83 protein-coding genes and 20 pseudogenes (1 of these 103 running past the window's edge) are annotated in these 115,343 nt (G+C 57.8%); 67 read left to right on the top strand and 36 right to left on the bottom strand.

From position 1 onward, the window contains the following. The 5 genes from P9230_RS28210 to ectB all read right to left on the bottom strand — a co-directional run. Positions 1–117, bottom strand: the 5' portion of a protein-coding gene (locus tag P9230_RS28210) for a hypothetical protein (RefSeq protein ID WP_141245431.1). Its footprint begins 87 nt before the window's first position; 117 of the gene's 204 nt are visible here — the first part of the coding sequence; the start codon lies at positions 115–117; its stop codon lies off the left edge, out of view. Between the two features lie 488 nt (positions 118–605). After that, complete coding sequence (locus tag P9230_RS28205; protein WP_224571101.1) at positions 606–1,073, bottom strand: transporter substrate-binding domain-containing protein; 468 nt, start codon at positions 1,071–1,073, stop codon at positions 606–608. Next, positions 1,051–1,419, bottom strand: a complete 369-nt coding sequence (locus P9230_RS28200; RefSeq protein ID WP_063169352.1) for a GNAT family N-acetyltransferase — start codon at positions 1,417–1,419, stop codon at positions 1,051–1,053. The genes P9230_RS28205 and P9230_RS28200 overlap by 23 nt, the downstream gene beginning before the upstream one ends. A 328-nt stretch (positions 1,420–1,747) precedes the next feature. Next, on the bottom strand, positions 1,748–3,208 hold the full coding sequence (locus tag P9230_RS28195; protein ID WP_063169351.1) for an aldehyde dehydrogenase family protein: 1,461 nt from the start codon (positions 3,206–3,208) through the stop codon (positions 1,748–1,750). Positions 3,209–3,433: 225 nt separating this feature from the next. Further along, positions 3,434–4,750: a diaminobutyrate--2-oxoglutarate transaminase gene (gene ectB / locus P9230_RS28190; protein WP_063169350.1), complete on the bottom strand. Its 1,317-nt coding sequence runs from the start codon at positions 4,748–4,750 to the stop codon at positions 3,434–3,436. A 621-nt stretch (positions 4,751–5,371) separates the two neighbouring features. Here ectB and P9230_RS28185 point away from each other — a divergent pair. The 8 genes from P9230_RS28185 (at position 5,372) to P9230_RS28150 (ending at position 14,509) form a co-directional block, all read left to right on the top strand. Next, positions 5,372–5,836, top strand: a complete 465-nt coding sequence (locus tag P9230_RS28185) for an Lrp/AsnC family transcriptional regulator (RefSeq protein ID WP_063169349.1) — start codon at positions 5,372–5,374, stop codon at positions 5,834–5,836. Between the two features lie 475 nt (positions 5,837–6,311). Then, on the top strand, positions 6,312–7,997 hold the full coding sequence (locus P9230_RS28180) for a GMC family oxidoreductase N-terminal domain-containing protein (protein WP_063169348.1): 1,686 nt from the start codon (positions 6,312–6,314) through the stop codon (positions 7,995–7,997). A gap of 770 nt (positions 7,998–8,767) precedes the next feature. Continuing rightward, positions 8,768–9,889 (top strand): alpha/beta hydrolase, encoded by a 1,122-nt coding sequence (locus P9230_RS28175; protein WP_063169347.1) that lies wholly within the window; start codon positions 8,768–8,770, stop codon positions 9,887–9,889. Between the two features lie 224 nt (positions 9,890–10,113). Next, positions 10,114–10,986, top strand: coding sequence for an ectoine/hydroxyectoine ABC transporter substrate-binding protein EhuB (gene ehuB / locus P9230_RS28170; RefSeq protein WP_082826582.1), 873 nt, complete (start codon positions 10,114–10,116; stop codon positions 10,984–10,986). A gap of 59 nt (positions 10,987–11,045) precedes the next feature. Next, entirely contained in the window at positions 11,046–11,717 is a 672-nt protein-coding gene (gene ehuC / locus P9230_RS28165) for an ectoine/hydroxyectoine ABC transporter permease subunit EhuC (protein ID WP_063169346.1), read from the top strand. Continuing rightward, the gene (gene ehuD / locus P9230_RS28160) at positions 11,714–12,382 is read left to right on the top strand and encodes an ectoine/hydroxyectoine ABC transporter permease subunit EhuD (protein ID WP_063169345.1); all 669 of its coding nucleotides are present in this window, start codon (positions 11,714–11,716) and stop codon (positions 12,380–12,382) included. The genes ehuC and ehuD overlap by 4 nt, the downstream gene beginning before the upstream one ends. A 119-nt stretch (positions 12,383–12,501) precedes the next feature. Further along, positions 12,502–13,278, top strand: coding sequence for an ectoine/hydroxyectoine ABC transporter ATP-binding protein EhuA (ehuA, locus tag P9230_RS28155; protein ID WP_063170381.1), 777 nt, complete (start codon positions 12,502–12,504; stop codon positions 13,276–13,278). 562 nt (positions 13,279–13,840) lie between these two features. After that, the gene (locus P9230_RS28150; RefSeq protein WP_176477193.1) at positions 13,841–14,509 is read left to right on the top strand and encodes a hypothetical protein; all 669 of its coding nucleotides are present in this window, start codon (positions 13,841–13,843) and stop codon (positions 14,507–14,509) included. A 248-nt stretch (positions 14,510–14,757) separates the two neighbouring features. Here the strand turns inward: P9230_RS28150 and P9230_RS28145 are convergent. Continuing rightward, positions 14,758–15,828 (bottom strand): annotated as a pseudogene (locus tag P9230_RS28145) (IS5 family transposase). 715 nt (positions 15,829–16,543) lie between these two features. Here P9230_RS28145 and P9230_RS28140 point away from each other — a divergent pair. From P9230_RS28140 to P9230_RS28105, 8 genes and pseudogenes are all read left to right on the top strand, one after another. Next, positions 16,544–18,223, top strand: coding sequence for an ABC transporter substrate-binding protein (locus P9230_RS28140; RefSeq protein ID WP_063170379.1), 1,680 nt, complete (start codon positions 16,544–16,546; stop codon positions 18,221–18,223). Further along, positions 18,220–19,209, top strand: coding sequence for an ABC transporter permease (locus tag P9230_RS28135; RefSeq protein WP_063169344.1), 990 nt, complete (start codon positions 18,220–18,222; stop codon positions 19,207–19,209). The genes P9230_RS28140 and P9230_RS28135 overlap by 4 nt, the downstream gene beginning before the upstream one ends. Beyond that, positions 19,206–20,138 (top strand): ABC transporter permease, encoded by a 933-nt coding sequence (locus tag P9230_RS28130; protein WP_063169343.1) that lies wholly within the window; start codon positions 19,206–19,208, stop codon positions 20,136–20,138. Before P9230_RS28135 ends, P9230_RS28130 begins: the two co-directional genes overlap by 4 nt. Beyond that, the gene (locus tag P9230_RS28125; protein WP_063169342.1) at positions 20,135–21,145 is read left to right on the top strand and encodes an ABC transporter ATP-binding protein; all 1,011 of its coding nucleotides are present in this window, start codon (positions 20,135–20,137) and stop codon (positions 21,143–21,145) included. Before P9230_RS28130 ends, P9230_RS28125 begins: the two co-directional genes overlap by 4 nt. Further along, the gene (locus tag P9230_RS28120; protein WP_063169341.1) at positions 21,138–22,139 is read left to right on the top strand and encodes an ABC transporter ATP-binding protein; all 1,002 of its coding nucleotides are present in this window, start codon (positions 21,138–21,140) and stop codon (positions 22,137–22,139) included. Before P9230_RS28125 ends, P9230_RS28120 begins: the two co-directional genes overlap by 8 nt. A 134-nt stretch (positions 22,140–22,273) precedes the next feature. Continuing rightward, on the top strand, positions 22,274–24,106 hold the full coding sequence (locus tag P9230_RS28115; protein WP_082826581.1) for a CocE/NonD family hydrolase: 1,833 nt from the start codon (positions 22,274–22,276) through the stop codon (positions 24,104–24,106). Between the two features lie 399 nt (positions 24,107–24,505). Beyond that, complete coding sequence (locus P9230_RS28110) at positions 24,506–26,371, top strand: CocE/NonD family hydrolase (protein ID WP_127365890.1); 1,866 nt, start codon at positions 24,506–24,508, stop codon at positions 26,369–26,371. 88 nt (positions 26,372–26,459) lie between these two features. Then, positions 26,460–26,797, top strand: a pseudogene (locus tag P9230_RS28105) (IS110 family transposase); the annotation flags it as partial. Between the two features lie 44 nt (positions 26,798–26,841). Here P9230_RS28105 and P9230_RS28100 read toward each other — a convergent pair. From P9230_RS28100 to P9230_RS28070, 7 genes and pseudogenes are all read right to left on the bottom strand, one after another. Beyond that, positions 26,842–27,034, bottom strand: a pseudogene (locus P9230_RS28100) (transposase domain-containing protein); the annotation flags it as partial. Positions 27,035–27,062: 28 nt separating this feature from the next. Then, complete coding sequence (locus tag P9230_RS28095) at positions 27,063–29,126, bottom strand: recombinase family protein (RefSeq protein ID WP_063169338.1); 2,064 nt, start codon at positions 29,124–29,126, stop codon at positions 27,063–27,065. Then, positions 29,113–29,415 carry a hypothetical protein gene (locus P9230_RS28090; protein ID WP_063169337.1) on the bottom strand — a complete coding sequence of 101 codons (303 nt, stop codon included), beginning with the start codon at positions 29,413–29,415 and terminating at the stop codon, positions 29,113–29,115. The genes P9230_RS28095 and P9230_RS28090 overlap by 14 nt, the downstream gene beginning before the upstream one ends. A 49-nt stretch (positions 29,416–29,464) precedes the next feature. Next, positions 29,465–30,782, bottom strand: a pseudogene (locus P9230_RS28085) (IS66 family transposase); the annotation flags it as partial. 69 nt (positions 30,783–30,851) lie between these two features. Continuing rightward, a pseudogene (gene tnpB, locus P9230_RS28080) lies at positions 30,852–31,204 on the bottom strand (IS66 family insertion sequence element accessory protein TnpB). Next, positions 31,201–31,581, bottom strand: coding sequence for a transposase (locus P9230_RS28075; RefSeq protein WP_199489649.1), 381 nt, complete (start codon positions 31,579–31,581; stop codon positions 31,201–31,203). Before P9230_RS28075 ends, tnpB begins: the two are co-directional and overlap by 4 nt. A 419-nt stretch (positions 31,582–32,000) precedes the next feature. Continuing rightward, positions 32,001–33,205: pseudogene (locus P9230_RS28070) on the bottom strand (IS110 family transposase). Positions 33,206–33,414: 209 nt separating this feature from the next. Here P9230_RS28070 and P9230_RS28065 point away from each other — a divergent pair. Then, the gene (locus P9230_RS28065; protein WP_063169335.1) at positions 33,415–33,654 is read left to right on the top strand and encodes an IS110 family transposase; all 240 of its coding nucleotides are present in this window, start codon (positions 33,415–33,417) and stop codon (positions 33,652–33,654) included. A 48-nt stretch (positions 33,655–33,702) separates the two neighbouring features. On the opposite strand, the pseudogene P9230_RS28060 reads toward P9230_RS28065, so the two are convergent. The 3 genes and pseudogenes from P9230_RS28060 to P9230_RS28050 all read right to left on the bottom strand — a co-directional run. After that, positions 33,703–33,983, bottom strand: a pseudogene (locus P9230_RS28060) (integrase core domain-containing protein); the annotation flags it as partial. A gap of 188 nt (positions 33,984–34,171) precedes the next feature. Next, complete coding sequence (locus tag P9230_RS28055) at positions 34,172–35,179, bottom strand: ATP-grasp domain-containing protein (RefSeq protein ID WP_063169333.1); 1,008 nt, start codon at positions 35,177–35,179, stop codon at positions 34,172–34,174. A gap of 771 nt (positions 35,180–35,950) precedes the next feature. Continuing rightward, positions 35,951–36,280, bottom strand: a complete 330-nt coding sequence (locus P9230_RS28050) for an ATP-binding protein (RefSeq protein WP_272482847.1) — start codon at positions 36,278–36,280, stop codon at positions 35,951–35,953. Between the two features lie 2 nt (positions 36,281–36,282). On the opposite strand from P9230_RS28050, the gene P9230_RS28045 reads away from it, so the two are divergent. After that, entirely contained in the window at positions 36,283–36,588 is a 306-nt protein-coding gene (locus tag P9230_RS28045) for a hypothetical protein (protein ID WP_164548505.1), read from the top strand. A gap of 808 nt (positions 36,589–37,396) precedes the next feature. On the opposite strand, the gene P9230_RS28040 is transcribed toward P9230_RS28045, so the two are convergent. The 3 genes from P9230_RS28040 to P9230_RS28030 all read right to left on the bottom strand — a co-directional run bounded on the left by P9230_RS28040 (position 37,397) and on the right by P9230_RS28030 (position 40,974). Further along, positions 37,397–38,830 (bottom strand): amidase, encoded by a 1,434-nt coding sequence (locus tag P9230_RS28040; RefSeq protein WP_063169332.1) that lies wholly within the window; start codon positions 38,828–38,830, stop codon positions 37,397–37,399. 79 nt (positions 38,831–38,909) lie between these two features. Beyond that, on the bottom strand, positions 38,910–40,097 hold the full coding sequence (locus tag P9230_RS28035; RefSeq protein WP_063169331.1) for a M20 aminoacylase family protein: 1,188 nt from the start codon (positions 40,095–40,097) through the stop codon (positions 38,910–38,912). A 409-nt stretch (positions 40,098–40,506) separates the two neighbouring features. After that, positions 40,507–40,974: an Lrp/AsnC family transcriptional regulator gene (locus P9230_RS28030; RefSeq protein ID WP_063169330.1), complete on the bottom strand. Its 468-nt coding sequence runs from the start codon at positions 40,972–40,974 to the stop codon at positions 40,507–40,509. Positions 40,975–41,818: 844 nt separating this feature from the next. On the opposite strand from P9230_RS28030, the gene P9230_RS28025 reads away from it, so the two are divergent. The 9 genes and pseudogenes from P9230_RS28025 (at position 41,819) to P9230_RS27985 (ending at position 52,110) form a co-directional block, all read left to right on the top strand. Next, positions 41,819–42,997, top strand: coding sequence for an aminotransferase class V-fold PLP-dependent enzyme (locus P9230_RS28025; RefSeq protein WP_063169329.1), 1,179 nt, complete (start codon positions 41,819–41,821; stop codon positions 42,995–42,997). A gap of 36 nt (positions 42,998–43,033) precedes the next feature. Continuing rightward, complete coding sequence (locus P9230_RS28020; protein WP_063169328.1) at positions 43,034–44,182, top strand: M20 family metallopeptidase; 1,149 nt, start codon at positions 43,034–43,036, stop codon at positions 44,180–44,182. Positions 44,183–44,583: 401 nt separating this feature from the next. Further along, complete coding sequence (locus tag P9230_RS28015; protein WP_063169327.1) at positions 44,584–45,762, top strand: Xaa-Pro peptidase family protein; 1,179 nt, start codon at positions 44,584–44,586, stop codon at positions 45,760–45,762. Positions 45,763–46,735: 973 nt separating this feature from the next. Then, complete coding sequence (locus tag P9230_RS28010; protein WP_063169326.1) at positions 46,736–48,214, top strand: NAD-dependent succinate-semialdehyde dehydrogenase; 1,479 nt, start codon at positions 46,736–46,738, stop codon at positions 48,212–48,214. A gap of 13 nt (positions 48,215–48,227) precedes the next feature. Continuing rightward, complete coding sequence (locus tag P9230_RS28005; protein ID WP_063169325.1) at positions 48,228–49,631, top strand: aspartate aminotransferase family protein; 1,404 nt, start codon at positions 48,228–48,230, stop codon at positions 49,629–49,631. Between the two features lie 145 nt (positions 49,632–49,776). After that, on the top strand, positions 49,777–50,670 hold the full coding sequence (locus P9230_RS28000) for a polysaccharide deacetylase (RefSeq protein ID WP_224570030.1): 894 nt from the start codon (positions 49,777–49,779) through the stop codon (positions 50,668–50,670). 739 nt (positions 50,671–51,409) lie between these two features. After that, positions 51,410–51,607, top strand: a complete 198-nt coding sequence (locus tag P9230_RS27995; RefSeq protein WP_063169323.1) for an SDR family oxidoreductase — start codon at positions 51,410–51,412, stop codon at positions 51,605–51,607. A 27-nt stretch (positions 51,608–51,634) separates the two neighbouring features. Then, positions 51,635–51,916, top strand: a pseudogene (locus P9230_RS27990) (SDR family NAD(P)-dependent oxidoreductase); the annotation flags it as partial. Further along, a complete protein-coding gene (locus P9230_RS27985) occupies positions 51,904–52,110 on the top strand; it encodes an SDR family oxidoreductase (protein WP_199489648.1) in 207 nt (68 codons plus the stop codon). The pseudogene P9230_RS27990 and the gene P9230_RS27985, both read left to right, overlap by 13 nt. A 400-nt stretch (positions 52,111–52,510) precedes the next feature. Here the strand turns inward: P9230_RS27985 and P9230_RS27980 are convergent. Beyond that, positions 52,511–52,677, bottom strand: a pseudogene (locus P9230_RS27980) (IS21 family transposase); the annotation flags it as partial. A gap of 581 nt (positions 52,678–53,258) precedes the next feature. Here P9230_RS27980 and P9230_RS27975 point away from each other — a divergent pair. Together P9230_RS27975 and P9230_RS27970 are read left to right on the top strand one after the other, a co-directional pair. Continuing rightward, on the top strand, positions 53,259–54,914 hold the full coding sequence (locus P9230_RS27975; protein ID WP_063169321.1) for an MFS transporter: 1,656 nt from the start codon (positions 53,259–53,261) through the stop codon (positions 54,912–54,914). Positions 54,915–55,183: 269 nt separating this feature from the next. After that, positions 55,184–55,570: pseudogene (locus tag P9230_RS27970) on the top strand (transposase); the annotation flags it as partial. 505 nt (positions 55,571–56,075) lie between these two features. Here the strand turns inward: P9230_RS27970 and P9230_RS27965 are convergent. Together P9230_RS27965 and P9230_RS27960 are read right to left on the bottom strand one after the other, a co-directional pair. After that, complete coding sequence (locus tag P9230_RS27965; protein ID WP_063169320.1) at positions 56,076–57,293, bottom strand: serine hydrolase; 1,218 nt, start codon at positions 57,291–57,293, stop codon at positions 56,076–56,078. Positions 57,294–57,647: 354 nt separating this feature from the next. After that, positions 57,648–58,025 (bottom strand): annotated as a pseudogene (locus P9230_RS27960) (alanine dehydrogenase); the annotation flags it as partial. A 458-nt stretch (positions 58,026–58,483) separates the two neighbouring features. Here P9230_RS27960 and P9230_RS27955 point away from each other — a divergent pair. The 4 genes from P9230_RS27955 to P9230_RS27940 all read left to right on the top strand — a co-directional run bounded on the left by P9230_RS27955 (position 58,484) and on the right by P9230_RS27940 (position 63,891). Beyond that, complete coding sequence (locus P9230_RS27955; RefSeq protein ID WP_063169318.1) at positions 58,484–59,326, top strand: transporter substrate-binding domain-containing protein; 843 nt, start codon at positions 58,484–58,486, stop codon at positions 59,324–59,326. A gap of 60 nt (positions 59,327–59,386) precedes the next feature. After that, entirely contained in the window at positions 59,387–60,361 is a 975-nt protein-coding gene (locus P9230_RS27950) for an amino acid ABC transporter permease (protein ID WP_063170377.1), read from the top strand. A gap of 94 nt (positions 60,362–60,455) precedes the next feature. Then, entirely contained in the window at positions 60,456–61,199 is a 744-nt protein-coding gene (locus P9230_RS27945) for an amino acid ABC transporter ATP-binding protein (protein ID WP_135921822.1), read from the top strand. A gap of 352 nt (positions 61,200–61,551) precedes the next feature. Next, positions 61,552–63,891 (top strand): penicillin acylase family protein, encoded by a 2,340-nt coding sequence (locus P9230_RS27940; RefSeq protein ID WP_063170375.1) that lies wholly within the window; start codon positions 61,552–61,554, stop codon positions 63,889–63,891. Positions 63,892–64,721: 830 nt separating this feature from the next. On the opposite strand, the pseudogene P9230_RS27935 reads toward P9230_RS27940, so the two are convergent. Next, positions 64,722–66,178, bottom strand: a pseudogene (locus P9230_RS27935) (MFS transporter). A gap of 155 nt (positions 66,179–66,333) precedes the next feature. Then, positions 66,334–66,489, bottom strand: coding sequence for a hypothetical protein (locus P9230_RS27930; RefSeq protein WP_164548527.1), 156 nt, complete (start codon positions 66,487–66,489; stop codon positions 66,334–66,336). Positions 66,490–66,747: 258 nt separating this feature from the next. On the opposite strand from P9230_RS27930, the gene P9230_RS27925 reads away from it, so the two are divergent. Next, positions 66,748–67,923, top strand: a complete 1,176-nt coding sequence (locus P9230_RS27925; RefSeq protein ID WP_063169317.1) for a Xaa-Pro peptidase family protein — start codon at positions 66,748–66,750, stop codon at positions 67,921–67,923. 2 nt (positions 67,924–67,925) lie between these two features. Here P9230_RS27925 and P9230_RS27920 read toward each other — a convergent pair. After that, positions 67,926–68,557: pseudogene (locus P9230_RS27920) on the bottom strand (IS5 family transposase). An 85-nt stretch (positions 68,558–68,642) separates the two neighbouring features. After that, positions 68,643–68,813 carry a hypothetical protein gene (locus P9230_RS27915; protein ID WP_164548526.1) on the bottom strand — a complete coding sequence of 57 codons (171 nt, stop codon included), beginning with the start codon at positions 68,811–68,813 and terminating at the stop codon, positions 68,643–68,645. Between the two features lie 443 nt (positions 68,814–69,256). Here P9230_RS27915 and P9230_RS27910 point away from each other — a divergent pair, with 443 nt between their 5' ends. From P9230_RS27910 to P9230_RS27865, 10 genes and pseudogenes are all read left to right on the top strand, one after another. Next, on the top strand, positions 69,257–70,420 hold the full coding sequence (locus P9230_RS27910; RefSeq protein ID WP_063169316.1) for a M20 aminoacylase family protein: 1,164 nt from the start codon (positions 69,257–69,259) through the stop codon (positions 70,418–70,420). A 62-nt stretch (positions 70,421–70,482) separates the two neighbouring features. Beyond that, positions 70,483–71,589 (top strand): ABC transporter substrate-binding protein, encoded by a 1,107-nt coding sequence (locus tag P9230_RS27905; RefSeq protein WP_063169315.1) that lies wholly within the window; start codon positions 70,483–70,485, stop codon positions 71,587–71,589. A 190-nt stretch (positions 71,590–71,779) separates the two neighbouring features. Further along, on the top strand, positions 71,780–72,868 hold the full coding sequence (locus tag P9230_RS27900; protein WP_224570037.1) for an ABC transporter ATP-binding protein: 1,089 nt from the start codon (positions 71,780–71,782) through the stop codon (positions 72,866–72,868). Between the two features lie 20 nt (positions 72,869–72,888). Further along, positions 72,889–74,667 carry an ABC transporter permease subunit gene (locus P9230_RS27895; protein WP_063169314.1) on the top strand — a complete coding sequence of 593 codons (1,779 nt, stop codon included), beginning with the start codon at positions 72,889–72,891 and terminating at the stop codon, positions 74,665–74,667. A 93-nt stretch (positions 74,668–74,760) separates the two neighbouring features. Continuing rightward, a complete protein-coding gene (locus tag P9230_RS27890) occupies positions 74,761–74,934 on the top strand; it encodes a hypothetical protein (protein ID WP_164548525.1) in 174 nt (57 codons plus the stop codon). A gap of 319 nt (positions 74,935–75,253) precedes the next feature. Continuing rightward, positions 75,254–76,249 carry a succinylglutamate desuccinylase/aspartoacylase family protein gene (locus P9230_RS27885; RefSeq protein ID WP_063169313.1) on the top strand — a complete coding sequence of 332 codons (996 nt, stop codon included), beginning with the start codon at positions 75,254–75,256 and terminating at the stop codon, positions 76,247–76,249. A gap of 453 nt (positions 76,250–76,702) precedes the next feature. Then, entirely contained in the window at positions 76,703–77,956 is a 1,254-nt protein-coding gene (locus P9230_RS27880; protein ID WP_063170371.1) for a methylaspartate ammonia-lyase, read from the top strand. Between the two features lie 11 nt (positions 77,957–77,967). After that, a complete protein-coding gene (locus P9230_RS27875; protein ID WP_063169312.1) occupies positions 77,968–79,119 on the top strand; it encodes a CaiB/BaiF CoA-transferase family protein in 1,152 nt (383 codons plus the stop codon). A 133-nt stretch (positions 79,120–79,252) separates the two neighbouring features. Beyond that, a complete protein-coding gene (locus tag P9230_RS27870) occupies positions 79,253–80,155 on the top strand; it encodes a CoA ester lyase (RefSeq protein WP_210326668.1) in 903 nt (300 codons plus the stop codon). 24 nt (positions 80,156–80,179) lie between these two features. Beyond that, a pseudogene (locus P9230_RS27865) lies at positions 80,180–80,304 on the top strand (integrase core domain-containing protein); the annotation flags it as partial. 55 nt (positions 80,305–80,359) lie between these two features. Here the strand turns inward: P9230_RS27865 and P9230_RS27860 are convergent. Continuing rightward, complete coding sequence (locus P9230_RS27860) at positions 80,360–80,734, bottom strand: zinc ribbon domain-containing protein (RefSeq protein ID WP_063169311.1); 375 nt, start codon at positions 80,732–80,734, stop codon at positions 80,360–80,362. Between the two features lie 528 nt (positions 80,735–81,262). On the opposite strand from P9230_RS27860, the pseudogene P9230_RS27855 reads away from it, so the two are divergent. Next, positions 81,263–81,399, top strand: a pseudogene (locus tag P9230_RS27855) (IS3 family transposase); the annotation flags it as partial. A gap of 48 nt (positions 81,400–81,447) precedes the next feature. Here P9230_RS27855 and P9230_RS27850 read toward each other — a convergent pair. After that, positions 81,448–81,795 carry a transposase gene (locus tag P9230_RS27850; protein ID WP_063169310.1) on the bottom strand — a complete coding sequence of 116 codons (348 nt, stop codon included), beginning with the start codon at positions 81,793–81,795 and terminating at the stop codon, positions 81,448–81,450. Positions 81,796–83,280: 1,485 nt separating this feature from the next. Here P9230_RS27850 and P9230_RS27845 point away from each other — a divergent pair. The 10 genes and pseudogenes from P9230_RS27845 (at position 83,281) to P9230_RS27800 (ending at position 95,833) form a co-directional block, all read left to right on the top strand. Next, the gene (locus tag P9230_RS27845; RefSeq protein ID WP_063169309.1) at positions 83,281–83,682 is read left to right on the top strand and encodes a hypothetical protein; all 402 of its coding nucleotides are present in this window, start codon (positions 83,281–83,283) and stop codon (positions 83,680–83,682) included. 167 nt (positions 83,683–83,849) lie between these two features. Continuing rightward, positions 83,850–84,776, top strand: a complete 927-nt coding sequence (locus P9230_RS27840) for a LysR family transcriptional regulator (protein ID WP_063169308.1) — start codon at positions 83,850–83,852, stop codon at positions 84,774–84,776. A gap of 193 nt (positions 84,777–84,969) precedes the next feature. Then, a complete protein-coding gene (locus P9230_RS27835) occupies positions 84,970–86,403 on the top strand; it encodes an NAD-dependent succinate-semialdehyde dehydrogenase (RefSeq protein ID WP_063170369.1) in 1,434 nt (477 codons plus the stop codon). 27 nt (positions 86,404–86,430) lie between these two features. Further along, positions 86,431–87,954 (top strand): fumarate hydratase, encoded by a 1,524-nt coding sequence (locus tag P9230_RS27830; protein WP_063169307.1) that lies wholly within the window; start codon positions 86,431–86,433, stop codon positions 87,952–87,954. 493 nt (positions 87,955–88,447) lie between these two features. Beyond that, positions 88,448–88,945, top strand: coding sequence for an Lrp/AsnC family transcriptional regulator (locus P9230_RS27825; protein ID WP_063169306.1), 498 nt, complete (start codon positions 88,448–88,450; stop codon positions 88,943–88,945). A 1,402-nt stretch (positions 88,946–90,347) separates the two neighbouring features. Next, the gene (locus tag P9230_RS27820) at positions 90,348–91,208 is read left to right on the top strand and encodes a DUF4231 domain-containing protein (protein WP_063169305.1); all 861 of its coding nucleotides are present in this window, start codon (positions 90,348–90,350) and stop codon (positions 91,206–91,208) included. A 9-nt stretch (positions 91,209–91,217) separates the two neighbouring features. Next, entirely contained in the window at positions 91,218–91,724 is a 507-nt protein-coding gene (locus P9230_RS27815) for a TIR domain-containing protein (protein WP_063169304.1), read from the top strand. 483 nt (positions 91,725–92,207) lie between these two features. Further along, positions 92,208–92,628 (top strand): annotated as a pseudogene (locus tag P9230_RS27810) (transposase); the annotation flags it as partial. Between the two features lie 190 nt (positions 92,629–92,818). Further along, entirely contained in the window at positions 92,819–94,225 is a 1,407-nt protein-coding gene (locus P9230_RS27805; RefSeq protein WP_063169303.1) for an aminotransferase, read from the top strand. 870 nt (positions 94,226–95,095) lie between these two features. Beyond that, a complete protein-coding gene (locus tag P9230_RS27800; RefSeq protein ID WP_082826574.1) occupies positions 95,096–95,833 on the top strand; it encodes a LuxR family transcriptional regulator in 738 nt (245 codons plus the stop codon). A gap of 175 nt (positions 95,834–96,008) precedes the next feature. Here the strand turns inward: P9230_RS27800 and P9230_RS27795 are convergent, their stop codons facing one another. Both P9230_RS27795 and P9230_RS27790 read right to left on the bottom strand, forming a co-directional pair. Beyond that, on the bottom strand, positions 96,009–96,965 hold the full coding sequence (locus tag P9230_RS27795; protein ID WP_063169302.1) for an IS481 family transposase: 957 nt from the start codon (positions 96,963–96,965) through the stop codon (positions 96,009–96,011). A gap of 438 nt (positions 96,966–97,403) precedes the next feature. Then, positions 97,404–97,685, bottom strand: coding sequence for a DUF2285 domain-containing protein (locus P9230_RS27790; protein WP_063169301.1), 282 nt, complete (start codon positions 97,683–97,685; stop codon positions 97,404–97,406). A gap of 115 nt (positions 97,686–97,800) precedes the next feature. Here P9230_RS27790 and P9230_RS27785 point away from each other — a divergent pair, with 115 nt between their 5' ends. Next, positions 97,801–98,034 carry a helix-turn-helix transcriptional regulator gene (locus P9230_RS27785; RefSeq protein ID WP_082826573.1) on the top strand — a complete coding sequence of 78 codons (234 nt, stop codon included), beginning with the start codon at positions 97,801–97,803 and terminating at the stop codon, positions 98,032–98,034. A 438-nt stretch (positions 98,035–98,472) separates the two neighbouring features. Here P9230_RS27785 and P9230_RS27780 read toward each other — a convergent pair whose 3' ends face one another. Further along, positions 98,473–98,739, bottom strand: coding sequence for a DUF2285 domain-containing protein (locus P9230_RS27780; protein ID WP_063169299.1), 267 nt, complete (start codon positions 98,737–98,739; stop codon positions 98,473–98,475). 109 nt (positions 98,740–98,848) lie between these two features. Here P9230_RS27780 and P9230_RS27775 point away from each other — a divergent pair, with 109 nt between their 5' ends. The 9 genes and pseudogenes from P9230_RS27775 (at position 98,849) to P9230_RS27735 (ending at position 105,679) form a co-directional block, all read left to right on the top strand. Further along, entirely contained in the window at positions 98,849–99,067 is a 219-nt protein-coding gene (locus P9230_RS27775; RefSeq protein WP_029354714.1) for a helix-turn-helix transcriptional regulator, read from the top strand. A 657-nt stretch (positions 99,068–99,724) separates the two neighbouring features. Beyond that, positions 99,725–100,669, top strand: coding sequence for a DMT family transporter (locus tag P9230_RS27770; protein WP_082826572.1), 945 nt, complete (start codon positions 99,725–99,727; stop codon positions 100,667–100,669). Next, entirely contained in the window at positions 100,666–102,648 is a 1,983-nt protein-coding gene (locus P9230_RS27765) for an argininosuccinate synthase-related protein (protein ID WP_063169298.1), read from the top strand. Before P9230_RS27770 ends, P9230_RS27765 begins: the two co-directional genes overlap by 4 nt. A 221-nt stretch (positions 102,649–102,869) precedes the next feature. After that, a complete protein-coding gene (locus tag P9230_RS27760; protein ID WP_263485461.1) occupies positions 102,870–103,097 on the top strand; it encodes an aminotransferase class III-fold pyridoxal phosphate-dependent enzyme in 228 nt (75 codons plus the stop codon). Beyond that, complete coding sequence (locus P9230_RS27755) at positions 103,058–103,306, top strand: aminotransferase class III-fold pyridoxal phosphate-dependent enzyme (RefSeq protein WP_063169297.1); 249 nt, start codon at positions 103,058–103,060, stop codon at positions 103,304–103,306. Before P9230_RS27760 ends, P9230_RS27755 begins: the two co-directional genes overlap by 40 nt. Before the next feature lie 308 nt (positions 103,307–103,614). Next, positions 103,615–103,849 (top strand): annotated as a pseudogene (locus P9230_RS27750) (aldehyde dehydrogenase family protein); the annotation flags it as partial. A gap of 68 nt (positions 103,850–103,917) precedes the next feature. Next, positions 103,918–104,573 (top strand): annotated as a pseudogene (locus tag P9230_RS27745) (IS630 family transposase); the annotation flags it as partial. 101 nt (positions 104,574–104,674) lie between these two features. Continuing rightward, a complete protein-coding gene (locus tag P9230_RS27740; protein WP_063169296.1) occupies positions 104,675–105,334 on the top strand; it encodes a hypothetical protein in 660 nt (219 codons plus the stop codon). A gap of 144 nt (positions 105,335–105,478) precedes the next feature. Beyond that, on the top strand, positions 105,479–105,679 hold the full coding sequence (locus P9230_RS27735; RefSeq protein WP_244514237.1) for a hypothetical protein: 201 nt from the start codon (positions 105,479–105,481) through the stop codon (positions 105,677–105,679). A 307-nt stretch (positions 105,680–105,986) separates the two neighbouring features. Here P9230_RS27735 and P9230_RS27730 read toward each other — a convergent pair whose 3' ends face one another. Continuing rightward, complete coding sequence (locus P9230_RS27730; RefSeq protein ID WP_063169295.1) at positions 105,987–106,685, bottom strand: OmpW family protein; 699 nt, start codon at positions 106,683–106,685, stop codon at positions 105,987–105,989. Between the two features lie 38 nt (positions 106,686–106,723). Further along, positions 106,724–108,886 carry a prolyl oligopeptidase family serine peptidase gene (locus tag P9230_RS27725; protein WP_082826571.1) on the bottom strand — a complete coding sequence of 721 codons (2,163 nt, stop codon included), beginning with the start codon at positions 108,884–108,886 and terminating at the stop codon, positions 106,724–106,726. A gap of 217 nt (positions 108,887–109,103) precedes the next feature. On the opposite strand from P9230_RS27725, the gene P9230_RS27720 reads away from it, so the two are divergent. Both P9230_RS27720 and P9230_RS27715 read left to right on the top strand, forming a co-directional pair. After that, positions 109,104–109,364, top strand: a complete 261-nt coding sequence (locus tag P9230_RS27720; RefSeq protein WP_095769041.1) for a hypothetical protein — start codon at positions 109,104–109,106, stop codon at positions 109,362–109,364. 93 nt (positions 109,365–109,457) lie between these two features. Continuing rightward, positions 109,458–109,658: pseudogene (locus P9230_RS27715) on the top strand (SMC-Scp complex subunit ScpB); the annotation flags it as partial. A gap of 161 nt (positions 109,659–109,819) precedes the next feature. Here P9230_RS27715 and P9230_RS27710 read toward each other — a convergent pair. The 3 genes and pseudogenes from P9230_RS27710 to P9230_RS27700 form a co-directional block, all read right to left on the bottom strand. Continuing rightward, the gene (locus tag P9230_RS27710) at positions 109,820–110,056 is read right to left on the bottom strand and encodes a hypothetical protein (protein WP_063169293.1); all 237 of its coding nucleotides are present in this window, start codon (positions 110,054–110,056) and stop codon (positions 109,820–109,822) included. Positions 110,057–110,172: 116 nt separating this feature from the next. Beyond that, positions 110,173–110,856: pseudogene (locus P9230_RS27705) on the bottom strand (integrase); the annotation flags it as partial. Positions 110,857–111,099: 243 nt separating this feature from the next. Continuing rightward, positions 111,100–114,633 (bottom strand): autotransporter domain-containing protein, encoded by a 3,534-nt coding sequence (locus P9230_RS27700; RefSeq protein ID WP_082826570.1) that lies wholly within the window; start codon positions 114,631–114,633, stop codon positions 111,100–111,102. Positions 114,634–115,343 lie beyond the last annotated feature (710 nt).

Raw genomic sequence — 115,343 nt, 5'->3', positions numbered from 1 at the left:
GTTCCAATAAGGACTCAGGTCCTGGTCCGCTATTGTCACCCCTTCCAAGTCGATGTGTTCGTCACAAATCTTGCGCAATTGAGAAAGGTCGCCCGGGCGTACAACTCTGATTTCCACAGTATTCTCCTGCTTCTCGTTCCGGCACACGTCAGGGGATTTGCTTGCGCAGTTGCCTGATGTGGCAGGTGAGCCAGCCCGCATATTGGCCGTCGTATTGTGGGCCGCGACGCTCACATGTGCGCACCCGATGAAGTGTAGATGTGTTTGTTTCAGGCAATGAGGCGCGTCTTGTGAGCACCGCCACGGTGGACCTGAAATCGCCTCACAGACGCTTGCCCACTGAACACGTCCCCGCCATGACCGGGGACGTGTTAAGGCACATTGCCTTCAGCCTCTGCAGAGGTCAGCGGTCTTGCTGCCGTCCGCAGGTTGTCTTTGCCGTAGCCGTATTTGCCGAATACTGCCATCATTTCGCCAGAGCCAACATAGTCCTGCATACGGCATTGAACGCGTCGACCGCAGCCTGCTCGTTGAGCTCGAAGGCGATAGCAGGATAGTTGGCTGGCGCGATGAACGAATCGGCCAGCTCAAGGCTGTGGTCCTTCTTAACAAGTCCAGTCGCTGTAAAGTAGTCGAGGGCACCGGCGGCGGCGCGACAGCCTGTCCGCCGGCGGTCCGGCGACCTGCATGATTTTGTCGTCGGCGATGCCTGACTTTTTCGCGTCCTGGACCGCGGTGTAGCCTGTATCACTGACGAAGGTGAGTCCCTTGTCACGCACATCCTCATAAGAATGCAGCCCTTCCGGGTTGCCCTTAGGCACCAGCAGTGCGCCTCTCTCCGTAGCGATCGGTTCGCTGAACAGCACGTTGCGGCAGCGCTCCGGCTTGATCCACATGCCGGCCGTGATGAAGTCGAAGCGGCTAGCCTGCAGGCCGGGGACAAGTGAGCCCCATTCGGTTACGACCGGCTCGATTCTATTCTCGTGTTTTTGCGCGACGCACGCAAATGCCAGACAATCCGATCCCCAAATTAATTCCCAGCACCGCAGGTTATTTGGTGTCCGCTTTTTCAACGAGACGCTCCATGAGCGTGCTGTAGGCGACAAAACCGGTGTGAGACCAGAAGGTCTTGCGGCCAGGATTGGTCTCCAGCACGTCGAGGAAAATCCTTGATTTGTTGTGGAAACGAGACCGAATAAGCAGCTCAAGGGTCCTGCAGCCAATCTCCGAACGTCGGTGTTGGCAGCTGACGTAGAATTGCCTCAAAAAGACGCGTTGCCCACTCGGCTCCGCATTGTCTGGCTCCAAACGATGAGTGGCGAGGCCCACAATCTCGCCGTTCTGGCTGAAGAGGTCGACCATCCAAATTTCGCGATTCACCAACTGAATAAACCGCTCCTTGAGTTCTGAAACCGTCATCGGGGTTTCGATGCTTCTCGGCCTCGATCAACTCGCGGTTCAACATTGCCAACTTGTCGAAATCTTCGGCGGCAGCTCTGCGAATCTCAATTGTCTCTGAAGCACTGTGATCCTCTCCTGACCCATGCGACCCACGCAGCGGGCTAGGCAATGCGCTCCTACATGTCCGTGGTGGGTAAAGCCCGTCCGCAGCCAAAAATCCTATGATTAGAGTTGTTCTCGATGACCTCCGATACGGATTCTCTCGCCGGGCTTATTTCGATTTGGTCGAGGTCATTGAATCCTGCATCGCCCGACAGCCGCGCCGTCGGTAGGGATCAGCAAGCGTTCAATTTCCAGATGGTGGCTGCGAGAGGCGGATACCAACGTTTCTCGTCTGAACGTAGCCGTCCAGCGCTTCCTGACCCTTCTCCCTGCCGTAGCCGGACTGGTTTATCCCACCGAACGGTGTTTCCACCCCGCCCACATACCACCCATTCACGTACACTTGACCGGCCCAAAGGCGGTCGGCGGTCCAGAGGGCCCGGTCAATATCCCGCGTGAACACGCCCGCTGCCAGACCGTGAACGGTGTCGTTCGCGAGATTGACGGCCATTCCCGGATTATCGAACGTGGTAACGGCAAGAACAGGACCGAATACTTCTTGCTGGAAGAGATTGCTGTCTCGCGCGACATCGGCAAACACCGTGGCCGCCATAAAGTAACCGCTCCGCTCCGAAAGCGCAGTCCCGCCGGTTACGAGTCGCGCGCCCTGCGAGAGGGCCGTCTGGCAGGCCCGCTCAACTCCTTGTCGTTGGTTTCGGGAGATCAACGGGGTGATGTCGCAGTTTTCGCGTCCTGGACCGACCGACAGTCCTTCGACGCAGACCCTCACTCTTTCCACCAGTTTGTCTGCAATAGAACGTTCCACAATAAGACGTGTAAGGTTGTTGCAATTCTGGCCTGCATTCAGAAAGGTCCCGACGCGTACCGCTTCCACAACGCAGTCGAGGTCGGCATCGGAATACACAACTGCAGCCGACTTTCCGCCCAGTTCCATTATGCAGGGCACGATCCGATCCGCTGCCGTCTTGAGCACCGTCCGCCCAGTAGTAATCGAGCCCGTGAAGACGATGTGGCGAACGTCGGGATGTTCGATCAGCGCCTGGCCTGCCGTTTGGCCGTATCCAGTGAGCACGTTGACCGCTCCGGCAGGCAGCCCCGCTGTCTCACAGGCACGCGCAAGTTCAACTCCGGAAAGGGGAGCTAGTTCCGGCGACTTCACCACGACTGAGTTGCCGGTTGCGATGGCGCAGGCCAGCGAGCGGGCCGTCAGTTCAAGTGGACCATTCCACGGAACGATCTGGGCGGACACGCCGAAGGGACTTCTGACTGTGTAGTTGACCAGGTTGGCCCCGCGCGGGATCGAGCGCCCTTCAAGTTTGTCGGCCAAGCCACCATAGTATCGCAGGTATCTGATGGCGGTCTGAACCTCGCCATCGGCAAGTTCCAATGCCTTCCCCGTCTCCGCGCAGTTAATGGCTGCGATCTCGTCGAAACGCGCTTCAAGGGCGTCGGCAACGCGAAACAACATGCGACCGCGATCATACGGATGCATGTCTATCAGCACGCGGTCGCGAAAAACGCGGTGAGCAGCAGTAACGGCAAGCTCGATGTCTTGGGGTCCTGCTTCAGCTACGACAGCAATCGTTTCGGCGCTCGCCGGGTCATCGACCTCGATGCGTGTGCCGGACACAGAATCCCGCCACTCGCCATCGATATAATTTTTGACTACGTCGTTGCTGGCCATCCAGTCCTCTTTCTTATCGCTCGATTTTCTTCGAATTGGCGCAGCGACAGTGGTCGGCGCCGCAGGAAGAACGGCAACCGTGGTATCGGTCCGGCAGTGAAAGCCCTAGTCTGCCGTTCAGCCGCTCCGAGTTCGCCCACTGCCACATGCCACGGAACGGCCTTCCCGTTCCGTGACTGCGAGCGGCCCGATTTTGGACCTGCTAGTGGCCCGGTGCTTTGTCGGCTAGCGAGCCGCGCCTCCACCGTCGAGGGTAGTCGCTACTGCGCCAATGCTGTCGCGAATGATGGACAGACCACGCCGAAGGTCAGCCTCGGCGATGGTGAGGGCAGTCATGAACTTAAGCACCTCACCGTATGAGCCGGCGATCTCGATCACCAAGCCCCGACGAAAAGCCTCCTGGGAGACCAGACCTGGCAAGGAGTGGTGCTTCGGTGAAACGAGTCCGTACATCAGACCGCGGCCTCGCACGCTCAGGCCGAGGGTGGGGAATTCCTCGGTAATCGCGTTGAGTTCTTGGACCAAGATCGCAGACTTGCGAGCGATCTCATCCTCGAACTTGGAGTCGGACCAGTAAGCTTCGAGGGCCGCACGAGCAGTGACGAAAGCATAGTTGTTGCCTCTGAAGGTCCCGGTGTGTGCGCCCGGGGCCCAGACATCAAGTTCAGGCTTGATGAGAATAAGGGCCATTGGGGTTCCGATCGCCGACAAAGATTTGGACAGGGTAACGATGTCCGGCACAATTGCAGCCGCTTCGAAACTGAAGAAACTGCCCGCGCGACCGACCCCGGCCTGGATGTCATCGAGGATCATCAAGATTCCGTGCCGCGACGTTAGCTCGCGCAGCCGTTGCAGCCAAGTAACGCTCGCAGCATTGATGCCGCCTTCACCTTGGATCCCTTCCAGGATCACCGCGGCAGGTTTGTCGAGGCCACTGTTGGGGTCATTGAGAAGCTTTTCGAAGTAATCGATTGTGTCAACTGACGCCCCCAGGTAGCCTTCGTATGGCAACGATGTCACATGGGCGAGGGGAAACCCGGCAGCGGCCCGGTGCTCCTTGTTTCCCATCGCTGCCAATGCTCCAGCGCTTTCCCCATGGAACGAGTTGGTAAACGAGACGATGTTCGATCTCCCGGTCACCTGGCGAGCCAGTTTTAGACTCGCTTCGACCGCGTTCGTACCTGTGGGGCCGGGAAACTGTAATTTGTATGTCAGACCACGAGGCTTGAGAATGTATCGCTCGAAAGCTTCGATGAAGGCTTTCTTGGCCGTCGTGGCAAGGTCCAGCCCATGCACAATTCCGTCGCGCTCGATATAATCCAGCAGCGCCTTCTTGATGACGGGGTTGTTGTGCCCATAATTCAAAACGCCTGCACCGGCGAAAAAGTCGAGATATTCCCGACCGTCTGCAGCGATGAGAGTGGTCCCGACTCCGCGATCGAATAGGGCGGGGAAGGCGCGGACGTAGCTGCGCACCTCAGACTCCAGGCGATTGAAAACCGCGAGACCTGCATCCATTTCAGGTGCGAATTGCTTGCTCATAGGCGAACTCCTCAATCTGAAGCCTGCAAAGCCAGGCCTCTTCTGCTTTATGAAGTGGCGTGTAGGTGCCGTTGTGAGACAATAGCGCGCTACATTGGGCGCCTTGCGCAAATTCTGAGCGGCGGGATGCAGTAATTATGCGAAATTGCCGGCAGGTTGCATAAGGCCGGCGGTTTGTGTGGCTGCGGTGACGATTTTTCCCAACCACCTCAAGACGGCTGCATTTGATGCAGCAACCGGGGCAGGCGAACCTAGCGCTCGATTCCCTATACACAGATGAGACTCTTGGCAGCGTGAGCCAACGAATGGAAGCCGAAGCGCGGAAATAGAGGTCCCCCCTATCATCATCGTCCAGTCGGCTTAGCGTTTAAGTTCCGAGACGTTTCCTCGGCCGAACTGGGCGCAAGGCCTCGGCTTTTGACCGTCGGCTGCCATTGTCAGTTGGGCGATGGTGGACAGCACTCTTCGGCCAATGGCTATAACTGACGTCGAGGACGATAGCCGACTTTGGTCCCATGCCTGGCCTGATCGTTTGGGCTTCCGTCTGCGCGGGGTTGAGGCTACAGTCGAGTGCATATCGCAGTTTTTCTGCGCAAATTGCAGCTATTCCGGAGAATGACCATGGAATTGGATCGGATAGATCTGAAAATCTTAAGCGCTGTTCAGCGCAACAATCGCCAAACAACGGAAGAATTGGGCCAACTGGCCGGTATATCGCCCACGGCCTGTCAGCGGCGATTGAAGCAGTTGCGACAAATTGGCGTAATTGAGGCTGATGTTGCAATCGTGTCGCCTGAGGCGGTGGGCAGGTCCCTGATGATGCTGGTCTTGGTCGACATTGAGCGCTATCGTTCCGACGTCATCGATCGCTTCAAGCAGTCTCTACAGAAGGCGCCTGAAGTAATGAGCGCGTATGCGGTCACCGGTAACGCCGATTTCGTTCTCCTTCTCTCCGTGCGTGACTTGGCAGAGTACGACGCATTCTCGAGGCGTTTCTTCTTTGATAGCCCGGCTGTTAGAAATTACAGCACGATGATTGTGATGGATCGCACGAAGGTAACCTTGGCGGTGCCAATCGATGTATAGAACGCGCAATCTTACGCGCATTCAACAACTGGTTGATCCGATTCACCGATGACTGGCGCAAGGGTCAGCCGCCTTGCCCGCCGGCCATGATTGGGACGGGAGTTTTCGTACCGCTAAAGCGGCGATGGAGCGCAAGGCGAAGCATCATTCTGCTCCTTACAACGGCCTCGTCAGCGCGATGCTGCAAAAGCACTTCTGGACCTACCGGGCTGCATTCTGATGTATCTCGCGATAGGTTTGTCCCCTTCAGTCGCGATGCGCTTTGTCCACTTAAGTCACGACGCTCCGGCATCGCCTTCAGCCCTGATGGACTGCTGGCAAGGTCATGTTTAAACGTTCCGCCCCGTTGGGAGGCCGCCATAATGCGAATCTCTTAAGAATGCGCTGATTTCCTGCGTCCTGCAAGATAATTGCGCGTTTTTGCTTGCTCGCCGTCTGCTAGATTTTTGCCCGACTCAGACATTTGCGAGTTTGCGTGGTTTTCGATTATATCGTCGTGGGTGGTGGCTCCTCTGGATGCGTGATGGCGAGCAGGCTCTCCGCCTATGGCGCTCGCGTGCTGCTCATTGAAGCTGGCCCTGATACGCCGCCGAATGCCATTCCTGACGACATCCAGGATGGCGACCCAACGCGTGCTTACCTTAATCCCGGTTATCGATGGCAGTCACTCCACGCGACAACGGTGCGAGGTGGCCGCAAGCCTGTCCATTACGAACAGGCGCGCGTCATGGGTGGCGGCTCCAGCATCAATGCCCAAGTCGCCAACCGCGGCGGGCCCGGAGATTACGATGAGTGGGCCTCAAGCGGTGCAACGGGCTGGGGTTGGGAAGACGTGCTGCCCTACTTCCGTCGTCTAGAATGCGATTTGGATTTCGGCGGGGAATTTCATGGCACGAACGGCCCCTTGCCAATCAAACGTGTGCGCCAATCAGACTGGTCGGGCTTCATCCGGGCAATCTCCGATGCTTACGATGCTTTGGGGCTTCATTTCAGGCCAGACTTCAATGGTGCATTCGGTGATGGCTATTCAGTTGTCCCATTGACCAACCGCAATGGTCATCGGGTCTCCTCCGCGATGGCGTACTTACCCGAAACCGTCCGCTCTCGCCGCAATCTAACGATTTTATCCGAAACGACAGTTGCGCGGCTGACCTTTTTGGGAACAACGGTAACGGGGGTCGAGACGGAGAACAAATCGGGCGTGCAATCGTATAGCGCTTCTTGCGTTATCCTGTGCGCAGGAGCACTCCATTCACCCGCCATATTGATGCGCTCCGGGATCGGCCCCGCGAAGGAATTAGTACAATTCGGAATCCCTATCGTTGCAGATTTGAAAGGTGTGGGCCAGAATCTTCAGGAACACCCCACGATTTGCGTTTCGGCCTATTTGAAGCCGGCCGATCGCTTGTCACCCGGCGTGAGCGAATATATTCAGATGCACGCCCGCTACTCGTCGGGTTACGAAGGCTGCCCGTCGACCGATATGGCAATATCGACTGTTGCCAAATCATCCTGGCACCCGCTGGGGAGGCGCCTCGGCACTCTCGCCGTGTGGGTCAATCGCAGCTACTCGACGGGAACTGTGGCGCTCAAGGGTAGTTCGCATAAAATAGAGCCGGAGGTCGATTTCAACTGGTTGAGCGACAAGCGGGACGCCGAGCGCCTCAAGCAGGGCTTTCGCTTCATAGTCCGCCTGCTGCAGCAAGATTCGCTGTCCTCTGTGGCGCTGGACCCGTTTCCGTCAGCGTTGAATGCGCGAGCGAAGCTGGTGAGCAAGGTCACAAGCACAAACTATGCACTCACGTCATTTCTGGCGCTGCTCATGGACGCGTCGCCGCGGCTGCGCCGTGGGCTGATTAGGCGCGTCATAACGGATGGGGATAGCATTTCCGATCTCGTCAACGACGAGAAACATCTGGATCGGTATATTCGCCAGAACGTCATCCCAAGTTGGCATCCGACGTCGACCTGCAGGATGGGGGCAGCCGCGGATCCTGGCGCTGTGACCGATCCGTCGGGACGCGTTCATGGTATTTTGGGTTTGAGGATCGCCGACGCTTCCGTCATGCCATTTTGCCCTCGGGCGAACACAAACATTCCGACGATTATGGTGGCTGAGAAATTGGCCGACACAACCTTGAGAGACGGCAGACGGAGCTAGGCCAGGCGGCATGTACATTCTGCCGGAGCGCTGCCGCAATGTGGTGTTCACCGAGCCGCTTGCTAAGTTCACCGAAGCCCTGCTCATGCCGAATGGCAATCCCAAAAGACCAGCACTCCTTTGACGATATTCGTGATAAGGGCCTAACGCTGGTCACCACCGCCGGTTCCGACACGGTCACGACCGCCAAAGACGCGGGCATTCCGGAGGATCGTGTCATGCAGGTCGCCGGCCAGGCCGAATTCTTGCAGGCAGTGAAGGTCGGCCGCGCGGCGGCGGGGTCGCTAAACTACTTCACGGTAAGGAGCTCGCTGACAAGGTCGACAGCGTTGAAATGGCAGATCCGTTCACCCCGCCGGCTGGGAAGGCCGGCTACCCAAGTCTCGCCTTCCTGCCCAATCAGCAGGCGGTCGATGCCTTCAACGAGGTATTGAATACTTATATCGGCTCCGACCAAATGATGCAGTCGGTCAAAATACGGCTACACCAAAATCAATCTGCCGGACGGCACCAAGACCGGCGACCTGTGCAAGGGTTGAAATCTTGCGGGGAATGCCACCCATGCACCTAAAAGGCTCCCGGCCGCAGTGGCTGGGCGACGACAGAGCAAAGTGACAAGACGCGAGGCTCCGGGGTGCCGATTTCCGGTATTCAGACGAGATAGTTCGGCAACGTGGCATGTGAGGCTGCTACGCTCAGGAGTGAGCAATGGCAGTCCATCTCGCATGTCGCAATGCCGACCTGATGCCCCTCCTTTTGCCGAGGAACCGATGATCACCAAGCATCGCGTATCGGTTGATGGTGTCGAGACATCGTACTGCGAGAACGGAGCTGGTAGGCCGATTGTTTTCCTGCAGGGGGCGGGCTTCCGTGCAGAGGCTAAGAGTTCCTTTGTTCGGCAGCTGAACGGGCTATCCGATCAATTTACGGTAGTAGCGATTGATCAACTCCATTTTGGGGGAACGGATTATCCTGCTGACTGCAAATACATTAACCGGCTCGGTCGTGTGAATCATGTAATTAGCTTCCTCCAACAACTGGGTTTGAAGCAGATCACGCTAGTCGGCCATTCAGAAGGATCATTCGTCGACGCGCGGGTCGCGATCGTGCGTCCCGATCTTGTTTCTAAGCTTGTCCTGCTGACCGCTAACTCCGTGTCGCCGGCGTTCGGAGATGACCGTGACGAAGCTTGGCTGGAGGCCTGCCGGCAGGCTTACGGCTGTTCCGGCCCGATGCCGAGCGAAGAGGAATACATCACCGCACGGCGGAAAAGCTGCCGCGCCCACGGGCAGGATGTGGAATGCGCCGAGCGAGAAGCCTATCGGCGGGCCGCGGCTCGGGGACAATGGGAGATCTGGCAGAGATTGCCGGAAGACGAGACAAACCTGCATCGTTATCCACTGCTGCAGCAGAAGTATATCTTCCCCTACCTTGATCAGCTTCAGGCCCAGACGTTGATCATCTGGTCCAAGAACGACCCTACCGCGACGCCGGAGCAAGGGATCAACCTGGCGAAGCTGATCAGGAATTCAGATTTCCATCTGCTCAATAATGCCGGCGATTCCGTCCAGGTTGATCCGGAGCGAAGCCGTGAACAGACTCATCCGTCAATGGCACGAATGATCAACTGTGACGGGAACAATGCTCGGGCCAGCGTCTCCGAGGCGAATCTCTCAGCGGCGTGTCGCATACGACGAACTTGTGCCCTGCCATGGCAACAAGGGCATAGCCCAGGCGGTGGCGCCCATCCAACCGGGCAGGGCAGGAGTCATGCAAGACGTGGTGTGCCTCAGTTGGCCATACCACAGCTCGCGATTGTTCACTTCCAACGAACCACGGGGATGACGGAAATGTGCGTATGCACCCAAAAATCACCGAATTTCTGCGAATAACTTGCATTTCTCGCACAAAGCACCACAGCTGCGCTGCTACGCTCACGAAGCATGCACAAGTGGCGTAGCAAAGGATCGACTGGAGGAATCTATACCTAAGTGGGGACCCTGCAGCTCACACGATGATGGGAACCGCCGGACTACAAGCTCAACAAATGATGCAATGGTCTTTTCCCGAGGCATATCGGGAGACCATCGGCGATGCGAAAACGGAGGACTAACCAGTGGTCAAGTGGAAACTCGACGAATGCTTTAAGGCTGCAATCTTGAAGAGGATTGCCGCGCTCGGCCTGGCGGCGATGACAATCTCGTCCTTTGCCGGTTCGGCCTCGGCGGAGTCGCTGCTCGATAAGATTAAGAACGGAGAAACGATCCGTCTTGGCTTCACCAATGAGCCTCCCAGTGCCTATCCTGGTGCGAACAACGAGCCGCTTGGCCTGGTCAATGTGATGACACTGGACGTTCTGAGAAAGATGGGAACGACCAAAATCGAGCCGGTCGTAACCGATTGGGGTTCCCTTGTCCCGGGCCTCCAGGCTGGTCGCTTTGACATCATCACGGGCGGCATGTGGATTAAGCCGGAGCGGTGCCGCAACGTCCTGTTCAGCGAACCGATCGCATCGAGCAATGATTCGATGATCGTGCCGAAGGGCAATCCGGAAGCGCTGCATTCCCTCCATGACGCTCAGAAGAAGGGGCTTACCCTGGCCATCATGACGGGTACCACCGCAGTCGAGCAGGCGAAGAAATTAGGTTTCCCTGACGACAAGGTTATGCAGGTCGCCGGACCGCCCGAGGTCGTACAGGCTGTAAAGGCCGGCCGCGCCGCTGCCGGCTCGCTCTATAGTCTGAACGCGACGACTCTTGCCGAGCAGGATCCCAGCATTGAGGTGGCTGACCCGTATACCCCGCCGGGACCGAATGAACATCCCGCCATAGCCTTCCCGCTCAGCGAACAGGCTGCGGTAGACGCGTTCAATGCTGTGTTGAAAGACTATATTGGCTCTGACGAAATGATGGCCGCGGTCGGCAAATATGGTTACACCAAACGCGATCTCCCGGATGGCAGCAAGACCGCTGATCTTTGCAAGGGCTGAAGCTATGCGTCTGACCGCTCCCCGGCCCTTGGCCGGTAGGCGGTCAGTGGGGAGGGCATATGAGTAAGGTCGATCTCAGCTTTATCTTTGCCGTGCTCACCAAGGGCGTCATGACTACGGTCATCGTCACTCTTGGCGCCTGCGTCGTAGCGATCGTCCTTGGGCTTTTCGTGGGCCTGACCCGAGTCTCTCCCCGTCGGCAGTTGCGCTGGTTCAGTATCGCCTACATCGAATTCTTCCGCGGGACGTCCATGCTGGTTCAGCTCTACTGGTGGTTCTTTGTATTGCCGATTTTCGGTATTTTCCTGTCGCCGTGGACTGTCGGAATTTTGGGGATCGGAATGAATGCCTCTGGCTACGCAGCCGAGTATGTCCGCGCCGCCATTCAGGCCGTTGATAGGGGCCAGTATGAGGCATCTACAGCGCTCAATTTTTCGCGGCTCACCATGATGCGGCGTATTATCCTCCCACAGGCAATGCGCGCCATGCTGCCGACCTGGGGTAACATGCTCATCGATGTGCTTAAGGGTAGCTCGCTCGTCTTCTTCATCACCATTCCCGAATTTACTAGCGCCGCCAAGCAGGCGGCCGACGCAACTGGCGATTATATGCTGTTCTTTGCGGTTGCACTATTCGGTTATTACATCATCGCGCGCGCCCTCATCACTCCTTTCGTGCGCTGGCTGGAACGCCGCGTCTCGCGCGGTTTCGTTCGGGAGCAGGTGGCTTGAAGATCTGGGATTGGTCTTACGTATGGGAGGCTTTCCCATATCTCTATCAGGGAGCGATCGTCACCATTGAGGCTACGCTGCTCGGGTTTGCGATCGCGCTGATATTGGGTCTTGTCTTCGCGATGATTCGCCAGTCGCCAAACCGCTACGTCTCGACCACCATGGCGGAGATCGTGGAGTTTATCCGTTCAACGCCCTTGCTGCTGCAGTTGTTCTTTGTCTATTTCGTTGGTCCGCAGATCGGAATCTTCATTCCTGCCTGGACGGCGGGAGTTGGCGTGCTGGGGATCCACTATGCAGCCTATTGTTCCGAAGTCTTCCGCGGCGGCATCGAGAATGTGGATGGCGGCCAGTGGGAGGCCTGTACGGCACTAAACCTTTCGCGAACGCGGACCTGGCGAACAATCATTCTGCCGCAGGCGATCCCGCCCATGGTGCCAGCTCTGGGCAATTACTTCATCGGCATGTTCAAGGACACGCCGGTCCTGGCGGCAATCTCGATCTTCGAGATGCTGCAGCAGGCGAAAAATTTCGGGGGCAATAACTATCGATACATAGAAGCGATCACTATGTGCGGCTTCTTCTACTACGTGTTCAGCTTGGTTGCTTCCGCTATCGTGCAGTCGGTCCGCGTCTGGCTCAACCGCCGCTACCATCTGCAATAGGGAGGCCTTATACTATGAGCGAATTTGTGCTTCGCTTCGAGGACGATCTCACGAAGCGCCCTAGGGCATCAGCCAGGCGGGACGAGCTTGACCTCGATATCAGGCGCAGCGAAAAAGTCATGAACGAACCCATAGTTCGCTTCGAGAACGTCACAAAGCGCTACGGCGCGTTGACGGTGCTGGACGAACTCAATCTCGAGATCGCACGCAACGAGAAGGTGTCCATCATTGGTCCGTCCGGCTCGGGCAAGACCACCGTTCTGCGCATGCTGATGACGCTTGAGCACATCAACGGGGGGGTGATATGGGTCGACGGTGAACCGTTGACGCATACGCAGAAGAACGGCCAAATAGTGCCGGCGAGCGAGCGTCATCTCCGTCGCGTGCGTGCCAAGATCGGTATGGTGTTCCAGCACTTTAACCTGTTCCCGCATATGACTGCTCTGCAGAACTGCATGGAGGCGCCGATCTCCGTCCTTGGGCTCTCGAAGAAGGAGGCGGAGGCCCGAGCGGCAGAGCTGCTCGACTTGGTGGGCCTCGGCGACAAGAAGAACCATTTCCCGATCCAGCTTTCCGGGGGCCAGAAGCAACGCGTGGCGATCGCTCGGGCGTTGGCCATGCGGCCCAAGGTGATGCTGTTTGACGAGGTGACATCAGCGCTTGACCCGGAACTGGTTGGAGAGGTGCTCAACGTCATCCGCAAGCTCAGCGCCGAACATGACCTCACAATGCTGATGGTCACGCACCAGATGGGCTTTGCCAAGGAGTTCTCCGATCGCGTGTGCTTCTTTTCTGGCGGTAAGATTGTCGAGCAAGGCCCGCCCAGCCAGCTTTTAGGCAATCCGCAAAACGAGCGAACGCAGCAGTTTCTCAATGCGGTGCTGGAGACGAGGTGAGTTGCGGGTTGTGCCGCTAGTTGAGTTATCCCGTGGGTGGCTTCCGGGCAGGAACTGGTCCGTTCGGAGCAGGCTGCCCTGCGACGAACCTACGCGCGGTTTTTCAGGGCCGGGTTGATGTCGAGGTTACTGCCCCAGTTCATTCAGGACTGCATAACTAGGATCGTCCGGTCCAAGCCCCAGATTGGTCGAGTTAGGTAAATAGCGCTGCCCGTTCGGCAGTTGCGAGCTTGAAGATCTGATGTGCGTTCAATCTGCCATTCAGGGCATCTGGGCTCTGGAAAGTGCCCTAACACGATTGTCTGACGGCGGACGCAAACCCGGTATCCTACAGGCCCGGGGAGGGTCGCACAAGCGTTCTGCGGTTTCCCAGTTTTTACGGCTTTCATGCGAATGCACCAAAACAATGCCGACTTACTGCGCCTGGAAAGGCATGTTTCTCTGAAACAGCCGTTTCGACGCTGTTAAATTCGTGCATTCAGAGAGAACCTGTATCGCGCAGGTGATGGGCATTTGCTGCCGAAATCACCATCTTAGCTGCTTCCAGAAGAAGGATGCTTCCGTGACAACTCAACAAAGGGCCCTCGGAATTATTGGGCTGGAGATCGGACTTCCGCCTCGTGAATTTCCGCCACCGCAACCGGAGTCGGTCTTCAACCCGGCAACTTTCGACTTCCCAATTATAATAGAGACCGCGGCCGGGGCTTTGGAGGAGAGGGTCATTCCCGGTGATGCTTCTCTCGAGCCGGCCTACATTGCAGCTGCCAGGCGGTTGGTCGAGCGCGGAGCAGTCGCGATAACCGGGGACTGCGGGTTCAGTATCCGGTACCAGGCTGCAGTGGCCGCGTCTGTCGAAGTCCCGGTGGCCATGTCGAGCCTGCTACTGGCGCCCACGCTACTCCGGCAGCTTCCAGCTGACGCAAAGCTCGCCGTTGTGGCCGCAGACTCAAGACACTGCGGCAAAGAGCTGCTGGGCATAGATTCATCCGCAGAGGCAAGAGTAGTCATCGGCGGCATTGAAGGTGACGCGTGGCCGGCTGGTGTTGTTGAAATGGAGTCGGAGGTTGCAGCCTGTGTCGCGCGACTTGGCGCCGCACATCCGGGGATTGCCGCCCTCCTATTTGAATGTACATTGTTCCCGATGGTGACGTCAGCAATCCGTCGTAGGACAGGACTGCCCATCTATGACGCCGCGACCCTTTATCGGATGACATTCGCGTCCGTGGCTTGACCGCTTGGAGGCCACTATCCCAAAATATGAGCTCATGTCTGGTATGAGTTGCGGCTCGTTATTGTAACACACGTCCGCATCTTGTCGAATACTCTGTCGAGACTGGATCCTCGATTTCCGAGGTCAGGACGCGGTGCCTGAGATGCAGGTTGGATTTTTGGAACTCGTGCTGGTCGACCGTGATCCAGACGCTAAGCGGCGACCGACTTCGGCCGGAGTTGAAGCAGGGCGATCAAGGGCCACAAAAATCACTTCAGCCACCTGAGCAGGAGGGAGAAGTTGTATCCGGCGGCGGCCAGGACGGCGTTGAGGGCGTCGCCCTGCTGGCCGGCGAGGTAGTTGCGGCCCATGCGGTGTTCGTTCTTGATGTGGCCGATATGACGCTTGCCAGCGTGTGGCCGTCATAGGGATTGCCGGGCAGCGCTTTTGCATGCAGGGCGAACTGGCCGCCCTTGGAGCGCTTCAGCGTGGTGGCCACCGACACCTTCACACCGAACTCGTAGGGCATATGCGCCTTGCCCTTGCCAATGCATTCCACCTCGTGCGCGTGCAGGCTGTAGATCTTGCGGCCGCGCTGGCGCTGGCGTTGCTAGAGAACGGTGGCGGCCTGGTAGAACGGCCATTTGAAGAGCGCGTCCAGCCCCGCATCGCCGGCGATCTGGCGAGAAATGTCGCGAATGGTCCGGCCGAGATAGGTCTTGAGCCTGCGCAGCGCCTTGTTGGCCCGCTTGAACTGCTTGGCGTGGGCATAGCGCTGGTGGCTGATCAGCGCCAGCTGATAGCTCTGGCGCAAATGGAGCTCCTTCCCTCTTGGCCAGCCGCACCAGCCGTTCGCGCGCCCGGTTGATGAGCTTGGCGTCGGTCGGGAACATGACGTTCTTCGGCTGCACGGTTGTGTCGACGATCACCTGGCGCGTGTCGGCCGGCTTCATCGCCCCGGTCTTGACCGCAAGGCTGAGGCTCTCCTGCAACAGCGCCACGATCCGCTCCTCGCCCATGCGGCTGCGCCAGCGCGTCATCGACGAGAGGTCGAACGGCAGCGTATGGCAAAAGAACGTCTCGCCGGTGAGATACTGGAAGTAAGGGTTCTCCACCCAGCGCTCGCACAGCACCTCATCCGACAGGTTGAAGGTGTGCTTGAGGATCGCCAGCCCCGCCATCAGCCGGGTCGGCAGCGGCGGCATGCCGGGGCCGTCCGAATAGACGGCGCCGAAACGCTCCTCCAGCACCGGCCGGTCGATCGCCTGCTTCATGTTGATGATCTGATCGAGCCTGGAGCGGAACAGGTCCTGCTCTCCCGTCTCGCGTGGCTTGGACATTCGCCGTCCCCTCGATTCGCCGCCGCCGAACCGAGTGAATCACGCTCCGCAGCACAAGGGAATCGCAAAACCGAATTGCAGGAAAACAGCGTCCAAATACCGCTAATCCTGCAATTCAAAAGACGCTATCCGCCTCAATCAAAAGGCCAGATCAATGGCTTGCGGATAGTTCACGGTCGACGAGCTGGCGGCCACGCATCAGGCTGGAGATCCATCAGCGTTTACATCGTTTTTCAACGGGCGGCTCAAGCTCCGTGTTGTTGCGCGGCGCGCAGCTTGTCGAACGCCTCTTAGACCGTCGTGTGCCGGAAGAGGATATCCTCTGGAATTTCGGCATCGACATTCCGACATCACACATCCGTGATAAAGGCGTTTGCGGCTCGACGGGACCCTCCAACCCGAGGTCGCGAACAGAACCTGAATGACTGCCTCGTTTGCTATATGCGAATTGTCCGTGGGCGCCGCCAGGAGCTGGAACCGGCCAATCGACTTTAATTCTGGCTAGCTGTGCCCAGAATCGAGAAAAACGCCGGATTCATGCAGGCACAGCGGCCAATTTGCAGGAACCACCCCCCTGGGCACTGCTACTTATCTGGAATGAGGGGACTGTGGAGCTTCCGTCAAAAGGAAGCCAGATGTTCCGGGTTGAGGCCGTAGATCATCGTGGTCGTGTGAACATGAAGTGATGATAAAGCCGGCAAACAGGGAGGATAAAATGAGCCAATACTCATATAATCGTCGTGCGCTTATGAAGGCAATGCTGGCGATTTCGGCGACCCCTTGGGGGATTAACTCGAGGGCGTTCGCCTCGTCGTGCGACGATCGCATCCTGCGAATCGGCGGACTGGGTGGAGGCCCTGATTCGATGAACCCCTTCGCCACTTGGGGCTCCTTTTGGCCCTTGGCTATTTGCTATGATTTCTTGGTCTGCATAGACGCCCAGCGATACGACGATCGAAAGGGCTTTGCCCAATCTTGGTCCGTCGCCGACGACAACCTCACTTGGACCTTCAAGATCTGGCCCGGCATGAAGTGGTCGGACGGCCAGCCTGCTACCGCTAGGGACGCGGCGTTCACTTATAGTTATTTGCACGATTCCATAGGCAAGCCCGACGAGCTAAACGTCGGGTGGAACAGCACCAGCGGTCTTGAGAACGTCGAGTCCATCAAAGCGTTCGACGACGAGACTTTGCAGATCGTGACCAAGTTCCCCGCGACCTGGCCAATAGACAATATCATAATGATCGTTCCCGAGCACATTTGGAAGGACATCAGCTATGCTGACGCACGCGTAACCTTCCGCAACGATCCGCCTTTGGTGGGTACGGGACCTATGATCGTTTCGGAGTTTCACCAGGGCCAGTTTACACGCCTGACGCCGAACCCCTATTTCCGTACGGGGAAGCCCCAAATCGCGGGGGTGATCCTGCGGTCCTTCGATGCCGCCGATCCGATTGCGCAAGGTCTTAAGAGCGGGGAACTCGATTATGGCAACTACCTGACGTCCGCCCAGTGGGCTGATCTCTCGAAGGATCCCGACATTGTAGTCGGTGAATCCCGCATAGCTCAGAAAACCTATCTCGCCTTCAACACCGCTTCGGGAGATGGCGCAGGTAGCACCAAGGCTCTGCAGGATCCGGCGTTTCGCGATGCGCTCGGCTACGCGATCGATCAGAAGGCCATCGTCGATCGAGCCATGCGCGGACACGCCGACCCTGGTGTCGGACTCGCAATGCCGGTGGCGGCCGATTACTATTCAGATCTGAACGACATCAGGCGCCACTTCGATCTCGCCGAAGCCAACCGCCGGCTTGACGCCGCAGGGTACCGGGACACGAACGGCGATGGCATTCGGGAGGACAAGGACGGGAAGAGTTTCCAGCTAGAGCTGGTGTCTGGACCTTCAGCAAATATAGAGATGCCGGTCGCGGCAGTGCAGTTTATCGCTGGCTGGTTGGAGCAAATCGGTATCCCTGTATCGGTGACTCGGCTCGACTCCGGTGCGCTGAGCGCCCGCGCCGCAGCTCCGGCGAAAGGCGGCGGAGGGTGGGATCTGCTCATTTCCGATACCTGGCAAGGCCCAACACCTAAAGACCTGCTCATCTTCGGCAGCAGCAATTCCATCGGCATCAAGAACAAGGCGTACTGGACGAATGCGGAGTTCGACAAACTGTTCGCGGAGGTGCAGGTCACCGTTGACCTCAAGAAAAACCAAAAGCTGGTCGACCAGGCAGCGCGACTAATTTATACTGAAGCGCCTTACATCGTACTATGTTACCCCACCCTGCTCGAAGCCCACCGGAGGGATTGCTTCGAGGGTTGGGGAAAGCAAGGCATCATGTCGATGGACAGCTACTTCCCATTCGATCGCTTGAAGCCGGTGCCCGCGCCGTGAACGGAGGGGGAGGGAGCCGTCACATCCTGCGCATCATCGTCAGGGCCTCTATAACCCTCCTGATGGTGGCAGTCCTGAACTTCATCCTATTCCGAGTTATTCCAGGTGACCCTGCATCTCTTTTGCTTGGCGGGGCGCGCGTCAGCGTCACCGCCGAGCAGATTGAGGCGCAGAACCAACGTTGGGGCCTTGACCGGCCGCTGTTCCCGGACCAGGCGGTCGACTACCTGTCGGCAACACTCCGCGGCGATTTCGGCTACAGCTTCAAGTTCAGGGGCAGGCATGTCGCAGACCTGATAGCGGAACGCCTGCCGGACACCATAGTCCTAGTCGGGGTTGCTCAGATAATGGCAATCGTTATTGGGGTGATGCTTGGGATCTACGCAGGCTGGCGCCGGGGAGGAGCCGGCGACCGTATCGCAACCGGAGCCTCTCTGGCGCTCTATTCTACGCCGGCTTTCTGGCTCGGCATGATCCTGGTGGTAATCTTCAGCACGGCATTGGGTTGGCTCCCGGGCTATGGTGCATACTCGCCCGGCCTGATCACGGGCTCTCTTGGTTCGTTCCTCGACTACCTGCAACATCTCACGCTTCCCGCCACTGCGGTGGCGCTTGGGCTAATCGGCCAGTACGTCGTCGTCGCTCGTGCCGCAATGAGTGACGTACTCACCGAGGATTACATGGTAACCGCACGGGCGAAAGGGCTGACCAACGGTCAAATGCTGATGCGTCATGCATTTCGCAATGCAATGCTACCGGTCGTGACCTTGATCACCCTCAATATTGGCTATGTGGTCGCCGGGGCCATCACTGTCGAAGCCGTTTTCGCCTGGCCGGGTATCGGCGGGCTGACGGTGGAAGCACTCAACGCACGGGACTACCCAGTCCTTCAAGGCATATTCCTGTTGCTTGGCGTTTCAATTGTTCTCGCAAACCTCGTAGCCGATCTTGCCTACAGCCTTCTAGATCCGAGGGTCCGACAATGAGCGACAATATTGTTCGATATTGCCCGCGAGGCCGGGCGCGCGCAATAAAAGGCTTTCTGCGTCAATTTCTCAGCTATGGCGGTGCTCAGGTGGGCCTCGTATGTCTGGTATTCTTTCTTGTTGTGGGAGCGGTCCCCAATATTCTGGCGGGACCGCTCCAGACTGCGATCAATGCAACTGGCGATTTCCTCGCACCCCCATCAGGCGAGCATCTGCTCGGCACGGACGAAATCGGGCGGGACGTGCTCAATCTGGTCCTCCATGGTGCCCGGATCTCGCTTACGATTGCGCTACTCGCGACTGTGATCAGCCTCGTCGTTGGGACTACAATCGGTACGACCGCTGGCTACTATGGTGGCAGGGTCGACGTCTGGCTGATGCGCTTGACAGACTTCTTTTTTGTCATGCCGTCCTTCGTGCTGGCGCTGGTCATTACACCCGTGGTTCTCGAGGTGATGGGGCGCGGTGGAGAAATCCTGGGCTTCCGTCCTTCTCTTTTCGTGATCATTGTCGTTATAGGCATGACAAGCTGGTCCTTTGTTGCACGTATCGTCCGGAGTCAGACACTGTCGCTTAAGGAGCGACCATTCATTGATCGTGCGCGCGTTGCGGGTAGCAGTAATTTCGGCATCATGGTGCGGCACATCCTCCCCAATCTCGTGCCGCAAATCGCAGCCAATGGTGCGCTGGTGGTCGCCAGCGCAATCTATGTCGAGACATCGCTCTCATTCCTTGGACTCGGGGACCCGTTGCAGCCTTCATGGGGCACTTTGCTTTCGCTCGCTCAGCGCGCCGGCGCGGCCAGTGCTGGAGCCTGGTGGTACCTCGGCGCCCCAGGACTGTGCGTACTCACGGTTTCGCTTAGCTTCGTCCTGATTGGCAGTGCCCTTGACGACACGTTCAATCCACGGCGGAGGGTGATCCCATGACCAGCTCCTCCCAGGACAAAACACCGCTTCTGGAAATAGACCGGCTCTCTGTCGATTATGGGCTCAAGGGCGTTTCATTGCGAGCAATCGACGGCGTAAGCTTCGCGCTCCGAGCCGGAGAGGCCGTGGGCCTCGTCGGAGAATCGGGCAGTGGCAAGACCACGACCGCGATGGCGATCGCTGGTCTACTATCACCCAACGCGCGGGTCAGCGGCGGCCAAGTGCGCTATCGTGGCAACCGACTGCCGATCGACGATGATGCGGCGATGCGGCCACATCGCTGGAGCGAAACGTCCGTTGTCTTCCAGGGCGCGATGAACGCACTTAATCCTGTTCACCGCATTATCAAGCAGATCGCCGAGCCATGCATGCTGAAGCTCGGCATGTCGCGGGGCGAGGCGACCAAGCGGGGAAGTGAGTTGCTTCAACTGGTCGGCATCCCGGCGGATCGTGGTTCCGCCTACCCTCACGAGTTGTCGGGCGGAATGCGACAAAGGGTGATGATTGCCATGGCGCTCGCGTGTCGACCTTCGATTATCATTGGTGACGAGCCCACCACAGCGCTCGACGTCATCACTCAGGCTCAGATCCTTAACCTGCTAGGCGACTTGCGATCGCAGTTGAGCCTCGCCCTGATTTTGATCACCCACGACCTTTCTGTGGTGGCTAAGTGTTGTGATCGCGTAATGATCATGTACGCGGGCCGCATCGTCGAGGATGGCACTGTCGCCGAGATTTTCGCCCAGCCCAAACATCCCTACACCCGACAGCTGATCGAATCGATCCCGAACCCAGCGAGCGGCAAAAAGATGATCCGGCCAATACCGGGTGATCCTCCCAACTTGGTGAATCGACCCTCGGGCTGCGCTTTCCATCCGCGTTGCCCGTCGGTCATGGGGGGGTGCGCGACCGAAGTCCCCAGCCTCAATAAGTTCGGGCGGGGACGTGTCGCCTGTCACCTTCACCGGTCCTTGACGCAAGAAGACAAGGTCGCTGTTCATGCCTGACACTGCCGGCATCCTGCGTCTCGAGAGCCTGCAAGTTCATTTTCCTATCCAGGGCGGTCTGTTCGACCGTGTCCTGGGCCGATCTGTCGGCGCCATGCGCGCGGTAGACGGGATCGACCTCAACGTCGGGCGGGGCGAGATCGTCGCCCTGGTCGGCGAATCGGGAAGCGGCAAGACCACTGTGGGCCGCGTCATCACCAAGCTTGCCAAGCCGACTGGCGGCAGAATGCTGTTCGAAGGCCGCGACATGAGGTCGGTAGAGGGCTTCTCGGCTCTACGTCCGTACCGGCGTCGCGTGCAAATGATCTTCCAGGACGCTTATCAGGCCCTCAATCCGCGACACACCGTGTTCGACATCGTGGCGGAGCCGTTGCAGTCCCTGCGGCTGGTCGGTAACGCCACTCAACTCGCCGACCGGGTGAGTGAAGCGCTTGCGGCCGCTGGGCTCAATCCTCCCGGCGATTTCTTCGCCCGCTTCCCGCACGAGCTATCCGGCGGGCAGCGCCAGCGCGTCGTGATTGCAGGAGCGCTTGCCGTCCGGCCGGAACTCATCGTTGCTGATGAACCTGTATCGATGCTCGATGTCTCGATACGCGCTCAGATTCTTCAGGTCCTGGTTGACTTGCGCGACAGGCACAACATGGCGCTGCTGTTCATCACCCACGATTTGCCCCTTGCCTGGCTGATCGCCGACCGGATTGCGGTCTTGTATCTTGGAAAATTGGTCGAGATTGGTAGCGCCGACGAGATCACATTCAACCCTCGCCATCCGTATACCGTCGCCTTGCGCAACGCCACACCGCAGATTGGCGGCAACGCAGGTCGCGCCGAGTTGCCGGCCCTGCAGGGCGAGGTTCCAAGTGCCGCGCGCGTGCCGAAGGGCTGCCGTTTCCATCCTCGTTGCCCGCTTGCCTTCGACCGTTGCAAAGCTGAGGAGCCGCCGGCGATCGAAGTTGGACCACAGCACCTGTCAGCCTGCTGGCTCGCTAAGTGAAAGGCATGCAATCAGCGCCACCCCAATGAGCGTATTCCATCTGGTATTGCACAGGCAGGTGGGCTGGAACACCACCATGCAGATAGAATGCTGAGACCCGTCGAAATTGGCCACTCCATCTTGAATCAGTCTCAATGTCTGGGAGGCACTCTGAAGTGTGTAATGAACTAGGCCCGATTAAACCGCCAACGCCGCGATACGAAGTGGTTTTGCAGACCGGCTTGCGCGTTCCAATGCGGGACGGCGTTGAGCTCGCCACGGACCTGTATCGGCCTATTGGTTACACTGGGGAACTCGGGTCAATCCTTATCCGAACTCCATACGGTAAGACGCCCTATCGCTGTCCGGTTGAGCCTCGCCACAAAGTGGCAAGAATGTTTGCTGGACAAGGGTTCGCTGTACTTGTGCAGGAGCGTCGTGGCGTCTTCGATTCCGGCGGCGTATACGCTAGGGAACATATAGGGGACGACGGTTATGACACGCTGTCCTGGATTTCGCAGCAGCCATGGTCGAATGGACGCGTGGGCACATATGGGTGCTCGGCGCTTGGTATCGCGCAGGTTTTGCTGGCGCAGTTGTGCCATCCAGCCCACCGATGCGCAATTGCGCAGGGATCGGGCGGCGCGAACGGCTCTGCCGGAGGGCGATATCGCAACGGGGATCTCCGTCTCGGCGGTGCGGTGGAGGTTGCCGCGTTTGTCCCCTGGTTCCACCAAACCGCAGCGAAGGACCGGTCCCGAGTGCAACCGAAAAGCGATGAGGAGTATCAGCGGGCTTTCGCGTCGCTGCCGCTCGTCAACATGCTTAAGAGCCTTGGGGGACCGCCGACTGACTGGGAGGACTGGGTCTCGCGTGACCCAGGCGATCCCTGGGGGGATCGGAATGGGATGCTTAGCGAGGACTCGACCATCGACGTCCCAGCCCTGTTCGTGAACTCGTGGTACGACGTGGGGGCTGCCGACGCGCTTCACCAGCAGCGCGTTTTTAGTGCTCGCGGATTGAGCCCGGCGGCACGCGATCACCAACATATCATTCTGTCGCCAGCCACGCATTGTGGCACCGAGAGTCTCAAAGCCCCGACGGTTATCGGCGAGCGCGAGCTGGGCGACGCGCGCCTGGATTGCTGGCAGATCTACCTGGACTGGTTCGACTGCTGGCTGAACGACAAGCCCGACCGGATCGAGGGAATGCCCCGCGTCCAGTACTACGTGATGGGTCGCAACGAGTGGCGTGCCGCGTCAGAATGGCCCCCTCTTGGTGTGGAACTGCAGCACTGGTTCCTCCGCAGCGGCGGGAATGCCGCGACCCGTCTAGGCGACGGGACTCTTGATGTAGAGCCTCCGAGTGCCGACGAGCCGGCTGACACGTTTACCTACGACCCTGGGGATCCGGCGCCGTTCTTGGGGATGGACGGCGGGAAGTCAAGTGGAACTACTATAGGACCCCGCGATTACCAGGACGTCCAGCTTCGTCCAGACGTCCTCTGCTTCACTTCACCGCCCCTCACAGAGGGCATGGAGGTTACCGGATTTGTCCGGGCGGTCCTCTTCGTCTCTTCTTCGGCCCCGGACACGGACTTCGTGGCCAGACTGTTGGACGTACATCCCGATGGCCGTGCGATTGACGTGGTGGACGGGATACTGCGCGTCCGCTATCGCGAGGGCTTTGATCGGGCTGTTTTCATGGAACCGAGCGTTATATGCAAAATCGAGATTGATCTCGACGCCACAAGTAATTGGTTTCCGGCCGGCCATCAAATTCGCCTGGAAATCACTAGTTCGGCCTTCCCGCGGTTCGACCGCAACCTGAATACGGGAGGTAACAACTGGGACGAAACTGAATGGGTAGTGGCTCGGAACACGATTCATCACTGCGAGCAGTTCCCCTCCCACGTACTGCTTCCTGTGATGACAGCGATGGGGTCCCATGCCGGCAAGGCGAATTTGAACAGCTTGCCGCCTGGCTAGCCTACCTCCACTATTTCAAACAAACGGTGATAACAAGCTGCGATCGGTCGGGGAGCCCGTCGCTTCTCACATCAAGCAGCTTGCCCCATCGGCCCGCGTCAATCAGCATGGAATGGGGGTCCATGGATCGGCACATAATGGCGGTGAGACTCACAATTGATGTTTTGCACAGCGGCGTAGGCGCGCTGTCACATTGATTTAAGCAATAGGGAAATTGGGGTGGCAACGCGCCATCATTGAGTGCCGGACCTGCTAGAGAAGCACGGTTGAGTTTCTTTTCAAACAACTTAGCAACGGCACAGAGTTCATCGTTGTACTGTGAATGCGACGAACACACCACCGTGCAGATAGAATGCTGAGACCCGTCGAAATTGGCCACTCCATCTTGAATCAGTCTCAATGTCTGGGAGGCACTCTGAAGTGTGTAATGAACTAGGCCCGATTAAACCGCCAACGCCGCGATACGAAGTGGTTTTGCAGACCGGCTTGCGCGTTCCAATGCGGGACGGCGTTGAGCTCGCCACGGACCTGTATCGGCCTATTGGTTACACTGGGGAACTCGGGTCAATCCTTATCCGAACTCCATACGGTAAGACGCCCTATCGCTGTCCGGTTGAGCCTCGCCACAAAGTGGCAAGAATGTTTGCTGGACAAGGGTTCGCTGTACTTGTGCAGGAGCGTCGTGGCGTCTTCGATTCCGGCGGCGTATACGCTAGGGAACATATAGGGGACGACGGTTATGACACGCTGTCCTGGATTTCGCAGCAGCCATGGTCGAATGGACGCGTGGGCACATATGGGTGCTCGGCGCTTGGTATCGCGCAGGTTTTGCTGGCGCAGTTGTGCCATCCAGCCCACCGATGCGCAATTGCGCAGGGATCGGGCGGCGCGAACGGCTCTGCCGGAGGGCGATATCGCAACGGGGATCTCCGTCTCGGCGGTGCGGTGGAGGTTGCCGCGTTTGTCCCCTGGTTCCACCAAACCGCAGCGAAGGACCGGTCCCGAGTGCAACCGAAAAGCGATGAGGAGTATCAGCGGGCTTTCGCGTCGCTGCCGCTCGTCAACATGCTTAAGAGCCTTGGGGGACCGCCGACTGACTGGGAGGACTGGGTCTCGCGTGACCCAGGCGATCCCTGGGGGGATCGGAATGGGATGCTTAGCGAGGACTCGACCATCGACGTCCCAGCCCTGTTCGTGAACTCGTGGTACGACGTGGGGGCTGCCGACGCGCTTCACCAGCAGCGCGTTTTTAGTGCTCGCGGATTGAGCCCGGCGGCACGCGATCACCAACATATCATTCTGTCGCCAGCCACGCATTGTGGCACCGAGAGTCTCAAAGCCCCGACGGTTATCGGCGAGCGCGAGCTGGGCGACGCGCGCCTGGATTGCTGGCAGATCTACCTGGACTGGTTCGACTGCTGGCTGAACGACAAGCCCGACCGGATCGAGGGAATGCCCCGCGTCCAGTACTACGTGATGGGTCGCAACGAGTGGCGTGCCGCGTCAGAATGGCCCCCTCTTGGTGTGGAACTGCAGCACTGGTTCCTCCGCAGCGGCGGGAATGCCGCGACCCGTCTAGGCGACGGGACTCTTGATGTAGAGCCTCCGAGTGCCGACGAGCCGGCTGACACGTTTACCTACGACCCTGGGGATCCGGCGCCGTTCTTGGGGATGGACGGCGGGAAGTCAAGTGGAACTACTATAGGACCCCGCGATTACCAGGACGTCCAGCTTCGTCCAGACGTCCTCTGCTTCACTTCACCGCCCCTCACAGAGGGCATGGAGGTTACCGGATTTGTCCGGGCGGTCCTCTTCGTCTCTTCTTCGGCCCCGGACACGGACTTCGTGGCCAGACTGTTGGACGTACATCCCGATGGCCGTGCGATTGACGTGGTGGACGGGATACTGCGCGTCCGCTATCGCGAGGGCTTTGATCGGGCTGTTTTCATGGAACCGAGCGTTATATGCAAAATCGAGATTGATCTCGACGCCACAAGTAATTGGTTTCCGGCCGGCCATCAAATTCGCCTGGAAATCACTAGTTCGGCCTTCCCGCGGTTCGACCGCAACCTGAATACGGGAGGTAACAACTGGGACGAAACTGAATGGGTAGTGGCTCGGAACACGATTCATCACTGCGAGCAGTTCCCCTCCCACGTACTGCTTCCTGTGATGACAGCGATGGGGTCCCATGCCGGCAAGGCGAATTTGAACAGCATCGCTAGGTGTTTAGATTGTGGTATTCGGCTTTGCCCCCCGCCTTGAACGGGTTGTTTTGAAGTGCTGCGCTTCGAGATGATGACAAAACGTGGTCTGTGTGAACAGCCACAAGCATCAGGAAAGGAAGCGCAGCATGAAAAATTATGCCGGACTGGACGTCTCCGTGAAAGAGACCACCGTTTGCATCGTGAGAAGGGCGCCGAATTTGCCGAGAGATGAAGGTTGCTAGTCATCCGGACGATCTTGCTGACGCATTGAAGAACCCCGCATGGAATCTCGCCCGGATCAGGCTTGAAGCCGGCCCCTTATCCCAATGGTTGGTCTGGCGGCAGCCGGACTACGTGACCTGTATCGAGCCCCGTCATTCCAAGGCGTTCTCAAGGCACAGGTCAACAAGACCGACCGCAACCATGCTCGCGGCATCGCGCAGATATGCGGGTTAACCTGTTCCGGCCCGTGCATGTCAAGAGTAAGCGGTATTCTCGGGCCACGGCCTTGAGCTCGAGCTTGTTGATGTAGACCCAAGGCAGGAGATCGTCGATCTGGCTGTTGGGGTGGCCGTTGACGATCCTGGTGAGGACATCGGCGAGATAAGCCGAGCGGTTCGACACCATTGAGCTTGCAGGTTTCGATCAGCGAGGCGATGACTGCCCAGTGTTCGGCGCCGCCGTCAGAGCCTGCGAAGAGCGCGTTCTTGCGGTTGAGCGCGAAGACTGATTCATTATGCACCCCCTCTTCAAATGGCGGGAAACAGCGATTTCTGATTATCGTCGTTGATGATACGCGGAGATTTGCGCGCCAAATCGGCCTTGATCCGTTCATCTTCAAGGTCGCTGGCGCGGATCTGGTAGGGCGCGCCGCGCATGACCTGCTCGGCTGGTAATATGCCGTCCCTGACGAACCGGCGGATTTTGACGTGCGACACGCCAAGCTTCGCGGCCGCGTCCGACATGGTAAGCCACTCGCCGTTCTTGTCGGAAGACCGATAGCCGCTGATCTTGTGCACCGTGCGCAGGGATTGGACGCGTCGCGCCGTCCAGGTCTTTCCCTGACCCGTCTTCATGCCCATGCGGTTGAGTGTGGCGGCGATTTCGGCATCCGACCATCGCGTTGCCATGGATCGCATGACCGCCAGAGCCTCCTCAGGCGTACTCTGGCCATGCTCTCCGGATTTGGACTTGCGAACCCTTACCTGGGAATGCTGGCCCCCATGCCAATGGATGGTCAGGATCACATCGCGCGCGTCGTCATCGACGTCCGCCACAATGTCCTTGATGAGCGCGCGCAGCAGTTGCTGACGGAACCGCATATCGACACCCGGCGCATTCCAGGCGGCTTCGAGATCCTGGGCGAGGCCGGTGAAGTCAGGGATCGCGTCGACAGGCTCCATACGCTGGACTTCACTGAGCCGGGCCTCGCAGGTCTCCACGCGCCTGAGCCTAGCTTCCCAGTTCCTCTCGAGCTGGGCCGCTATAAGCCGGTTCTCCGGGTCGCAGGCGGCGTAGCGGCGCTCGGCGAGCGATGCCTCATAGCGTGCCTGCTGCAGGTCCATCTCGATCATCTGCCGCCGCCTGGCTTCGCTCTCCAGCTGCATCTGTTCAGCCTCCAACGCCGCCTCGATCGCCATCGGCGCAACCGCCTCCAAGGCTTCGCGGGCCACCGCCGCATCGGTGCGAAAGCCGTTGAACGACATGCATCGCGCCTGCGCCATCATGGTGTTCTCGCAACGATAGACCGGGTAACCTTGGCCACGTCCGGCATACGTGACAACCAGTCTTCGCCCGCATCGACCACAGGAGAGAAGACCCGGGAGCAACGCGCGACCGCCGCGGCCCGACTTGACGCCGCCGGCTTTGCCATAGGCGTTGGCGGCGAGAAGTTCCTGGTTCCGTTCGTACTCGCTCCATCCGATATAGCCTTCGTGATGCTCCTTGAGCACCACCGCCCAATCGCTGGCCGGCTTGTAATGACCATAGCTCTTGCGGACGCGGCCATCCACGATCTCGGTGCGCTTCTCGCTCTTACCATAGACATAAGCGCCGGCGTAGAACGGGTTCTTCAGGACGGAGATCACGTTGCGGTAGCGGACCGGAACCCAGGCGAAGGACACCATCTTCTTGCCGTCGGAGGGTCTGGGGAAATGCACGCCATCGTCGATCATCGAGATCAGGACCTGGCGGGCACTGCCGAGTTCGCGGAAACGCGCGAATATCAGGCGAATGGTCTCCTGCAGGCGTATATCGGGATCGAACCCGAGACCGTAATCCCGGTGCCAGACGTAGCCGAAGGGCACAGAGATGCGCAGTTCGCCGCGCTGTGCCTTGGCGCGGTCAGCTTCGTACATGCGAGCACGCAGCACCCCGAGTTCGAACTCGCTTATGCTCCCCTTCATGCCGAGCAGCAGGCGATCGTTCGGCAGTCCCGGATCGTAGACTCCGTCCAGATCGATCACCCGTGCATCGACTTCGCCGCACAACTCGAGCAGCCGATGCCAGTCCGGTCCGTTGCGAGACAGGCGGGACGCCTCCAGGCAAAGCACAGCGCCCACATGACCGGTGCACAGATCGTCGACCAGGCGTTCGAAACCGGGACGTTCCACAGCTCCACTTGCGGTGCGTCCCAAGTCCTCGTCGATCACCTCAACCTTGCGGAATCCCCAGCGCCGCGCGACGTCGACCAGCTCATATTGCCGACGCTGGCTCTCAAGATTGAGCTGCACTTGCGCCTGCGTGGACTGACGTACATAGACAACGGCCTTGCGCTTGAGGATGGTGGCCGGAATCAGATTACGGCTCGTCATCGCGGCTCTCCTCCGTCACGATACCGGCGGCGGCCATCAGCACATTGGCGAGCCGGGCGATCACGATCGTTCGTTGCGCTGCGCTCAGCCCGACTAGCTTGTGCGAGTCGAGCGCATGCTGAGCTGGCGAACGATCACGAGAGATCGTGTCGGTGGCGGCAAGGTTCTCATTTTGAGTCTCCCCGATGATGAAACCATCCGGAGAGCCTCGCCGGAAACGGCGCTGGATCAAGAGCTTGTTCAGTTCAAGCAGTGCAGCAAGCGACGCGCGCGGGGAGCCCAGATCCATTGCTGCGCACGGGACTTCGACCTCCTGCCCAACATGGGCAGAATGACCCCGAGATTGCGATCGGACGGATCGAGCGTTCGACGGTGTTGCTGTCGATCTCGATGCGGCCGTCGTCAAGGAAGTGCGAGAGGCCTTCCCAGCGTGAGAGCGTGTAGCGGATTGCCTCTGCGAGCTTGGTCTTCTGACTGATCAGGCCGAGCTTCTCACGCAGCCAGGGTTCGAGATCGGCGACGATGGCGCGGCTTTTGTCCTGACGCATCGCGCGGCGCTCGTTGGCCGATCGGCCACGGATGTCATCCTCGATCTTGTAGAGTTCGGCGATCCGTCTCAGCGCGTCACTGGCGATCGGCGCGGGACCGGCTGCTGCCAGTTCATAAAAGCGCCGACGGACATGCGCCCAGCAGAAGGCGAGCGTGACGCCGCTTTTGTCGGCCAGCACGCGATAGCCGCCATAGCCGTCGACCTGCAAGATTCCGGTGAAGCCTGCGAGATGAGCGATCGGACGCTCGGCCTTTCGGTCCGGCGCATAGACATAGGCGACGCCCGGCGGGTCGCTCCCCTCCCATCGTCGGTCATCGCGGGCATAGGCCCAGAGTTGACCTGTCTTAGTCTTGCCGCGGCCGGGATCGAGCACCGGCGCGGTCGTCTCGTCGGCGAAGAGTTTTGCCGAGGACTTCAGCTTGCCAAGCAGCCGCTCATGCACCGGACGCAGGTGCCAGGCGGCGCGGCCGACCCAGTCGGCGAGCGTAGAGCGATCGAGATTGATACCCTGCCGGGCGTAGATTTGCGCCTGACGATAGAGCGGAAGGTGATCGGCATATTTTGAGACCAGCACCTGGGCGACCGTTGCCTCGGTCGGAAGACCACCCTCGATCAGCCGGGCCGGCGCCGGAAGCCTGAACCACGACGTCCTCGCAGGCGCGGCAGGCATATTTGGGCCGGCGCACGACGATTACACGCAGCTGCGCCGGAACGATGTCGAGCCGCTCGCTCACGTCCTCGCCGATCCGATGCAAGCCATTGCGGCAGCATGGGCAGGCATGGTCCTCGATGTCGACGACCATCTCCACGCGCGGCAGATGGGGTGGCAGCGCGCCCCGGTTGGCCCGGCGCCTCGTGGCCTTTGCTTGCCGCTCGGCGGGAGCAGATTGCTCCTTCTCTTCCTCACCGGCGGCCTCGATCTGCTCCGCCTCTTCGAGCCCCAGCAGCAATTGATCCTCGGGGAGCGTCTCGGCACGCCGGCCGAAGCGGTGACGCTGCAATTCCTTGATGATCTGAATCAGACGGGCATTCTCGACGTCGTGCGCCAGGACCATCGCCTTCAGCGCGTCCGGATCGTCGGGAAGCTGGTCAGCCGTCATCGCCATGAACGGATCAGACCATATTCGCCGACAGCCCGCGACAGCGGAATCTAGGCTGATTCACTTCGTCGCGGGTCAGCCCGCCTGGGCTGGCACGCGGGTCCGGCGCGCCTCATGGACTCGCCGCCAGTCGAGACCTTCGAGTAGCGCCGAGAGCTGCGCGGCCGTCAGCCGCATCATGCCGTCATGCACTTTCGGCCAGCGGAACTCCCCATCCTCCAAACGCTTAGCAGGCAAACCCCGGTGCCATCCCAGAAGATCAGCTTGATCCGGTCAGTCCGCTTCGCCCGGAAGACGTAGACGGCCCCGCTGAACGGATCGGCCCCCATTGTCTCTCGCACCAGCGCCGCCAATCCCTCCGCACCCTTGCGGAAGTCGACGGGCTTCGTCGCCACCATGACCTTGACCGCACCCGTCGGCCCGATCACGACGTCGCCTTCAGCGCGCGGATCACTGCGGCCACCGTCTTGGTATCGGCGCCCCGGCCGACGCGCATCGCGATGCCGTCGATCTCAAGCTCGATCATGCCGGCATCTCGGGTGGCTTGCCGTTTCCGCTGCTTCGGTGAACGGCTGGCTGCAGGTTCCGCCGCCGCCACAACCGCCGGCACAAAGGCAGGAGAATCTTGCTGCACCGAAGCGGCCTGTTTGCGCGCTTCGCGGCGCCAGGCGAAGACCTGCTGCGGCCTGAGACCATAACGGCGGGCGACCTCGGAAATGATCGCATTCGGCTCCAGCGTCTCTGCGATGATCCGCGCCTTGTCATCCACCGACCAGTGACGCCGACCGCCGGCACCGTTGATCACCTCGAAACGCCGAAGCTGCCGCTCCGGGTCAAGCGTAAGGTCAAGTCCAGACACAAGCCGATCTCCGATCCCAATACAGGATCGGCAACCTCACAGATCGCGACCACTCCCGAAAGGTGGTCCGGAAACACCGCTCTGATGTCCGCTGTCAAGGTTTGGAACGCATGAGGTCGCCCGATCCGAGGAACGGCTGCTCATTCTGATGATCGCGCATGGGTGGGGAGGCGGAACTGAAGGACGTCGGTGATCAAGCTCTGATGCGCGGGTTGGCTACCGCATTCCCGATTGTGCGTCCGGGGCTGTTCCTATCTTACTGCGGGCGTCGGTCGATTTGCCGGCCACAAAGCGTCTGACGGGCATTCCCCTGCCGTGGTCCCGCCTCCGCCCATGCGCGATATGTGCGCCATCGCGGCGAGCGATCAGGTGACGCGCGCCTCCCTTGCGACTGCCCACATAAAGCCGACCAGTTCACGGGCGATCGCGGTGCAGACGACCGTTGTCCGTTTGCCCCGAGCGCTCAGCATGCGGTAGCGGGCTGTCAGGCGGGACTGCGCCTTCCAGGCGATCTCACGCACCTTCGGTGACGCCTGCTCCAACCGGTATAGCTTCGCCTTCCCGACCTTGGGCGGATGTCGATAGGTCCAGGCGCTCTCGACCAACATGTGGCGAACCCGACCGTTGCCTGCCTTTGTGATGCCGCCGCGCCGGACTGTCTCCCCGGTTGAGCGCTCGCCGGGGACCCGACCGAGATATCCCATGAGCTGGCGTGGGCTTTCGAACCGGCTGGCGTCGCCGACTTCGGTGACGAACGTCACGGCGACAATTAGGTCTACCCCACGCAATGTCTGAAGCGCCCACACGATCGGTGCCAGCGACCAGGCCGGGACGAACTCTTCGATCACACGCTCCAGCCGCTCGACCCGCTCTTTCGAGACGCGCACCGCCTCGACCATCTCCTGGAGTGCGATCTGATGCGCGGGATGATCGAACCTTGTTCCTGAAGCCAGCGTAGATAGCGCATCGTCCAGCTCTTCTTTCGCGGATAGCTACGGCCGTGCTTGAGCATGAATGCGCTCACCTGCTGGCGATGGACCCGCAGCGTCTCGACCGCGCCCGCCCGCGCGCGAACAAGATCCCGTATGGACTCGTGCCCTTCATCGGGAACCCACACCGCGGTCAGCTCGCCGGCGCGCAATAGTCGGGCAAGGGAAATGGCGTCTCGACGGTTCGTCTTCACCCGATCGCCGGGCTTCCTTGGTATCAATGATGGTGCAACCACGGTGCACTCGTGCCCGAGCGACCGGATCAGGCGATAAAGGCCGTACCCGGTCGGCCCAGCCTCATAGCAGAAATGCACGTAATCAAAGCGGCTGGCGATCCGGCCTATGACCCGCCGCATGCTGGTCGCCGACGCGTCGACCTCACCGAAGAACCGAACCTCTCCTTCCCGGCCTGCCTCCGCAATCGCAATAGCGTTCTTAAGCTTCGCAACATCGATTCCGACAAATGCTTCTCTATAATCCGCCACGGCTCGTCCTCCTGTGGTGAGGATCGGCTCGGCCCGTCCGAGCAACCCTCGGACGCGCAGTGTAGGGCGAGCCACCTCATCGGCAGAGGCGGACATACGGTCTTACTGTCAAGACGCTGACGACCCAGAATCGCCGGGCGCTGCTGACGGCCCTCAAGTCGCTTCAGGAAAAGGCCATCGCCATCGAGAACGACATCCGTGGCCTGTTTCGTAACTTCGGTCTCAAAGTTGGCATTGTCGACGGCCGGCAAATTCGCGGATCGCATCCGGGACCCTTCCGGTGACATTCCGGAACTCGAGACATCATGGAGACGTTGCTCACCGCCCGTCGGAAACTTTGCGAGCAGTTCACGGTGCTACACGAAAGACTGTTGTCGATCGTGAGGGGTGACACGGTTTGCAGGCGGTTGATGACCGTGCTGGGCGTCGGCCCTATCGTTGCACTGGGTTTCAACGCCACGGTCGATATTCCTGCCCCCTTCAGGAATTCGAAGGACGTGGGGCCGTATCTCGGTTTGACGCCGCGGTTACATCAATCAGGCTAGGATAATCGCGTCGGCAGGTCAGCCTAGGAAGCTTGAATGGGATTGACTTCAACACGCCGAATAGACAAGTCCAGGCATTTGGTGGAGCGGATTGAGAGTGAAGCGCTCGGGCTGGGAAGCCCATGCCTTGCAGATGAACTCGTAGGGTGAGACCTTTGAGGGCCTTCAGCCTGCGGCCGAAATTTGTAGGCCGCAACAAAGTCGGCAAGATGCCGACGCAGTTGGTCATGATCGTCGTAGTGGAAACGCTTGCCCGTCGCGTCCTTGATGGTGCGGTTCATTCGCTCGACCTAGCCGGTGGTCCAAGTATGCTTTGGCTTCGTGGTTCGAAGCACAGCGCGACGATGCGGCCCCCGAACGTGCTTGCGGGCTTCCTGGCGCCGCGACGAGCGCTTGCAGGCGCTGACGGTCGCTGGCCAAAACGGTGAAGGGGGATGCTATTGCGCATGCATCTAACTCGCACGCCAAACCGCAAAACGGAATCCCGAAATCGGACTCTTTTGATCCGATCAATCCACTATGAGACGCCGATTCCGAAATAGCGGGTGTGGGCGACATTGAGGATGCGATTGATCAAGCTTACGAAGCTGTGTCCGCCGGCCGTTGCAGCTGTGCCATAACTGGAGTGTATACCAAGGGCCGGCACCGAGTTCATCTCTAGGACAAACGGTTGGCCTGAGCGATCGATCCGGAAATCGACGCGGGCATAGTCCCGGCAGTGGCAGGCACGGAAGGTCGCAACCGAAATATCCCGTAACATCGTCTCAAGCCCGCTCTCGATTTTCGCCGGGCAAATCTTGGGCACCGCTGCGGCCGCCACGTACTTCGCATCCCAATTCATAACACGCGTTTCGCGGTCACCGAAGTCCTGCTCCACTAGAGGCAAAACTTCGGGCTCCCCGTTTCCGAGCAACGCAACGCAGATTTCCCGCCCCTCGATGTATTCCTCCACTAGCGCATCCTGAGCATGCTGCGTGACGATCACTTCGACGGCCTGCCGCAACTTAGAGTGTTCATGTATGATCTGCAATCCGAAGCTGCAGTCCTCCTCCCGCGGCTTCACTACCACTGGGAATCTCAGGTCGCCGGTGTTCTCGGTGCCGCGACGCATCACGCGAAAGTTCGGAGTCGGCACGCCCTGATCGCGGATGAGCATTTTGGTAATGACTTTGTCTCCCGTCAGCCCAATCCCGAAGGGGCTACATCCAGTGTATGGAACACCGGCCATCTCAAGCATGGCAGGAACATGAGTGTAACGCTTTTCGCCCTGAATTCCCTCCGCCAAGTTGAAGACCATTCCCGAGGGGCGACCTTGCGGATCAGGTGGCATGAACCGCTCGAGACTGGCGAGCAGTCCTTTATCGCCTTCACACACTACCGTCTCGTGGCCGCCCTCTTGAAGTGCCGCCACCACATCTTCCAACGTGCCGCTATGCGGCCAAGGCTGCGGCGGCTGCGGACAAGGCTGACCGAACCGGTTAATCACACCGTTGAAATCACTGTTCGTTACGATGGCTACTCGCATGAGCTATCTCCTTTGACGTTTGTCTGCTGTCACGAAACCAATGAAAACTGGATGGAGGCCAACCGCTATATCAACATTGACGACCTGCACGAGTACAAGAGGCTCGAAGCACCATGGCTGACCCTTTTCACAACCCCCTCCACAAACATAGGTCCACCACCCGGTTCCCTCTCCGGTTCCCGACCCTTTCCGCTGGCGGTGCTCTTTTTGCCCAAGTAGCTCGAAAGACGGCGAGTTGGGTTGCGGTACCATCAATAAAGCCTTATGCAGGGTTTATGCCAAAACAGATGATAACCGGCGGATGAGAGCGCTCCGACGCGAAATGATCGCTTCAAAAACCGTGCCAACCTCGCAAAATGCACGTCGGCCAGTGCTTTGAGTTTGATATCAAACTTACGGTCATATCAGGTACTAAACTGGCCCGCACAACCACTATGTCGCAGGCGCGACAAAATCCGACAGAGATCGTATCCCAGGGGACGAGCGGCGACCCATCCGCAGTCTTTTGACGCTCGCCGGTCCCTTACATCGAGCCCTGGCGTCCAGAATTGAAGTTGGGCGAAGGCGATCCGCATAATCGTATGCCCGGCCTGGCCGGCTTCAACGTGCGAGCGCTGCAGCAGTTTCAACAATGATGGCGAGTCGGCATAAATCTTCTTGAGAGGCTGGCGCTTAATCCCGGAACAAACGCGGCAATCAGCACTTCGCCTTGCTCATTTCGATGACGGCCATAGTGTTATTGCGCGCTTCAAAAGCTGGACAGCGATTCCGCTAATTCCCGGACAGCGTTTTCACAAAAGTCCGACAGTTCGTCGAGGTTGGTCCTCGGCAGCCTGGTTGCTGTAGGGCTGATTGATTTCGGTGTTCTCGGAGTCGGTCAAGAGGGCCGAGGCTTTTTTCTTCGGATGCTCTCGCCCTGAAGGGCGATGCGGTGTGCATTGTGCACGAGCGGTCGTGTATAGCGTCGGCGACCGTGCTGTCGTTAATAAGGTCGTGCCAGCTTGCCACGGGGACCTGGGCGGTGATCAGGGTGGATTTTCTCTGATAGCGCTCCTCGACGATTTTCGAAGAGGTGGAAGCGCTGCTGATCGGAGAGAGCATGGTTGCCGAAGTCGTCGTGGATGAGCCAAGTGGACACGGGTGAGCTTGTCGATGAGGCGGGGAAAGGAACCATCGATGCGTCGCTCTCGAACAGGATAACAGTGCGGCTTCGGAAAAGTCCGGACAGGCTTTCCGGTAATCTCAATGATGAGATCCGCGCCCGCCGTTCCAAAAAAAGGTTCGGCACGAAGCCCGCATTTTTTGCACTGGGCTTACGGCGTGCTGATCCACTGTTTCGTCATTACTATTCCCGAGCCTTGCAACCGAGCCGGAAGCGTCAGGCGAATGCAGGATTCCTGCGCTCGTAGAGCGTCCCAGCTTGGTCAGCACAACCTGACGATACGCGCCATCTTGGCGGCAAAGGCATTTGACGCAGCTGAATTGTCACGATCAGACGGCAGTTGGATCCTCATTGGATGGCCAGTGTTGCAAAAATCACAGGCTGGAGATCGGACTTGCGCCCTGGTGAATTTCCGCCACCGCATCGGGGTCGGTCTTCAACCCGGCAACTTCGACTTCCCAATTATAATAGAGACCGCGGCCGGGGCTTTGGCGGAGAGGGTCAGTCCTGGCGATGCCTCTCTCGAGCCGGCCTACATTGCAGCTGCCAGGCGGTTGGTTGAGCGCGGAGCCGTCGCGATAACCAGGGACTGCGGCTTCAGTATCTGGTGCCAGGCTGCACTGGCCACGTCTGTCAAACTTCCCGTGGCCATGTCGAGCCTGCTACTGGCGCCCACGCTCCTCCGGCAGCTTCCGGCCGGCGCAAAGCTCGCCGTCTGGCCGCAGACTCAAGACACTGCGGCGAAGAGCTGCTGGGCATGGATTCATCCGCAGGGGCAAGAGTAGCCATCGGCGGCATCGAAGGTAATACGCGGCCGGCTAGTGTTACCGAAATGGAGTCCCCGGGTTGCAGTCTGTGTCGCGACTTCGCGCCGCACATCCCAAGATTGACGCACTCCTATTTGAATGTACATTGTCCCCGATGGTGACGTCAGCAATCCGTCGTAGGACAGGACTGCCCATCTATGACGCCGCGCCCCTTTATCGAATGACATTCGCGTCCGTGGCTTGACCGCTTGGAGGCCGTCAGGTGCTTGAGCGCGGCAGTCTCAAGTTTTAAGGGGTGGCAGCGTGGAATCTGCTCCTCGCGAAAGAAGGAAGCCCCAGGCGACTTTCGATCGTATATGCCGCGGCTAGGACGGAGGTGTCGGAATAGCGCGCGCCGACCAGTTGTAGCCCGACGGGCAGCCCTTGATCATCCAGGCCCGATGGAATCGATGCTGCTGGTTGCTGGGTCAAGTTGAAAGGGTAGGTGAAGGGCGTCCAGTCCACCCACCCCTTGTAACTATCATCCGGCACATTTCGCCCGACGGGGAACGGCGCGATAGGCATCGTCGGTGTGACCAAGAGATCGTAATTTTCGTGGAACTTCGCCATCAGAGCGGAGAGCTCGAACCGCATCGCCTCAGCTTCCTGAAATTCGGTAAGGGTGATCTTCAGCCCGCGTTCGGCACCTTCCAGAAAGCCAGGATCTAGTAATTGTCTTTGCTGTTTGTTCATTCGTGACACAATACGGGCGGCGCCAGCGAACCAGAATGTAGAAAACACCTCCACCGGATCCGCAAATCCCGGATTGACTTCGGCCACCTCGGCCCCAAGAGCTCGAAGCTGGTCGATCGCATTATCGGTAACGTTTTGGATATCTCGCGCCACCTTGACATAGCCGAGGTTCCGACTGTAGCCGATCCGCAGGCCCCTGATGGTGGTCTTTGCTGGATCGGGGTCGAGACCTAGGTACGCCGGACCCGCATAGCCATCGCGAGCGTCCTTTCGTGCAATCACATTCATCATCAGGATCGCATCCGCAACGGTGCGGGTCACCGGCCCCAAATGAGACAGCGTTGTCATGGCGCTAGCTGGCCATTGCGGAACGATGCCGAAGGTTGGCTTGAAGCCGAAGGTCCCCGTGAAGCTCGCCGGTATCCGGATTGATCCCCCGCCGTCGCTACCCTGATGAAGAAAGCCAAGGTTGAGCGCAGCCGCAACTGCCGCCCCTCCCGACGACCCGCCTGGTGTCAGGTCAGGATTCCAGGGATTGCGGGTGATCCCGTAGACCGGGCTGTCTGTTACCCCTTTCCAGCCAAATTCTGGAGTGGTTGTCTTGCCCAGGATAACGCCACCGGTCTCACGGATACGGGCTGGAACAGGGGCGTCTTCAGTCCAGGGTCCCTCGGTGCTGCCGGACAATGAGCCACGTCTTGTCGGCCAGCCTCGTGTCAAGGTGAGGTCTTTGATGGTGGCCGGAATGCCATCTAGTACTCCGGCTGGTTCCCCCTTCATCCATCGACCCTCCGAGGCCCGGGCAGCAGACCTGGCCCCTTCGTGGTCGACGAGGCAAAATGCGTTCAGCGCCGGGTTGTTGGCGTCGATGCGGCTGAGACAGTCATCGACGACTTCAACAGGCGAGAGCTGCCGCCTTCGGTAGAGTTCCAGGCATTCGCACGCCGACAGACCCTCAAGAGATGTTGGCACGGATGAACGAGTTTTCATTTTACGAGGTCCGCTACATTCAAGCCTGGCATAAGACGGCAGTTATTCATTCGTTCTGCGGCCCTTGTCAGACCGATCATCAAGACGTCGGACGGGATCCCAACGTGTTCTCTACGAGCTTGATCCAGTACGATGTTCCATAAGGAATCGCCTCGTCGTTGAAATTGTAGGCAGGGTGATGCAGGCCGGCGCTGTCACCGTTCCCGCACCAGACGAAAGCACCCGGCCGCGCCTGCGCCAGGAAGGAGAAATCTTCCCCCCCCATTACCGGTGGCGTCTCGAGCACATTGTTTTCACCGGCCACGCCCTTGGCCGCGCTTCTCGCAAGGTCGGTCTGCTGGACCTCATTGAAGAGAATTGCGTCGAAGCTCTGAAATTTAATATCTATCTTCGCGCCGGTTATCTGGGCGATGCCGGCGACCACTTCGCCCACCCGCTCCTTCACGAACTTGCGCACCTCCGGCTTTAGCGTCCGCATGGTGCCCACCAACTCCGCTGTTTGCGGAACGACGGGGACTAGTCTCTGCCCGGACTGGAACTGGTGGAACGAAATTCCTGCCGAGTCGACAGGGTCAATGTTCTGAGCCAGGATATGCTGCAGGGCCGTCACAAGCTGAGCGCCGACCAGAATCGGATCGATGCATTCATGAGGCCTTCCAGGGTGCCCCCCTCGCCCTTCAATGCTAATTTCTATGCTATCAGTTGCCGCCATCACTGGACCTTGCCGGATTCCGAAGACACCTACCGGCAAGCCCGGACGATTGTGCATTCCGTAGATGTGCTCGATGCCGAACCGCTCCATCAAACCGTCATCTAGCATGGCAACGGCGCCGGTACCGATCTCCTCGGCAGGTTGGAAGATCATGACCGCCGTTCCAGCGAAATTCCGAGTATCGGCAAGATAGCGCGCGGCACCCAACAGCATCGCGGTGTGGCCGTCATGCCCACACGCATGCATCAAGCCCTTGTTCTTGGACGCATAGGGCAGATCGGTCGCTTCGTTGATCGGCAGCGCATCCATGTCAGCGCGCAATCCGATAACCTTTGGGTTACCGTCGCTCACGACGCCGTTGCCCTTGATGACGCCAACGACGCCGGTTTTGCCGATGCCGGTCGCGACGGCGTCGCAGCCGAATTCGCGCAGGCGCTCGGCGACAAATGCCGAAGTACGGGGGATGTCGAAGCCCAGTTCGGGATGTGCATGGATGTCCCGGCGCCAAGCCACTATCTCGGGGAGAAACTCTGCGACGCTATTGAGAATTGCCACGGGGACTTTCCTTTCTTGCCGGTTGCAGGCGAATTTCACGCTTTGTCCTTGCGAGAGCCGGGAGACCCGTTTCCGCGCTGCCGGGAGCACAGCATCCTCTGTGCGACGTAGGCACCCCAGCTATTCCGCCGACTGAAGCCGCTCCAATTAGCCGGGGACCGACAATCCTGAATTCCGCTCCGCCCAGAATGTAGCAAGTGCCAAAGAGCTTGGTTGCGCGAAGGGCGCCTTGGTCCCGCAGAATATCATCGTTTTTTGGTCATTGGCGCATAACACCTGCAGGCTGAGAGGAGGTGCCCTGGTATATATGCGGGACCATTCAAAATAGGACAGCCGACATTCAGAAGTGCGGGACAACTGCGACCCGCGGAAGGCGCGTGGTGGTTGCCTGGGCGGGCTCTTTTGAAGGCTACTCTTCAGCAATTGGCAGAGCAAACGACGCCTTGATCCGATCCATTACAACGATTGTCTTGAACCCCTTTACTTCAAGATGTTCGTAAAAAAAACGACGGGTAAACGCCTCGTACTCGGCCATGTCCTGAGCAGAGACCGTAATAATAAAATCCGCTTCACCCGTAACGTAGTAAGCGTTCATGATCTCAGGCGTCCGCCGAATTGCCTGCTTGAAACGATCGATGATATCGGCGCGATCGCGCTCGAGAGTGATGGATACCAGCAGGAGCAGGGGCCGACCGACGGCTTCCGGTGAAACTATGGCAACGTCCGCTTCGATGACGCCAGCGTCTCGAAGTCGCTTTAATCTCCGCTGACAAGCGGTAGCCGATAGTCCGGCAAGTTCGCCCAATTCCTCTGTCGTAAGGCGATTGTTGCGCTGCACGACGTTGAGAATCTTCCGGTCAATTCGATCCAGATCCATTCACAATCTCTGCTCATGATGATATCGGCCAATGCCAAGGCCGCCAGTCCGTACGTCCAAAATGTAGCAAGTGCCAAACGCCCTCTCGGCGCTAAAGTCGGTCCAAGTCGCAGAAAATCGGCGTTTCTTTCGCCATCTGCGCACAATACCGGCATAGTATAACTATCTGAGGGGTGCCGCTGAATCGATGGGCGTTGCTGGTGAGCAGTTGCGGGCCAGCGCAAGAACGGCAGATTCGATCGGGTGGGGGCGATCCCCGGTCGAAAAGATCCTACCGATCTCGTTGCTCAGGCGCAGAAAACATGAGTTGCAGCACGCTCGCATCAGTTCGAGGCAAGCGTGTTAGGGAGCGACATCACCAAGGGTGTCGGCGTTGCAGCATAAATCGGAGACCATGAGAGTCAGGCTATGAACCGGCCCCGGCTTTCGGATGCCTTACGGCCCTCGCGCGTCGGCCGCGAGTGAACTATGATCCGCATGGGTGTGGGGCTGGAGGAGAAGGTCGTCGGCTCAGTCAGGCTAACGTCGCTCCAAGCACTGGTAAGAAGCCCTATCCGCGGTCTGAGAATTACCCAAATTGATCTCTCGTGAGGCAGTTGTTGCAGCTGCATTCCGTCGAGACGCTTCAGTGATCCGCGAGAATGGCTCGCGATCTCTGCGTGAATCGCGGTTTGGCGCAGGAATGCGGCGTGGGAGACCGAATGTTAGACCAAAGTCGGCACGAGCACCGTGTAAAATGGGCAGGTCAGCGCAGACCAGTCTGGCGGCATTCTTACCCTTGCCGGAACGATCGCCTGAACAAGGTAGCTCAACCGCCGTCCGCACTCCCAGGAGAGAAAGCCATATGCTTCCCTTGGACATCCTCCGAAAGGAGTTTCCAGCCACAGCAAACGCCATCTACATGGATGTCGCGAACCAGGGCCTCATATCAAGCACAACATTGGCTTCAATCGAGCCTCATTTGAACAATCGGCTGCATGGCCTAAACGACGAAGAAAGAATGCTCGAACACGTCGAGCGTACTCGCGCTAGGTTCGCACAATTTATCAATTCAGATCACGATGAAATTGCAATTACCAAGAATGCATCGGAAGGCATCAACATCATCGCTAATGCGATCGATTGGAGAGATGGAGACAACGTCGTTCTATGCCCAAAATTGGAACACGCAAATAATATCTTGCCATGGATTCAGATCAGAGACCGCTACAATGTCGAGTTGCGAGTCGTAGAGCCGGATAACGGCTCAATTCCCCCTGATGCATTCGTAAAGGCGATTGATTCTCATACCCGCGTTGTTGCCTTGGCGACGGTGACGATGGTTCCGGGGTTTCGGACCGTCATGGAGCAGATATCCGAAGCCTGTAGGCACTACGGTGCATTTCTTTTGGCGGACGCGACGCAATCTGTTGGGATACTCCACACCGACGTCAATCGACTTGGCGTAGACGGTGTAGCAGTGTCCACTGTGAAGGGTTTGATGGGTCTTTATGGATCGGGTTTTTTATATTGCCGTAAAGAATGGGCCGATCGGCTGAGCCCGGCCTATCTTGCGCGCTTCAGCGTAGATTTCGGAAACGCGCCAGAATCAGCTCCGGTACCTAGTTTTGTAAAGTTGCGCTCTGGCGCGCCCCGCTTTGATATCGGGCATTACAACTTCCCTGGCATGTTGGCTGCATATGCATCAATGGGCCAGCTACTTGATATCGGAACCGAGGCGATCGACCAGAGCGTTACCTCACTCGCAAAACGTATGGCCACTGGTCTCTTAGATATCGGGCTTCCGGTCTGCGGCGGGCCACCAGGCGCTCACACTGGAAGTATCGTAGCCGTTGGCGATTCCAGCGATCTTGTTGAAGGGCGCCCAGTCGACGCCCGCATTCGGTCGCTTCACGAGCATTTCACGAAGAACGGGGTAATCGTCTCAATACGCAGAGGCATGCTCCGGTTTTCCCTGCATCTTTACAACACCGCCGATGAAGTCGATCGCGTAATCAATCTGGCCAAGAGCTGGTCGAAGTAAGAGCGACACGGCTAGTTCATGCACACAGGAGAGTACATGTCGACCCAGAGCGCCGAGACTATCGGACTTCTCCAAGATCTTATAAAGATCGAGAGCATCAATCCATCGCTGTCGCCAAAAGGTAGTGGAGAGCAAGGTGTAGCCAAGTTCCTCGAGGGTTTTTGCAAGGAGCGGAAGCTGGCTTACGGGATACAGGAGGTGGCCGATGGTCGCTCGAATTTCCTGACCTGGGTACCTGGGAAAGAACCCGATAGGCGTATTCTATTCATTGCTCATATGGATACCGTTCCTATCGATAGGTGGGAATCAGATCCATTCTCGGGTGAGCAACGGGACGGGCGAATATATGGGCGAGGTAGCTGCGACACAAAAGGCTCACTTGCAGCTATGTTGATTGCGCTTAGCTCACTTGGTGAACGGCAGCCCCGGGCCACGGTTGTTGTGGCAGCCAGCATTGACGAAGAGTACCGCAAACTTGGCGCCCGCGCTATAGCCGATTCCGGTGTCGCTTATGAGGGTGCGGTAGTCGGTGAACCCACCGAATTAGAGCTCGTTGTAGCTCACATGGGTTCTGTCCGCTGGCAAATCGAGGTTCAGGGTGTACCGGCTCATACGTCGAAGCCTCATCTCGGAGTGAACGCGATCACGGGCATGGCCAAGGTGGTATTGGCACTTGATGAGCACCATCGATCCCTTGTGTCTCGGGCGCAGCACCCATTGGTAGGGTCATCACAGCTGACCGTGAGCCTCATCGAAGGAGGTTTGGAACTTACCACTGTACCGCCGGTATGCCGTATCTGGGTCGATCGGCGTCTCATACCCGGGGAGCGGCCGCAGGACGCGTTGGCGGAGGTAGAAAGCATACTGGAAGGCCTTCGCCAGGGCGAAGACAAGATCAATGTTCGGTCATTGCTTCCCGCATTGGAAGACCCGCCTCCAATCAGTTCCGGGTCGAGCAAAATTGCAGCAGTCGCAGGAGCGGCTTGTGCCCACGTCGCGGGGACCGGAGAGCAGAAGGGAGCCACCGGCGGCTCGGATGCAAATCAGCTGTCATTGGCTGGGATCCCGTGTGTGATTATCGGACCCGGGCGTACTGCCCAAGCCCATACGAACAACGAGTTCGTTGAAATCGATCAACTGACCAAGGCTGCTGATTTGTACCAGAGAATCATGCTCACATATTAGGAGTGGCCGGCCTGATGGGGGTGCTCAAACCCCGTCCATTGGGCCGCGGACGCCCCGGATGCTGCATGAGCGTGGCGGCCGCAACGTCCCGATCTTCGCTGGTCTCGTCGGCGCTTCCCACGTAGATCTTGCCGCCCGTGCTTGAAATTCTGTTGCGACAGGCAGAGTGCGTCTTCACCATAGGGAGGGCATGATCTTCCACCGGAGACGCAGAGCCACCGAAAATTTGGCGCTCATATGCGGATAACGTACGGCAAGTGCCTAGGAAATGCAGATTTTCCGCGACAAGAAGAAATCCTCGGGGAAAACAGCCTCTTGTGACGTGATACGAAGAGAAAGTATGCGGACAGGACGAATGCCTGATCCGTTCGAGGAATGCCTGTTTTGAAGGACTCGACGAGATGAAATATGAGAAGCCATTTCCGCCCGAGGAGTTTCGGCGTCGTGTTCATGACGTGAAGCAGCGGATGGAGCGAGCGGGGCTGGACTTGCTGATCTGCCAGGATCCCGCGAATATGTATTGGCTTACCGGCTTTGACGGCTATTCGTTCTACGTGCCTCAGGTGGTCTTAGTGCATCTCCAGTCGGACATGCCCCTCTGGTTCGGACGTTTCGTCGATGTAAATTCCGCTTATATAACGACGGATCTGCCTAGAGAAAATATAAGCTCATTTTCCGATCATAGACTTCAACATCCAGAATTACATCCATTTGACGATCTTTGCGAGCTTATCAATTCGCGCGGCTGGGGATCTGATCGAATCGGTGTCGAGCTTAACGCCCACTTCTATACTGCCCGAGCACATCAACATCTCGTCAAAGGCCTTCCGAATGCAAAATTCTCTGATAGCCGCGAATTAGTCAATTGGGCACGGCTTATAAAATCTGACCTTGAACTAGTCTACATGAGAGAAGCGGGCCACCTTGCAACGCATACGATGCAGACGGCAATCGCTAACCTAAGGCCTGGAGTGCCGCAACATGAGGTCGTCGCGGAGGTGTACCGGGCCCAGACACGAGGGGTGGACGGTAAATATGGCGACTCTAGCGGTCCTCCTCTTATCCAGACTAGCGAACAAACGAACGCTCCGCACCTCAGTTGGACCGAGGAGCCCTTGCCGACCTCTGGCCTGGTTCTCATGGAGTTCGGCGCCACCCGACGCCGCTACTGTGCGCCGCTGTGCCGCACCGTCCACATCGGAAAGCCACCCGCAGAGGTCTCGCGTCTTGCTGAGGTTATAGTGGAAGGCGGGGATGCTGTGCTCGAGATGGCAAAGCCTGGTACCGTCGTTGAGGAGCTTAATGCGGTGTGGCAAGATATCCTCAAGCGGAACGGGTATATCAAGATAGGCCGCTCCGGCTATTCAATCGGACTCAACTTCCCGCCGGAATGGGGCGAACGCACGGTTAGTATTCGCGCGGGCGACAAGACCATCCTACAACCAGGAATGTGCTTCCATTTTCAGTCGGGGGTTAGGCTCGAAGGGTTCGGCGCCGCCATCTCTGAATCATTTATTGTAACCGAAAGGGGCGGTGAGCGATTGGCAGATGTTGATCGCCGCTTGATCGTCGTGGACTAGGTGATTTGGATGTGACCCAAATCGTTTTGCGATCTCACTGGGTCCGTTCGAAGCCGGTTGAAATTTGTTTCTGCGGCGAGCGGATGAACGGATCTAGCTTAAGGACGGCGCTGTCTGAGAGGTGCGGCATGCCCAACCTCTGGGACAGGAGAATCTCGCCTAGCACATGAGTTCTCTGCATCAGCGGAGATTAAGATCCGTAGGCCGAAATGAGCCACCTGTGACGCGAGCGCGGCGTGAACGTTGCCCCATTCTACAAATGCGCGGATGACGCAAGAGGACTTAGCTTTTGAGGAGCATTGAGGACGAGTTTACGCGCGCCTGAAGCGGGCTCTTGCCAACCCTGCGCGCCGGTGGGAACGCGAGTATGGTCCGCCCCGTCCGTGCAACACGTCGCGACATCAGCACACGTTGTTCCCGATAGATGGCTCGGCAGCGAAGCTCGCCTTTTGCCCGGGGCTCGCTTCATCCTTTTCTGCTGTTTCGTGCGACTTCACCACTTCACCAAGTGAATGTCTGGGTTATCGCGGGGACCTCAATTTCGGGACCCCAAGACCTCCTTCCGAATGAAGTCGTCCGCGATGCCATCGTGTCTGAAGCGGTCGCGGTCACCCTGCACAGTGCCGGACGAAAGTAGCCTTGCGGCGAGTTCCGTCTAAGATTCGAGGCGGTTGCGCCTGCGTCAGTGCGCCTGATCGGTGTCGGTCGAGAACTTAATGCCACGAGGCCAGATCGGGAACTCGGGATCGGGAGATCGGCGCTGGAACCAACTACTTTCCGCGCCGCCGGCGACCAGCGCGACCTTCGCTCGCGGTCGCTAAGCCTCCTGGCAAGTGAAGTTGTGAGCCGTGTCCAATTCTACGCGAATTGGCTGCTGTTTGCAGGAATGCAGCTAAAGGGGCATCAACTGCGCTGCCGATCGGCGCTGTGGCAGCAATAACCTAAAGGCATCAGCATACCATTGGAGTCTTAGATGAGGGGTACGTCAATCACGGCATTACGCAGGCTCAAACGGCCAGACCTTTTGCGTGGTGATGCGTATCTGAACGGCGCCTGGCTCTCCAAATCAGATACTCTTGCCGTGTTTGATCCTGCCAGCGGTGACGAGATCGCTCAAGTTGCGGCTTGCGCAGACGCCGACGTTGACGACGCGGTCCATTGCGCAAGAGCAGCGTTCCTCAAGTGGCGCGACATGCTTCCGTTACAGCGTGGTGCATATCTGCGGAAATGGGCGGCAGGCATGCGGGAGAGCGCCGAAGACCTGGCTGTCATCATAACGGCCGAGCAAGGAAAACCGATTGCTGAAGCCCGCGGCGAAGTTTCATACGCTGCCGGCTTTTTAGATTGGTTTGCAGGGGAAGGGGAGCGGGCTTACGGCGAAACGATTCCCAGCCATCTCCCCGCAAGCAGGCTGGCCGTGCATTTGCAGCCGATCGGGGTGACTGTCGCCATTACGCCATGGAACTTCCCAGCGGCAATGATCACCAGAAAGGCTGGAGCTGCACTGGCCGCTGGCTGCACAATGATTGTAAAGCCGGCACCCGAAACGCCACTGTCGGCCCTCGCGCTTGCCCGCCTTGCCGGGGATGCTGGCATTCCGCCCGGCGTGTTTCAGGTGATCACGGGCGAAGCTCCGCCACTTGCCAAACGGCTGTTGTTGCATACCCACGTGCGTGCGTTCTCTTTTACGGGCTCCACCGAGGTCGGCAGAATCCTTCTCGAGCAATCCGCGAAGACAGTGAAGAAAGTCTCGCTCGAACTTGGCGGCAATGCTCCTTTCATCCTTTTCGGCGATGCGCCGATCAACGCTGCGGTCGCCGGTTGCATGGCAGCCAAGTTCGCGACATCCGGTCAGGACTGTCTCGCGGCAAACCGGATTTATGTGCAGCGAGAGATTTACGAGCATTTTACGGAAAAATTTGCCGAGGCCACCAGTAAACTAAAGGTCGGGCACGGATTGGAGCCAGGTGTCGACATCGGTCCGATGACAAAGACGTCTGGTGCTGACAAATGCAGGCACCAGGTTTCTGAGGCTCTAGCAGCCGGGGCTCGAATGGTAGCAGGCGCACAGCACAATTCGCTTGGCGGGAACTTCGTCACGCCGGCCGTGCTTGCTAATGTGACCGATGACATGGTGATTGCGAAGGACGAAACGTTTGGACCTGTCGCTGCAATCCTGCCCTTCGACGACGAACGGGAGGTGGTCGCGCGAGCCAACAATTCCGAGATGGGACTTGCGGCCTACGTCTATACCCAAGATCTCAACCGAGCCATGCGGCTCTCCGACCGGCTCGAATATGGCATGGTTGCCGTGAATACTCCAAAATTTACGGGGCCGGGCATTCCGTTCGGCGGCTGGAAACAATCCGGCCTTGGTCGCGAGGGCTCAAGGCACGGTCTTATCGAATATCTCGAACCCAAATACCTCTGCATCGGCAACATCGCGGCCTGAAAGGAAGCATTCAATGACCATCAACATCAAAGAGATCACCGAAAAGGACCGCAACTCGGTCTTGCATCCTTTCACTCAGCTTAAAGATTTCGCCACTGGCAAGCTCGGCGACCCAACGATCGTGGTGACAGGGAAGGGGATCCGCATCCAGGACGCGCATGGCAACCAATTTATCGATGGCTTTGCCGGCCTATACTGCGTCAATGTCGGGTATGGCCGCACGGAAGTCGCCGATGCGATCTCGCGTCAGGCCTATCGCTTGGCGTATTACCACTCCTATGCGGCGCACACGACCGACGAGCTTGCGATCCTCTCCGATCGCCTTGTGAAGATGGCGCCGGGCAAGATGAGCAAGGTGTTCTATGGCATGTCCGGCTCGGATGCGAACGAGACCCAGGCCAAGCTTGTTTGGTACTACAACAACCTGCGTGGCAAGCCGACCAAAAAGAAGATCATCTCCCGTGAACGCGGCTATCACGGCTGCAGCGTCGTGTCGGGCTCGATGACGGGCATGAGCTTTTATCACGACCACATGGACCTGCCACTTCCGCAGATTGTTCACACGGGTGTTCCACATCATTACTGGGGCGCAACCCCGGGCGAAACCGAGCGCGAATTCTCCGCTCGCCGCGCCGCCGAGCTTGATCAGTTGATCGAGCGGCTCGGCCCGGACAACGTCGGCGCCTTCATTGGCGAGCCCGTCCTCGGCACAGGTGGTATCACGCCTCCGCCGGAAGGCTATTGGGAAGCGGTACAGACGGTCCTCAAAAAACATGATGTGCTGCTGATTGCCGATGAAGTGATCACAGGGTTCGGCCGCACCGGTTCCATGTTCGGCTCACAGCACTATGGCATCGAGCCAGACCTCATCACGATCGCTAAAGGTTTGACGTCGGCCTACTTCCCGCTTTCAGCGGCAATCGTCGGTGAGAAGGTGTATAAAGTCCTGGAGGATGGAGCCGACAAGGTCGGGGCATTCTCGCACGGCTACACCTACTCTGGTCATCCGATCGGCGCCGCCGCGGCCAACGCGGTCCTCGATATTGTCGAGAAAGAAGACCTCCCCGGCAATGCGCGTGACGTCGGCGCGTTTTTCCAGGCGCAGTTGCAGGAGAGGTTCGCGCAGTTGCCGATCGTCGGCGAAGTGCGGGGCGTCGGTCTTATGGGCGCAATCGAGTTCGTTGCCGATCGCGACAATCGGAAGCGTTTCGATCCGGCGCTCAAGGTAGGTGCGCGAATCTCGAAGGCCGCCCGTGACCGTGGTCTTATCGCTCGGGCCATGCCGCACGGGGACATTTTGGGCTTTGCTCCGCCGCTGGTTACAACCAAAGCTGAGGCGGAGGAGATTGTTGCAATCGCAGAAAGCGCCGTGCGCTCGGTTATGGATGAGCTTGTTCGCGAGAGTGAGAAAATCTGAATGAGTTGGGCCATCTTGTCGTAATCAAGGCGCAAACTCAAGCGACGGCCTGATCGGCTTGCGGGGCTGCCAGCTGAGCTGGTGCCGCGTTCCGCTCATTGAGTTTTCGGCGGAATTCAATGCAGACACTGCTCAGGAGGAACTGGTGGCCAATTCGACCGCACTCAATCCCTGGGAATGGCCTGAAAGCCATTGGCGGCGGCGCATCAACAAAGTCAGAGCGGGCAAGGCACTAAGACCAATGTGGCCCGGCGGTAAACGCTGTGCCTTCGCCATCTCGTTCGACGTCGATCATGAGTCGAACGAATTGCGCAGGGGAGGGCGATCGCTAAGCAGATTATCCTGGGGTCAGTACGGGAGCCGACGAGGGATGCCTCGGGCTTTGGAACTCTTGAGAAAGTACGACGTTCCGGCGAGTTTTTTCGTTCCCGCTGTGATCGCTCAGTTGTATCCAGACGAGCAACGCGCAGTTGTCGATGAAGGCCATGAAATTGGCATGCACGGCTGGATACACGAGCTAAACTCGGAACTGAGCGCAGAGAGCGAGCGCTCTTTAATGATGAGGAGTGCCGACACTCTTGAAAAAATCACTTCCAAACGCCCGACGGGAATTCGAACGCCTTCCTGGGATTTTTCCGACGCAACTCTACGGATCATACGTGAAACCGGATTGACATACGACTCATCCCTTATGGCCGATGATAGTTGCTATGAGCTGCTGGAAGACGAGGAACCCACGGGAGTGATTGAAATACCGGTCGAATGGATTCGAGACGATGCCACTTATCTTTGGATGAGTCCCGATGGGTCTTCACGGCCAGATTTATCAGTCGACGACGTGCTTTCTGTATTTATTCGGGAGTTCGAAGGGGCCTATCAAGATGCCGATTTATTTCAGCTGACTCTGCATCCACACGTCATTGGATATCGCTCACGGATCTGGATCGTAGAAGAATTAATTCGACGCGCCAAAGCAAAGGGTGACGTTTGGTTCGCCACACATCATCAGGTCGCCGAGCGTGCGTCCTCATGTCTCTGAAAACTCTCAGACAGGAACGCCGGTAGAGTGCGGTGTTCTTGGGGCGGCGCAAGCCGTCCTGCGCCTCGACCGTTGCGGCGGTCACCAATGGATTTGGAATGACGCGGATCATCCGCTGTCCGGTATTCGCTTTCAGAGCGGGTACAGTGGGAGTTCTTATCTTGGAGGAGGACTACAATCTTGATTGACACGACCTTTGCCGGAAAAACGGTGCTGATTACCGGCGGGTGGCGCGCTTGGCCCGGCCAGTGCCAAACTGCTGGCGGCGGGTGGAGCGGATTTGGTGTTGGCTGACCTGTCGCAAGAGGCTCTGGACCAAACTCTGGCCGCCTGTCCTGGTGCCCGTTGAGTTGTCTGCGACGTGACCGATCCGGCGATGCTGGAAGGGCTGGTCGACCTCGCCCGCGAGAGCTTTGGCCGGCCGGTTGAGGGCTTGGTCGCGGCCGCTGGCATTACGGTGCGATGAAGCGGCTGATAGACGTGAAGGGTACGAAGCCATGTTCAGCTTCAACGTCGGGGCCATTTGGCGAATCTGCAAGCTGCATCCCGCAGATGCGCGAGCTTGGCCGCGGATCGGTGGTGCTCTTCAGCTCGACTGCTGGTCTGCAGGCCTCGAAGGACGTGCCGATCTATTCGGTGACCAAGGCGGCGGTTGTGATGATGACTCGCACGCTGGCGCTGAACCACGCGGCAGAAATATCCGCGCAAACTGTGTCTGCCCCGGAACCATCGCCAGCCGTTGGCCGAGGCCGGCGTCGCCTTCGCCCGGGGAGAAGCGGCACAGGTCGAGCGCCGGACGAAGATCATCGCTGCGCATCCGATGGGCCGAATGGGGTTGCCGTCCGAGGTGGCGACAGCTGTCGGCTATCTGCTGGACGATGCGGCGGGCTTCACCATCGGCGCCGCGCTTACGGTCGACGGAGGCAGCCTTGCCTAAGCTCCGGTCAGAAACACTGTCGTCGTCACCGGCGCGGCGCGCGGGATCGGTGCCGCAACAGCGGCGTGGCTTGGCTCGGAAGAGGCGTGGGTGTTGCTAGTGGATGTTCTGGATAAAGTGCACGACACAGCTGCGGGCCTTGGCCAGACGGCGCTCGTCTGCGATCTGGCCATGCCCGACGCCGCAGGGCGGGTTCTGGCCGCCTTGGATGCCGCAAGGATCGAGACGCTCGACGTCCTCGTGAACAATGCCGGCATTGGCGGTTCGAAGTCGCTCGCCGATACTGACGATGCCTTTTGTTCCCGCTGATCGATATCAACTTGCGTGCAGTCATCAGCCTGACCCGCGAGTTGCGGCCGCGGATGCGCCAGCCGGGCGGGCGGATCATTAATGTCAGCTCGATCCTCGGGCTTACGGGCTATCCCGGAACGGTAGGCTATTCGGTGGCCAAGGCCGGGATCGCGTATCTCACGCTCCAGCAGGCCGGCGAGCAGGGCCTGTAGGGTATAACCGTGAATGCGGTGGCGCCCGGCGTGGTCCCCACCGACATGACTCGAGCGCTGCACGTACGCAGCTACCAACGCCTGATGGTCGCGCCAATCCGCTCGAGCGCGTCTCCTCGCCGGAGGAGCAGGCGGCGGTGATCGCCTTCCTGCTTCGGACGACGCGTTCTACGTCTCGGGCGCAGTGATCCCCGTCGACGGCGGCTCCCGCCTGTCACAGTAGAGAAGAATAGCGCAATTTAAGCCTATACACAGGATGGCCCTGCAATTCCCGGATGCAGACCGACTCTGCCGGTAACCGGTTCCGGTGGTCGATCCTGTTAGCGGCGCCATTACCCGGCGCACATTTGATCGCGGTGGTGGGCAAGTTGAATTTACCCTTCGCGCGCTTCCCAGCGATCAATATGGCAGTGTCGTACTGCTCGGTCATTGTCGCAACGGTCGCGTTCAGCGTCGGCGCGAACCACAGCGCCTTGGCCACACCAGGTTGTAGCAGACGGATCGCCTCAGTGACCCGCCGAAGAAGCTGAGGCCGTCAATCCAGTCGGGCAGCTTTTGAGTCAGAGTTGGCAAAGGCTGCTCGAACTGAACGACTGTTGAGGAAAGCCTTTGCAGGCGCGGCGGGCGCGAGCACCGCGGGGAGCCGCAAAAAGGCACGCGGAGAGCTCTGCTGAGGCTGCAGTCAACTCAGCGTCCTTGGGAGCATATTGAAGTAGTATTTGCCCATCTCTCCCTGTTATGGCGATTTGAGAAGCAAAAAGCCCGTTCAGCGTTTAGCTTGGAGAATGTGCCCACTGCACTGCTCGCCCGCGAATCACCGATATTATGCAGATTTAGGAGCTCGACGCCGATCTCCTGCATTTGTTGGCGAGGATTGCTGGAAGAGTACCCATTCAATGCACTAAAATCCTGGAGTGGTCTGATCCTCATATTGTAAGTGTAGGCTGGCCTGATGCGGCTGGTTCCAAGTCTTCACAAAGGTTCCAACTACGCCTCCTCCCAAGGCGCATCGGCCCGGCAGCGAGTTCAATCTCCTGCCGGGCGTTGTAACTATTTGCGCACATTGGCCGATTCGGACCTTCAACGGGTTGGGCGGCTGCTGGCTGTCGGAGCAATGTAAAACTGGCTCATAGGCAAGAGTTAGATTGATGAGCAGTCTTGCGGACCAAGTCGCCGATCCAAATTCGCCAGGAGCATTTGCGCCCCTCAGAAATCCGAGCTTTCGTTCAATCTGGTTCGCCACGCAGGTCAGCTCGCTCGGCTGGTTGATGCAGACTGTTGCCATCAGCTGGCTGATGGCTACGATTTCGACTTCCGATCTGATGGTCGCGCTGGTTCAGGCTTCTTCAAACCTGCCAGCGTTCATCTTATCCGTCTTCGCCGGGGCCTTGGCTGATAATTTCAGCCGGCGCCGGGTCATGTTCGCCGGCCGGTGCCTTATGGTATTGGCATCTGCGATGCTGACGGCTTTTGTGGTGCTGGGCTTTGTCGATCCGTGGATGATCCTCGGCTTCAGCTTCTTGATCGCATGCGGCGGCGCTCTCCACGATCCAGCCTGGCAGGCCTCGGTTGGCGATATGGTGAACCGACGCGACGTTCCCGCCGCCGTCACGCTCCTCTCCGTTGGCTTCAACACTGTTCGGACCGTAGGCCCGGCGCTCGGTGGCATAGTAGTTGCCTCTTTTGGGCTGATGACGGCTTTCGCCGTAACCAGTCTTACCTATCTGGTCCCTTTGGTAACCATATGGCGCTGCAAGTGGATGGTTCGCTCATCACCTCTCCCACGTGAGTCGATGAGGACGGCGATCTATGACGGGCTACGCTTCACGGCGATGTCGTCGGAGATTAAGACGGCGATCACTCGCGGAACCCTCTTTGGTCTGGCGAGCATCGCCATTCTCGCGCTGCTGCCGCTGGTTGTCCGCGACCAGCTGGGAGGCGGACCGCTCGCCTATGGCACGCTCATGGCCGGATTCGGGACAGGCGCCGTCTTCGCCGGCATCTCGAACAGCGTGTTCAGACGGAGCTTGTCACAAGAGCGGCTGATGACGCTCGCATGCGTCGCCTGCGCGGCATGCTCCCTTTCGCTTGCGCTGACTTCTTCGATTGCAGTGGCGGCAATTGCACTCGCCATGGGTGGCGCGGGCTGGGTCACCGCCTGGTCCGGGGTCGGCGTGACCGTGCAACTGGCAAGCCCGCGCTGGGTCGTGGGGCGCACCATCTCGATTTACTATGCATTGATCGATGGCGGCATCGCAGCGGGCAGTTGGGTGTGGGGCACGGTGGCCCAGAACCATTCACTGACCTTGGCACTGGAGGGCTCCGCTGGAGCCCTTCTGCTGGTCGCCGCCACGGGCCTCCTGTTTCCCCTTCGCGAGCGCCGCGAATCCGATCCAGATGCTTTGGAGGACTTCGACGCACCGGCAGTCGCCCTCAATCTCAAGCCAAGAAGCGGTCCCATCGTGGTCAAAGTCGAGTACCTAGTGCCCGAGGAAAATCGCGAAGCATTCCTGGAACTCATGCGGGCGCGCCGGCATGTGCACAGTCGCGTCGGCGCTCGTCATTGGACTCTCCAGCGCAACCTTCAGGAGCCTATGCAATGGATAGAGACATTCCGCACGCCGACCTGGACCGACTACCTTCGCCTGAACCATCGTCTCACGGAAGCAGACAAGGAATTGGGTAAACAAGTGCTGAAATTGCATGCAGGACAGCTTCCGCCTAAAATCATGCTTTTTATCGAGCGACCAACAAGCTCGGCCCTAAAGTCCGATGAATCAGCACGTTATTTTCTCCGACACTGACTCTTCGAGGTTAACCCCTTGTATCTGCACGCAGAGGACTTTGTGCGATGGAAGCGACTGAGCCTCGAACCGGATGGCCATCCGGTTCGAAGCAAGGCGAAGTCGCCCGACACCCCTCCGGCCACAACCGTGGGTGAGCCTGGGATCTTCGCCTTCGTCACGTACGACCGAATAGTCGCTTGGCTCCAATCGCACGCACAAGGCAGGTTACCGTGAACAAGACTATCTGTGGAGTGGATGTTTCGAAAGACTGGCTCGATACCCATGTCGTGCCGAGCGGAGCGGCGGGCCGCTTTCGCAACGATGCGGCAGGCATAGCCGAGCTTGCTGCCTGGTGTTAGGTCAATGGTGTCGAGCTCGTCGTCATGGAGGCCAGTGGCGGCTACGAACGGCTTCCCTTCCTGCTGTCGTGGGAGTTGGGAGTAGCCTGCGGCATGGCCAATGCGAGGAGCGTACGCTGATTCGCCGAGGCGATGGGCTTCCTGGAGAAGACCGACAGGATCGACGCCGCCGTCATCGCCCGCTATAGCGAGGTCAAACGGCTGCAGCCGACGCTGCCGCCGAGCGCGGCCCAGCAGCGGCTCAAGGCGCTGGTCGCCCGGCTTTCCCAGGTAACCGCCGATCTCACCGTCCAGAAGCAGCGCAAGAGCGCTGCCACTGATGCCGATACCATTGCCTGCGTATTCCGATGAAGCCGGCCACCGATTCCGATTTGAAGCCGGCCAGTCATTCCGATTTCATTCCGGCCAGCATTCCGATTTGAAGGCGGCCATTTTTCGGTCTGATCCTGGGTCTCGTTGATGTTTGGGTTGGGTTTTGTTTCAGGTCAAGCTGACGGATAAGCCCGAAAGCGGCACCATGCAAGAATACAATAGGTCCACCGGTTCCATTCTCGCAATACAAAGTCGCGACGGCCCCAATCAATATGCAATGTTCGGTGATCATTGTTTCCTCAGCAAAAGCGAGCCAGATCGGTCTGCATTATGCATATGGGAAGCGAGGCTTCTGGTATTTACTTCATAAGCGTAGCAGCGTCTACAGGCCTTTTGCGCCAATTGCCCCCTAGCCGAACGCAGGAATTCGGCGTAGGCGCCCCAGTTCTTCAACCGCGAATTTGCAGGAAATTCCTAAACAAGCGCGGTGACCGTCTAGTGCATCAAGTTACGCGCGGAGCATCCTCCCCAATGCCTGCATCTGCGGCCTTCTAATCCGATCAATGTGGTCGCAAGCGGGGTGCGACCCGAAGCGCGCAATCACCATCTCCGCCTTTGGCGCTATGTACAGGTTCTGGCCGTAAAGGCCCCGACCTTCAATAGCATCAAGCTCGTCGTGTGATACCCACCATTGGCTTCGGTATGTATAGCCGAATGGGAGGTCCGGCTTGGCGGGGTGGTCGAGATCTTGAAGGTCGTAGACAACACTCGCGGGAACCAGTTGCTTGCCATTACACGAGCCTTCACATCGCATCAGCTCGCCGAAACGCGCCAAGTCGCGCAACGTCACATTGAGTCCGCTATGCGCCCTCGGCATACCGTTTGTCGGGTCGATCTCGACATAGGCGTCTTCTTCGCAGCCCAGTGGCAACCATAAGCGCTCCTCCAACAGTTGTGCGAACGACCGGCCCGTTGCGCGCGACATAACCCAAGCCATAACATTGGTATCGACGCCTTTGTAGACAAATTTGCCGTGCGCCCCTTCCTTTCGTATGGTACGCAGGTATTCGCATCTATATGACTTGTCTACACTTGTGTAATCTTCAGTAAAAGCAACGTTAGTTTGCATGTCCATGACTTGGCGGAGCGTTGCATCTTCCCACCCTGTACCTCGTAATTCCGGCACAAACTGCGATATTGTCTTCCTGTCGTCGAGAATGCCCTCATGCACCAACGCCGCGGCTAGGGTGCCCGCATACGATTTGGTGATTGACTGACACGAATGTTGTACGTGCGGCGCGAGTGCGCCGAAGTATCGTTCGTATATGATCCGCCCCCGATGCAGGACCAAAATGCCGTCGGTGTAGGTGTCGAATAGCGCCTCCTCGAACCGGTTGGTGCGGTCGTCCATGTCGACGAACGTGAGCCCATCGATTTCGGTAGACCTGTTGCTGCACTCAAGCTGCGACGGTCCGCCCCGCCCTCGCCACACTTGGACTGTGGGCCGCAGCTCACGCATATGCGATAGCGACCAGCGAAGCTGAGGAAAGGTCCAAACAGTTTCATTCTCGAATGTTACACGCTTGTCTGGCGGCGGCGGCGCACCGCGCATCCAGCCAAATTCGCGAGGATCCGATGCACGGCCGTCCAGGTATTGCTGTCCGTCGAATTCGAGTACGCTCTCCGACGCGTTACCGACGGTTTGCCGTTGTTTGAATTCTGTCATACATGGGATCCAATTTCATGCCTAGGCGCCCCCGGCGCCAGCTGGCTATCGAGAGTTGCGACCCAACCTCGGGAGTTCGGACTGGACTAAATCACAACATGTTATGATCATAGCAGCGGCAGGCGCGCATTCTATGCGAAATGTCCTCGACAACGCAGCAAATCAGCGTTGTATTGCGGCCGGCGCATACTTGCGGCCCCGCTCTCGCGTGGCAAGTAGGACCTAACTTGCCGAACGCTTCCAGCTACAAGAGGCATGAGCCATCATGCGCAGTATGCCGAGTACATCTCGATTAAACCGGGTCCGAACGGGTTGACAATTGTAACGCGTCTCCGCTGTCCGAGCTACGATGAGTCAAAAATTCTCTGGTCTATCAACGATGTTGACCCAGAGGGATACGTGCGAACTCGCAAGGCAAGAAATCGCGAAATGGCATGGGCGACTCTGCATGTTGGCGACGCGATAGTGGATAACGCCGTCGCCTTCGTAGGTGGGCTCGGCTTGAGTCGTCGCATGCGACGTCTCGAAGCAACCGCCCTGGTCAATAGCGACGTCGACCAGCTCCGAGCCCTTCTTCATGCCGGACATCATTTCGCGGGTGACGAGCTTTGGCGCGGCAGCACCGGCGATCAGCACGGCCCCGACCACGATGTCGGCAGAGAAGCATTCTTCCTCGAGCGCCCCGACGGTTGAGTAGCGGGTGCGCACACGGCCGGCGAAGAGGTCGTCGAGATTAGGGAGGTCGAGATTAGGGAGGTCGAGATTAGGGAGAGAGAGGGGCTTGGACCGCAGTTCCCACGTGACCAGAGTCAGCCCTGCAAGGTGTAATTCAACGCGCCAGTCCAGTTTAGATCCTTCCAAACAAGACGTCTTGTGGCGATGCAATCTGCAGCCTTCGGAGTCCAGCGAGTTGGCGAGTTCGCCGACCTCTCTGAGGCCAGGGTATCCGTGCTTTGTGAAATCGCCAGAGCGATCCGGCGAAAGCCAAGGGTAGTTCGCAGGAAACCTGCATCATCGAACTCGATTTCGCTGAATGCCAACAATGCAGAGCGATAAGGTGTCGTTCGTTAAATGACGGACCGGGATGGGTCCAATCAGCAGGGAGCAATGGCGCACCGCTAAGACACTCCTCTCGGTGGCGACGAAGGTAGCTTTCAAGAAAATAAGAACGAGAAAAAAGGGAACTATAGATGAACAATCATGTAACGACGGTCGTAGTTGCAGTCTCCATGGCGGTTGCGTCGATGTCTTTGTCAGCCAAGGCTTGCGCCGGCGAAGTCCTTGATCGTGTGCTCGCGGCACAGACATTGACGGTAGCGGTCGGGTCCGACTGGGGAGCCTTGTCTCACTTGAACGACCAACATGAACTCGACGGTGATGATGTAGAGGTCGCGAAGGGCATTGCGGACTACTTGGGCGTGAAGATCAAATTCGTGACCCCGGGCTGGGATATCATTCAGGCAGGCCAGTGGGGGGGGCGTTGGGACATGGCCATGGGTCAAATGACGCCGACCAACGATCGCGCCAAAAAATTCGCCTTCCCGGCCATGTACTTCTACGAAGGCGAAGTCGCTGTCGTTCACAAGGATAGCAAAGCGACGAAGCCTTCCGACCTGGAGGGCAAGATCGTCGGCGTCCGAGCGGGAACTCTTGGCGATTTGTATGCCAATCACAAGCTCACACCGGCATGGATCGGCGCTAAGCCAATACAATATCAATTTACAGCGGGCCAAGTGAAGGCTTATCCAAGTGCTAACTCTCTTACGCTTGACGACCTGCGCCTCGGCGATGGTGTTCGTCTCGATGGCGTCATTACTGAAGGAACGACGGCGGCTGCGGCAATCAAATCTGGCTATCCATTGAAGGTTATTGGCGATCCCTTATTCTACGCCCCGGGCGCTGTCACAATCGAGCGTGGCGATAAGGAGTTTATCGACAAGGTCGCTGCCGCGGTCAAGAAGATGAAGGATGACGGCACTCTTGCTAAACTCTCGGTCAAGTGGTTCGGGGGGGATTTCAGCGTCGATAAATAACATGACACAATCGTGGGCGTCCCCTTCCCGGGGGCGCCTCTTCTTAGGAAGAAAATGCTTATGCTTTACCACGATACAGTTGAATCTGAGGTGCTCGTCCACAAGCCATGGTTTATCGGCTGCATATTTGCAATTGTGCTCGCGGTTTTTCTTATCTTCAACGTAGCGGGCACCACGATGGGCGAACTCCTACGGCCCGTGATTGGCGATCACGCACAAGTGAAGTTTTACAGTCGCATTGCGATCGCTTTTGTAATTGCCGCAATGTTCTGCCTCAACCTCGTGCTGATTGGTTTTGTCCCGCTCAAAATCCAAATCGGGATCGTATGGTTTGAGTTGGTGCTACTGTTCCTTTCGCTCTTCGCGGCATTTGACTTAAGCATGCCATTTATTTGGGCAAACCTGCCATTTCTAATTACGCAGGGGGTAGTTACTACAGTTTACGTATCAGCGATGTCACTGCTATTTGCGTCGGCTATCGCAATAATCGGCGCGATTGCGAAACTGTCAAGCAACGGCATGGCTTACGCGATAGTCAGCTTCTACACTTCATGCTTCCGGGGTCTGCCGCTTCTCATGCAGGTTTATCTGATCTACATGGGCTTGCCCCAGGTAGGTTACGTTATTAATGCCGTGCCTGCAGGCGTGTTGGCGCTTTCGCTATGCAGTGGTGCCTACATGACGGAGATCTTCCGTTCGGGCATAGCCAGCATCGATCGCGGCCAGTGGGAGGCATCCCGGTCATTAGGTTTCGGCTTTGCGCTCACAATGCGCAGAATCATTCTGCCGCAAGCGCTTCCGGTTATCATTCCCCCGATGGGAAACACGTTCATCTCAATGCTCAAAGACAGCTCTCTCGTTTCGGTTCTTGGCGTTTGGGAGCTGACGTATCTAGCTCACTCACTCGGCCAGCCAACCTTCCATACTATGGAGATGCTAGTAACAGCGGCAATGATTTATTGGATTTTATCCGCCTGCCTGGAACTGGTCCAATCCCGGATCGAGGACCATTTTGCCAGAAGTAAGAAGCGATGATCGTGAATTCATTGGTCAAGCTAAAAAAGACGTCTAAGTTGGTTCGGCCATTTTCAAGGCACTTACAGATGCGCCAATGAACAAGAGAGATGCAATATTGAGCGACGAAGTCATCGAAGCTAAGAATGTATCCAAATGGTATGGTGCCTTCAGAGCACTAACTGACATCAACCTAACCGTCCGCAAGGGCGAACGTATCGTCATCTGTGGGCCCTCAGGCTCGGGAAAGTCGACGCTGATCCGTTGCGTCAATCGGCTCGAAGCGCACCAGGATGGCGAGATTACCGTCACTGGGATTAGGTTACATAACAAAATGCGCAACGTAGCTGAAGTTCGCAAAAGCGTCGGCATGGTTTTTCAGCACTTTAATCTTTTCCCGCACATGACCGTGCTGATGAACTGTATGGCGGCGCCGATGTGGATAAAGGGCGTTCCAGAGGGTGAGGCTAGAAAGATCGCGCTTAAATTCCTAGAGCGCGTGCGCATTCCCGAACAGGCGAACAAATATCCGGCTCAGCTCTCCGGGGGACAGCAGCAGCGCGTCGCAATTGCCCGGTCCCTCTGTATGGAGCCTGCAGTCATGCTCTTCGATGAGCCGACCTCCTCGCTCGATCCAGAGATGGTCGCTGAAGTGCTCGAGACTGTGACCGGACTCGCACGCGACGGCATGACCATGGTATGCGTCACCCACGAGATGGGCTTTGCGCGCGCCGTGGCCGATCGAGTAATCTTCATGGATCGAGGTGAGATCGTCGAAGAGGGTACACCGCACGACTTCTTCAGAAACCCGCAGCACGAAAGAACGAAATTGTTTCTCAGCCAGATCTTGTCGCATTGAGGGAGCCATCCTTCAACGAGGCCGTTCGACCGAGTTACTGTGTATCGAATGCGTTGCCTCAGGCCAGCGAGACAACATGTGCGGATATTGTATTCGTACGTATTGGCTGACATACATCAGAGCGTTCTCGGCAAGCGCCTCGTTCCCGGAAGCGCGAGAGTAGGATCCCGCTGAGCTTGTGCGCAGCCCACCGTGCCAGTTCGCGTCCAGGCGCGCTGAGGATTGGCTCGCCACACATGATCAGGTTGCAAGAGTGCGGCCTCAACCCTCTGCCCGCAACCGACCACAATCTGCAGACGTCGTCCTCTGGCAGATTCCCGACCATCTTTGGGTGAACCAAACGGATCAACACATGTTAAAGAACATAACCTTCGACCGCCACAGCTCCGACAAGCTTAAGAGTGAGGTCACGATCGACATTGATAAATGGGGGGTTCCTCATATCAAGGCTCAGAACTTGCACGACCTATTTTTCGCGCAGGGTTGGAATGCAGCTCGAGACCGCCTCTGGCAAATTGATATTGCGCGCAAACGAGGTCTCGGTCTCCTGTCACGAGACTTTGGCCCCGGATATTTGGAGCAGGATCGGGCGGCGCGTCTCTTTTTATTTCGCGGAGCCATGAGTGCAGAATGGCAGGCGTACGGCCCGGATTCCGAAGAGATATGCTCAGCGTTTGCCGAGGGGATCAATTCCTACGTAGACAGTTGCCATGACGGTTTGATTGCCTTGCCACCCGAGTTTGGCCTCCTCGGTCACACTCCCGACTATTGGAAACCCGAAGACGTCGTTCGCGTGCGAACGCACTCACTAACCCGAAATGCGATTTCGGAGCTTCTGCGCTGCAGGGTGATGGCATTGGCAGGTGTGGAACGAGGTACCCGCCTCGACAGGTTGAGACAAGAATTGTCACCTCCGATAGCGCCACGACCAGCGGAGGGCCTTGACCTCGCCTTTATGACAGATCGAGTACTGCAGGATTTTCGCTTGGCAATCTGTCCCGTCTCATTCTCGAGGGAAAGACTTGCAGCAAGTCTTCAGGAAGCTGACCGTTGGACCCGCGTAACACCGAGTGATGAGATCATGCAGACGGTGTTCCAAGAGGGCTCAAACAACTGGGCCATATCCGCAACAAAAACCACAACGGAGCGACCAATCCTTGCTCTAGACCCGCATCGCAAGCACGTCCTTCCGTCCATCAGGTATCTTGTACACCTGAGTATGCCCGGGCTCGATGTAATTGGCGCTGGAGAGCCTATGATCCCAGGAATCTCCATGGGTCACAACGGGACAGCCGCCTTTGGTCTGACTATTTTCGGCGCTGACCAAGAAGATATTTATGTTTACGAAACCAAGAGTGAGGGAAATAAATACTTATATAAAGGGGCCTGGGAGCAGGTGAAGACTATACACGAGAAAATTCCAGTTCGCGCCCACACCGACCAGGAGGTAAAGCTTCAGTTCACACGCCATGGACCCATTTTAAACCAAAATGCTGAAAAAGACCGCGCCTTCGCACTGAGAACCGTATGGATGGATCCCGGCATGGCACCTTACATGGCCAGCTTGGCCGTAATGCGCTCTAAGACATTTTCAGAATACACCTCCAGTCTAGCAAACTGGGGTTGTCCTTCAGTTAATCACATCTATGCGGACACGTCGAATGTAATTGCGTGGAAACCGTCAGGTGCGGCTCCGGTCCGAAGAAATTGGGACGGCCTGCTTCCGGTTCCAGGAGACGGTCGGTTCGAATGGGAAGGGTATTTGTCACCGGACGATGGGCCGTTCGAGATGAACCCCGCCAAAGGTTTTGTCGCCACTGCCAACGCAATGAATGTTCCGGAGGAATGGAGTAGATCGCATCCTGCTTTTGGCTACGAGTGGTCTGACAGCAGCAGACATGATACCCTTCATACAACTCTCTCACGATCAGAGAAGATCTCGTTGCGGGACTGCATGTCGCTGCAATGTTCGGTGTATTCGCCGATAGCAGTTCGTATTCTTGCGAAACTAGACACTCTTCTCGGTTCGGTTGCAAACATGCCTGCGTTGCACTTATTTTCTAACTGGGACCGGCATTTGGATGCGAGTTCGCCAGCCGCCGCGTTCTTTGAGATTTGGCTTAGCAAACACCTTGGCCCGACAGTAGCTCGCTTAGAAAGCGCTGACGATGAAGTGTTGGCACTGCTCGTGCCTTTACAGCCTTCGGCCATAGCCTCTTGGCTCGAACAGGCAGAGCCTAGTGAAAAGTTGAAGCATTCCATAATGGAATCCCTAACTTCTGCCTGGAGTGAATGCATATGTCGATTTGGCGACGATTCTGCCTCATGGGCATGGGGCAGTATACATAAGCTTGATTTGCGCCACCCTCTGCAGGCACTGACGTCTGAACAATGGTCGTTGGGCGCCATAGCCCTCGGCGGAAGTAGCTCAACGCTCAATTTTTCGAGTTACCGAAGCGGCCAATTCTCTGTTTCAGAAGGACCGTCAGTGCGGATAATCATGGACGTTGGGTCATGGGATGACAGTCTCTTTATTAACAATCCAGGTCAGTCGGGTGTTCCGATCTCAAGTCATTATCGTGACCTCAATCACGATTGGCAACGGGGCGAATACAAGCCCTTGTTATATTCAGAGGAGTCCATACGGAGGGAGCTCGAACATAGGGTCGTCCTGTCTCCCGCTGACTGTTGAGGATGCGACAGTATAGGCCGCTTACCATTGTAGCAGGAACATATCGGTCGAACTCACCTGGCGGCAAGGTGAGGATCGACACTTTAGCGCCCGCCGGCCGACTTTGATATTGACAGCGGAACGCCCGGCCGGAATCTGGATGCGCTTGTGGGGCAATGATCCCGCTGGTGTGCGGCGACCACCCCTGATCGTCACGAGCAGGGCCGTCGCGGCCTCCAATAATGTTGCAGGAGACTTAGAAGCGGGATGTCCCGCATTGGCAATTGCTCTGCCTTGGGGCCATAGGGAAGAGGGGTAAGGTGCTGGCCCGACCACCGGAGAGCGCGTCTGTTACTACAAGGCTCGATCGCGGCCGCATCACGGCCCTCGGCGGCTGCCGATAACGCGCGCTTCGGGCGCTACCAGTACGCATTGGCGATAATCGCATCTGCTGTAGGAGAGCACTTGATTCGAGACTGACAGTGCGACGGTCAACAGGGTTCGCTATCATTGTCGAGCCGAGTTCAAGAATGGACACATACCTCAGGGAGGACCTTTCAGGGGGCAGACCATTGTCTGTCTCCTCATCCGAGAAACAAGCTAACCTCGCAGAGAGTGGCATCAGGGCAACACGTCATTGTCCTTCGATGCGACTGAATATCGACGACTTCAACGCGGCTTGCCGCCTTCGCGTATAGCCGCAGGACCTTGAATGCCGGGAACCAGCCGAGAAATGTTGGCGGTGGGTGAGCGCCTTTCATTTTTCAAGTCCGCTACATTCTGTCTGTCATATACCCGAAGGCGGCGATGCTTGTTGCCCGCCCGATGTGGTTAGCAGTTGACGTGCCTTCTTATGTATCTTCATTCAGCCTGCGGTGGCACGCTGGCCGTTTCGTTGAATGGCGGGGGAAAAAAGGCGTTGATGACTCAGGCTTGCGTGGAGCACTCGTGGGGCGCTCGATTGACAATGTTATTCGTGGAGAATGCTTTCCTTTGTGGAGGAGGATGATTCTCTCGTCCAGTTCCTTGTCGGCCTCGGTAAGGCGATGATTCAGGCGAAGGTAGTCGGTCCAGGTCGGCGTACGGAATGTCTCCGTCCATAGCACAGGCTCCTGAAGGTTGCGCTGGAGAGTCCAGTGCCGAGCACCAACGCGACTCTGTACATGCCGGCACCCGCGCATGGCGAGGAATTCTTCTAGATTTTCCACGAGTATGAGGTACTCGACTTTGACCACGATGGGGCCGCTTCTCGGCTTGAGACTGAGGGCGACTGCCGGCGCGTCGAATTCCTCCAAAGGGTCGGGCTCGGCCTCGCGACCCTCGCGAAGGGGAAACAGGACGCCGCTCGCAATGGAAGAGGCAGTGCCAGAAAAAGGGAGCACGCCGCACAGGCGACGCATGCCAGCGTCATTAGTTGCTCTTCTGACAAGCTCCGTCTTAATAGGCTGTTGGCGACGCCAGCCATGACGGCGCCTGTGCCGAAGCCGGCGATGATGGTGCCATAGGCGAGCGGTCCTTCGCCCAGCTGATCGCGGACAACCAATGGCAGCAGTGCGAGTATGGCGATGCCCGACAGGCCAAAGAAGGTTCCGCGGGCGATCGCCGTCTTGATTTCCGATGACATCGCTGTGAAGCGCAGCCTGTCATAGATGGCCGTCCTCATTGACTCACGTGGGAGAAGTGAGGAGCGAACCTTCCATTTGCATCGCCATATGGTGACCAAAGGGATCATATAGGTGAGTGTAAACATAGCGAAAGCCGTCATAAGTCCGAACGACGCAATCATGATGCCGCGAGCGCCGGTCCCACGGTCCGTGCAGTGTTGAAGCCAATGGAGAGGAGGGTGACGGCAGCGGGAACTTCGCGTCGGTCCACAATATCGCCAACAGAAGCCTGCCAGGCGGTATCGTTGAGCGCGGCACCACTTGCGATCAAGAAGCTGAAGCCGAAGATCATCCACGGGGCGATAAAGCCCAGCACCACTGAAGCCGTAGCATCGCGGATGCTATTACCATTAGGCATCGGCCGGCGAACATGACTCTTCGACGGCTGAAGTTGTCGGCGAGAACCCCTAGCGAAAATGGACAAAATGAAAGCGGGCAGGTTAGACGAAGCCTGCTCGAGCGCAACCATCAGATCGGAGGTCGGAACCGTTGCCATTAGCCAGCTGATAGCAACGGTCTGCATCAGCCAGCCAAGGGAAGAGACTTGAGAGGCTAAACCAGATTGAGCGAAATGTCGTATTCCTGAGCGGCGCAAACGTCTTCGGCGAAACTACATCCGCATCTGCGCCCGCCGCTTTGCTCATTGCTCCGACCGATTCGGTTCCGCCAAGCTTAACCACTTCGCGCGACACGATCCTCTTACACGTCGGATGCGCCAAATGCAGTCTTTGTATTAGTGTCATCTGGTAGCGAGATGCGGAGGTGGCGGCGGAGAGCCGTCGCTGGTGTCGCAGCGGCCTTACATCAGTGCAAACATGCTGTTGCGTGGCGCCGGCACAGTTCCCCCGGCGTCGGCGGCTTCGCCGGCAAGAATGCGAAGGCGCGCCGACTCGCTGCCAAGCTCAAGGTCGTCAGCATGGTTCTTCTGGCCGAGGCTGACGAGCTTGCCGAGCAACTCGGCGCCTTTGTCGGCGATCCTCTGGCGAGAACAAAGCTGTCGGAGACCAGCGTTGCCTGCATTGAGCGGCCGATGAAGGCACTATGCGCATCTCGCTGCGAGATGCAGCCGATATAAAAACAGCATTTGACGCTAGCCGCCAGGAAAGGGGATTGTCACCCCGCATGAGCCGGCGAAGCTTTTGTTCAATTTCGAACATGGACGCGATCGCGCGTTTTGCGCAACCAAACCACGACACACTGATTGAGGTGAGATATGGCGACGACACGCTCCGCAATTCCTCTGACTGGTGTACCGTTTCCGATATCAGAGTATGAGCGCCGGCAAAACAATGTGCTGGATGCGGTTGCTACGGCAGGCTTGGACGCAATCGTAGTAACGGCGCACGGCCACTTGAAGTATCTCAGCGGCTACGATGGGAGCGGTGGATATTTCGCGCCTTTCCCTCTTATTCTGATGCCGGGTCGGGTCCCGATATTTGTTGTCCGAGAATATGACGAGCAGGCAGTACGTTCATATAGCTGCATCGAGGAAATTGAAACCTATACACATCAGCCTGATTTTGGCAGGGTCTGCGCCGATGTATTGCGTCGACTCGGACTGGACAATAAGCGAGTCGGTTTCGAGCTTGGCTGCTGGAATCTCGCGCCCGCCGACGTGCGCGCAGTCCAAGACCAGCTCCCGGATCTGAAGATTACTGACGTCACCCGACTGGTCTCGTCAGTGTCAGCAGTGAAAGGAGAACTTGAGTTGGCGTGTATGCGCGATGCTGTTCGACTCACTGACGTGGCAATTCGAACCTTTCAGCAATCGCTTCGTCCCGGCATTACGGAGATCGAAATGGCAGCGGCCCTAGCTGCGGCGGTAACAAACGACCCCAGCAACGCCGCTGGGGATATCGGGCTTGCGCCGGGTACCATTTTGTTTGGAGAGCGAGTGAAGTTGCCCCATGCGCCAGCGACCCATCATCCTCTCAGCAACAACGAACCTGCCTTTCTGGAGATAGGGGCTTCGAAACACGGGTATACAGTGGGAATGGTTCGATGCGCAGTCCTTGGCAAACATCCCGAAACCGAATCTTTGCACGGCTTGGCTGAAGAGGTCATTGCGGCCCTTGTCTCCTCGATTCGACCAGGTGCTACGCCGGCGGACGTTCACGCTGCTGGGGGCGAGGTGTTGAAGCGATCTGGACGCAAGGGCGTCTTCCGCCAACGAACAGGATACCAAACTGGCATCAATTGGACTGAGCGCGGCGACCTAAGCCTGGAGCCCGATGTAAATGAACCACTCCGAGCTGGCATGACCCTGCACATGCCAAACATTTTGTGCAGCGAAAGTGGCTACCTATTTGGTGCCGGCGCACACGTGCTCGTGACAGAGCGCGGCGCGGAACTCCTGAGCGAAATCCCGCCAACACTTTATCGGGCGTGATGCTAGGCGGCGTGGACAAATTTGAGCCAGTATCTGGCGGTGGCTAGGTAGACCATTCCGAGGAAGCTATTGGCCAATTGATCGTAGCGGGTGGCAATGGCCCGGTTGATTTTGAGGTGGCCGAACATGCGCTCGATTCGGTTCCGCTGCTTGTAGAGCGCCCGGTCATACTCGATCTTCACGCGGCGGTTTGATCGGCCGGGTATGACGGGTTTAATCTTCCGCTCGGCGAGATCGGCGCGAATGGTATCGGCATCGTAGCCCTTGTCCGCAAGGAAGGCGTCCGGTGCACGAGTCCCCCTTTTCCGCCCGCTGCCGAGACATGGGCGCGAACTGTGGTGCTGTCGATGCTGTAGTGGCCGCTGTCCGCCATGACCTCGGCGAGCATTACCGCCACGGTCTCCCAGACCCCGGCCTCGCTCCAGCGTCGGAACCGACGATAGATGGTGTTCCAACTGCCGTATTTGGGCGGGACATCCCGCCATGGAGCGCCGCAGCGGAGCCGCCAGAGAATGCCGTTGATGATCGAACGATTCTGCTTGGGAGGTCTACCTCGGCCGCGTTTGTCAGGGTCGATGGGCAGCAAGCCCTTGAGAACACGCCATTCTGCTTCGGTGAGATCGCCCCTGCTCAAACCTGCCTCCAAAAAGCAGCCTTGAATCAATCCTCTTGGGCTACGTCAATCGCATCGACGTCCGAAATTCCGTAAGGCGGATATACTATTCCGCCAAGGTGATGGACAGTTCGAGAGGGCTGTCGCTATCCGCGAAAAATCGGCTGCCATCCTCAAACTCGATCACCACCTCTCCATCGCGGTGGCGCATGACACGGCGAACAACCTTGCCAATCAGCATCGACGTAGCTCGTTCGCTCTCTTCTTCCAGTGTCATTCCCAATGCTAACAACCCGATCGCAGGAAAGCGACCCTGCTAACATCGAATTTGTCCACGCCGCCTAGGGTCTGCGGTTTGCGGATTGAGTGGCAAAGCGCATGCAGTCCTGGAAAGTAGGTCGTGGGAGGGGGAGGAGTGTCGCGATGGTGACAGCTCTTCCTACTCAGACCTTTGCCATTGGCCGTTGCCAGCAGAGCCAGAGTTTATGATTGCCAGCACTTCGCAGCTGGTCCTCTAAGGCCGAAGCTTATCCATTTGAGGGCAAACGGCTTGTTATCGGGTCGCAGTCGCCGGCGCCAACACCGAGGCCTGAACGCGGGGCTATCTCGGTTCTAGATGGTTACGATATCCAAACTGCATTTGACGAAAACACCGGTGGCATCGATCATTAATTACGCACCGGCGCCTGATCCAAATTACTCAAATGCGGGAACGTGCCTATGGTTGGCGTTGACAGGTTCAAGGAGATCGAGATCGAAGCGATGACTTGGCGCCGGTACCTGCACGAGAATCCGGAGCTTGACTATCGGGTGAATGACACAGCGGCATTTGTGGCGGAAAAGCTGGCTTCCTTCGGGATTAACCACATCGAGTGCAGGATAGCTGAAACCGGCGTGGTTGCGTTGATCCAAGGTCAACTCGGAGATGGGCCCACTATCGGGTTGCGGGCCGACATGGACGCTCTGCCTATACTCGAAGCTTCAGGCAAACCTTGGACGTCGAAAAGGTCCGGACAGATGCACGCGTGTGGTCACGACGGGCATACTGCAATGCTCCTTGGCGCCGCGAAATACCTCGCCGCGACCCGGAACTTCAAAGGGTCCGTTGCCCTGATCTTCCAACCTGCCGAGGAAGATGGCCGCGGCGGCCAAAGAATGGTCCAGGAGGGGATCATGGACCGTTTCGGGATATCTCAGGTCTTTGGCATGCACAATTGGCCAGGCATGGAGGTTGGTGCGTTCGGCATTTGCGAAGGTTCGATTTTTGCCGCGCTCGACGAGTTCGATATTGTGGTCAAAGGCAGAGGGGGTCACGCGGCCGCTCCCCATCTGACAATTGACCCCGTCGTTGTTGCAGCTCAGATCATTTTAGGCTTGCAGACACTAGTCTCACGCAACACGGACCCCACCGAGTCCCTGGTGATCTCCGTCACAAAGCTGAACGCCGGACAAGCTTACAACATCATTCCCGAACGCGCGGAGATTGCCGGAACAGTCAGGACACTGTCACCGATTTTGCGCGACTTCGCTGAAAAACAGATTGAGGCGTGCGCGGAAAATATTGCACGCGCTTCCGGGGCGAAGGTCGAGTTTCAGCATCGCCGCCTGGAGCCCCTCACTGTCAATCATCCCGATCAAACGCGTCGGGCAACAGAGGTGGCGCGTGCTCTGGTCGGCCATTCATCGGTGAACCCCAAAGTCAAACCTAGTTTGGGGTCAGAGGACTTCGCGTACATGCTAGAGGCGCGGCCGGGGGCATGTATACTGCTTGGAAATGGATCGACTGCTGCTCTCCATAATCCAACCTACGACTTTAACGATGAAGCACTGCCATACGGCATTGGATACTGGGTCAACTTGGCCGAGGCTGCTCTAGCACCATGACATTGTCCAAGCAAAACAACCTTGGCTAATCAAGGCTGAGATCACAAGAAGAGGGTAACGACATGAAATACGAAATAAATCGCCGACGATTGCTGCAGGCGACATCGACCGCCATGGCGGCTGGCGCTCTGTCTTCAATTGCGGGCCGCGTTGCGGCCCAAACACCCAACCAGATCAACGTAGTGCTAGGCGGCGGCGATTGGGGAAAGGCTAACATTGAGGCTTACGCTAAGCCATTTGAAGCTGAGACCGGTATCAAGGTCAACCCAATCACCGACGACATGGGTATGGGACAGGTCGAGTTGATGGTAAAATCGGGCAATGTCACGGTAGATGTCGGGGCGCTTACGCAAGGGTCCGGCTTGGTCGCAGCTAAGAAAGGAATTCTTGAAGAAATTGATTACTCCTTGTTCAGGAAAGAAGAGCTAGACGGAATTTATGAATTTGCCAAGCAACCGTTTGGCGTGGCAAATTTGATTTACTCATATAATATGGTATATAGCACAGACGTATTCCCAGCTGATAAACCCCGGCCGACAAACTGGGCTGAATTCTGGGATGCTGATAAGTTTCCCGGCGTTCGCACCTTGGTGTCCGGCCAGTTTGGTTCAGAAGGACCCTGGGAAGAGGCCCTGTTAGCGGACGGTGTATCTCCCGATAAGCTCTACCCGATGGATATCGACCGGGTGTTTGCCAGTTTGGACAAAATAAAGCCGCACATCCGTAAGTGGTGGAGCAGCGGATCAGAGATTCAACAGATGTTGCATGATAAGGTCGTTGACATCGCTCAATCGTATGACGGAAGAGCTCTACTGTTGATCGATCAGGGCGCCGCGACGGAGATCAATCGAAACCAGGCGAAGCTGCAGTGGGATTATTGGGTCATTCCAAAGGGTTCACCCAACGCGAAGGCTGCGCAGAAGTTTATCGAATTCGCCACTCGCGCGGAACGTCAGGCAGCATTTTGCCAATTGTTTCCTGAGGGACCAAGCAACGGCAATGCGTTCAAACTTCTTCCCGAGAAAGTTGCGCGCAAGCTCCCTACCCACCCAGATTACATCAAGAGCAGCGTTTCCATCAACGGCAAATGGTACAATGAGGTAGGCCCCAGCGGTGTTTCCAACACTGAGATGCTTATCCAGCGGTGGAATGAGTGGATCCTGCAGTAGGGTTGGTTGAAGTGCGAAAGTCCGGTCGGGGTAACTCCATACCGGGCTAAAGTCGAAACTGATGCTGAAAATGTGACGGGGAGCGGGGTAGCCCACTAGCCTCTCCGCTCACGGCATCGGGTACGACGGCAGAAGGTACGGCAAATGCCTGCTAATGCACGCCAGCGATGGTGGAGGAGCCACAGTGAACATGCACGCAATGAATACCGCCCCCCGTTCGGAAGTTGACGCTGCAGATGTGAACCAATCGGTGCCACAAATTCAGTTCAGCAGTGTTACCAAGATGTACGGGAGTGTTCCGGCGGTCAGGGATCTGTCGCTGACCGTGCGTCGCGGCGAGTTCTTGACGATTCTCGGCCCGAGCGGCTCGGGTAAGACCACTACCCTGATGCTCTTGGCCGGCTTTGAGGCCCCGAGTTCGGGTGATATTATGATCGCCGGCCATTCAGTGGCTTCGGTCCCGTCCTACCGGCGCGATCAAGGAATTGTGTTCCAGAGCTATGCGCTGTTCCCGCATCTCACAGTGGCTCGAAACCTGGAATTCCCTCTCGAAATGCGGGGCATGGCTCCCGATCAGAGGAAGGTTCGGGTAGCCCGTATGCTTGAGCGCGTGCATCTAGGGGAATTCGGCGGTCGCATGCCATCCCAATTGAGTGGCGGTCAGCAGCAGCGCGTGGCGCTAGCCCGCGCGCTGATTGCCGATCCACCCTTCCTATTACTTGATGAACCGCTTGGCGCACTCGACCGTAACCTGCGTGAGCAGATGCAGATCGAGATGAAGAGCTTGCACAAGGAGTTCGGTATCACGACGGTGTGCGTTACGCATGACCAGGAGGAGGCGCTTACTCTGTCAGACCGGATTGTTGTAATGCGCGCAGGACGTGTCGAGCAAATCGATACACCAGAGGCCCTCTATGATCGGCCATCATCGTGCTTTGTCGCTAAATTTCTGGGTGAGGCGAACATTCTCGAGGATGCCTTGTTGCTGGCCAGAGGGGGCAACGCGCCGCAAATCGGCACCGTTGCGATGATAAGGCCAGAGCGCATCAGTGTACTTCCGAAGACTGCGGAGTGGGCTCAAACGGACCAGCGGCAATATGTTGCCGGTGCGGTCGACGATATGATTTTTGCCGGCCCTCTGCGAAAATACCATGTTCGCGTTGGCAACAATGTTCTCATCGTCCGGGAACATGTCGCGGCAGACCAACCTGTTTTCCAGCCAGGCGAGGAGGTTTGCCTCACGTGGCTGCGGTCAGACATTCGCTTCGTTTCGCCATAAGCGATTGATAAGGGATATCCATGAAGCTTTTGCGCAGAATGGCCAAGGTGCCACTTGGGTTAACCGCGCCCGCGTTCGCGCTTTTGCTTGTGGTTTTCGGTGCCCCTATAACCTTGCTTTTCCTAAGCAGTGTCAATGCCCCCGATTTCTCGTTCCAATACTACGGAGCGTTTTTCGCCCAGCCAGCTAATGTGCGGGTGCTCTTTCAAACGATAGAAATAAGTCTGGTCGCAACTGCCATCTGCTTAATCGTAGGCTATCCAACCGCGTATCTGATCGTCACGGCATCCAAGACTCTGCGCATGACGCTCATCGCTCTCGTGATCATCCCCTATTTGACCAGTGGGCTGGCGCGTACCTACGCATGGATTGTTATTCTTGGGGATCGCGGGGTCATCAACAACATCTTGCTGGACGTCGGATTGATCGATCGACCTCTGCAACTCATCTATAACCGAACCGCGGTCTATATTGGCATGGTCCACATCATGCTGCCGATGATGATACTTCCCTTGGTTAGTGCGATGATGGGGATCGATCGGTCCTTGATGGCTGCTGCACGCAGTATGGGAGCGGGACCTTTCACCGCTTTCAGGCGTGTATTTCTCCCCCTTAGCATTCCAGGCGCACGGAGTGGCTCGCTCCTAGTTTTTGTGTTCTGCCTAGGATTCTATATCACGCCGGCGGCACTTGGGGGATTGCGCGATGCCATGCTTTCAACCTTCATTGCGGCCGAGGTGAATAGCTCGTTCGATATTCCGCGCATTGCCGCTGCGTCCTTCATCCTTCTCGGGTTTGCCATTGTGGTGCTTTCCATGGTCGGGCTTGACCTCTCCGGCAAACAAGAGCAAAGCCAAACTCGAGCTCCGAAGGGCTCGATGTCCCGACTACCCATTGTTCTTGTTATCAAACGAAACTTCAGCGAAATTCTGCGTCCCTATCGTGTCAAACGGTGGACGGGACGGCGCTACGTGCCTGGGGCGGAAAGGCGATGGCCTAAAGTCGTCGCGATCGTTTTTATCGTTTTGGTGATGGCCTTTCTTTTATTCCCAGGGATAATCGTTGTCATCATGTCGTTCAGTTCCGGGGCATTTTTGCAATTTCCGCCTTCGGGCCTGTCGCTTCAATGGTATCGCTCGTTTTTCGGCGATGCATCTTGGAGCGGAGCAGCTTGGACCAGCGTCGAGATTGGTGTCGAGGTAGCTGTTATTTCTACTCTATTGGGAACACTTGCTGCTTTCGGATTGAGCCGAATAAGCGCAAGACTTCGCGGCGTGCTGACAATGATCATAATCACGCCTATCACCTTTCCAGTTATCGTGGTCGGTATCGCGACTTATCTGGGTCTCATCCAGATTGGTCTAATCGGCACAAAGGGTGGTATCGCCCTCGCTCACAGTATCGGCGCTGTTGGAATTGTGGTGGTGATCGTTTCTGCGACGTTGGCCAACTTCGATCGGACGTTAGAGCAGGCGGCCAAGAGTATGCGTGCCGGACCACTGCAAACGTTTTTTCGCGTAACACTGCCGTTAATCAGGCCGGGAGTGATCGGCGGCGCCATGTTCGCATTCCTCCAGTCATTCGATGAAGCGGTCATAACGTCTTTGGTCGGCGGTCTGTCGGTGCGGACGTTGCCCTTGAAGATGCTGGAGAATATCCGCCACCAAATCGACCCGACGATTGCTGCAGTCGCTTCTCTTTTGATGCTTCTGCCTTTAATCTGGATGCTTGTCCTCTATGCCGTCTGGTGGCGTTCTCGACCGAGCATGCAGCGAACATTACAGGAAGCCGCTGCCTAACTGGCGTGGCAGATCCACTTCCTGATGATGCGTCCGACCTATTCCTACGGACTGGCGACAAGCATCTGTTCGGGGCTTCAACGGGCGGATAAAATGGCCACCTGGTCCAAAACGGAAACCAGTAAAGCTCTTGCAATTATCATCTGGCACATGCGGATCAAGGATTCGGACTATGTCTGGGATCGGCCGGCCTTGCTCGCCAGCAAGCTCAGACCTGCCGATCCTCTTGCTGCGCGCCAGGATGGAATTCGAGGTCAACGGCGCTGACCGGATCGCACAGATCCTTCGCCCGTCTGAACAACGAACAGCTAGCCAACGTCAACCGGCTGATCGCGCGATTTCTGAAATCGGCTACCCACCGCGACTTTGACCTTCCTCCTCCCTTAGTGCACCGGGATCAAGGTGACGAACCAAGGGACAGGTCAGCAGAGCGAGCCCTGGTCATCTGAAAACGCGATGGTGCCGTCTCGGACATTATATTGGCGAAGTGGTGACCGCGTGTGCATAGTTCCAGGCGAAAAAAATAGCCGTGTACAAGACCATATGCCCGGTCAAAGTCGCCAGATCACCCGCAATAGGTTAAGCAATGAACGAAGCACCACATCTTACGTTTGATCTCGATGCGCATGGCGTGAGCAGAGGACACCTCGTTGTGCCGGGAGGCGCCGACCATGAAGAGTTCTCGCTTCCGGTTTTTAGTCTTAATAAGGGCGATGGACCGCGCCTTCTTATCACCGGTGGGAATCATGGCAATGAAATGGAGGGGCCATTAGTCGCGCGGCGGCTTATCGAGTGGCTGCCACAAGCGCAAACCAGTGGTAGGATCATCGTGCTGCCAGTGCTTAATCCATTGGCAGTTCAAGCATGGAGCCGCAATACTCCGCTTGATGGTTTGAATCTGAACCGCGTGTTTCCGGGCCGTGCCGACGGGTCTGTTACGGAACGAATCGCGGATGCGGTTTCACGCGTATTGTTGCCAAATGCCGACATCGTTTTCGATCTGCACAGCTTCGGCCCAACGTGGGATTTTCCCCCGGCGGTCATCACGCATCCAATTGCTGATGCGGATCTCATGGCTAAGACGCTCGCAATGGCAGCGGCATTTAAGCTGCCCGTAACATTGCTCTGGCAACATGACGACACGGCTGGGATGTTCGACAGTTGGGCACATAGCCTAGGGAAGGTATTCGTTTGCGCGGAATTCGGCGGTGGTACGGTTAGCGCAGAAGCTCTAGCGATTTATGAAGCTGGAGTTCGCAACGCGCTCGTTATGCTTGGACTCGTCGAAGGAAAAGTCGAGGACGTGTCTTTCCGTAACAAAAGGTCCAGTCAGACCCTTGAGACGCTGATATCAGACGAGTTGAAATCGCCCGCGCAGGGTATCTTCGAACCTCGCTGCTCTGTGTTGGATGAAGTGAGGTCGGGAGATCTTATAGGTATCCTACACTCTATGGATTCTGTTTCCGCTCCGTCCATTGACATCCGAGCGCCTGGGCCATCAATCGTCCTAGCCATAGGATCGGGCGCGCATGTCGACCGCAATGAAGGGGTAGCCATCCTTGCGCGGCCGCTGCATAACTAGAGGTACAGATTAGCCGCGCCTTGGCCAGCTGTAGTAACTCCGGTATGAAGGCACTGGCCTCGACTGGAGCTTATAGGCCAGCTCCTCGGATCGATCAGCGGCTGATCCTGTCTTCCAAAATCATGCCAAAAAGATTGCTTGATCCTTGATCGCTTGGTTTATACTAACCATGGTTGAAAGTGGCGGTCCGAGATGGGAGCTGGCCGGACGGATTGATCGCCTAGCTTCTGTTATGGAAGCAGGGGCGACGATCCGGCGCACCGCGACCAAGAGGGGAGGCGGACGGTGCCGTCCCCGCTGACGCCCGTAAAACAACTTTATCGTATCTTAAAACGAGATGGGCACGTTCGGGGCTTTATATTGGCAAAACCGATTCCGAACGGGGCATAACTTAGGACAGAGCGCGCAAATCCGGCCGCAGCTCATAGCTTGGCCAAACTCGAGTATAATTCAGTGCAGATCAAAGACGTCATTCTCACGCCCGGCAACGGCGCCTTCTTTTATGACGATCAAGCTGCCATTAGGGCAGGGGTTGGCCAGGACGGTTTTGTTTACGTCGGCGAGCCATTGACGCCCGGCTTCCGTGATATCCGTGTTCCGGCAGCTTGCTTAAGCGTCGGGCTTGTCCTGGAAGACGATATGGTCGCCTGGGGCGATATGATGGGAGTGCAATACTCAGGGGCTGGCGGGCGTGACCCCCTGTTTGACGTCGGAGCCATCATGGATCTCACGTCACGTGTTGTTGTCCCGCGGCTCTTAAACATTGATGCGTCCAGCTTTTTGACAGCCTGCTCCAGTGTCTTCGATCTCCATACTGGGAAACGACTCCCACTATGCATCGAATATGGGGTCAGCCAAGCCCTTTTAAGCGCTGCTGCCCATGCTGCGCGTCGTACCATGGCGGAGGTGGTTTGTTCGGAATTTTGCCTATCCATGCCGCATCGTCGTGTCCCAATTTATTGCCAGAGCGGTGATGCGCGCGAAATCAATGTCGATAAAATGATCCTGAAGGGGGTGGATGTGATCCCGCATGGCCTCATCAACTCGCGTAGCAAATTCGGCGTTGGGGGAGAAACCTTTCTGGATTTCGTCAAATGGGTGGCGCACCGCGTCAAGCAAATCGGCCAACCAGACTATTCTCCGGTGCTGCATTTCGATGTGTACGGCTGGATCGGTATGGAGATCGGGCTCGACGTCCAGCGCATCGCCGACTTCATCAGTAAGGTTGCTGACGCGGTTCCGGAGTTCACGGTGAATATCGAATCGCCAGCCGACTTCGGGTCTACGCCGGCGCAGGTCGAAAATTACGGGCAGATCGTCGGCATTCTGAATGCGCGCGCGTCACGTGCGCGCATCGTTGTCGATGAACGCTGCAACACCTTAGAGGATGTGCGTCTGTTTGCGGAGGCTAAGGCGACCCATCTCGTGCAGATCAAGACGCCGGACGTGGGCTCGATCGCCGACAGCGCCCGTGCGGTGCTTCTGTGCAAAGAGAACAACGTGGACGCCTATGTGGGAGGCAGCTGCAGCGAGACGGATCTCTCCGCGCGAGCGACGGTTCACATTTCGGTGGCAACACAGGCGGACATGATGCTCGCGAAGCCTGGCATGGGCATCGACGAAGGTCTTTCCATTGTAGGCAACGAACAAAATCGGTTGCTCGCCATGCTTGATCGGCGTCGGGCACAAAACCTGAAAGCCGCGTAGGAAGCGCCCTGATGCTAAACAGTCTCAAGGACATCACGGTTGTGGCGGTCGAACAGGCCGTTGCAGCTCCCTACGCATCGTCTCGCCTTGCTGACGCAGGCGCCCGGGTGATCAAGGTCGAAAGGCCCGAAGGGGACTTTGCCCGAAACTACGACAAGCTGGTGCGGGGGCAGAGCGCGTACTTCGTCTGGCTCAACCGGGGTAAGGAGTCGGTCTGTCTAGACCTGAGGTTGGAGGCGGATCGCGCCGTCCTCGACACGCTCATTGCCAGTGCTGATGTCTTCATCCAGAATCTAAAGCCGGGCAGCATAGAAAAACTGGGGTTCGCGTCCGCTGATCTGCGTCGACGATATCCGCGGCTGATCACCTGCGACATTTCTGGTTTCGGGGAGTCAGGGCCGTATTCCCATTTGAAGGCCTACGATCTGATCGTCCAGGCCGAAACAGGTCTATGCGCTATCACCGGCAACCAACAGGGGCCTGCGCGTGTAGGGGTCTCGGTTTGCGATATCTCGGCGGGCATGACAGCGCACAGCGCCATTCTTCAGGCACTGTACCACCGCGAGGTCACCGGCGAAGGGACCAGCATCCAGGTGTCACTGTTTGATGCCGTCGCCGACTGGATGAACGTGCCGGTTTTGCAAAATGATTACAGCGGCTACCAGACGGTACGCGCAGGCGTGAAACACCCGTCGCTCGCGCCGTATGGTGCCTATCGCTGTGCCGACGGCAAAGAGGTCATCTTTTCGGTTCAGAATGACCGCGAATGGGTGAATTTCTGCGAGAAATTCCTGAAGCAGTCCGGGCTCACACGCGCACCTGGTTTTGCTGACAATATGGAGCGCCTCGCTCATCGTGCGCAACTTGATGAGATCATTGAACAGCGGTTTTTTGAACTATCCTGCCACGATGCGATGCAGGAGCTCGAGGCGGCCGGCCTGGCATATGGCCGACTGAACGAAGTGGTGGATGTTTCAAAGCATCCACACATTCGCAGGGTGCAGGTTGGAACACCCGATGGAGCCGTCGAGACGATAGCGCCGGCGGCGATTTTCAACTCGGAGCTCCCCTCGCTTCGCCCAGTCCCGGCTCTTGGCTCTCATACCGAGGCTGTCCGCGAGGAGGTGCGGGCGCTTTTGCGCGAAAGAGCCGCGTCAGCGTGAGCGCGCGTTTCAGTAAGGTGAGACTGCTCGCGGTTTACAAAATGCCTGTGTACCTCGGATCATTTCAGCGCACCGGCCGCCTAGAAAGCTCACTGGCAGCGCCCGCGCTAAAATCGGCCGCAAAGGCGTCTCCATGATCAAGGACACCTTTGCGGCCGTTGAAGGCGCGATGTCTGTACCGCGCTGGAGATCCCTGCTCTTCGTTCCTGTTCACGTTCCGCGCTTTGTAGAGACGGCCCATGAGCGGGGCGCAGATGGCGTCATTCTCGACCTGGAGGATTCCGTGCCCCAGGATCGGAAAGGAGAGTCACGGCAGCAGCTTCCTGAATGCGTGGCAGAGGTGGGCCGGAAAGGCGCATCTGTTTTGGTCCGCGTGAATCATGGTCTGCGCGCCTTGGCGGCCGATCTCGATGCAGCCGTGATGGCGGGTGTTGACGCACTGGTTCTTCCGAAGACGGATTCGGCAGAGTGGGTTATAGAGATCGCGAATGCGGTTTCGGAACTAGAACGTGAAAGAAATCTTCCGCAGGGAGGCATCCGGTTCCTTGCCCAGATTGAGACCCCGGGCGCCTTGCAAAGGCTTGCGGCCATTGCGTCGGCGCATCCAAGGATGGTCGCAATGGCGCTTGGCCCTGAAGACTTCAGCGCCGCTGTTGGCGGCGCCCCAGGATTCGACCTTCTTTTGACGCCGAACCTTTCTGTTCTGTTTGCCGCCCGCGCGGCCGGCTTGCTCCCGCTGGGCTTCATAGGAAGCATCGGCGAGTTCTCGGACACGCATAAACTTCGTGAGGCCGCGGTGCGGGCGCGGCGGCTTGGCTTTGCCGGAGCTTTGGCGATCCATCCGACACAGGTGGCCATATTCAATGAGGCTTTCTCGCCAAGCGCCCAGGAGCTCGAGTGGGCCCATAAAGTTGTCGCGGCGGCAAATGATGCCGCCACGCGTGGACTGTCCGCATTCTCGTTGAATGGCAAAATGATAGATCCGCCAGTGGTGCGGCGCGCCCACGAGATCCTGATTCTTGTGGGCAACAACTGACTGGCCTGTTATCAGCGGCTGAACAGGAGCGAATGGCACTACACCGCGCCGGGCAAGCCGATGCAAAATGGCTACGCGATTCCCTCAACGGCCGAATGCGAGACGAGCTGTTGAACGATGGCCTGTTCTTCGGCCTCGACCACGCCCGCAGTGCCACTGCCGAATGGAGGCAGGACCTAAATCCTGTTCATAACACTCATCTGTCTATGTCATTTGAGTGAATAGGTTTTGCTGATCTGGATGCGATCCCATGGGGTATTTTGGGTTTTGCCGCGCGCGATGAACGATGCGCTGAGCCGCCGGTTCGTCAAGCGTTGATCGGCTGAAGACCCATGGACCGTCCGGCAGAGGATGAACGCCTTCGATCGACGCGAGTCCACCGAAGGCGATGCAACGCGGCTCGCCATTGTCAAGCAGACCACGCCAGCAGGAATAGCGCGGAATGTTGTGCTTGGTTCCCGTGTAGCGGACCGTCAGCTCGCGGCCGCAGCGCCGGCAGCGGACAAGGTCGGCGAGCAGAGCGTCGCCATGCTTGGGCGCCCCGTGATGCCGGCTCGTGGGCACGTGGTCGCTCACCATCTTGCGGATCGCTTCCGCCTTTCCCAGCCGACGTAGCCTTCGTGTGCACCCGGAATCAGCGCCAGCATCTCGCGCCTTACGGCGGCTGCGCGAGCGAATGGCGGCATCTGCGCGGTCTGCGCGTCGTGCGGGTTGGAGAAGATCGAACTGATATGTCGTAGGCTGGCGCGGTATGGACCTCTCCCCGGTTCGCTTCGTGAGGACCCGATGCTGCGCCCGAATCCTCCAATTGCGATGGGGTGTGGGAATTGGCCGTCGGGTCCTGCAGCAGTGTCACCAAGACGCCAAGCGTTCTGGGATCGATATGTGGGGCAGGGCAATGCGCCACGCGGTGCAGACCGCGATCAAACATCCAGGCCGGAACTTCCAGCCACCGATCGGAGGCGTGGCGGGAGAGACTGCAGCGGAAAACCTCCCGGTCGGCGTTCTCGATCACCTCATGAACGTGAACACAACGCCCGGCCCAAGGATGCCACGGATAAAGAAACTTGCGTTCCTCGGTCCTGTGGGTGTTCTTTCCTGGTGTTGTTCAACACCGTGAGGCCGCATTCCTCGCTCGCTATTTGACCCCGGCGGTCTTCGCCGGAACCCTCGCCGCAACCGGCTCCGACGCTGCACTCAATGAAGGCTTCGCGCCTCCGCCCGTTGCTCAAACCGCGCCATAACAGAAACGGCCGAGGCTAATCGCCACTGGTTGAAAGTTCAGTGGCAGGTCAGAGGGTCTGGCTCGACGGCCTTAGCTTCAGGCTATCCGGCCAATCCCGGCGATCACCCAGCGACACGATGACTGACCAGTGCTCAGCGCCACCGCCGGAGCTGCAAAAAGAGTTGCGTATGATTGAGCGTTCGACCACGTTGCTGTCGATCTTGATATGGCCTCGTCCAGGATGCGCGAGAGGCGCTTCCCAGCGCGAGAGCGTGTAGGGGATCGCCGCTGTGAGCTTGGTCTTCTGACTGATTTGGCCGAGCTTCTCTAGCCGCCCTGGGTCCAGTGCCGTGATGGTTGAGCACTTTTTGCCTGCGTGCAGCAAGGCCTCGTTGGCCTCGGCTACGGATGTCATCCTCGATCTTTTAGAGTTCGCGGATCCTTCTTAGCGCCTCGATCGGGCGCGGCATGGCAGAAGGCGAGCGTGAAGCCGCTTTTCGTCGGCCAGCAAGCGATGGCCCGCTATAGCCGTCGACCTGCAAGTTCCGGTAGAGAGCCTGCGAGATGAGCGATCGCACGCTGGGCCTTTTCGGTCCGGCGCATAGACATAAGACGCCCGGCGGTCCGCTCCCTCCCTAATCAGTCATCGCGGGCATAAATCCAGAGTAGGCCTGTCTTCGTCTTGCCGACCCCGGAACGAGCACCGGCGCGGTCGTCGCACGTCGGCGAAGAGTTTTGGCGAGGACTTCGGTTTTGCTAAAGCAACCGTTCATGGACCAGACGTAGGTGCCAGTCCGGCGCGGCCGACTACCGGCGCTGCCAGCAGCCTGGGCAAGCGAACCAAATTGTAGCCCGCCAAGTTATGCCGCGCCCGCGGTGGCACATCCTCGCAGCTTGACCTTGGCCATGCCGTCTGAGGTCTTGACTGACCGAACCCTCCTCTGACCCCTTAGGGCAGTGCTGACTGAGATCATAGCCCGGATGGCGCTTCGTGCGGTCATCGATCGCTATACGCGAGGCTTGTTGCTTTCTGCTCAAATGGGCGTTGAAGGCAACGCGCGGCGTGATCTTGCTCTTTGCAGGTCCTTGACTGGCGCGTCCTAGGCTTCGCCAGCGCCAGTCGATGCGCCGTCGCGGCGTCTGCGGTCCAACATAGCGAGAGCGGCATCACGCTCGCCTGTGCCAGGCCTGGGTATGAAACTTTCCAGTCAAGCCGGATTGGCCAGCACCTGGGTGCATAACCAACCTGTTGTCGCGGCTTCATTAGCATGAGGTGCCCGGAAACGAAGATACGTATGGACCCCGCCCCGCTTTCCAATTGAGCCTAGGGGCTGCTGATTCCTTCTTCGCCAAGGGTCGTGAACGGCGTGATCGACCAATGGATTAGGTTGATGGGACGATGAGTGTCGCCTCGGTCGAGCAATGGTGGATGAAACTGCGATGACATGTCCGATAGGATCTCTGTAATCGCCCTGCCTGACGCCCTGCCTTCAGGTTTTCGACATAAAATTTCACCTCGGTCACACCTGATCTTAATGTCGCCAGCGATCTAATCCAGTGTGCCAGGAATGAGGTACCGTACGGCCGCACTGCGAGAATGCCTTCTTCGCAAATCCCAGTCCTCGCCGTGACTGCTAGGTGCAATACTGCAAGCCAGCTGAACCAATTGAGGATCTGTCCCCTCATCGAGGCGCGGATTGACTTGGATGACGACGGGTCCAGGCTTCGTCCACGGAGTTCAATGTTCGTTGGCCCAGCTGAGGCCGTGAGCTTGCAAGCAATTCTGTGACACGTTGACGATACGATCATGCTCGTCATTAGTCAGCAGGGTTGGTTGGACAATTCACCTCTCGGAAGAGGAAATGGGGTGGCCGGCCGAAGTCCGCCAGCGGCAATAGCAATGACCTCCTTTCCCATCTTGTTAGCGCCGCTGGTTGCAATGGCGCTTGGTACTGAAGACTTCAGTGCAGCTGTTGGCGGTGCCCCAGAACTCGACCTGCTTTTGACGCCGAACCTTTCCGTTCTGTTCCCCATGCGGCAGTCTCGGCTCGATAGGAAGCATCGGCGATTCTTAGACAATGATAACTTCGTGGGGCCGCAGGCGATCCATTTAAACATCGATGGGGCTTTTCACCAAGCGCACAAGAACTCGAGGGACCCGTCGTGTCCTCGCGGCGAAAAAGATGCGACGGCGCAAGGCAAAGGCGCGTTCACATTGGACGGGAAGATGGTCGATCTACCGGTTATTCGAAGGGTCCGAGAAATCATCTCCATGGATCAGGGCGCCGAGTTGGCCGGTTGAAGCCTCGGCGGGTTGGGTCCATTCTGGACACATAGGTTACGGTTTTGGTCAAACCACACTGAGATGACACGACAGTTAGGCGTCATGTCGCTCTGCAATTATTGCTGTCGCGCCATCACATTTCGAGATAGATTACATCATTGCAGTCCGCCCTCGGAAGAGTACCCGTGGAAATCAGGCAGTTAAGATACTTTGTTGGCGTGGTCGAAGCAGGCAGTTTCACGAAGGCCGCTGGCTTTCTGAATGTCGCCCAGAGTGCGCTGAGTCTGCATGTGCGCCAATTGGAGGAAGGCTTCGGCACTCAGCTGCTGATACGCGACAGGACCGGCGTGAGCGTGACGGCGTCAGGAGCCAAACTCCTGGAGCGGGCGCGGGCGATTCTCAAAGAAATTCGAATTACCGAGGTGGAATTGACCAACACAGCCGCTTCCCCCGCCGGGGAGGTGACTATTGGCATTCCGTCTGGAGCTGCTCGCGTCCTGAGCGGTCCGCTGCTTGAGACGGTAAGACACGAACTGCCCAAGGTGTCCCTCAAGATGGTCGAGGGTATGACGGGACCGCTAGAGGAATGGATGGCGGCTGGACGCTTCAATCTGGCGGTTCTGTACCGCACTGCGGACAGTGTGGGGCGAATGACTGTGCTAGCGCGCGAAGACCTTTGTCTGGTGGTTCCGTCCGGCGAGCCACCGTTTGAAGATGCGATATCTCTGGCCGACCTGCATGCATTCCCCCTGGCGGTTCCCATGCGCAACAACAATGTCAGGCGTTCGGTGGCTGATGTCGTCGCACAACACGGTTGCGCGATGGACGTCAAGTTTGAAGTGGACTCGCTCTCAACGATCATCAACATGGTCGTAGAGGGAAAAGCGCATTCTATTCTCGCCCCGTCTGCCGTTCAGAAAGAAGCCTCTCAAGGGCTGGTCCGGACGGTCAAGATAGTCGATCCGGTAATTACCCGCTCCGTGGTGCTTGCTGTAAATCCCAAAGATGAGCGTTCTGCGGCCGTTTCTGCGGTCCGCAAGCTCATTCCGAAGGTCGCCAGAGAATTGATTGAGAGCCGGGGCTGGGTAGCATCGGCTCCTGACGCGACCTGAGAACCATCGATCTGTAAACAACGGCATGACTTCCTTCCTGTCGGAACAGATCGATCTGGATTCCAGATGGATTTAGGCACTAATCGATATTTGACCCGCTGCGACCATCGCGATGAAACTGGCTCAAGCGAGCTCAGCGGCTTCGAAAATTGAAACGGCGCTCGCATGGCCAGAATCACAAGTGGAGCCCGCGATGTCCCACGCCAGGAGCTACGAGCTCTTCATTAATGGCAAATGGCGAGCCGGTGGTAGCCGAGCCACTTTGCCGGTGATCAACCCGGCGACGGAGAAGGTATTTGCCTCAGTGGCCTCGGCTACGGTTCCAGACTTGGATGAAGCTCTTGCTTCGGCAGAACGCAGCCGCAAGGCGTGGTCCTCACGCCCCGCCAAAGAGCGTGGCGAGATCCTCGTCTCTGCCGCCAGCAATCTGGCTGAGAAAGCTGGCGCCGCAGCCAGGGACCTGTCGTCCGAACAGGGAAAGACGATTGCCGAAGCAACAGGAGAGTACGCGCGCGCAGTCGAAACGCTGGAATGGAATGGCCGGCATGCCGATGAGTTGTCGACCCCGATTCCGTTGGGTCCGAACAGGATGATCGTCCCGGAGGCCCTCGGTGTCGTCGCTGCCTTTACGCCGTGGAACTATCCAGCCGTTCTCATCGCCCGCAAGCTCGCCCCCGCGCTGGCGGCAGGCTGCCCGGTGATCCTCAAAGGGGCCGAAGAGACGCCAAGCGTGGCTGTCCATGTCGTGGAATCTTTGCGTCAAGCAGGGATACCGGAAGGCGTGGTCAACCTGGTGTTCGGTGTTCCTGTGCATATATCACGGCATCTGCTCAGTTCGCCAATTGTCAAAGTCTTGACGTTCACGGGGTCGACCGCTGTTGGGAAACAGCTGGCCACACTGGCCGCGAATAATCTGCAGCGCTGCATCCTTGAGCTCGGTGGACATTCCCCGGTTATTGTGTGCGAAGATGCCGACCTGGCAACGGCGATACCGGCTATTTCGGAATACAAATTCGAGTGCGCGGGCCAGAGTTGTAATGCGCCCAGCAGGATTCTTGTCGCCCGATCCCGCTATGAGGAATTCCTGTTCCGGATGACGGAGGCGGTCCGAAAAATCAGGATCGGTCCACCGGATGACCCTGCAACGCAGATGGGTCCCATGGCAAACGCGCGGCGAATCGAGGCCATGCAACGCCTGACCAAAGATGCGGTAGAGGGCGGCGCCCAAATCGAGACCGGTGGCATCCCCCTTGACCGACCGGGGTTTTACTGGCCGCCAACCATCCTGACTGGCGTACCGAAGGAAGCGAGAGTGCTTCATGAAGAGCCGTTCGGACCAATTCTCACCGTGGCTCCTTTCGATACGATCGAAGAGGCGATCGATGAAGCCAACGCCACGGAGTACGGTCTGGCCGCCTACTTGTTTACTGGCGCGGCCGATACGCAACAGAGGCTTGTGGGCGGTCTTTCTGCGGGCGCTGTTAGTGTGAATTACCTGAAAGGGGTTTCCGCTGATGCCCCTTATGGAGGAGTCAAACAAAGCGGCTATGGATATGAAGGCGGCGAGCAGGGGGTGCGAAGCTTCCAGATTCTGAAAATGGTCAATGGCCTCGGTTCATTTGGATAAAATCCGGTGGGAAACAGAACACGGACCATGGCCGGTAGCGACATCACAAGGAGCGTCGCCGACGCCCTTCAGTACATCTCGTACTATCATCCTCCAGATTATATCCGGTCTCTTTCTCACGCATACACGCGAGAACAGAGCCCGTCGGCGAAGAATGCCATAGGTCAGATTCTGCTGAACTCCCGCATGGCGGCCTTTGGGCGGCGCCCGATTTGTCAGGACACCGGACTTGTGGTTGTCTTCGCAAAGGTCGGCATGGATGCCCGCATTAAGTCAACAGCCAGTTTCGCGGATCTTGTGAATGAGGGCGTACGTCAAGCCTATCTCGATCCGGACAATCCCCTTCGGGCATCGATCGTTGCGGATCCCCTCGCTAGACGGGTCAACACCCGCGACAACACACCGGCAGTTGTCCATGTCGACCTGGTGCAAGGTAACCAGATTGAGATCACCATCGCCGCGAAAGGCGGCGGGTCGGAGAACAAGGCACGTTTTACCACCCTCAATCCCACCGCCTCCGTTTCCGACTGGGTGGTCAATACCGTTTCGACCCTTGGCAGCGGGTGGTGTCCACCTGGACTGATCTCTGTCGGCATCGGTGGTAGCGCTGAAAAGGCGATGCTGCTGGCCAAGGAGGCCATGAACGAGCCCATAGATATGGCGGAACTGATCGCAAGGGGGGCGTCAAGCGCAGAAGAGGGGCTGCGGATTGAGCTTTATGAGCGGATCAACGCGCTTGGTATCGGCGCCCAAGGCCTTGGTGGTCTGACGACAGTCGTTGACGTCAAGGTTGCGACCTATCCTACTCATGCAGCGTCCAAGCCTGTGGCGCTCATCCCGCAATGCGCCGCCAACCGGCACCTGAAGTTTACTTTGGACGGCTCTGGACCCATCAGCCTCCAGCCGCCCGATTTGCGCGAATGGCCCGACATCGGAGCCGACGAATTGAACCCAGCCGGCGTCCGGCGGGTCAATTTAGATACGCTTACGAAGGAAGAGACGGCATCGTGGCGCTGCGGTGAAACGCTCCTGCTTTCTGGAAAGATGCTGACGGGCCGTGACGCTGCCCACAAACGAATGGTCGAACTGATTGATGCCGGCAAGCCGCTCCCAGTCGATCTGAGGGGCCGCGTGATCTACTACGTCGGTCCCGTCCGGGCAGTGAGGAATGAAGTCGTTGGACCCGCCGGTCCAACAACCTCCAGCCGCTTGGACGATTTTACGGACAAGGTGCTCGCCGAAACCGGCCTTTTCGCGATGGTGGGCAAAGCGGAGAGGGGACCGGCGGCCATCGCGTCGATTGTAAGACACAGAACGCCATACCTTGCTGCAGTGGGTGGCGCTGCGTACCTGATTTCAAAGTCGATTAAGGCGGCGCGGATTGTCGCCTTTGAAGACCTGGGCATGGAAGCCATCTATGAATTCGATGTGCAGGACATGCCCGTCGTCATGGCTGTCGATGTTGAGGGAAACTCCATTCACAATTCCGGGCCTCTTGAGTGGCGTAAGCGTATGGCAGCCGACAGCATCGCACGCAACATCGGTGTTTGAGTCTTTCCGGTTGGGCGATTTCGGCCAGACCCGAGCGCCAAATTATCGGGCAAGCCATAAGACGAGCGGCATTTGCGGTGCCCTGCGCCTCGGCGAGCCGGCCAAGCAAGGCCTTCAATTCACCCTAATAGTTGAATGTGCGAGTGAATACTGCATTGAGTATGCCGTCCATGCGATCGAGGGTCGAATGCAGTCGCGCGTCTATCAAGTACGGCAGCGAGATTCAAGAAAATCGGTTATCTATTTATCATGGTCTCCGCCGCCGCCGACTATTCTCTCCAGCTGCACCATTGCCCCGTTGGGCGTTGGGGCGATAGCCAAATTACTTCTGCAGCTTTTCTCAGCGGATCGCTCACCCTCAGCTGATTTTCGTACCCCATTCTGGCACATCTCGGGCCTGGAACGGATGCCTTCCACTGCTACATTCGCTCGTTTCAATTGATGATAGAATTGATCGGCACACAACGCGATGTCATCGCTGAGAGCATAGGTTATGAAGTCGAAACCCGATCCCGTGCAACTCGACAGTTGGGACCTGCGGATCCTCTCCGAAATTCAGGCAGACGGTCGGATTTCAAAAAGTGAGCTTGCAAAACGAGTTCATCTTTCGGCGTCCGCCTGTTCGGAGCGGCTCCGAGCACTCAAGGCCGCGGGGATTATTGAGGGATTTTATGCGCGGCTGAGTCCTGCCCTCATCGGCGGCATGATCTTTGTGATGGTGGAGGTCGTGCTGGATCGTCATCGTCTTGAGGACCAACGACACTTCGAAACTGCTATCCAAGACATTCCGGAAATCCTGGACTGCTGGGCAATTGGGGGGCGCGTGGATTATCTGATGCGGGTCGCATCTCGTTCTATGGCCGCCTATCAGGATTTCATGGAGGGACTGCTGCAGGCAGGCTTGGGGATTGATCAATACTATAGCCTTGTCGTCACGAAACCAGTGAAGTCCAATTCACCGATACCTTTGTCCGCCCTGAGGCAACGGTAACCCAAAAGCTAAGTTTCAACGGCGTTTGGCACGGATCCCGTAGATTCGTCGGCAAAAGGCACCCATTCCGACGAAACTCAAGGGACATTTGCGGTATACTAATTGCTGGAAAAAGGTGGCCGAGCGCTATCCGCCAGTTGATCGCGAGCAAGGACGATGCGCTTGAGCAATCTGGAACCGATCTATTCCAGGAGAGGATCGAAGCAGCCATCGGACGCACTTGCCCAGCACGGTTACGGCGAGAAGCCAAACCGGATCGTGCCTGGTTGAGGAGGCGTCCATATCTAAGATGCGAAGTGCCGAAAAATGCCTCTACCGCTACTTCAAGGGGGGAACTTTCGCCCTGGATTGGCGATCAGTGGCGATTGAGCTTAGTCGCGGTCAGCGCATCCGTGTAGGGGGCGAAATCTACAGCGAGGGTTTGGCAAGCCGACGGGTAGCGGGAGTGCAAGCTGGCCCGCTCGGCCTTGGCGACCAACCCGGCCCTCGACGCCTGCGGACATTCGGAGATCGCGTTTTTACGTCCTAAGTTCGTTGCTGTTCGAGATTAGGAGATCGTCTGTCCTGTTTGACATTGCTGGTCTCCGCAGCCTTCTAAGCGAGGAGCATGGCTGTGCCGGGATCGCGTAGGTGGGTGACAAGGCCGGTCACTCCTGCCACCCGACGTGGTCTTTGAGAAGGTGGAGGTTGCGCTACCGGCTGGAGAGCATGGTGCCAGTTTTCACAAGACAAGGGTCGCTTAATCGAATGGGCGTCAAGTTCATAGATTGCGAACAGATCATGGGGGGATTTGAATAGTGCTACTGACCGAGGCAGAGCTGAAAAGAGTTGCGAATGCCAGTCGAGGACATAGAGCCGCATCGATCGTTCTAAAGGAAGAGACGGCCGCAGCTACAGCCAGATCGTCATTCGACGTTTTTCTGTCACATTCTTTCAAGGACGCAGAGATCGTTCTCGGTGTGAAGCGAATTTTCGAGGAGCTTGGGTTCACTGCTTACGTAGATTGGGTCGAAGATTCACAACTGGACCGCACAAAAGTCTCCTCGGCCACCGCCGAGTTGCTGCGGACCCGTATGAGGCAGTCAAAGACGCTAATCTATGTGCATTCAAACAATTCTCCAGGATCCAGATGGATGCCTTGGGAGCTTGGCTTTTTCGATGGGTTTCGGACCGCGGTAGCGGTTCTGCCCGTGGCAAAAAATTCTTCGGAAACATTCTCCGGGCAAGAATTTTTGGGCCTATACCCTTACATTGATGGGACAGGACCTGCATTCCTGTTTATGAACAGAGGGACCGCGCCTCGCTCAAGAATAGGCTCTGTAAGCTCGACTGCTAACCTCACGTTTGCCAAATCCTGGCTTAAAGAATTTACCGCCACAAAATAGACTGGTGTGCTTCAAAAATGAAATATCCTGGACTCTATAATAGCGCCGACGTGGCATCCAACGAGCAGCAGGCGACGTTTCTGCGCCTGATCCGGGCAGAGTACGTTCTTCTTTTTTTAGCGTCGGTGCTCTCTTTGGACTTGTCGCCATCAAAAGCCTATTTCGGTGTCTATGCTGCGGTATTTCTTTGCTCAATGGGAGTCCTCATTTTCCGGTCGGTCACAAAGCCCGAGCAGGTCTGGTATCAGGCTCGAGCTCTGGCAGAGTCGGTGAAGACATTGACTTGGCGCTTCGCGATGCGAGCACAGCCGTTCGATGACGCGCGCGCCGCTGACGCCAGAGCTGATTTTCGAAAGCTCATGGAAGGTATCCTTGATAGCAATCGTCACCTTGGTAGCGCGTTGAGCGGCACCGATTCAGCATCCCCCCAAACAACCGACCAGATGATGTCGATAAGGGACTCCCCGCTAAAAGAAAGAAAAGACCTATATCTGCAGAGACGAATCTGCGACCAACGGAAGTGGTACGAGAAGAAGGCGCGCTCGAACAAGAGGTCCGCGAAAGTCTGGATGGGCCTTGGTATTTTTGCATACGCTCTGGGATTCTCGTTCATCGTAGTACGCATCGCTGACCCCGCGATGCCAGGCTGGCCGACCGAGCCGCTAATTGTCATCGCCGCCTCCCTTATTGGGTGGACCCAGATCAAGAAATTTAACGAATTGGCATCGGCTTACACGTTGACAGCTCACGAGATCGGCTTGACTGCCGACCTTATTACGGACGCCAACTCGGATGAGGCATTCTCCGCCGCGGTGAACGAAGCCGAACTGGCTTTCTCACGGGAGCACACCCAGTGGGTTGCTCGTCAAAACAACTAAGAGACAACAATGGCATACAGCGATCCGACCTATGTAATATTTGACGGCGATGAAGACGCTTGGGCATACCGCTTTATGAAAGGGTGGAACGCCAGCGAGAATGTGAGTTTTGAATTCGCGAACGCTCACGATCTGGACAATATGACGAGCCGAGCACAGGACGAAGATTATGTTAAACGCAATCTTCGCAACAGAATGAATGGATCGAGCCAGGTACTTGTCCTGATCGGTGAGAAGACGAAAAACCTTTTTCGCTTCGTGCGCTGGGAAATGGAATTGGCTCTTGATCTAGGTCTGCCGATAATCGCAGCAAACCTTAACGGCTCGCGGCAACAAGATGTGAGCTGTCCGCCTATCATCAGGGACAAATGTGTTGTGCACGTGCCGTTCAAGATGAAGGCCATCAAGCACGCGCTAGCCAATTGGCCGAGCGAATTTCATCGGCTTTCAAACGCTCAGCGTGGCGATGGCGCCAGGAGCTATGGCGAAAGCACCTATCGCGATCTCGGCTTATAATCGCCACCTAAAAGCACTTAGCCGCCCAAACATCCTCGCCATCCGCTGGCGGCGACTAGCCTTAGCAACGTCCGCCAGCGTGTTCCGAGCTTGCCGAGCGATGATAAGAAGAGCACGACGTCCGATTTGCTGAGTTTGGCTGAAAGCTGCAGGTCATGTGCAACCTATTAGAGGAGCCCCGCTCGAAGCGTCGGATCGTCAGACAAGATCATGTCGCGCGAGGGCGCTGGTTTCGCGAGGAAAAGGAGCGGCTGTTCGATGTTTGAGGCTTGATCCAGCGTTTCGAGACTGCACGAGCGGCCAGCATTGATGGAGGCAGCTTTTCAGGCCGCGCAATTCTGTCGGCTCGCCCCCTCCTGCGAGCCGCAGCTCGGCTCGCCCTGCGCAGCAACCACGAATTTGCGATCGCAAGAAAGGCAACACGCTGACGATAGAACTTGGCGGCGCTGGTCGGCTGCGAATCAAGATGTCAATGGCAAGGAGCTCTCGCCGCGCGTCTTTGCCGGGCCGAACCTTCTGGCTATGCTCCTTCGAGAAGTCTGCCGAGCACCAGCCGCCGCACCGCCAAAGCTATCAATATGCGCGAGGGCACGACCTCAGCCTCTCAGCGCTGGCCAACCAGGTTGGAGCCTGTGCCGCGGCACGGAACCCGCTGCCTGCTGATCGAGGCGAATGTGCTTTGCCCCTGATCACCTCATTACCACCCTTGGGAAGGGCAAGACCGATCCGGACCGTCAGAATGTAAGGGATGACCGGCAGTTCGGCGGAACATGGCCGCCGGCGCTCTATCGTGCCTCGCGCGGCCGGCGGGAACAGCGTCCCGAGCGCTATTCATCCGTCAATATCGCCCGCTAATCGGGCACTATGCTGGGCGCATGCGCGTCGTAAGCTGTTCGTGTTTGCAGGACGCGCCCCCGACCCTCGGCTAAGGCGAAGGTGACGCCTTAGTTTTCACGGCAATTCGGGCCGATCCCGCGAATTTCACGGCGAATAACCTGCATTCCCGAGAAACTCAAGGGACGTTTCCGGTATGCTATTTGCTAAACAGGTGGCTGGCCGAGTGCCCTCCGCCAATTTATCGCGAGGAGAGGGACATGCGCTTGAGCAATCTGGGAACCGAGCAACTCCGGGAGAAGGATAGAAGCTTCGTCTTCCATCCTTCTACGCATCTGGCCAAGCACAGCCGAGGCGAAACGCCAAATAGGATTATGGCCGGTGCGGAAGGCGTCTATATCTGGGACACCGAAGGCCGAAGGAGCCTCGACGGTTTCGGAGGACTCTACTGCGTCAACATGGGATATGGATGCACGGAGATCGCCGAGGCCATTGCCAGGCAAGCACACGAATTGCCGTTCGCGCACGTCTATGCCAGCCAAGGTACGGAGCCGGTCGCCCTGTTGGCAGAGGCCGTGGTCGAGTATTTCGGTCAGAACATGCGAAGGGTCTATTTCGGCCTCTCCGGTTCCGATGCCAACGAAACCAACATCAAGCTGGTCTGGTACTATAATAACATTCTTGGCCGGCCCGAAAAGAAAAAGATCATCTCGCGAAATCGCGGCTATCACGGGTCTGGATTGGTCACGGGTAGCCTAACTGGCCTTCCCTTCTTTCACAATTTCTTCGACCTGCCTCTGGATTTGGTGCGCCATACAACCACGCCGCACTATTACCGCCAGGCGCGTGTCGAGGAGAGCGAGGAAGCGTTCTCCCGGCGCTGTGCCGATGAGCTTGAAGCCTTGATCCTGGCCGAAGGACCGGAAACGGTTGCAGCTTTTATCGGAGAGCCGGTACTTGGGACAGGAGGTATTGTGCCGCCCCCCAAAGGGTACTGGACGTCCATTCAAGCGGTGCTCGACAAATACGATATCCTTCTAATCGCGGATGAAGTGGTCTGTGGCTTCGCGCGAACCGGCGAGAAGTTCGGTTCCCACCTGTATAACATGCGTCCGGATTTCGTGACCATCGCAAAGGGTTTGAGTTCCGCCTACCTCCCCATCTCCGGGTCAATCATTGGCGACCGTGTCTGGTCGGTTTTGGAACAAGGAACTGAGAAGCACGGCGCACTCGGCCACGGCTGGACATATTCGGGGCACACGCTTTGTGCCGCAGCCGCGCTCGCCAATATTCGACTGCTTAAAGAAAAAAATATTCTGGAGCATGTCCGCGATGTTGGACCGTATTGGCAAGACCGGATGAAGGCCGAGCTGGCGGGACATCCCATCGTTGGTGAAGTTCGCGGAGTGGGTATCCTGTCGGCCGTAGAGATGATGCGGGACCCAAAACAAAGGATACCATTCGAACCCGACCTTCAGGTCGGGGTGCGCACTGCAGCTGCTCTGTTTGAGAATGGTGTCATCGGACGGGCCATGCCGCATGGCGACATCCTCGGTTATGCCCCCCCCCTGATCATTACCCGAAAAGAGATCGACATCATTGTCGACGCGACGGTAAAGTCGGTCGATACCACCTATCGCGCGCTGAAGGCCGAGGGTGCCGTATGATTTTGCGATCGCGAAGGAGCGAGTCCGGAGGCAGGCATGTCCCTGCGCGCTACTGCGCCGAGCAGACCCAAAACTGTTGAATTCCAGATATCTGATCTTGAGCATGCTCCGGGCTATTTCAGTCACGATTTGTAACCGAATCAGTTCTGCCGCCGCTGTCCTGTTGCCCAACGACCAGGACCTCTGTGCGGCGCGCCCTGCGGGTGTACCTCCCCGCCGGCAGGGCGCCCTTTTTGACCCACGTAATCAGTATCATTATGGCCCGTGCGGGATCGAGGGTCTGGTAAAGGTCATCTGCACGTTCCGATGCAGATTGAGCTTAGACGTGCCCTTTACATCATTGCAGCGGGCCATAATCATTGCGGTGAATTTTATCACGTCAGGTATATAGAAGGACGATACTCACACGCCACCCCGTTCACAAGGAAAGGCATTTTAATATTGTTGAGACGATTTGCCTATCAAAGAAAAGAAAGCATCGCAACACTTCTTTGCGGATCACGGCGCCCCGGGTGGGGGATGAGCGGCTATCCGAATTGTTATGCTAATGCCGACCCAAATTCCTGCAAAAGCTGGGGTCAATGATGGCTTTTGGTCAGCGCAGGATGATTTCTCCTGATTTGGTCGGTGCAGGGGCGGTCATGATTTAATGCATGGAGATTCTCTGATTGAGCTGTTGAGATCATGAGGCGTCTGCCAGACGCCCATCGGGTGAGCCCAGCATGATTGGGATGACCGACGAAGATCGAAAGTGTGGCAGCATTCTGGAGCCCGGTCAGCCCAGCGACGCCCGCGAATTCAATCACGTTTGTCGGGACATACACGACGCAGCCGGAAGGCGTGCAGAAAGAGGAAGAATCGAGCGCGACGATGACGAGGCACATGCCACTTGTTTTCGAGACATTCCTTGAAAGACTGTCACAGAGTATCGATGAGGCAGATTTCCGGGATGCCATGGCTGAGGCGGCCGGACGACTTGACCTAATCTTCTTTGCCTACCTCTCCTTGCCAGCACGGCCTTCCGGCAAACCGAGGTTAATTTCAAACTATCCACCCCGCTGGACCAGACAGTATCTGGAAAATCAGTATGAGAAACTCGATCCTGTGGTCTTGCGTGCTCGAAATGGCGGCTGCCCGTTTCACTGGGGATCGAATTTGGGAGGCGATAAAATGTCGCCGGCTCAACAGCAGCTATTCGATGAGGCGGCTCAATTCAGCATCTGCTGCGGTTTGACGATCCCAATTGTCGATCTCCGCGGCCGCATCGCTGCGGTTACTTTTGCCGCCGATGAGCCTCGTCCAGTATTTCTTCGGGTCGCTGAGCGGTACGAACAAGCTCTTCAACTGATGGCGGCCTGCTTTCATCGTTGCGTTCGCCGCAAATTGCCGAGCGATCGAACAGTGGATGGGGTTTCGCTGACATCCCGCGAATATGAGTGCCTGAGGTGGGCAGCGCGGGGTAATTCAGCCTGGGTGACCGGCCGCATCTTGGGTATCAAGCCACGCACGATCGCTTTTCATTTGGACAATGCCAAGAAGAAGCTAGGCGTGCGAACCCAAAATCAGGCTATAGCCCTTTTGGGGTCCGAAGGGTCCTCAATTGTCTGAGAAGCTTTTTGATCCCCTTGTGCTCGGGCCATTCGATCGCGCGCTTTGTATCGAGCGTTGACTGGATGCCGAGATCTTCTGTTCCGCCGGCTCGGGCGATGCAGCCGTATTCTTCCAGTCCGCGCCGGTGATCATAGTCTATGGGTGCTCGAGCGGGTGTGTCGTCGCTGACGAGCTAGTTGTGGAGCCTCAACAGGTTGTCCTCGGTTAGAGCGAGGCGACTGATAGGTGTTTTGGACTTTAGGCTCCCGTGGGGACGGTGCCAATTGTATCTGTGCAGCCAGACCGGCAACTCTGCGGCGCGGTGATCTGAAGTCGGATAAGCGATGGCATAAGCCCATTCGCGCAGTGCTGTCTGGATGAAGCGCTCGGCCTTGCCATTGGTCTTGGGTGTATAGGGTCTTGTCCTGACGTGCTTGAGGCCGAGATCGCGGCAGGCCTTGGCGAAGGCCTTTGATCTGTAGCAGGAGCCGTTGTCGGTCATGACGCGGGCTATCGTGACGCCGAGGCTGGCGTAGTAGGCCACCGCCGCCTTGAGGAAGGCGATGGCGCTTTCTTTTTTCTCGTCGGGCAGGATCTGCGAGAAGGCGATGCGGGAGGCGTCGTCGATGCAGACATGGACGAACTCCCAACTGCTGCCGCGCGAGCTGGCATTGCCGGTGCGCTTGCCGGTAATGCGATGACCGATGCGCTCGAAACGACCGAGCTTCTTGATATCGATATGGATCATCTCGCCAGGATGCTCGCGCTCGTAGCGTCGGATCGGCTCGGCCGGTTCGATATCCCGCAACCGCGACAGTCCGGCACGCTTGAGAACCCGGCTAACGGTGGCGGGCGAGACGCCGACCTCATGGGCGATGTGCTTGCCGGTCCAACGTTGCCGCCGCAGCGCCATGATGCGCTCGGCGATCAACGCAGCGGTGGCCTGCGGCATATTGGCGGGCCGCGAGGAACGGTCGATCATGCCGGCCCGCCCTTCGGACTTGTAGCGCTCGACCCAGCGCGCCACGATCTTGGCCGACACGCCGTAGACACGCGCCGCATGGGCTTTGGAGAAAGCGCCTTCTATCACCGACAGCGCCATCTCCTCTCGACGCAGCGGTGTGAGACGGGCATTCTTATGGATGTTCATTCGGACCCTCCGGTGAGTGCTGAAGCTTGGTAACTCCAGTCTCCCCGGTCCGGTCCGAATGGACAACCTCCCGAAAGCTCACAGCTAGTCGTGCGGTTATATAGTTTCCGAGGATGGCCCGCTTGCATACCTGCCTGCCGGTAATCTCTAACCCTTGACTTAGGGCGATGGCTATCGGTTATGCGGCTTGAAAGCGAAGAGGTGGACCCTTCGTCGAGCGCCGGTACGATATGGAGTGCTGCTCCGGGCTAATACCCATCCAGACAGAGCGGAACCTTCTATCACGTCAGACGCTCGGACAGTTGCCAAACCCCGATTTCCTGGGAACTGAATTGTGCTCGCCACCGGGTCCATTTTGCCGGCGCGTCTGTGGTGCAGGCCCCGATCAGCCTGACCAATGGCACAGGAACGCTTCTATGACCGAGCACTGCGAATTTGTCAGCTGGCGAACAATTCCTTGTAGCCGCTCGTCACCATCCAGTTCGCACGGTCGAGATGACTACGAAGCGCCTTCCTGGCGCGCTCCGGTTCAAGTGCCGGATCAATGCCGAGGATCAGTTGGGCCATTTCCTCTTCGGGCGCCTCATCGGCTGAGGCGTCCAGGAGCCTCATATAGATGGTAAAGTGCGCCCTGTCGTAGGCGGTAAGACGGTCAGACCAAGGGACTTCGTCGAGCAGTGTTGAGCTTTGAGTCCTATCTGTTCCCGTTGATTGATTCATGTCTGCCGCGAACCTCGCATGTTGATCGCTGGATCCAAGGCAGAATATCCCAAAATGGGATAATCCGAAACGGGGATTAGTCGCTGAGCCGGTCTCTACCTGCCGGTTCACCTAAATGCCCAAATCTCTTCGATCTCCCCGCCACCAGCGGTTTCTGGCCCAGTTGATCTCACTGCGCAATGTCAAAGGGCTGACGCAGGCGCAGGTGGCTGAGAAGCTTGGTCGTCCGCAATCTTTCGTGGCGAAATATGAGGGTGGCGAACGGCGTCTCGATGTCATTGAGTTTCTCGACGTAACTGCGGCCCTCGATGCTGATCCGTGTGAGATTCTGTTGAGCCTGCGCACGTAGTGGGCGCCCGCGCCCATCACCGCGCGTGCCGTGTGCCGGTGGGTCGAGCCCCGATTTTCTTGGCTCTGGCGTCTCGACCATTCCGCTGCGCCTCCTAGCGCGTCGTTAGACTCTCGCAATTCGCTCTGTTTTGTGCCTTTCTCAGCAGGTGGCGCCGCATCCTTCTAGGCCCGCCGCGGCGTCCCGCAACCCTTAGCCAGCTGTGAGCTTTCAGTAGGTTGTCCATCCGGCCCTTCGGATGCGGTGCGGCTCAGACGGCGGACCCGTTCCTGTCATGATTCGCCGCCGCACCCATTCCTGGGAAGCAGCCATTGGCGAGCGGAGGACAAAATGATGAGACAGCGAAGCGCTGGGCCATCCGCGCTGTGGTGATACGTCGATGCATGGCGGTTGCGCGACTTCGTTGCTTGAAGCGAAGCGACCGCACCGCCCATTTCGTCAACTGGCGAACAAATCCTTGTAGCCGCTCGTCACCACCCAGTTTGCACGGTCGAGATGACTGCGAAGAACGTTGCGTGCGCGCTCAGGTTCGCGTGCCGGATCAATGCCGAGGATCACTTTGGCCATTTCCTCTTCAGTGGCGTTGTCGGCCGAGGCGTCCAGGAGCCTCATATAGGTTGTAAAGTGGTCCTTGTCGTAGGCTGTAATGCGGTCCGACCAGGGGACCTCGTCGGCGAACGGCGTGTTCGATCTGGGCTGCAACATCGCTAATTCTATCTCCGGCCAATGGACCCGCGAAGCCCTGTGCCTGCTAAATGTGGATTACATATTATAGTTGATAAACTCAAGCCGCCTGATCCGCTGGCTTGCGTGCATGGATATGCGCAAGTTGGTCGGACGGAATGTGCAGAGGATCAGGCAAAGGAAGCGCCTGACGCAGGAGCAGCTTGCGGAGATTTCCGGGTTCAGTCAGCAGTACATCAGCGGCTTGGAGAAAGGCCGAAGAAATCCGACAATTATCACGATCTATGAACTGGCATTGGCCCTCGGCGTCAGCCACATGGATCTGGTTCGGCCCGACAAACAGGCATGATACACCCGCCCTCCAAGTAGCTGGCCGCCTGATGGCGCGCGCCGGGTGCTCGTGAACCCAGGCTTTTCTTAGGGTCCCCCGGCAGCCCCTGCCATTTGGCTCGCCCTGGCCCGGCGCACCCTATTGGACAGTCGGCCGCTGCGGTTTTTGTCAGCCTTTCCTGGGGCGGTCGGCATTGCCTTTTAGGCCCGCCGCGGCCTCCCGCAACCTTCGCTCTCGCTTCAGGTCCTTCTCTTGGTTACGATCCTTCGGATGCGGTTCGCCTCTTTCAGCGGGCCTAATCGCTTTCTGCCGCCCACCCCACGGGGACAGCCACGCGAGACTAGTATGGAGCGTTGCGGTTAGCGCACGAACAGCAAAGGAACTGAAAAAACAGGCAACTGTCGAAGCATGGCTGAACCAGCCATCGTGTCGGCATCTTGGAGCCGCGTGTTCGCCTTGAGGCCCTGCCGGTAGGATCCCTGCAGTTGAAGTCATTGTCGGCATTCTGACAACAATGGACATGAACCGCCGAACTATCAAGGCGACCAGGTTGTTGTCTAGCAATGGTTTTCCGAATCGGCACGGCACTTGCGTTACCAAAAACAAGTACGCCGCGGCACGGATCGCCCAAGAGGCTGAACGACCTGATCTGTTTGACCCTCGCAGCAGGGGTGGATGGCTAACACAAAGGAAACTTTGAAGGTGGACGTTTTCGAAAGTTCTCCAATACCTGTCAGGAAAACACGGACGCCATCTTTCTCGGTGGATCTAGCCTTGCTGGGAGTCGCATTCGTTTGGGGGGCGAGCTATCCGGTCGGGAAAGGCGCACTGTTCTACGCGCCGGTTTCGATACTTGTTCTTTATCGCTTCCTGATTACTACGATCATTACGGCAGTGGCTGCAAGACATGAGATCGCATTGGTCTCCTGGGGCGATTTCATCCGCGGCTTCGCATTGGGAACAATACTTTTTTGCATCTTTATTGCTGAAACTTACGGCGTTGCATCGACAAGCGCAATGAACACGGCCTTGATCATATCGCTTTGTGTGATTTTCACGCCGAGCATCGACTATGGGCTATCACGGCGACTTCCACCTACGGGCATTTTGGCAAGTGCTGCCATAGCGTGCATCGGTGTCGGCATTCTCACTGGCGGGATCAGCAGGTTCAGCCCGGGTGACGCGCTTGTCTTGGGGGCCGCGATTCTGCGAGCGGTTATGGTCGTTTCCACCAAACGCCTTCTGGCCGGCCGGCAGATTTCATCTGCAGCCCTGACGGCCATCCAAGGATCGACGGTGGCAACACTTACTTTCGTTTTGGCCGTCGCTCAGTTCGGAATTTCAGGCCTTGTTGTGAGGGCCACCCTTCAGTTTTGGGGCGCTGTTGCCTTCCTTGCACTCTTCTGCACCCTCGCTGCATTCTACATTCAAAATGCCGCAGTGAGAAAATCCACACCGACACGGGTTGGCTTCTTGATGGGAACAGAACCTTTTTTTGGTTTCGTTCTAGCGCACCTTCTTCTGAATGAGCCTTTGACAGTACCGAGCTTGATAGGCGCAGGCCTCGTCCTCGCTGCGACGTTTGCTGGCATCTGGTTTGAGAGCAGGACATCCAAATGAACCCCATCTTGGCTTCCACCAAACCCGCCATCGGCGGCATTTCGAGTTTTGAAGATCTGGAGGCTTTTCCGGACCGAACCGCACCAGTTGCAACCATGTTCAGCGGCGGTCTCGACAGCACCTATCTTCTCTACAAGCTGCAAAGCCTTGGCTTTGCGAACATTGAAGCTGTCGCAGCGGATGTCGGAACGCGCATCGATCAGCCTTTGTTGGAACGGACGGCAGCCATGTTCGGCGCGCGCTTTGTCTGCCTCGAAGGGCGGGATGCCTTTGTCGAACAAGGCGTGAAATCAGCCATTCGAGCCCACGCCAAGTACCTTGGCATCTATCCGTTGAGCAGTTCGTTGAGCCGTCCCATAATCGCATCTTTGGTTGTTAATCATGCTAGGTCAATCAACTCACGGCTGGTTCTTCATACAGCAAACCTTTCTCAAAACAGTCTTCCGCGCCTTAACAATAGCATTAAGCGCTCAGGATTTTCCGGCAACTTCGGCAGTCCGTATGAATGCTCTGTGATATCCCGACAACAGAAGACCTCCGACCTGTCCAAGTGTGGAGCGACTTTTGTGGCGGACCGCACGTGGAGCGCGGACGAAAACCTCTGGTGTCGGGAATTCGAGTCGGGGCCTTTGGAAGATCCCGAGAACTTTTCCATCCCCGAGGAGGCATTTGCTTGGACGCGCCACATTCCCGCAGAGCAGCCGGTAGAGATCAAACTCGGGTTTGCAGACGGAAGTCTCGTGTCAATTGATGACCGTGATGTTGCATTGGTCGACGCAATCCCGTTCCTGAATAACACGGTCGGCAAATTCGGGCACGGCCGCTTTGTCGGGCTTGAACACATCACAACCGGCCAAAAGGTTCTCGAAGTCCGCGAGGCCCCTGCCGCGGCCATTATCTTCGACGCGCTGCGTCACCTCGAAACCGCTTCTCTTGACGTGGCATCAATCGTTTTGAAGCAAGGGCTTGAGCAAGCCTGGTCCCAAGAGGCGGTTTCAGGTGCATGGGGCAGTACTATTCACCAGATGTGCGAACGGGCCATTGCATCCGCCCTCGAGGGCGTTAGCGGGAGCGTCAGCTACATAGTCGATCACACACGCTTTTTACCTCGGTCGATCCGAGCCAGGACGCCGAGATACATTAGGGACCGCGACCTTTGGGAATACCAAGCCGCAACCCACATAGCGTTGTCCAAAGCGTTCCGTCCTCGCCAAGTCACCAAAAGGGAGACACCCGTGGAAAACAACGCACCCCAGGCGCCGGCCAACCTCAGTCAACAATGCACTGACGGTCTGGTGACAAATGGATGGTGGTTTTCAAAAGGCGAGCGCGCCGAAGCCTGCTTTGGCATCGAAATTGATGCAGCCTGGAAGAACTTTGCTGACCATTGGAATCGACTTCTTCTCGATGAATACATGCGTGACGGCGGAACATATCGTTACCGGCGCTATAGCGCTTTTGAATATGACGCGACTGACGGAATCTTTAGGCTCCTACCCCACGCCCCCTACGAACAATCAAAAAGTGTCAATCATCTGAATGGCGGCTTCAAGCGCCACTTCGAGCCCCTTGAAAACTCCTTTATAGACCATCCCGTCTTAGAAAAGATTCTGACAGGTTTCTGCAGAATTCTATGTGAAGCCGCCCGACATGATCGTTGGAATATCAAGATCCATCCCTACCGGATTGTCGCGCGCGATGGTGTAAATGGCAAACCGGCACCCGAGGGCCTTCACCAGGACGGGGTGGACTTCATTGCTTGCTATATGATTGGGCGGGTCAACGTCACCGGCGGCATGAGCATGATCACCGACGCCTCAAAGGAGTTCCTCGGCGAGGTCGAAATGAACTCCCCGAATGATTTTGTGATCTGCAACGACCGCGAAACCTTTCACGATGTATCGTCGATTGTGGCCGAAAACCTGAAAATGCCGTACGCTTATCGCGACGTCCTTGTGATCGCCTTCGAGAAATTATAACGCCCAGCGCGCCGAGAGCATTTTCAACAAGGTTCAATACTGCTTGGTATCCTCTCGGGTGTTCCTGGTGCGGGAACAATGCAGGATTAATTTCTTGCATCTAAACACCTAGATAGCAGTTTCGCCTCTCTGGTATGATGGTTTTTGGCCTCGCGGATCTCGCGTAATACGAATGACCGTGGACACCCCCGATCTTCGCAAGAAAGTGAGAAATTATCCTCATGCTGTCCGACGAGGTGGTCTGCGGCTTCGGAGGCACCGGGAACTGGTTTGGTAGCCAGACATTTGGGATGGAACCGGACATGCTCTCGATCGCCGGGGGGCTTTCATCCGGTCACCTGCCCATTGGCGGCGTCATTATCTCGACAAGATTTATCAATGCGCCGCTGACGAGGCCCACAAGGTCGGCGTGTTCGGTCACGGTTTCACCTACTCCGGTCATCCGGTGATAGCGGCCGTCGCCGCCGAGGCGATCAGGATCTACAGCGAGATCGATTTCGTGACCCAGGCGCGTCGTCTCGGCGATCACTTGCATGGAGCCCTCGCGGACGCGCTCGGCGACCATCCGCTTGTCGGTGAAGCCCGCGGCCGCGGCTTCATCGCGGGGGTTCAGATCGTCGAGGATCGTGCGCCCGTCGCGTCTTCGCGCCCGAGCTGAGGATCGGCGATGTCGAGCGGCGGTGCCGCGAGCACGGCGTCATGATCCGCAATATGGGAGAAGTGCTTGGAATCTGTCCGCCCTATATAATCACCGAAAGCGAGATCGACCCCTTGGTTGACGGCATTCGTTCTGCACTCGACGGCGCCGCTGCTGCGAATTCCCGGGTCGGTCGGGTGGCATGAGTTCCAGCATTAAGACCGACTGCTTCACTTCAGTGGATATTATCGAGCAAACGCTCACCCGAGGGGTGCACTTCATCCGTGTCCGGTACAAAACGTCACCCATGTCTCAGGTCGGGCACGCCGCTCGCCAACGACACCGAGTTCGGCCTCGCGGCCTACTTCTACACCGGCGATCTCGGTCGCGCCTTCCGCGTGATGGAAGGACTGAAGTACCGGCGTCAATGAAGGCCTGATCACCACGCCGGAGGTGCCGTTCCGCGGCGTCAAGGAATCGGGCCTCGGCAAGGAAGGCGGCCTCCAGGGCATCGTGGATTATCTCGACACCAAACATGTCTGCATCGGCGGTCTCGGCGTCTAGTGGTTCCCGCCTGACATAGGAGTCCAATCAGAGATTCCCTTTCTGGCCTGCGCGTGCGAGTCTGGCGCATGCGCACAGGAAGATCGTTCACCGTTTCGTCGGCCGATCGCGTCCGTCTGACGGCGCTGATCAGGGATCGCAACGCCCCGCAAAAGCATGTCTGGCGCGCCGAGATAGTGCTTTTGCCCGCCGACGGCGTCGGCACCGGCGAGGTCATGCGCCGCATCGGCAAGTCGAAGACCGACGTCTGGCGCTGGCAGGAGCGCTTTGCCGCGGAAGGCTGTGACGGGCTGCTGCGCGACAAGACGCGACAGTGGCGCATTCCGCCGCTCGGTCCCGATGTCGGCGAGCGCGTCGTGGCACTGACGCTTGCCGATCCGCCGGGCGAGAGGACCCACTGGACCGCCGACATGATGGCGCAAGCCGCCGCAATCAGCGCCAGCGCCGTCAGGCGCATCTGGAAGGCGCATGGTCTCGCACCCCACCGCTGGCGCCAGGTTCAAGCTCTCCAATGATCCGAAGTTCGTCGACAAGTTGCGCGCCGTCGTCGGCCTCTATCTCGATGCGCCGGCCCATGCCATCGTTCTGTCGGTCGATGAAAAGAGCCAGATCCGGCGCTCGACCGCACCCACCCGGCCTGCCGATGAAGAAGGGGCGGCTCGGTACGATGAGGCACGACTACAAGCGCAACGGCACCACCACCCTGTTCGCCGCCCTCAACGTCCACTATTGTCCCGTTGACGAGAATATCATCTTAGTTGCTTGTAAAAATTTGTTCTCCACTTCCGTCTCCATCGTATCTCAGTCAACGCGATGGAGCAGGAAATGACTACAAACATTGTGAAACTGGAAGAAGGCAGGGCAATCGGCTCTAATCGTGACGTGCCGCTGTCAGATCATGAGGCGGAAGCCCTAGGGCATCTTGCGGTGGCGCTGAGTGGCATTTCGACGACCATTCGGTCCGCCGCCTACAAACACGCGCTAAACTCTAGTCACGCGATGAAGCCCCTAAAGGAGACGGAGGACGCGCTTACCGACTACGACGCCTTGGCGAGGGCGGCGGGCCGAAAGCAGCCGAAAGCGGCGGAGGAGGACGACAGGAAGGGGGACGCCCTAGCGAGAGAGGCCGCCGCACAGGTCAGCAGGGTCGATCAGACCCGATCTTCCCGCTGGAGCAGACCGCGAAGGGTACCGGTGGCATCAACGGACTACGTTCGGCAGGTGGTCATGGCAGATAGTCAGCTTGGAGCAGTGTCGGCACTGGTAAACGCGCGGCGAGTGGCTCCAGAACGCTTCCATGCTTCTGTTCCCAGTGTAGATAATAATCCGGATGCTCCGCTTCTGACCTCTTTTTCGGACTATCTGAGCAGGGTGTGCGGACTGGAGTCAAAGTCCCGCGAAGGCGTTCTCCTGGGCAGCCGCCGCTTTCTGGATTGGTTCCATCACCACCATTCCCGGCCAAGCCCTCGGCGCGTTGACGGCTGAGCATGTCCTTGCCGCTGTCGAACATCGGCTGTCACTATCGGCGACCTCCGGTACCCGCACCGGCAGCAACTTCTCACATCGTATTGGGCTGGCCACCACGACCAGAATCTCGCGCGCGTCGTCCCCAGGACGCCCCACTGGCGTTTGGCTCATCTAACCCTCGAACTCGGCTACGGCCCGTCGACGGTCTTCTTCACATGGGTCGGATTCGACGAAATGGACGAGGTCACAGGCGACGGCCATGCTGAACTGCTCGACGACGGCTCCATCGACATCACCTTCTATCACAACGGCGACGAGGCAATCCTCAAGGCCAAACGGGACACTTCTTCAACGGCCTGCTAGGAGATCCGTGTTCGCCTTGCGCTGACAAAGAAGCTCACACATGACGTCCGGGAGACGATGCTGGCAAATGGTCTGGCTGAAGCATTCCACCCACAATACCAAAGCCCGTCCCGATCCAAAGCGCTTCTAAGCACTCCACCTCAGGCGCAAGGCCGGTTGGCCAGTGCATCTTCTTGGTCCGCCGGAAGAGAACCCCGCCCGACAATAGCTTCATGAGGTCTTGCGCTGCAGTGTCGACCGTAAAAAAGGGCGCGCGAGGCGCCCTTCATTTAAACCGGCAGTCGGGAAGCAGACTTCACTCTGATATTCAAAAGCGGTAGGTGACACCTGCGCCTATCAGCCAGGGATCGAGCTCCGCCTTCCCCGTCAGCTTCGCGCCGGTCACCGTGACGTCGAAGTCCGGCTTCAGGAAAAGCTTCTTCACGTCGAAGTTGAGGCCCCAGTGCTGGTCCACCATGTAGTCGAATCCGACCTGCAGCGCCGTGCCGAACGTGTTCTTCACCTTGAGAGCATCAGCGCTGCCAGTGTCCTGGTTGTAGAAGATCGTGTAGTTCACGCCGGCGCCGACATAAGGCTTGAACGCGCCGAGATCGGTAAAATGGTACTGCAACGTGAGTGTCGGCGGCAGCAGCCAAACTTTGCCGATGTTGCCCAACCCTCCGATCGTCCCTTGGCCCGCGATGTTGGCATAAGTGGTACCGAGTATGAGTTCGGCGGCGATGTTGTCGGTGAAGAAATACGAGATATCGAGTTCCGGCGTCACCGTGTCCGAATACGAAAGACCGGAGCCGGGAAGCGTATCAACGTAGCCCAGATCTTTCGTAACGACGCCCAACGCCCGCAGGCGGACCTGCCAAGGGATTGGCGCTTCGGTGACCGAGGCTCCCGTCTCCGCCAGGACGGTCTCTGCTTGCGCAGGCTCCGCGGCGACGGCCTGCTGTCCCACCATGATCAGGGCCACCGCCGCTGCTGTTGCCCGCGCTACGCCCATTCGCGTTCTCGCCATGAGATTCACTCCTTGATGTTCAGAAAGGATGCACTGCACTATTTCGTCTCCTGCTCGAATGAATTGTTGATGGACCTCAAATGCCCCTCTTGCGTTGCAACGCGTTCCGCCGTCTCCGGAGGGTGATCGTTGAAGCCGATTGCGCTGCGGAGAAAATTGGTGCCTAGACTGATGAATGCGGCTTGCTCCCGATTGTCCTCGCCGCAGCCGTGCCCGCCTGCGCTGGCCTCGTAGAAGTAAGCGGGATAGCCAAGAGCCTGCAGTTTTGCGGCCATCTTGCGCGCATGGCCCGGATGGACGCGGTCGTCGCGTTTCGTGGTGGCGATCAGGATAGGCGGATAGGGCTGTCCCGGCGCTGCGGCGTGATAGGCGGAGATTTCCTTCAGGAAAGCCCAATCGTGAACCTTGTCCGGATCGCCATATTCGTCGATCCAGCTCGCGCCCGCCAAGAGCTTGGTGTAGCGACGCATGTCGATAAGCGGTGCTGTGCAGAACAGAGCCCCGAAATGCTCAGGATAGCGGGTCAGCATGTTTGCGATCAGCAGGCCGCCATTTGAGCCACCCTCGGCGGCAATCCGCCTCGGCAGGGTGATGCCCCTTCGCACGAGGTCGGAGGCAACGGCGGCGAAATCGTCGTGGGCGAGACGCTTGCCCTCCCTGCGCCCGGCTTCGTGCCAGCGGGTGCCGAACTCGCCGCCGCCGCGGATGTTCGCCTCGACACACGTGCCACCGCGCTCGAGCCACAGCTTGCCCAGCGGGGAGTTGTAGTAGGGCAGGAATGATACGCCGAACCCGCCATAAGCGGAAAGGTGAATCGGAGCATCTCCGTTCCCGTTCGCCGGACCAACCTGCGTATAGGGGATCAGCTCATGATCGATAGAGACTGCCTCGTGGCGCGTGACCACCAGTCCGGATGCATCGAAATTCTCCGGGCTGCGCTTCAGGATTGCTGAAGCGCTGAGAGACGGCGCGGCATTCAGATCGAACAGCAAGAGCTGCGGCGGCGTGATCGGATCCTGAGCACAGATCAGGACCTCTCCATTGGTCTCGTGAACTGCCGCATCGAATGACCAGACGTCGACAGTACCTTCGGCGGGCAGGGTGTTCAGGACTCGGCGCGTCCATTCCTGGTGGCCGGGAGTGAACATCTCGAAACGCGGTGCGAGATTGACGAGGTAAGAGATAATGAGCTTCCCGTCATTCCAGAAGAATGACTGCATGGAGCGCCTTTCCCCTGGTTGAAACAGGGTCTCAAAACGGCGTCCGCCGGCGAGGAAAGTGGAAAGCGAGATGACGATCAGCGCGTCGGCGGGATGGGTGGTGCCTCCCACCGTCCAGGGCTTGCGCGGCCTTACCGCCAGCCAGTCGCCGAAGACCCGCCACGACGCGTCGCGAGGAAGATCGATCTGCCTCCTCGGCCCGCTCCTATCGCCGATCCAGCTGATCTTCTCGAAGAAGGCCGGCTGCTCGATGAACCAAAGGCGCTCGCTGCGGCCGGTGCGGTCCGAATGACCAGACACTTGGAAGCTTTCGAACCCGGCCTCGAAGATTGCCGGCGTGGTGAGGGGATCCGCGTCACGCTTCCACAGTCGAACTGTGCGCGCATAGCCGGAGCGGGTGGCCATGCCATTACCAAGCGCACTGGAAAGCAGAAGCGTGTCAGGGTCCAGCCAATTAACGTAGCCTTTGGCCTCGGGGAGGTTGAAGCCGTCGGCGACAAAGCTCAGAGAAATCAGGTCGAATTCGCGATGCACGACCGCGTCGCTGCCGCCGCGCGACAGGCGCAGAACGGCTCTTTCCCGTCTCTCCGGCTCGATGGACGCGCCGTCCCAGATCCAGTCCTCTCCGTCGCTAGCCGCGAGAGCATCCAGATCGAGCAGTAGCTCCCATTGGGGATCCGCCTTCATGTAGGCGGCAAGGGTGGTCCGGCGCCACAGTCCGCGTGGATTACCGTCATCTCGCCAGTAATTGTAGAGGTACTGACTACGGCGCGCGATCAGGGGAAGATTGTCGCGATTGTCGAAAATGGCTGTCAGAGCCGCGCGGTCGCGCTCGAACTGCGTTCCACCGAAGTGCTTCAGAGTCCTTGCCGATTGGCCGGCGGCCCAGGCAAGTGCCCGCTCGCCCTCTACATCTTCAAGCCAGACATAGGGATCGTCGTCGGGAGCATCAAGCGTTGGACGGACATCAAATGCGTTCATGTCCGGACAGCCTTCAGAAAGAAGGGATAGAGGCTTCCGTCGGCTCGGGAACGCTCAGTGTCGGTAGCGGCGCCCACATGTTCGAAAAGCGTGATCATTGATGAGTTCTTCCAGTCGGTGCGGCATCGCAGTGCTTTTGCGCATAGGGCCGCAACCTTCGTGCCAACTGGGAAAATCGTTTCGGAACAATGCGATCGCTCTGGAAGCGTTGTGTCACATGTCCGACATCGTCGAGAATCCGACAACGAGTGCTCCTCCTAATCACCGGATCAACCTCCGGCGCCAGTCGTGGACACTGTGCAGAACTCGAGAAGTGAAGCTCATTGGAGTGAACCTGGTTGACGCCCAACATCTTCGCTCTGGAGCGCTTCACGCACACGGATTCATGGCAGACACCATGATGCGATCGATGCTGTTAGAGACCAAGCTGGCTGCGCCTGTGAGTTTCAGCCGCCAGCTGGAAGCAGCGGAGTTCTGAGGAGAAGGGTGGGGGGCCCAAGCCCTGCCGCAATCTTGGCCTGCACCGTCCCCTTGATTGTTGTGGGTCAACGTCTGCCTGCCCGCTGAATTTGGCACGCCTTACACCTACGTCACGACCAAGACCTTCCTGTTGCACTTCGGCCTCGACACACTGCGGGATTTGCCCGATTTCGAGGCGATTGAGGTTGCCGCGCTGCTCAGCAAGGAGAAGCTGCTGGCGGGCGATACTCCCATCGGGCTGGTGAGTGGTGGAGGAGGTGAGGAGCGACACTCCAAGGCCAGGACGGGCTAGCGCAGCAGATACATGGAAGTAATCGCTTGATATGAGCGGTTGAGAGTCGAATCAGGGAACTATGCGATCACTATCGATAAGAGGTGGCAATATCGATCGTGATTGTATCGGGCCACTCTACGGCGAAGGAGGCGGCAACTTGTGTCTCCGACCCGAAACGATTACCTTGCGGCCATTATGAGCAAGCATTTGGCATCCGTCTTGACGACGTGAACGCGCCCTGCAGCGTACAGCTGGACGACGCGGCGCTGGCCGATTGCTTTGCGGATCTCGATTTGGCCAAGCAGCATCCCGCTCATGTCAGCGCCTTTCTCGGCGAGGTCCCTCTCGCCCAGCAAGTCGAGTTCGCAACCGCGCACCACATTCGCGGTCGACGAGATGAAGGCTTTTGCCGCCAAGTTCTCTGCCTGGTCCGGCGAAAGCTATCCGCTCGCCGCATAATGGCTGGACATGATAGCCGACGCCCGTCCCGAATGGCGGCGGCTTTTTCGTATTATATCGACCTGATCGACAAGATGCGGCGGAACAGGGGTCCACGTGCGATGCGGCCAAAGCGGATCCAGCTCTCGAGCGCGACTACGGGGTAGGTGTGGTCGCTGGAGCCGCGGCCGACCTCGACCTCGCGCCAGCCGGTCTTGCCGCGCAGGGTGACCAGCAGCCCTTGCCGTCAAAAATCTCGATCCAGCTGGCGCCATCGCTGTTGTCGTCGCGCATGACGTCGAGACCGACGATCTCGGAGCGCCGCAGGCCGCCGCCACAGCCCAGGAGCAAAATAGCGCGGTCGCGCAGGCCCTGAGGTCGTGGCCGAGCGTGGCGATCATCGCCAGCAGATCGTCGCCAGGACCGCCTCTTTCTGCCGCGGTGGCTTTGCGTGCTTGCGGCGAATGCCGGCAAGAACCTTATAGATATGCCGCTCCGCGCGGTCCAACGGCCGGCCGCGCTGGGTAAAGTTCCAGGCGAGGCCGGAAAGCCGCCGCTCGATGGTCGCAAACTAAAGGGCAGGGGCGCCACGCTTCGGATCGCCGGCGGCGGTGCCCGAGGCACAGGCGCTGATATTGAGCCTGATCACCTTCGAGCCCGGAGGCAGGGGATCGAAGCCAGCGCGCCGGCACCAGGAGGAAAAATGCCGCCAATCCTTGGGGTAGGCGTCGCGCGTGTTCTCCGAGGTGGCGTTGTAGCCCCTCGCGGTCTCGACCAGTTCCTGGACATGCGCCGGGACTCTTTGAGCCGGGTCTCCATCTCCTTGTAGAGCTTGTCAAGCTCGCCATCGACTGGCTTCAGGTCGTCGATTGAACATTGCGTCATCATAGGCTTTGTGCCTTGTTGTAGCAGGCATCGTCCGTTCGCGCGGCGGACACAGACATCACCGTCGCTGAGCCGAGAACGACGGTAAAAGAAAATGCACTCACTGACTTCATAACCAATCTCTTTTGCGGGTGATTTAGAAACGGACGCCGAGCTTGGCGCTGAACCCGTGTGTCTGGGCATCCGAGGCGATCTGTCCCTGATAGGCGATGCCGAACGTCGCGTTCTCGGTGATGTTTACGTCAAGCCCAGCTTCGAGCAGAGCTGCGTTCTTTGCGATCGGCACGCCCTTGATGGCGAAGGAGGAACCGCCAGCAAAGGCAAGAGCGGTATCCGGCCTGACGTCGCCGAAGGCGTGGCGCCAGCCAAGACCGCCGCGCGCGGTAGCAGTCACGGTGCCGAGGGTCAGTACCGTCGACGCACGCAGACCTAGCGTGGTAAACGCCGTGTCGCTCGAGCGATCCCCGCTCGACAAGGCGGCTGCGCCGCCATTCTCGGTGAAGCCATCGGCGTCAAAATTCACATAAGCGAGATTAGCGTAGGGCTCGAAGGAAGCCGAAGCCGTATTGATACGGTAGCCGAGCTCGCCAAAGGCCTGGAACGTGCCGGCGTCGTAATCGGCCGAAAGGCTGTCGGCGAAGCCTGGAAAGACCACGGACCTGCCGGTCTCGATGCTGTGCCAGGTATAGGCAAGGCCGGAACGAAAACCGAGATTGCCGTTCTGCGTGCCGGCAAAAAGACCGAGATGGTAATTCTCGCTCGAGCCCGACGACGCGCGATCGTCCGCCTCCAAGGAGGTATGGCTGTAGCCGCTGATGAGGCCGAGCCGCCAGCTTTCGCCGACAGCCGCGTCACCGCCAGCCAGAAAGCCGCCTGTCGAGTGATCGAGACCGGCGGCATTGCCGTCGCTGTCGAGATGACCCCAGGCGCCGAAGCCACGGCCCCATACGGCGAAATTCTCACTCGTTGCCGGGGCCAGTTCCAGACCACCCAGCCCATAAGTCATCACCGGAACGCTGGAGGCACCGACGCCGTCGAACGCCGCACGGATCCGTTCGCTCGCGGCATCGCGTACAGAATGACTGTCCTCGATGAGGCCGCTATGAATGGAAGCATGAACCTCGCCTGATAGCATATCGAAAGCGTTGCGGGCTTCCGGCGCCGTCAGGAACAGGATGTTGTCCTGGATCGGATTACCGCTTCCAAGCGCCTGAGCCGCTGCGGCGACCGAGCGTTGATTGAAGGTGCTGGCTACATCGGCAAACGCCGTCGATGTGCGGCTGATATCGAGATAGACATTGTTGGCATCGTAGACGAGCTGGAAATCGACGAAGGGCGTCGCGTCTGTCGCCAGAGCCCCCGTCAGCCCGCCATAGGTGCCGCTTACGCCGCCTGCTGCGGAGAGCAGAGTATATCGGGCATCGACCGATAGCGTTCCCTGCCGCAGCAGCTCGATCTGCGCGCCGCTGTCGATCGCCGCTGCTCCGCCAACATCGATGAGATCGGACGACCTTGCGAGGTCGACCTGATAGATCGATCCGGACTGCTGCGCGAAATCGCCCGTGACAGTCAGTGTGGTGACGATCCTGCTCGGATCGGTCGCACTGCCAGGAGCGACCGTGCCGCCCTCGGAAATGGTGACCGCACCGTAGGTGCCGCCGCCTGCGACGACACCGCCGCTGTTTGCGATAGCCGTGCCCCCGATCTGCCCGTCATTCCCGAGAAAGCCGGACGTGGTCGCATCATGGGAAAGCACACCTGTATCGGCAAGCAGCAATCCCGCGCCGGAACCGACCGTCGTCATGCCGGAAAAATTGTTCTTTCCGCTCAGCGTTTGCACGCCACCGGCAACGAATAGTTTGCCGCCCATATTATTGTTATCAACGTCGAGGTCGTTGATGCTGCCGGCGAACGTGTCGTTCGAATCCGTTAGCACCAGGGTACGCTTGCCCAGTTCGACCGTTCCGCTGCCACTCAGGCTACGAATACGGGCATCGTTGTAGGCGTCGGAGATTCCCCAATAGTCGCTGCCATTTCCATGTTCGGAGATATCGAACGTGCCGTCTGCAACGACTTTCGCTGACCGTTGGATGTTGCCGAGCCCCGCAAGCGAGAGATAGGCATCCTGAGCAATATTCGTCTCGCCGGTGTAGGTGTTGACATTCGTCATCCGGACCACCGTCTTTGTATCAAGCGTCAGCGATCCGGAGCCGGAGACGACACCCGCTATGCCGAACCCGCCCTCATTCCCCATGCTCGTCGTGATCCTGCTCAGACCGGTCCCTTCGGGTGCGGATGAATCGGTAGAGAAGTTGCTGGCAGTGACGAAATGTGACGTATAAGCGGTATACTTCTTCTCCAGATCGAAAATGACCGATCTGTTTTTGAAGAAGTCAAGACCGGCAACAAAACTGGTCTGGTCATTGGGTTGTTCCGTCGTGCCGCTGGTGTAGGTGAAGTCGATATTGTCCAGCCTTACCGGATCGCCATCCGTTCCTGCGATTGTAACGCTCGGGATGTTGCCCGATGCGCTTACGATCTCGCGTTGCTCATTTCTCCGAACATTTTTAAGTTTGACGCCCGCATCCTGAAATTGCTTCAGCATCGCATCACTGATCTCCAGACTGCCACCGCCCGGTGTGCCGGTGTCGAGCAATACCGCGGTCTTGTTGGGGTCGGTGATTGGTGGGGCTCCATCCTTAACCGTGTACTGCAGATTGTAGCTGCCTTCGTATTCGGTCGAGGCATTGGCGCCAGAGCCAGGAAAATTCTGATAAGAATCCTGATCTTTTTCCTCGGGTTCTCCCCATGGCATGGCATTAGTATATTGGGCCCGGAGGCTTGGATTGAGGTTGACAATCGTGCAGGGGGAACAGCCAGGCGTTTGGTCGCTCTCGGAATCCGGATTCACATTGGCGGAGACCACGTAGCCAGACCTGGTGACACTGCCCATCATGCCCCAGACACTTGTCTTGCCAAGAAAATCGCCGGCCCCGAATGTACCTGCGAAATCGCCGCCTTCGTCTGCCATCTTGCCAGCGGTCATTTTCGCCCGCTGCTCCTTATCGGCGTGATAAGGTTCTTGGAGATCCTGACCATACATATCTTTAAGTCCATCCGTCACGGATCCCGGCGTGCACTTAAGATTGTTGTCCTTGCAATACGCATGGGTATAGACAAAATCGAGAATGCGAGCAGCCCGGTATTTCTTATCGCTTACAGACGGCCCGTCGATTGTTATCTTTTGATCTGGATCGACATATGTAAATTTATCAATTTCCACGTTCTGAAGCTTATTACCATACGTTCCGTCCCCGTACGTATATACGTAAGGCGTGTCGGCAATCGGGCGGACCCCGGTCACCTCTGACCCGATCTGCGTGTTGAGCTGGTCCGAGCCCGTGTCGAATACGTATCGCTGCGCGTTGCCATTGTTGATCTTGGCCCAGATGCCCAGGCGGTCATGGCCTTCCCCGACATACTCCAGCGGGATCGAAATCGGGTCGTCGGCCAACGCTTCTCCAGTTGGAAATGCTACCAGACCCACCCCGAGAGACACAGCCGGCAGGAATACCGTCGTCATCGCGGTGGTTGCCGCCAGAAAGTTCTTTGTCCTGAAACAAGCCTGCATACCTGGTCCTCGAAAAAGTCTCGCAAACTGATTGTTCATTGGAACGGCCTCCTGAATTGTTTAACGAGACCCTTTATGGCGGCCCTGGCTGACAACAGCCTGAAAGCTGCAAGCGGCCTGCGAGAATGGGGCGATCCTGAATGACGACAGGTGCTGTCAACAATGGATGAGTGCTCGGCCTGAAAGCTGAGCACGCTTTATGCTCAGGCTGCTGACAAGGCCAAAGCAGCGTAAGTGCGGAGTGAAATCCAAGGTCCACATGGGTCGTCGCGCTTCCCGTGCGCCTGGGAAGGCGCCGGCCCGGCCAAGCTTTCCCAGATCGTCCGGATGGCGCACAAGATACCGGTTCAGGTCGATCGAGATGGAGGCCGAGGCGTATGCCAAGGCGGTCGACTGCCTGACGAAAGATCAGAATGCGTCGCTGGCGCTCTACGATTTCCGCCGGCAGCGAGCTCAGCTCCTGCCGGGCATCCGTGTTTACTGGCGACGAGACACAAGATGTGCCCAAATTGCCACCAGACCGTCACCTGCGATGAGTTTCGGCAACTGATTTTGTCCTTTCAATCGTCGCCACTTCCTGGCCGCGGCCAACATGGGCCACTCGAAGGCAGCAGACTGGCGGCTATATGGACGGGCTGTGAGCCCGCACCGGAGACATTGGCGAAATCTACGATCTCTATAGCAACGTCAAGGAGAAGCGCGAGGTGTTGCAGATGTGGTCAAATCACATCGAATGGCTGATCAAGCAG

Source organism: Mesorhizobium sp. WSM4887 (assembly GCF_029625865.1).
GTDB lineage: Bacteria > Pseudomonadota > Alphaproteobacteria > Rhizobiales > Rhizobiaceae > Mesorhizobium.
The sequence above is the reverse complement of the archived record's forward strand: the minus strand, read 5'-3'. Positions and strand labels throughout refer to the sequence as shown.

Coding starts and splice junctions, on each gene's coding strand:
- P9230_RS28200 (WP_063169352.1), bottom strand. CDS start 1,419: ATGACGGTTTCAGAACTCAAGGAGCGGTTTATTCAGTTGGTGAATCGC.
- P9230_RS28195 (WP_063169351.1), bottom strand. CDS start 3,208: ATGGCCAGCAACGACGTAGTCAAAAATTATATCGATGGCGAGTGGCGG.
- ectB (WP_063169350.1), bottom strand. CDS start 4,750: ATGAGCAAGCAATTCGCACCTGAAATGGATGCAGGTCTCGCGGTTTTC.
- P9230_RS28185 (WP_063169349.1), top strand. CDS start 5,372: ATGGAATTGGATCGGATAGATCTGAAAATCTTAAGCGCTGTTCAGCGC.
- P9230_RS28175 (WP_063169347.1), top strand. CDS start 8,768: ATGATCACCAAGCATCGCGTATCGGTTGATGGTGTCGAGACATCGTAC.
- ehuC (WP_063169346.1), top strand. CDS start 11,046: ATGAGTAAGGTCGATCTCAGCTTTATCTTTGCCGTGCTCACCAAGGGC.
- ehuA (WP_063170381.1), top strand. CDS start 12,502: ATGAACGAACCCATAGTTCGCTTCGAGAACGTCACAAAGCGCTACGGC.
- P9230_RS28140 (WP_063170379.1), top strand. CDS start 16,544: ATGAGCCAATACTCATATAATCGTCGTGCGCTTATGAAGGCAATGCTG.
- P9230_RS28130 (WP_063169343.1), top strand. CDS start 19,206: ATGAGCGACAATATTGTTCGATATTGCCCGCGAGGCCGGGCGCGCGCA.
- P9230_RS28125 (WP_063169342.1), top strand. CDS start 20,135: ATGACCAGCTCCTCCCAGGACAAAACACCGCTTCTGGAAATAGACCGG.
- P9230_RS28120 (WP_063169341.1), top strand. CDS start 21,138: ATGCCTGACACTGCCGGCATCCTGCGTCTCGAGAGCCTGCAAGTTCAT.
- P9230_RS28115 (WP_082826581.1), top strand. CDS start 22,274: ATGTCTGGGAGGCACTCTGAAGTGTGTAATGAACTAGGCCCGATTAAA.
- P9230_RS28110 (WP_127365890.1), top strand. CDS start 24,506: ATGTCTGGGAGGCACTCTGAAGTGTGTAATGAACTAGGCCCGATTAAA.
- P9230_RS28095 (WP_063169338.1), bottom strand. CDS start 29,126: ATGACGAGCCGTAATCTGATTCCGGCCACCATCCTCAAGCGCAAGGCC.
- P9230_RS28090 (WP_063169337.1), bottom strand. CDS start 29,415: ATGGATCTGGGCTCCCCGCGCGCGTCGCTTGCTGCACTGCTTGAACTG.
- P9230_RS28065 (WP_063169335.1), top strand. CDS start 33,415: ATGGAGACGTTGCTCACCGCCCGTCGGAAACTTTGCGAGCAGTTCACG.
- P9230_RS28055 (WP_063169333.1), bottom strand. CDS start 35,179: ATGCGAGTAGCCATCGTAACGAACAGTGATTTCAACGGTGTGATTAAC.
- P9230_RS28050 (WP_272482847.1), bottom strand. CDS start 36,280: ATGCTCTCTCCGATCAGCAGCGCTTCCACCTCTTCGAAAATCGTCGAG.
- P9230_RS28040 (WP_063169332.1), bottom strand. CDS start 38,830: ATGAAAACTCGTTCATCCGTGCCAACATCTCTTGAGGGTCTGTCGGCG.
- P9230_RS28030 (WP_063169330.1), bottom strand. CDS start 40,974: ATGGATCTGGATCGAATTGACCGGAAGATTCTCAACGTCGTGCAGCGC.
- P9230_RS28025 (WP_063169329.1), top strand. CDS start 41,819: ATGCTTCCCTTGGACATCCTCCGAAAGGAGTTTCCAGCCACAGCAAAC.
- P9230_RS28020 (WP_063169328.1), top strand. CDS start 43,034: ATGTCGACCCAGAGCGCCGAGACTATCGGACTTCTCCAAGATCTTATA.
- P9230_RS28015 (WP_063169327.1), top strand. CDS start 44,584: ATGAAATATGAGAAGCCATTTCCGCCCGAGGAGTTTCGGCGTCGTGTT.
- P9230_RS28010 (WP_063169326.1), top strand. CDS start 46,736: ATGAGGGGTACGTCAATCACGGCATTACGCAGGCTCAAACGGCCAGAC.
- P9230_RS28005 (WP_063169325.1), top strand. CDS start 48,228: ATGACCATCAACATCAAAGAGATCACCGAAAAGGACCGCAACTCGGTC.
- P9230_RS27975 (WP_063169321.1), top strand. CDS start 53,259: ATGAGCAGTCTTGCGGACCAAGTCGCCGATCCAAATTCGCCAGGAGCA.
- P9230_RS27965 (WP_063169320.1), bottom strand. CDS start 57,293: ATGACAGAATTCAAACAACGGCAAACCGTCGGTAACGCGTCGGAGAGC.
- P9230_RS27955 (WP_063169318.1), top strand. CDS start 58,484: ATGAACAATCATGTAACGACGGTCGTAGTTGCAGTCTCCATGGCGGTT.
- P9230_RS27950 (WP_063170377.1), top strand. CDS start 59,387: ATGCTTTACCACGATACAGTTGAATCTGAGGTGCTCGTCCACAAGCCA.
- P9230_RS27940 (WP_063170375.1), top strand. CDS start 61,552: ATGTTAAAGAACATAACCTTCGACCGCCACAGCTCCGACAAGCTTAAG.
- P9230_RS27925 (WP_063169317.1), top strand. CDS start 66,748: ATGGCGACGACACGCTCCGCAATTCCTCTGACTGGTGTACCGTTTCCG.
- P9230_RS27915 (WP_164548526.1), bottom strand. CDS start 68,813: ATGACACTGGAAGAAGAGAGCGAACGAGCTACGTCGATGCTGATTGGC.
- P9230_RS27910 (WP_063169316.1), top strand. CDS start 69,257: ATGGTTGGCGTTGACAGGTTCAAGGAGATCGAGATCGAAGCGATGACT.
- P9230_RS27905 (WP_063169315.1), top strand. CDS start 70,483: ATGAAATACGAAATAAATCGCCGACGATTGCTGCAGGCGACATCGACC.
- P9230_RS27900 (WP_224570037.1), top strand. CDS start 71,780: ATGCACGCAATGAATACCGCCCCCCGTTCGGAAGTTGACGCTGCAGAT.
- P9230_RS27895 (WP_063169314.1), top strand. CDS start 72,889: ATGAAGCTTTTGCGCAGAATGGCCAAGGTGCCACTTGGGTTAACCGCG.
- P9230_RS27890 (WP_164548525.1), top strand. CDS start 74,761: ATGGCCACCTGGTCCAAAACGGAAACCAGTAAAGCTCTTGCAATTATC.
- P9230_RS27885 (WP_063169313.1), top strand. CDS start 75,254: ATGAACGAAGCACCACATCTTACGTTTGATCTCGATGCGCATGGCGTG.
- P9230_RS27875 (WP_063169312.1), top strand. CDS start 77,968: ATGCTAAACAGTCTCAAGGACATCACGGTTGTGGCGGTCGAACAGGCC.
- P9230_RS27870 (WP_210326668.1), top strand. CDS start 79,253: ATGATCAAGGACACCTTTGCGGCCGTTGAAGGCGCGATGTCTGTACCG.
- P9230_RS27860 (WP_063169311.1), bottom strand. CDS start 80,734: ATGGTGAGCGACCACGTGCCCACGAGCCGGCATCACGGGGCGCCCAAG.
- P9230_RS27850 (WP_063169310.1), bottom strand. CDS start 81,795: ATGACATCCGTAGCCGAGGCCAACGAGGCCTTGCTGCACGCAGGCAAA.
- P9230_RS27845 (WP_063169309.1), top strand. CDS start 83,281: ATGACCTCCTTTCCCATCTTGTTAGCGCCGCTGGTTGCAATGGCGCTT.
- P9230_RS27835 (WP_063170369.1), top strand. CDS start 84,970: ATGTCCCACGCCAGGAGCTACGAGCTCTTCATTAATGGCAAATGGCGA.
- P9230_RS27830 (WP_063169307.1), top strand. CDS start 86,431: ATGGCCGGTAGCGACATCACAAGGAGCGTCGCCGACGCCCTTCAGTAC.
- P9230_RS27825 (WP_063169306.1), top strand. CDS start 88,448: ATGAAGTCGAAACCCGATCCCGTGCAACTCGACAGTTGGGACCTGCGG.
- P9230_RS27820 (WP_063169305.1), top strand. CDS start 90,348: ATGAAATATCCTGGACTCTATAATAGCGCCGACGTGGCATCCAACGAG.
- P9230_RS27815 (WP_063169304.1), top strand. CDS start 91,218: ATGGCATACAGCGATCCGACCTATGTAATATTTGACGGCGATGAAGAC.
- P9230_RS27805 (WP_063169303.1), top strand. CDS start 92,819: ATGCGCTTGAGCAATCTGGGAACCGAGCAACTCCGGGAGAAGGATAGA.
- P9230_RS27800 (WP_082826574.1), top strand. CDS start 95,096: ATGACGAGGCACATGCCACTTGTTTTCGAGACATTCCTTGAAAGACTG.
- P9230_RS27795 (WP_063169302.1), bottom strand. CDS start 96,965: ATGAACATCCATAAGAATGCCCGTCTCACACCGCTGCGTCGAGAGGAG.
- P9230_RS27790 (WP_063169301.1), bottom strand. CDS start 97,685: ATGAATCAATCAACGGGAACAGATAGGACTCAAAGCTCAACACTGCTC.
- P9230_RS27785 (WP_082826573.1), top strand. CDS start 97,801: ATGCCCAAATCTCTTCGATCTCCCCGCCACCAGCGGTTTCTGGCCCAG.
- P9230_RS27780 (WP_063169299.1), bottom strand. CDS start 98,739: ATGTTGCAGCCCAGATCGAACACGCCGTTCGCCGACGAGGTCCCCTGG.
- P9230_RS27775 (WP_029354714.1), top strand. CDS start 98,849: ATGGATATGCGCAAGTTGGTCGGACGGAATGTGCAGAGGATCAGGCAA.
- P9230_RS27770 (WP_082826572.1), top strand. CDS start 99,725: ATGGCTAACACAAAGGAAACTTTGAAGGTGGACGTTTTCGAAAGTTCT.
- P9230_RS27765 (WP_063169298.1), top strand. CDS start 100,666: ATGAACCCCATCTTGGCTTCCACCAAACCCGCCATCGGCGGCATTTCG.
- P9230_RS27760 (WP_263485461.1), top strand. CDS start 102,870: ATGCTGTCCGACGAGGTGGTCTGCGGCTTCGGAGGCACCGGGAACTGG.
- P9230_RS27740 (WP_063169296.1), top strand. CDS start 104,675: ATGACTACAAACATTGTGAAACTGGAAGAAGGCAGGGCAATCGGCTCT.
- P9230_RS27730 (WP_063169295.1), bottom strand. CDS start 106,685: ATGGCGAGAACGCGAATGGGCGTAGCGCGGGCAACAGCAGCGGCGGTG.
- P9230_RS27725 (WP_082826571.1), bottom strand. CDS start 108,886: ATGAACGCATTTGATGTCCGTCCAACGCTTGATGCTCCCGACGACGAT.
- P9230_RS27720 (WP_095769041.1), top strand. CDS start 109,104: ATGTCCGACATCGTCGAGAATCCGACAACGAGTGCTCCTCCTAATCAC.
- P9230_RS27700 (WP_082826570.1), bottom strand. CDS start 114,633: ATGAACAATCAGTTTGCGAGACTTTTTCGAGGACCAGGTATGCAGGCT.